This window comes from Pseudomonas jinjuensis (assembly GCF_900103845.1).
GTDB lineage: Bacteria > Pseudomonadota > Gammaproteobacteria > Pseudomonadales > Pseudomonadaceae > Pseudomonas > Pseudomonas jinjuensis.
On the sequence record NZ_FNIJ01000024.1, the window covers coordinates 1 to 88459 of the forward strand.

The following is an 88459-nucleotide window of genomic DNA, read 5'->3' on the forward strand; positions in this document are numbered from 1 at the left end:
ACGTGTCTGGAGGAACTGATCGCCAGCAAGCTGGCTCCTACAGGTCCGGGTTTCGGGAGGAGGAAATCTCCGGGGATGGCTTCTTTGCGACGGGTGTGGCACTACACCCATACCGCGTCCCAGAGTGGGTAGTCGCCGATCCGCTTGACCAGTCCTGCCCGTAGAGGATTGGCGACGATATAGCGGGCTACTTCCTGCAGAGCCTCCTCGTGACGCAGGGCGTGATCGTGGAAGCCCTTCTGCCACAAGCGGCCAACCTGACCGAATCCAGCCCTGTGAAGGGCAATGGCACTGCGTGACTTGATGCTCTGCATAAGGGATGGGAGTGGCAGGGAGCCAAGCTGCACCAGCCAGTGCAGATGGTCCGGCATGATTACCCAGGCGAGGGAGTCGACTTGTTGCTCATCATGAGCCCGGCGCAATTCGGCGACCAGCAGGCGCGCGGCGTGCCAGTCGGTGAAGAGGGGACGGCGGTTGTGGGTTACGGCGGTGAGCAGGTAGGCCCTGCCAGGCTCGGAGAAGCGACCACTCCGCAAGGCGTGCCCACGGTGGGCGAAGAGGCTGGAATCCATTCCAAGCTCCGTTGCATGTCGGTTTTATGTAGGAGCCAGCTTGCTGGCGATCCGGAGTTCCACTTGTTACCGAGGTGGCCGGCTTGAAACATTGATCGCCAGCAAGCTGGCTCCTACAGGTCTGGCGTGAAGCGGATCAGTGATGCTCGCGCGTCGCGCGGAACTTCACGTCCGGCCAGCGCTCTTCCATCAGGCTGAGGTTGACGCGGGTCGGGGCGAGGTAGGTGAGGTGGCCGCCGCCGTCGACGGAGAGGTTCTCGAAGGCCTTGTCCCTGAATTCCTTGAGCTTCTTCTCGTCGCCGCATTCGATCCAGCGCGCCGACCAGACGTTGATCGGCTCGTAGATGCACTCGACCTTGTATTCCTCCTTCAGGCGGCTGGCGACGACGTCGAACTGCAGCACGCCCACGGCGCCGAGGATGATGTCGTTGTTGCGCTCGGGGAAGAACACCTGGGTCGCGCCTTCCTCGGCCAGTTCCTGCAGGCCCTGGCGCAGCTGCTTGGACTTCAGCGGGTCCTTCAGGCGCACGCGGCGGAACAGTTCCGGGGCGAAGTGCGGGATGCCGGTGAAGCCCAGCGCCTCGCCTTCGCTGAAGGTGTCGCCGATCTGGATGGTGCCGTGGTTGTGCAGGCCGATGATGTCGCCGGCGTAGGCCTCTTCCAGCTGCTCGCGCTCGGAGGAGAAGAAGGTCAGGGCGTCGGCGATCTTCACGTCCTTGCCGAGGCGCACGTGGCGCATCTTCATGCCCTTCTCGTACTTGCCCGAGCAGATGCGCATGAAGGCGATGCGGTCGCGGTGTTTCGGGTCCATGTTCGCCTGGATCTTGAACACGAAGCCGGAGAACTTCTCCTCGACCGGCTCGACGCTGCGCTCGTGGGTGGCGCGCGCCAGCGGCGGCGGGGCCCAGTCGACCACGCAGTCGAGCACATGGTCGACGCCGAAGTTGCCCAGCGCGGTGCCGAAGAACACCGGGGTCATTTCGCCCTGCAGGAAGGTGGTCTCGTCGAAGGCGTGGCAGGCGCCCTGCACCAGCTCCAGCTGCTCGACGAAGTCGTCGTACATGTCGCCCAGGTGCGCGCGGGCCTCGTCGCTGTCGAGTTTCTCGATGATCTTGGCTTCGGTGCGCTCGTGGCCGTGGCCCGGGGTGTAGACCATGATCTTGTCGGCGGCGAGGTGGTAGACGCCCTTGAAGTCCTTGTAGCAGCCGATCGGCCAGGTGATCGGCGCGGCCTTGATCTTCAGTACTGCCTCGATCTCGTCGAGCAGTTCGATCGGGTCGCGGATGTCGCGGTCGAGCTTGTTGATGAAGCTGACGATGGGCGTGTCGCGCAGGCGGCAGACGTCCATCAGGGCGATGGTGCGCGGCTCTACACCCTTGCCGCCGTCGAGGACCATCAGCGCCGAGTCCACCGCGGTCAGGGTGCGGTAGGTGTCTTCGGAGAAGTCTTCGTGGCCGGGGGTGTCGAGCAGGTTGATCATGTGCTCGCGGTAGGGGAACTGCATCACCGAGGTGGTGATGGAGATGCCGCGCTGCTTTTCCATCTCCATCCAGTCGGAGGTGGCATGGCGGTCGGACTTGCGCGACTTCACGGTCCCGGCGACGGCGATCGCCTTGCCCATCAGCAGGAGCTTCTCGGTGATGGTGGTCTTACCGGCGTCGGGGTGGGAGATGATCGCGAAGGTGCGGCGCTTGGCGACTTCGGCGGCCTGGATGCTCATGGATGCGTGCCTGCTGGATGCGGAGTGCGGCGCCCGCGCGGGGCGTCTGGAAAAGCGCGGGATTATAGCGCCAAAACACCGCGCACCGGGATGCCTGTCATCCGGGGGCTGCCGGCCTGGCAGCCCCCTCCATCACTCAGAACCCCACCGAAGCCTGCACGTACAGCGTACGCGGCTGGCCGACGTAGAGGCCCTTGTTGTTGTCGTCGAACGAGCGGGTGTAGTAGCGGCGGTCGAACAGGTTCTTCACGCCTGCGCTGAGTTCCAGGCCGTTCAGTTGCGGGCCGAAGTCGTAGCTGCCGCGGGCGCTCCAGACCATCCAGCCGGCGATGCGGCCGGTGCTGCCGTCGGCGCTTTCCGCCTCGGTGTTGGCATTGTCGGCGTACTGGCTGGACTGGAAGCTGCCGTCGAGGTTGTAGCCCCACGGGCCGCTGCGGTAGTTGGCGCCGAGGGTGCCCTTGTGCTTCGAGGAGAACGGCACCTGGTTGCCCTGGTTCGGGCCATCCTCGCGGATGGTGGCGTCGACGTAGGCGTAGCTGGCGTAGACGTCGAAGCCGGCGAACATGGGGTCGAGCGCCGCCAGGTCGTAGCCGATGGCCGCCTCGATGCCCTTGTGGCGGGTCTTGCCGCGGGCGGTGACGCTGTCGGTCTGCTGGTTGCTCTCGTACTGGTTGTCGAAGTTGATCAGGAAGGCGCCCAGTTCGGCGCGCAGGATACCGTCGTCGTAGCGGGTGCCGAGCTCCCAGGTGCGCGCCTTTTCCGGCTCGATGTCGCCGCTCTTCACCGCCTTGCCCATCTGGCTGTACTGCACGGTGCCGAAGGAGCCTTCGGTGTTGGCATAGAGGTTCCAGTTCGGGTCGAGGTGGTAGATGACGTTCAGCGCCGGCAGCGAGGCGTTGTAGCGGCCGCTGTCGCGAGTGTTCTTCAGCAGGTTGTCGAGGTGCGAGTCGATCTTCTCGTAGCGGATGCCGGGGGTGATGGTCCAGGCGCCGATGTCGATGCGGTCGTCGATGTAGAAGGCGTTGGCCTCGGTGGCGCCGCGGGTGTCGCGGTCGTTGGGGCTGCCGGTGGTCGGCAGGATGCCGCTGCTGGCCGGGCTCCAGTAGCGCAGCTCGTGGCTGGCCTCGTTGACGTAGCGGTGGCCGACGCCGACCTCGTGGCGCGTCTCGCCCAGCTCGAAGCCCTGGGTGAAGCGGGTTTCCAGGCCGCGTACCCAGTATTCGCGGGGCGACAGGGTGAGGTTCTTGCCCTGGTCGAGGTAGCCGCTGCGCAGGGTCCTGGTGAAGAAGCCGGTGACGTTGAGCTTCTGCCGGGCGTTGGGGGTGAATTCGTAGCTGGCGCTGGCCAGGGTGCGGCGGCCCCAGAACTTGTCGAACGGGCGGGTGGACTGGTACGGATCGTCGCGGTAGTCCGCCACGTTCAGGCCGCCGGGCATATCGGCCTCGCCGTCGTAGTACTGGGTGATGGCCGAGAAGCTGTGGAATTCGTTGGGCTGGAAGCGGCCCTTGAGGATCACATCGTCGATCCGCGTGTCGCTGTGCTCGCGCCAGTCGCCGCCGCGGGTGCCGGAGTAGAGCAGGGCGCCGCCGAGGCCATTGGCGCCGGTGCCGCCGATCAGCGCGCTGTGGGTGGTCTTGAGGCCGTCGTGGGTGGAGTCCGGGCTCTGCTCGGTGTGCACGTCGAGGCGGGTGGTGAAGTCCTCGGGGATCGCCCGGGTCACGAAGTTGACGATGCCGCCGACGTTCTGCGGCCCGTAGCGCACCGCGCCGCCGCCGCGCACCACGTCCACCGCGTCCATGTTGCCCATGGACACCGGCGCCAGCGACAGTTGCGGCTGGCCGTAGGGCGCGAAGGGCACCGGGATGCCGTCCATCAGCACGGTGGAGCGCGAGGCCAGGCGCGGGTTGAGGCCACGGATGCCGAAGTTCAGCGCCAGGTCGTGGCTGCCGGTGCCGTTGTTCAGCGGCGCGCTGACGCCGGGGATGCGGTCCAGCACTTCGCGGGTGGTGGCCGCGCCCTGCGCCTGGAACTGCTCGCGGCGCACCACGTCGCGCGCGCCGGGGTGTTCGAAGACGTCGACGGCGCTGGCATCGGCCAGCCAGTCGCCAACCACGGTGACCGCCTGCAGGTCGGCCGGTTCCTCGCCCGGCGCGGCCTGCAGGGTGAAGGCGCCATCCTCGCGCGGCTGGGCTTGAAGGCCGGACCCGGCGAGCAGCGCGGCGAGCGCCTCGGCGGCAGTGTATTCGCCATCCAGCGGCTGGCTGCGGCGGCCGGCGGTCTGTTCCGGGCTGAAGGCGATCAGTACGCCGGCCTTCTGGCCCAGATGGTTGAGCGCCTGTTCCAGCGGTTCGGCGGGGATGCGGTAGTACTGGCGCTCATCGCTGCGGATTTCGGCGGCGTGCAGCGCGGCGGCCGGTGCCAGGGCGGCGCCGCCGAGGCAGGCGAGAAGCAGGGCGCGGCTCAGGGGAGAAAGGACGCGGGAGAGGGACATCTGGGGAGGTGCTCCGGTGTTTTGCAGGTTGGCTTTCCTCCTCTGTCACGCGAGGTGCGGAAAAAGGCTCAGGTCGTGAGGGATTTTTTCAGTCCGCCCCGCGCGGATTGGACCTGTAGGAGCGCACCTGGGCGCGACCGGTCGCGGGCATGGCCCGCTCCTACGAATCACCTGGATGCCAAACCTGTAGGAGCCAGCTTGCTGGCGATCCGAGGTATCAGCCGGCAACGCTGTGCACAGGGAAACGAATTGATCGCCAGCAAGCTGGCTCCTACGAAAACAGAGCCGTACCCCGACCGGCAGGAGCGCGCCATGAGCACTCTGCGGAAACAAAACGCCCCGCAAATGCGAGGCGCTTTTCATGGCACTTACCGGCTTACAGGTAGAACGCCCTCAGCGGCGGGAAACCGTTGAATTCCAGCGCGCTGTCGCTGTTCAGCTGGATGCGGCTGCCGTCGGCGGCGGTGGCGTAGTCGGCGTTCCAGCGCTGCCCGCGCCAGCGGCGTGGCGATGCCGTCGAGCCGGCGGTTGACCGCCTCGATATGCTTCCAGGCCTGCTCGTGTTCCGGCGCCGCCTGGCGCCAGCGCTGCCAGTCCTGGCGCAGGCGCTCGTCGTGGGGGCCGCCCTGCAGCTCCACCAGCCAGCGCACGGCCTGTTCGGCCACCTGCGGCGGCACCCTGGGAGGACGGGGAAGCGGCATCGGTCTAAGACTCCGCGAAGTAGCAGCGCTGCGCGGCCTTGAGCATGTAGCGCTTGACGCTGCTCAGGGAGATGCCCAACTGCGCGGCGATCTCGGCATAAGCGAGGCCGTCGAGCTGGGCCAGCAGGAACGCCTCCTTCGCCAGGCGCGGCAGGCCGTCGAGCAGGCGGTCCAGCTCGACCAGGGTTTCCAGCACGATGGCGCGGGTCTCCTCGCTGGGCACTTCCTGCTCCGGCAGGCTGGCCAGCGCTTCCAGCCAGGCGCGCTCGACGTCGAGGCGGCGGTAGTGGTTGCACAGCACGCGTTTGGCGATGGTGGTGAGGAAGGCGCGCGGTTCGTCGATGCGGTCGGCCTGGCGCGACAGCAGCACCTTGATGAAAGTGTCCTGGGTCAGGTCGGCGGCGTTCTGCGGGCAGCCGAGACGGCGCTGCAGCCAGCCGGTGAGCCAGCGGCGATGGTCGCTATAGAGGGTGTGCAGTGCGGCGTGGTGGGCGAGGTCGAGACTCGGCAAGGGGTACCCCGGCTCGGAGCGGTCATTCAAATGATAATTGTTATCATTTTAACGGCCGGAGCCTTTCACCAGGCTTTCAGGGGTATTGCGGAACATCCGGCGGCGCGCGGCCGCCGGATGGGGGACGGGGTCAGTGCGCCTCTGCGGCGACCGGCTCCTGCCCGCGATACAGCCAGCGCACCAGCGGTCCGATGGACAGGCCCTGGATGAGGATCGAGGCGAGCACCACGATGTAGGTCAGGCTGAGGATCAGGTCGCGCTCCGGACCCAGCGGCAGGGACAGCGCCAGCGCCACCGAGACGCCGCCGCGCAGGCCGCCCCAGGCGAGGATGCGGATGGTGCCGGTCGGCACGTGGGGACGGATCTTGGCGCTCTGGCGGAGGATGACGATGGCCGGCGCCACGGTGAGCAGGCGCGAGATCAGCACCGCGCCGCCGAGGGCGAAGGCGGCGACGATGTGCAGCCAGCTGAACGGCAGGAGCAGCAGTTCCAGGCCGATCAGGGCGAACAGCAGGGCGTTGAGGATTTCGTCGATCAGCTCCCAGAACTTGTCCACATAGCGGCGGGTTTCGTCGGACATGGCGTAGGTGCGCCCGTGGTTGCCAATGATCAGCCCGGCCACCACCATGGCGATCGGCGCCGACACGTGCAGGCGCGCGGCCAGCGCGGCGCCGCCGATGACCAGGGCGAGGGTGAGCATGACCGCCACCTGATACTGGTCGATGCCGCGCATCATCACGTAGATGCCGTAGCCCAGCGCCGCGCCGAACAGTACGCCGCCGACCGCCTCGTGGACGAACATCCAGGAGATGGCGCCAACGGTGGGCGTGGTGCCGAGCTGGAGGATGCCGATGAGGATGGTGAACACCACCACCGCGGTGCCGTCGTTGAACAGCGACTCGCCGACGATGGTGGTGGCCAGCGGCTTGGGCGCGCCGGCCGACTTGAGGATGCCGAGCACGGCGATCGGGTCGGTGGGCGAGATCAGCGCGCCGAACAGCAGGCAATAGATGAAGCTCACGTGCCAGCCGAACAGGGCGAAGGTGTAGTAGGCGAGGGCGCCGATCACCGTGGTGGCGATCAGCACGCCGAGGGTGGCGAGCAGGCTGATCGGCCACTTGTAGTCGCGCAGGTCGCTGAGGTCGACGTGCAGCGCGCCGGCGAACAGCAGCGCCGGCAGGAACCAGGTCATGAGGACTTCGGAGAAATCGATGCGGGCGATGATCTGCTGCATCTCCAGCTCCAGCACCGGATAGCCGAGCAGGGACAGGCCCTGGGCGAGCAGCGAGAAGACCAGGGCGGTGGCCATCACGCCGATGGTCGGCGGCAGGCGGATGAAGCGGTAGTTCACGTAGGTGAGCAGGGTGGTCAGGGCGATGAACGCCGCTGCTAGATCGAGCATGACGTGGGTTTCCTGTAGTGGAAGGCAAATACCTGTCCCAAGTGGCCAATCCCTGAGCCGTGGGCGCATACGAAAGAAGCCTGCGACGGGCAGGCGAGTCCGGATCATAACCGCATGAACGGATGAGGGGGTGTGACTGTGCCCGCCCGGGCGGGTTCCCGTCCTGCCGGAGTGAACCCTGGTCCTGGTCGCCGGTCTGTCAGAAATGCAGGCCATGCTGAATGACGATGCCGCCGGACCCCTCGTCCTGTGCGGGATTTCATGCATTTCGTTGTAAATCCGAAACAGTCAAGCGGATTCGTCAAAAAGGTTGTCGGAAATCGGAATTTTTTATTGAACTCACCCCCCCTTGGTCCTAAAGTTCGCGCCCGAACGTCCATGCTGGAAACGATCCATCCGGCTCAAGTACTGACGACGAGAGGTTACCGGTGTCGCTACCCGGTACCGGTGATGCTCGGCGACATGCCTTGGGAAGTAGGCGAACCAAAGTGGGGAAACGGATTAGACGTTCAGCTTCAACCCTACGAATCCATTTGTTTTGCCATTGGGAGCCCCCGGTATGTCCATCAAGGTCGAGGATTACTTCGCGCCTGAAACCTTCAAGCGCATGAAGGATTTCGCCGATAAGCAGGAAACCCCCTTCGTCGTCATCGACAAGGCCACCATCGCCAATTCCTACGACCAGCTGGTCAGCTGCTTCCCGTTCGCGAAGGTCTACTACGCGGTGAAGGCCAACCCGGCCACCGAGATCACCGAACTGCTGCGCGACAAGGGTTCGAACTTCGACATCGCCTCGATCTACGAGCTGGACAAGGTGATGAAGACCGGCGTCGGCCCGGAGCGCATCAGCTACGGCAACACCATCAAGAAAGCCAAGGACATCCGCTACTTCTACGAGAAGGGCGTGCGCCTGTTCGCCACCGACTCGGAAGCCGACCTGCGCAACATCGCCAAGGCCGCGCCGGGCTCCAAGGTCTATGTGCGCATCCTCACCGAGGGTTCGACCACCGCCGACTGGCCGCTGTCGCGCAAGTTCGGCTGCCAGACCGACATGGCCATGGACCTGCTGATCCTCGCCCGCCAACTGGGCCTGGTGCCCTACGGCATCTCCTTCCACGTCGGCTCGCAGCAGCGCGACATCTCCGTGTGGGATGCGGCCATCGCCAAGGTCAAGGTGATCTTCGAGCGCCTCAAGGAAGAAGACGGCATCACCCTGCAGATGATCAACATGGGCGGCGGCTTCCCGGCCAACTACATCGCCAAGACCAACGACCTGGAAACCTACGCCGAGGAAATCATCCGTTTCCTCAAGGAAGACTTCGGCGACGACCTGCCGGAAATCATCCTCGAGCCGGGCCGTTCGCTGATCGCCAACGCCGGCATCCTGGTCAGCGAAGTGGTGCTGGTCGCGCGCAAGTCGCGCACCGCGGTGGAGCGCTGGGTGTATGCCGACGTCGGCAAGTTCTCCGGCCTGATCGAAACCATGGACGAGTCGATCAAGTTCCCCATCTGGACCGAGAAGAAGGGCGAGATGGAAGAAGTGGTGATCGCTGGCCCGACCTGCGACAGCGCCGACATCATGTACGAGCACTACAAGTACGGCCTGCCGCTGAACCTGGCCGCCGGCGACCGCCTGTACTGGCTGTCCACCGGCGCCTACACCACCAGCTACAGCGCGGTGGAATTCAACGGCTTCCCGCCGCTGAAGGCGTTCTACCTGTAAGGCCCGCTCCATGAAAAAACGCCCCGCATGATGCGGGGCGTTTTTGTTTTGCGCGGAGTGCTCATGGCGCGCTCCTGCCGGTCGGGGTACGAGTCTGTTTTCGTAGGAGCCAGCTTGCTGGCGATCAATTCGTTTCCCTGTGCACAGCGTTGCCGGCTGATACCTCGGATCGCCATCAAGCTGGCTCCTACAGGTCCGGCATTCAGGTGGTCCGTAGGCGCAACTGTCTTCACATCTTTCATGATTCCCACGCAGGAGCGTGGGAACCATGGATGTTGTAGGAGCGGGCCATGCCCGCGACCCGCCCGGAATGTCGCGCGCATGGCGCGCGCCTACAGGTCCAATCCGCGCGGGGGCTACGCCGCGAAGCGCCCCGCCGCATCCTGCAAGGCCTGCAGGTCGGCGTCATCGCCCAGCTCCGCCGCCCGCTGGTAGTAGTCCAGCGCCAACTGGCGGAGCGGGCGATAGGGCGAGCCCTCCAGCTGGCTGCGGGCGACGCGCAGGAAGTTCAGGTTGCCGCCCTCCAGCGCCCTGCGCAGCCAGTCTTCCGCCTCGGCCAGGCGGCCCTGGCCGGCGAGTACCGCGGCGTGGCTGAACTGGCCGCGGAAGTCGCCGCCTTCCGCCGAGCGCAGGTAGCAGGCGAAGGCGTAGTCGAGGTCGCGTTCCACCACCAGGCCTTCCTCGTAGTAGCGGCCGAGGAGGTTCAGCGACTTGGCGTGGCCGAGCCGGGCGGCGCTCTGGTAGAGGGCGAAGGCGCGCTGCTGGTCGAGGGCCACGCCGCGGCCGGTGGCGTGCAGGTTGGCGAGGTTGTACATGGCCCAGTCGAGCCCGGCGTCGGCGGCGATGCGGTAGTGCCGCGCGGCCTCCGCCGCATTGGCCGTGCAGCCCCAGCCATGCTCCAGGCAGCGGCCGAGCATGTTGCGCGCCATCGGCTGGCCGCGTTCGGCGGCGATGCGGAACCAGGTGATCGCCAGCGCCGGGTCGCGCTGGATGCCGTGGCCGTCGAGGAGGATCTGGCCGAGCAGGGCCTGCGCCTCCAGCTCGCCCTCGCGGGCGGCGGCGAGGATCAGCCGCGCGGCCTCGCGCGGGTTCTCCGCCAGGCGCTGCTGGAGTTCCTCGGGAGAGAGCTCTTCGCTCCGGCGCAGATAGAAAGTCAAACGTCCACCCAGCGGCGCAACAGGTTGTGGTAGGTGCCGGTCAGCTCGACCAGCGAGGGATGCTCCGGAACGTCGGCGGTGAGCTTCTGGATCGCCTGGTCCATCTGGAACAGCAGGGCGCGCTGGCTGTCCTCGCGCACCAGGCTCTGGGTCCAGAAGAACGAAGCGTAGCGGGCGCCGCGGCTGACCGGGTTGACCTTGTGCAGGCTGGTGGCGGGGTAGAGCACCAGGTCGCCGGCCGGCAGCCTGACCTGCTGGGTGCCGTAGGTGTCCTGGATCACCAGTTCGCCGCCGTCGTACTCGTCCGGGTCGCTGAAGAACAGCGTCGAGGACACGTCCGTGCGCACCCGCTCGCGGCCGCCCTGGACGTCGCGCACGGCGTTGTCGATGTGGAAGTCGAAGGAGCCGCCGCCGGTGTAGCAGTTGAACAGCGGCGGGAACACCTTGTGCGGCAGCGCGGCGGACTGGAACAGCGGGTTGTTCCACAGCCGCTGCAGCATGGCCTCGGCGATCTCGCGGGCGAGCGGATGGTCCTGCGGCAACTGCAGGTTGTGCTTGGCCCTGGCCGACTGGTAGCCGGCGGTGACCTTGCCGTCCGCCCAGTCGGCCTGCTCCAGGGCGGCGCGGATACGGGTGACTTCCTCGCGGGTAAAGATGCCGGGAATGTGCAGCAGCATGGGAATGTCCGGGGGCGGTTGGAAAGGTGGCCAATGATATTGATTCTTATTGGCGCAGTACAGGAAAACCGCACGCAAACCAGGGGTATCGAAATGTAAATGTTGTAAATTACATGCGTATGAGAATATCTGGTAATTGATATGGATTCCCAATTGCAATAGATTGCGCGGCCTTCACGAACGTCCCCTGGGGAGGGTCATGTAATGTCGCGTCAATCTTCCGAAGCCGCCGTCAATTCACCGCGTTTGCTGGCTTCCGCTGTCGGCGTGGCGATCACCGCCATGTCCGGCAGCCACTTCGCCCTGGCCGCCGAGCCGGCGGAAAAGAAATCCACCCAGGACGTACTGAATCTCGACTCCGACACCGTCGTCGGCGAGAAGCAGGAAGAGACCTACAACGTCCAGCAGTCGGCCTCGAAGAAATACACCGCGCCGCTGCTGGAGACGCCCAAGACCGTCACCGTGATCCCGCAGCAGGTGATCCGGGATACCGGTGCCCTGACCCTGGCCGATGCCCTGCGCACCACGCCCGGCATCACCTTCGGCGCCGGCGAGGGTGGCAACCCGGCGGGTGACCGTCCGTTCATCCGCGGCTTCAACGCCGAGAGCGACACCTTCCTCGACGGCATGCGCGACGTCGCCTCGCAGACCCGCGAAGTGTTCAACATCGAGCAGATCGAAGTGAGCAAGGGCCCGGGCTCGGCCTTCACCGGCGCCGGCTCCACCGGTGGCAGCCTGAACCTGATCAGCAAGACCGCCAAGCAGGACAACTTCAACGACGCCAGCTTCACCTACGGTTCCGACCAGACCCGCCGCACCACCCTCGACGTCAACCACATGCTGGGCGACAACGCGGCCTTCCGCCTGAACCTGATGAAGCACGACGCCCACGTCGCCGGCCGCGACGAAGTCAGTGTCAGCCGCTGGGGCGTGGCGCCGACCGTCACCTTCGGCTTCAACTCGCCGACCCGCGCGACCTTCTCCTACTACCACCTCAGCACCGACGACATGCCGGACTACGGCCTGCCGCTGACCAACGTCAACCGCAGCAAGCACAACCCGAGCAAGCCGGTGTCGGTGGATCGCGACAACTTCTATGGCCTGAACGACCGCGACTACCGCGAAAGCACCACCGACAGCGGCACCATCCGCCTCGAGCACGACATCAACGACAACCTGACGATCTCCAACAGCACCCGCGTGGTCCGCACCACCCTGGACTACATCGTCACCAACCCGGACGACAGCCGCGGCAACGTGGTCAACGGCCTGGTCTACCGCTCCGCGAAGAGCCGCAACTCGACCTCCAAGGGCTGGGTCAACCAGACCGACCTGAAGGCCACCTTCGACACCGGCAGCGTTTCCCACAACCTGGTGACCGGCATCGAGTTCAGCTACGAGGATGTGCACAACCGTCCGTACGTCGTCACTCCCGGTGGCGGCAGCGGCAACGTCTGCACCCCGGCGCTGATCGCTTCCGGCGACTGCACCAGCCTGGAGAACCCGACGCCGAAGGACAACTGGACCGGCACCATCGCTGACAGCGCAGCCTTCACCGATACCGACACCAGGACCAGCGCCATCTATGTGTTCGACACCATGGCGCTGAACGAGCAGTGGGACCTGAACCTCGGCCTGCGCTACGACGACTTCGATATCGAGTCCAGCGGCTTCAGCACCGGCGGTCGTGGTGCGTTGCCCGGCAACTTCAAGCGCGAGAACAACACCCACTTCTGGAACTACCAGACTGGCCTGGTCTACAAGCCGGCGCCCAACGGCAGCATCTACGTGGCCTGGTCGACCTCGAGCAACCCGAGCGGCGAGACCGCGGGTGAGGGTGGTCAGGAACTCAGCGACGCCAACGCCAGCCTCGATCCGGAACGCAGCAAGAACTACGAGATCGGCACCAAGTGGGACTTCTTCGACGCGGCGCTGTCGCTGAATGCCGCGCTGTTCCGCACCGACAAGACCAATGCCCGGGTCGCCTCGCCGGACGTCTCCACCCAGCAGGTGCTGGACGGCGAGCAGCGCGTGCAGGGCGTCGAGCTCGGCTTCAGCGGCAACCTGACCCGGCAGTGGAAGGTCTTCGGCGGCTACACCTACATGGACAGCGAGATCATCAAGTCCACCACCGCCAGCGACGAAGGCAACCGCATGCCGCAGACTCCGCTGAACAACTTCACCCTGTGGAGCACCTACGACATCCTGCAGAACTTCACAGTGGGCGCCGGCACCACCTATGTCGACGAGCAGTTCGGCAACACCGCGAACAGCACCATGATCCCGTCCTACTGGCGCTACGACGCGATGGCCAAGTACGTGGTCAGCAAGAACGTCGACCTGCAGCTGAACGTGCAGAACCTGACCGACAAGCGTTACTTCGACCAGGTCTACAGCACCCACCTGGCCCACGTGGCACCGGGCCGCACCGCGCTGCTGGGTGTGAACTTCCACTTCTGATGCTCATAGGGTCTGTTGACGTTCTTTCCGGTCGGAACAAAACGTCGACAGACCTTGAGTGAGCCGTCCCCGCCCGATGCTCCTTCGGGCGGGGTTTTTCTTTGTCCAGGGACGGACCCCCAAAGGCGTGAAGGCTGCGCCTGCGGGTGGTTATCAATAGAATGCGCCGCCTCCGCCGTCGCGGAGCGTTGCGGGTTGAAGGCGAGGCCGAAGTGATGAAGAAAGTCTGGTTCCAGCTGCACTGGGTGTTCGGTATCAGCGCCGGCCTGGTGCTCGCCCTGATGGGCGTGACCGGCGGCATGCTGTCGTTCCAGGACGAGATCCTGCGCGCCATGAACCCGGCCAGTCTCTCGGTGGAGAAGCGCGAAAGCGGCGTGCTGCCGCTGGACGAACTGGTGCGCCGGGTGGAAGGCGCGTCCGCCGGCAAGAAGGTCGCCTTCGTCTGGGTCGAGACCGACGGCGACAAGGCCGCGCGCATCTTCTACACGCCCAAGCCCGGCCAGCGGCGCGGCGAAGGGCGCTACGTCGATCCCTACAGCGCCGAATTCCTGCCGCCGGTGAAGGGCGAAGGCTTCTTCAACTTCACCATGCAGTTGCACCGCTTCCTCGCCGCCGGCGAGGTGGGCAAGCAGATCACCGCCGCCTGCACCCTGATCCTCCTCTACCTGTGCCTGTCCGGCCTGTACCTGCGCTGGCCGCGCCGCGCAGGCAACTGGCGCGCCTGGCTGACCCTCGACTGGAAGCGCAAGGGCCGCAGCTTCAACTGGGACCTGCACGCCGTGGCCGGCACCTGGTGCCTGGCGCTCTACCTGCTGGCGGCGTTGACCGGCCTGTTCTGGTCCTACGAGTGGTACCGCGCCGGCCTCACCCGCCTGCTCGACGACGCCCCTGCCGCACAGAAGGGCGGACGTGGCGAGGGCAAGCGCGGCGAAGGTTTCCGCCGCGGCGAGGCACCCAGCGGCCCGCCGCTGGTGGTGGACTACCCGGCGCTGTGGGCGACCATCCAGCAGACCGGCGGTCCCGGCCTGAGCGCCTACAACCTGCGCCTGCCGCCGGTGGGTGGGCAGCCGGCGACGGTGTTCTACATGCTCGACGACGCCGCCCACGAGCGCGCCTTCAACGAGATGCGCATCGACCCGGCCAGCGGCAAGCTGCTCGCCGACAGGCGCTACGCCGACAGCAGCTTCGGCAAGCAACTGCTGACCAGCGTCTACGCGCTGCACGTCGGCAGCTATTTCGGCCTGACCGGACGCATCCTGATGATGCTCGCCAGCCTGGCCATGCCGCTGTTCTTCATCACCGGCTGGCTGCTCTACCTCGACCGCCGGCGCAAGAAGCGCGCGGCGCAGGCGGCACGCGGCGGGCTGCAGGCCAGCGACGACAGCGATGCCTGGCTGATCGGCTACGCCAGCCAGAGCGGCTTCGCCGAGCGTCTGGCCTGGCAGAGCGCCGGCCAGCTGCAGGCCGCCGGCCTGCCGGTGCGGGTCGAGCCGCTGGCGCGGCTGCAGCGCGACGAGCTGGAAAGCGTGCGCAACGCGCTGTTCGTGGTCAGCACCTTCGGCGACGGCGAGGCGCCGGACAGCGCCCGCGCCTTCGAGCGCCAGGTGCTCGGCCAGGCCATGCGCCTGGGCGACCTGCGCTACGCCGTGCTCGCCCTCGGCGACCGCCAGTACCAGCAGTTCTGCGGCTTCGCCCGGCGCCTGCAGGGCTGGCTGCAGGGGCAGGGTGCGCGGCCGATGTTCGACGGCATCGAAGTGGACAACGGCGACGCCACCGCCCTGCACGGCTGGCAGAAGCAGCTGGCGGCGCTGACCGGCGCCACGCCGCAGACGGCCTTCGCCGCGCAGCAGGCGTTCGAAGTCTGGACCCTTGGCGCCCGCCGGCACCTGAACCCCGGCAGCCAGGGCGAATCCACCTGGCTGCTGCGCCTGGACGCGCCGGCCGATTCGCAGATCGACTGGCGCGCCGGCGACCTGGTGGAAATCGTCCCGCGCCAGCCCGGGCACCTGGTCCGCCAGTGGATCGCACGGCTGGGCGTGGACGCCGAAACGATGGTGGACGCCGACGGCATGCGCGTGCCGCTGCACGCCGCACTGGCCGGCTGCCTGCTGCCGCCGCACCTGGACGACCTGCTCGGCCTGCACGCCCAGGCGCTGTACGACGCGCTGGTCAGGCTCTCGGTACGCCAGTACTCCATCGCCTCGCTGCGCAGCGACGGCGCCCTGGAACTGATCGTGCGCCAGGAACAGCACGCCGACGGCAGCCTGGGCATCTGCTCCGGCTGGCTGACCGAATACCTGCCGCTGGGCGACAGCATCCTGCTGCGCCTGCGCAGCAACCGCGCCTTCCACCTGAGCGACGACGACCGCCCGCTGATCCTGATCGGCAACGGCACCGGCCTCGCCGGTCTGCGCTCCCTGCTGCGCGCCAGCATCGCCGCCGGCCGCCGGCGCAACTGGCTGCTGTTCGGCGAGCGCAACCGCGCCCATGACTTCTACTGCCGCGAGGAACTGGAAGGCGCGCTGGCCGAAGGCTGGCTGCAGCGCCTCGACCTGGCCTTCTCCCGCGACCAGGCGGAGAAGGTCTACGTGCAGGACCGCCTGCGGGAGCAGGCCGAGACCCTGCGCGAATGGTTCGACGATGGCGCGGTGATCCACGTCTGCGGCAGCCTGCAGGGCATGGCCGAGGGCGTCGACCGGGCGCTGCGCGAAGTGCTCGGCGATCTGGAAGTCGAATCGTTGCTGGAAACCGGGCGCTATCGGCGCGACGTGTATTGAGGCTTCGCCGGTCGCGGGCATGGCCCGCTCCTACGCTTCAATGGGGCATCCGGGTAGGGCGCATAACGCGCCAGCGTTATCCGCCATCCCATCGGCGCGGCTTGGTCGGCGGATGAAGCGTTCCGCTTCATTCGCCCTACACCAGCGATTGGCCACGGCACGAGACAGTTGCTCCTACTCGGAATCTCACCTGTAGGAGCGGGCCATGCCCGCGACCCCTGGACCACCCCGGACTCCGTTCTGCTTCCCGCTCCGGGCTTCCAGCTTTAAGCTTCCAGGCATGACTACCCGAATCCTCCTCAACTGCGACATGGGTGAAAGCTTCGGTGCCTGGAAGATGGGCGACGACGTCCACGCCATGCCGCTGATCGACCAGGCCAACCTGGCCTGCGGCTTCCATGCCGGCGATCCGCTGATCATGCAGCGCACAGTGCGCCTGGCGGTCGAGCATGGCGTCAGCGTCGGCGCGCATCCGTCCTATCCCGATCTCGCCGGCTTCGGCCGCCGGCACATGAGCTGTTCGCCGGACGAGGTGCAGGCCATGGTGCTGTACCAGGTCGGCGCGCTGGATGCGTTCTGCCGGGCGGCCGGCACCCAGGTCGCCTATGTCAAGCCGCATGGCGCGCTGTACAACGACCTGGTGCGCGACGACGCCCTGCTGCGCGCGGTGCTCGATGCCTGCGCCGCCTACCGCAAGCGCCTGCCGCTGATGGTGCTGGCGCTGGCCGACAACCGCCGCGAACTGGAACTGGCCGACGCCGCCGACGTGCCGCTGATGTTCGAAGCCTTCGCCGACCGCGCCTATCTGTCCGACGGCCAGCTCGCCCCACGGCGGTTGCCGAATGCGGTGCACCACGACCCGCAGCGCATCCTCGCCCAGGCCCTGGCCATCGCCCGCGGCGAACCCTTCCCGGACATCGACGGCAATCCGCTGCTGCTGCGCGCCGACAGCCTCTGCGTGCACGGCGACAACCCGGAATCCCTGGCGGTGCTGCGGCGCCTGCGTGGCCTGCTGGACGCCGCATGACACGCCTCCAGCCGCTGGGCGCCGAGGCGTTGCTGCTGACCCTGGCGGAACATCCCGACGAGCATCTGCCGCTGCGCATCGCCGCCCTGGCGCGGCGCGCGCGCGAGCAGATGGGCGCTTGCCTGACCGACGTGGTGCCCGGCTGGACCACGCTGCTGCTGCACTACGACCTGCTGCGCATCGACCTGCCGACGCTGCAGCAGCGTGTGCAATCGCTGCTGGCGGACTGGGAGTCTGACTCCGCACCGAGCGAGGCGGGGCGCCTGCATGAAATCCCCATCTGGTACTGCGGCGAGGACCTGCCCGAGGTGGCGGCCGCCTGCGGTCTGTCGGTCGCGCAGGTGATCGACCTGCATGCGGGCCGCGAATACCGCGTCGGCGCCATCGGTTTCGCGCCCGGTTTCGCCTATCTCGGCGCACTGGACGAACGCCTGGCCCTGCCGCGCCGGGCCACGCCGCGCACTCATGTGCCGGCAGGCAGCCTGGCCATCGCCGAGCGGCAGACGGCGGTCTATCCACAGGCCTCGCCGGGCGGCTGGCATCTGATCGGCCGCACGCCGCGGCGCCTGTTCGATCCCGCCGCCGAGCCGCCCTGTCCGCTGGCGCTGGGCGACCGGGTGCGCTTCCTGCCGATCGACGAGGCGCCCTACCGCGCCGCAGGCGGGGCATGAGCGGCCTGCGCGTCCTCCGGGCGGGGCCGCTGAGCCTGCTGCAGGACGCCGGCCGGCATGGCTGGCAGCATCTCGGCGTGTCGCCGTGCGGACCTGTGGATATCCACGCCGCGGCCTGGGCCAATCGCCTGCTCGGCAACCGCTGGGGCACGCCGCTGCTGGAGATCGCGCTGGGCGGCGTGGAGCTGGAGGCGCAGGCCGATACCTGGCTGGCGCTGACCGGCGCCGAACTGCCGGCGACTCTGGATGAGGTGGAACTGCCGGCCTGGTCGCGCTTCGCCGTGCGCGCCGGGCAACGCCTGAAGCTGGGCTTCGCCGCTGCCGGACAGCGTGCGTACCTGGCCGCGGCCGGCGGTTTTCAGGCGGAGCCGGTGCTGGGCAGCGTCGCGAGCCAGCGGCGCGACGGGCTGGGTGGATTGCAGGGCGATGGGCGGGCGCTGGCCGAGGGCGATCTGCTGCCCTGTGCTTCCGCTGTTTTCCAACGGGCGGCCAGCGTGCCCTGGAGCTATCGCCCGGACTACCGGAAGGTGCCGCTGCTGCGCGTGCTGCCCGGCACCGACGAATTCTCGGTCGAACAGCGCGCAGCGTTCTTCGGCCAGACCTGGAAGATCAGCCCGCAATCCGACCGCATGGGCGTTCGCCTGAGCGGCGATCCCGTCGCCGCGCCGCCGCGCCAGTGGTCGCTGGGCGTGGTGAGCGGCGCGATCCAGATTCCCCCCAGCGGCCAGCCGATCATCCTGCTCGCCGACCGCCAGAGCATGGGCGGCTATCCGCTGCTCGGCGTGCTCCATCCCCTCGACCTGGCGCGGCTGGCGCAATGCCCGGCGCATGGCGAGGTGCACTTCGTCACGGGCTCGCTGGAGCGGGCGCAGGTGGAAATGCGCGAGTTCTACCAGTTCTTCCAGCGTGAACGCTCTTCGTAGGAGCCAGCTTGCTGGCGATATTTCGGCGGGCCGGGATGTCGCGGGCATGGCCCGCTCCTACAGGTGTCCGTGCGGCGTTGTAGGAGCGGGCCATGCCCGCGACCCGCTTGTCACTCCAGGAACTGCTCCGCATGGTGGCAAGCCACCTGCCGCGCATCGAGCAGGCGCAGTTCCGGCACCTCGGTCTTGCAGCGCTCGGTGGCATACGGGCAGCGCTTGTGGAAGGCGCAGCCGCTAGGCGGGTTGAGCGGGTTGGGGAGTTCGCCCTGGATCCTGATCTTGGGCTTGCCCGGGTCCGGGTGGATCGCCGGGGTGGCCGAGAGCAGGGCCTGGGTGTAGGGGTGCAGCGGGCGTTCATAGAGTTTCTCCGCCGGACCCATTTCCGCCGGGCGGCCGAGGTACATCACCAGCACGTCGTCGGCCACGTGGCGCACCACCGCCAGGTTGTGGGAGATGAACACGTAGGCGGTGCCGTATTCCTGCTGCAGGTCCATGAACAGATTGAGCACCTGCGCCTGGATCGACACGTCCAGCGCCGAGGTCGGTTCGTCCGCCACCAGCACCTTGGGCCGCAGCATCATGGCGCGGGCCAGGGCGATACGCTGGCGCTGGCCGCCGGAGAACATGTGCGGGTAGCGCTGGTAGTGCTCGGGGCGCAGGCCGACCTGCTTCATCATCTGCTGCACCCGCTCGCGGCGTTCGCTGCGCGACAGATTCGTATTGATCAGCAGCGGTTCGCCGAGCTGGTCGCCGATCTTCTGCCGCGGGTTGAGCGAGGCGTAGGGGTTCTGGAAGACCATCTGCACGTCGCGGCGCAGCTGCTTGCGGGTGTCGTGGCCGGCGCCCTTCACTTCGTGGCCGGCGATCTGCAGCGAGCCGGAGGTGGGCTCCTCGATCAGGGTCAGCGCGCGCGCCAGGGTGGACTTGCCGCAGCCGGATTCGCCGACCACGGCGAGGGTCCTGCCGGCCTGCAGTTCGAAGGACACGCCGTTCAGCGCGCGGACCAGGGCGTGCGGCTTGAACAGGCCCTGGGAGATTTCGTAGTGACGGGTCAGGTCGCGGGCGGTCAGGACGGCGCTCATCGGGCCACCTCGGTGTTCAGGTTGAGCGGGTAGAAGCAGCGCACCGCGCCGCGCTCATGAGCTTCCAGGGCTGGGCGCACGGTGCGGCAGTTGTCCTGCACGTAAGGGCAGCGCGGGGACAGCAGGCAGCCCTGCGGGCGGTCGTACCTGCCGGGGACGATGCCGGGCAGGGTGGCCAGGCGTTCCTCGCCGGCGCTGTGCTCGGGAATCGCCTTGAGCAGCGCCTCGGTGTAGGGATGCGTCGGTGCGTCGAACAGCGCCGGCACGCCGCCGATCTCCACCGCCTGGCCGGCGTACATCACGCAGACGCGCTGGGCGGTCTCGGCGACCACGGCGAGGTCGTGGGTGATCAGGATCAGTGCCATGCCCTGGTCGCGCTGCAGGTTCAGCAGCAGCTCCATGATCTGCGCCTGAATGGTCACGTCGAGGGCGGTGGTGGGTTCGTCGGCGATCAGCAGCTTGGGCTCGCCGGCGATGGCCATGGCGATCGCCACGCGCTGGCTCATGCCGCCGGAGAGCTGGTGCGGGAAGGCGTTCAGGCGCTGCTCGGCACCGGGGATCTCGACCTTTTCCAGCAGCTCCAGCGCCCGCTGGCGCGCCGCCTTGCCGCGCAGGCCGAGGTGCAGTTTGAGCACTTCCTCGATCTGGTAGCCGACGGTGTAGCTGGGGTTGAGCGCGGTCATCGGGTCCTGGAAGATCATCGCGATGTCCTTGCCGACGATGCGCCGCCGCTCGCGGCCTTTCAGCTTGAGCATGTCGCGCCCGTCGAACTGCATGCGCGTGGCGCTGACCCTGCCGGGGGCGTCGACCAGGCCCATCAGCGCCATCATGGTCACCGACTTGCCGGAACCGGATTCGCCGACGATGGCCAGCACTTCGCCCTTGTCCACCTGCAGGTCGAGGCCGTCCACCACCGGCACGGCATCGGCGCCGCCGAAGCGCACCGAGAGGTTGTGGATTTCGAGGAGGCTCATACGGCGGTCTCCGGGTAGAAGGCTTGGCGATATTGCATACCTGTAGGAGCCAGCTTGCTGGCGATCGTGGTCGAGGCCAAAAGCATCGCCAGCAAGCTGGCTTCTACAGGGTCGGCGTGGCGAATGAAGTTCATCTGCATGCTCCTCACGCCGCGCTCTTCAGCTTCGGGTCCAGCGCGTCGCGCAGGCCGTCGCCCATCAGGTTGATCGCCAGCACGCTGAGCAGGATGGTCAGGCCGGGCAGCGAGACGACCCACCAGGCGCGCTCGATGTAGTCGCGCGCGGAGGCGAGCATGGTGCCCCACTCGGGCGTCGGCGGCTGCACGCCCAGGCCGAGGAAGCCCAGCGCGGCGGCGTCGAGGATGGCCGAGGAGAAGCTCAGGGTGGCCTGCACGATCAGCGGCGCCATGCAGTTCGGCAGTACGGTGACGAACATCAGGCGCAGGGTGCCGGCGCCGGCCAGGCGCGAGGCGGTGACGTAGTCGCGGTTCAGTTCGGTCATCACCGCGGCGCGGGTCAGGCGCACGTAGGCCGGCAGCGAGACGATGGCGATGGCGATCACCGTGTTGATCAGCCCCGGGCCGAGGATGGCGACGATGGCCACCGCCAGCAGCAGCGAGGGCAGCGCCAGCATGATGTCCATCAGGCGCATGATCACCGGACCCAGGCGGTTCGGCGAAAAGCCGGCGAGCAGGCCGAGGACGATGCCGGGGATCAGCGACATCACTACCGAGGACAGGCCGATCAGCAGCGACAGGCGCGCGCCGTGCATCAGCCGCGAGAGCAGGTCGCGGCCGAGTTCGTCGGTGCCGAGGAGGAACCGGGCCTGGCCGCCTTCCAGCCACACCGGCGGGGTGAGCAGGAAGTCGCGGAACTGTTCGCTCGGATCGTGCGGCGCGACCCAGGGCGCGAACAGCGCGCAGAAGACGATCAGGCACATGAACAGCAGGCCGCCCACCGCGCCCTTGTTGTGCGCGAAGTGCTGCCAGAATTCCTTCAGCGGGGAGGGGTAGACCAGGCTCGGGTCGCTGGCGGGAGCGTTGATGGCTTCGTTCACCGGGCGGGCTCCTCAGCGCTGATGGCGGATGCGTGGGTTGGCCAGTCCGTAGAGGACGTCCACGATGAAGTTGACGATGATCACCAGGGTCGCCACCAGCAGGATGCCGTTCTGCACCACCGGGTAGTCGCGGCGGGCGATGGCGTCGATCAGCCATTTGCCGATGCCCGGCCAGGAGAAGATGGTCTCGGTCAGCACTGCGCCGGCGAGCAGCGCACCGACCTGCAGGCCGAACACCGTGAGCACCGGGATCATCGCGTTGCGCAGGGCATGCACGAACACCACGCGGGCCGGCGACAGGCCCTTGGCGCGGGCGGTGCGCACGTAGTCCTCGCGCAGCACTTCGAGCATCGCCGAGCGGGTCATCCGCGCGATCACCGCCAGCGGGATGGTGCCGAGCACGATGGCCGGCAGGATCAGGTGGCGCACGGCGTCGACGAAGGCGCCTTCCTCGTCGGAGAGCAGGGTGTCGATGAGCATGAAGCCGGTCCTGGGCTCGATGTCGTAGAGCAGGTCGAGGCGCCCGGACACCGGCGTCCAGCCGAGCTTCACGGAGAACAGCATGATGAGGATCAGGCCCCACCAGAAGATCGGCATCGAGTAGCCGGCCAGCGAGATGGTCATCACCCCGTGGTCGAACAGCGAGCCGCGCCTGAGTGCGGCGATCACCCCGGCGAGCAGGCCGAAGGTCCCGGCGAACAGCATGGCCGCCAGCGACAGTTCCAGGGTGGCGGGGAACAGGGTGAGGAATTCGTTCCAGACGCTTTCGCGGGTAGTCAGCGACTCGCCGAGATCGCCCTGGGCGAGGTTGCCGACGTAGTCCAGGTACTGCTGGTACAGCGGCTTGTCGAGGCCGAGGCGGTGCATGGCTTCGGCGTGCATCTGCGGATCGACGCGCCGCTCGCCCATCATCACTTCCACCGGGTCGCCGGGGATCAGGCGGATCAGCGCGAAGGTCAGCAGGGTGACGCCGAAGAAGGTCGGGATCAGCAGCCCGAAGCGGCGGGCGATGAAACTGAGCATGGCGGTTGGTGGCTCCTCATCATGGCTCCCTTCTGCTGCGTGGGAGCATTCTTTTTATGGCGTCCCGTCTGGCTCGGTGCCGGGGCACATTGAACAGCTTAGGACGCGGCAACGGAACCCACGGTTTGCATCTGGAAAAACCGTGGGTTCCCGTAGGGCGGGTGCAACACGCCGGGATGGCGGGTTGCACCCGCCCTACGGTGGAGCCAGCTCCACCCGGGAGAAGTTGTTCGAGCCCAGGGGGCTCAGGCTGAAGCCCTTCACGTCCGGTCGCAGCGCGGCGAACTGCTTCGGGTAGGCCAGGGCGATCCACGGCGCCTCGCGCTGGAAGATCGCCAGCGCCCGGCGGTACAGGCCGGCGCGGATCTGCTGGTCGGTGCTGGCGCGGGCCTTGCGCAGCAGTTCGTCGAACTCCGCGTTGCACCAGCCGGCCTGGTTCTCGCCGCTCTTCGCCGCCGCGCAGGACAGGTTGGGAGTGAGGAAGTTGTCCGGATCGCCGTTGTCGCCGGCCCAGCCCATGAACACCAGGTCGTGCTCGCCGCGCTTGGCGCGCTTGATCAGCTCGCCCCATTCGTAGACGCGGATGCTCGCCTGGATGCCGATCCGCGCCAGGTCTTCCTGCAGCATCTGCGCGCCGATGCCGGGGTTGGGATTGGTCGGCCCGCCGCCGGGGCGGGTCCAGATCGACAGCTTGAGGCCGGGCTGGATGCCGGCTTCCTCGAGCAGTTTCCTGGCCCGCGCGGGATCGTGCGGCCAGCCCTTCAGGTTCGGATCGGAGCCCCACAGCGTCGGCGGGTAGGGTGCCACCGCCAGTCTGGCGCCACCCTCGCCGAACTGCGCCCTGAGGTAGGCGGCGCGGTCGAAGGCGAGGTTGATCGCCTGGCGCACGCGCACGTCGTCCAGCGGCTTGTGCCGGGTGTTGAGGCCGACGTAGGCGACCAGCAGGGAATCCAGTTCCTCGACCTTCAACTGCGGGTCCTTCTTCAGGGCCGGCACGTCGGTGGGGCGCGGGTAGACGGCGATCTGGCAGTCGCCGGCCTTGAGCTTCTGGATGCGCACGTTCGGATCGGGGGTGATCGCCAGCAGCAGGCGCTCGATCTTCGGCTTGCCGGCCCAGTAGCCCGGGTTGGCGGCGAAGCGCACCTGGGCGTCCTTCTGGTAGCGCTGGAAGATGAACGGCCCGGTGCCCACCGGTTGGCTGTTCAACTGCTCGGGCTTGCCGGCCCTGAGCAGCGCATCGGCATATTCCGCCGGATAGATGGAGGCGAAACCCATGGCCAGGTCGGCGAGGAAGGGCGCCTCGGGATGGCGCAGGGTGAAGCGCACGGTATGCGCGTCGAGCTTGTCGATGCGTTCGATCAGCGCGGCGAAGCCCATCGCCTCGGCATAGGGGAAGCCGCGCGGCGACAGTGCGTGCCAGGGATGCGCCGGGTCGAGCTGGCGCTGGAAGCTCCACAGCACGTCGTCGGCGTCGAATTCGCGGCCCGGGGTGAACCAGCGGGTCGTGTGGAACTTCACGCCCCGGCGCAGGTGGAAGGTGTAGGTCAGGCCGTCGGCGCCGATCTCCCAGCGTTCCGCCAGTGCCGGGATTATGTTCGTGCTGCCGGGGGCGAACTGCACCAGGCGTTCGAGCACGGTTTCCGCCACGGCGTCGGCGGTGGTGGCGGCGGTGTACTGGACGATGTCGAAACCTTCCGGGCTGGCCTCGGTGCACACCACCAGGCTCTGGCCGAAGGTCGCCGGACAGGCGAACACGCCGGCCAGGGCGAGCGAGTGGAGCAGACTGCGGAATGCGTGCTTCATGGAGCGGTACCGTTTCCCTGGTGCGCAGGACCTGTAGGAGCCAGCTTGCTGGCGATGCATTTGCGTTGCCAGCGTTCGCGAGCAAGCTCGCTCCTGCGAAGAGCGCGCCGGAGTTTCGGGGCGCCTTACTTGCCGACGCTGACACCGTAGAAGGCGTTCAGCGCGAAGGGACTGATCTTGAAGTCGTGCACCGTCTTGCGCATCGGCTGGTACACGGTGGAGTGGGCGATCGGGGTGATCGGTACCTGGTCCTTGAGGATGTGCTGCGCCTGCTTGTACAGCTCGGTGCGCTTGGCCTGGTCCGGGGTGCGCTTGGCGTCCTTGATCAGCTTGTCGTAGGACTGGTCGCACCATTTGGAGAAGTTGTTGCCGTCCACCGCGTCGCAGCCGTAGAGGGTGCCGAGCCAGTTGTCCGGGTCGCCGTTGTCGCCGCTCCAGCCGATCAGCATGGCGTCGTGTTCGCCGCCCTTGGCGCGCTTGATGTACTCGCCCCATTCGTAGGTGACGATCTTCGCCTTGATGCCGACCTTGGCCCAGTCGCTCTGCAGCATCTCGGCCATCAGCTTGGCGTTGGGGTTGTACGGGCGCTGCACCGGCATGGCCCAGAGGGTGATCTCGGTGCCTTCCGGCACGCCGGCCTGCTTCAGCAGCGCCTTGGCTTTCTCGGGATCGTATTCGGTGCCCTTGATGCTGTCGTCGTAGGACCACTGGGTCGGCGGCATGCCGTTCACCGCCATCTGCCCAGCGCCCTGGTAGACGGCGTCGATGATCGCCTTCTTGTTCACTGCCATGTCCAGCGCCTGGCGCACTTCCAGCTTGTCCAGCGGCTTGTGCAGGACGTTGTAGGCGATGTAGCCGAGGTTGAAGCCGGGCTGCGACGGCATGTCGAGGTTCGGGGCCTTCTTCAGCGAGTCGAGGTCGGCCGGGCGCGGGAAGAGGGTGATCTGGCACTCGTTGGCCTTGAGCTTCTGCATGCGCACCGAGGCGTCGGTGTTGATGGCGAAGATCAGGTTGTCGATCTTCACCTCGCCCTTGTTCCAGTAGTCCTTGTTGGCCTTGAAGCGGATCATCGCGTCCTTCTGGTAGCGGCTGAACACGAACGGGCCGGTGCCGATGGGCTTCTGGTTGATGTCGGCGGCCTTGCCCTGCTTGAGCAGCTGGTCGGCGTATTCGGCGGACTGGATCGAGGCGAAGCTCATCGCCAGGTTCTGGATGAACGCGGCGTCCACTTCGTTGAGGGTGAAGCGGACGGTGTGCTCGTCGACTTTCTCCACCTTGGCGATGTTGGCGTCCATGCCCATGTCGGTGAAGTAGGGGAACTCGGTGGGGTACGCCTTGCGGAACGGGTGGTCCTTGTCGAGCATGCGCTGGAAGGTGAACAGCACGTCGTCGGCGTCGAACTCGCGGGTCGGCTTGAAATAGTCGGTGGTGTGGAACTTCACGCCCTGGCGCAGGTGGAAGGTGTAGGTCTTGCCGTCATCGGAGACGTCCCATTTCTCCGCCAGCCCGGGGATGACCTGGGTGCCGCCACGCTCGAACTGGGTGAGGCGGTTGAAGACCGTCTCGGCGGAGGCGTCGAAGTCGGTGCCGGTGGTGTACTGGCCGGGATCGAAGCCGGCGGGGCTGCCTTCCGAGCAGTACACCAGGTTGCTGGCGGCCTGGGCGAGCGGGGCGCCGGCGATGAGCCCGGCGGTGACCATGGAAAGAATGACGGCGTTCTTGCGCATGCTGACCTCTGGTTATTGGTTTTTTCAGCGAGAGGCGCAGCCTTGTGGGCTGCGTTGCGTGAAGCTATGCAGGGCATATGCCTGACGCAAGCCGGATACGGGCTTCAGTGTAGAAGTTGTGACGCCGGCGCAAGGGAATGTCGCAAACATGAAAAAACGGCGCTCATTGGGGAGCGCCGTTTCGTTTGAGGCCTCAGGGCATCTGCACCTCGATGGTGCCGTCGGCGTTCATCGTCACCTGGCTGGTGCCGGCCTCGACTTCCGGGGTCGGCGCGCCGCCGTAGCTGTCCGCCTTGGCCATGGACATGCGCATCACCGGATACGGACGCGGTGCGCCGGCGCTGCTCAGGTTCAGGCTGACCAGCTTGTAGCCCTTGCCGCCGAGGGATTCGGCGAGCAGCTGGGCGCGCGCCTTGAAGGCATCCACCGCGCCCTTCATCAGCGCTGCCTCGCTCTTGTCGCGGGTGGCGTCGGCCAGGCTGAAGTTCATGCTGCCCATCTTCAGCCGGCCCTGCAGTTCGGCGGTGAGCCTGGACAGCGCGGCGAAGTCGGTGCTTTCCAGGCGCAGTTCGGCGCGCTCGCGCCAGCCGGTGATCTTCTGCCCCTTGTCGTCGTAGATCGGATAGCTGTTGCGGCTGCCCAGGCTGGTCTTCACTTCCTTCACCTTGCGCGCCTCGGCGATGGCGGCGTTCAGCGTCTCGGTGGTCCCGGCGGCGAGCTTGGCCGGATCGCTGGATTGCGCCTCGCTGTAGAGGGTCACCTGCATCAGGTCGTGGGCCACCTCCTGGCTGGCTTCCGCATGCAGGGAAACCTGGTTGTAGCGCGGCGCGTCGGAACCGGCCTGGGCGCCGAAGCTGGCGAGGCAGAGGATGGCTGCGGCGAGGGCGGTGAGGTTTTTCTTGGACATGTGTTGCTCCTTGGTCCGGATTGAATTCCTGCAGGCAGGGAGGGGCCCTGCCGAGGTCAGTCAGACCCTTTGACGCAGGCCAGTGTTCATTCGGGTTAAGCTGGATAGGTTAAGCTGTGTCGCTTTGCCGCAGCGGGTGGAGGATACCCTTGGCTATACTCGCGCAAATTCCGGAATTCAGCATGCGCACACCGGTTTTCCAGCTTTCCGCCAGCCGTCAGAATCTTCTGCATCTGACGCTCATCCGCATTCTCGTTCTCGCTGCCCAGGCCGGCTCGGTCGGCCTCGCCTACAAGGCGCAACTGATCCAGCTGCCCTGGCTGCCCCTCGGCATCACCCTCGCGGTTTCCGCTGTCCTCTGCCTGGCCACCGCCCTGCGCCTGCGCGGTCCCTGGCCGGTGACGGAGCTGGAATACGCCGTGCAGCTGGGTTTCGACCTGATCATCCACAGCGTGCTGCTGTATTTCTCCGGCGGCTCCAGCAACCCCTTCGTTTCCTATTACCTGGTGCCGCTGACCATCGCCGCGGCGACCCTGCCCTGGCTCTACACCATCGTCCTCGCCGGGCTGGCGCTGGCCAGCTACACCGTGCTGCTGGTGTGGTTCCATCCGTTCGAGATCGCCCCCGCCCAGCGCGACTACCTGCTGAACTACGGCATGTGGCTGAGCTTCGCCCTGGCGGCGGCGCTGATCACCTTCTTCGTCGCGCGCATGTCCGAAGTCCTGCGCCGCCAGGAACAGCTGCAGGCGCAGCGCCGCGAAGTGGACATGCGCGACCAGCAGCTGCTCGCCGTGGCGACCCAGGCCGCCGGCGCCGCCCACGAGCTGGGCACCCCGCTGGCGACCATGAGCGTGCTGCTCAAGGAGCTGCGCCAGGAACATCGCAACGTGCCGTCCCTGCAGGACGACCTGGCCCTGCTGCAGGAACAGGTGCAGCTGTGCAAGGACACCCTGCAGCATCTGGTGCGCGCCGCCGAGGCGGACCGTCGCCAGGCGGTGTACGAGCAGGGCGCCAACGAGTGGCTGGACGCGGTGCTCAACCGCTGGCACCTGATGCGCCCGGAAGCCAGCTATCGTTACCAGATTCTCGGCCGCGGCACCGCGCCCCGGCTGACGCCGCCCACCGATCTGACCCAGGCGCTGCTCAACCTGCTGAACAACGCCGCCGACGCCTGCCCGGAAAACCTCGACATCCGGCTGGACTGGGACGCCAGCGAGATCTGCCTGAGCATCCGCGATCACGGCGCCGGCGTGCCGCTGGCCATCGCCGAGCAGCTCGGCAAACCCTTCTTCACCACCAAGGGCAAGGGCTTCGGGCTCGGCCTGTTCCTCAGCCAGGCCAGCGTCACGCGGGCCGGTGGAACGGTGAAGTTGTACAACCATGAAGATGGCGGCACTCTGACCGAGTTGCGTCTGCCACGTAGTTACGGCGTGGCCTGAGCGCCACGCCCGCGAGGAAGTAGCCATGAGCGAAGAGATCCTGTTCGAAGGCGAAGAGCAGCCCCACCTGCTGCTGGTGGACGACGACCCCACCTTCACCCGCGTCATGGCGCGCGCCATGAGCCGCCGCGGCCTGCGGGTCTCGGTCGCCGGTTCCGCCGAGGAAGGCCTGGCGCTGGCCAGGGAAGACCTGCCCGACTACGCGGTGCTCGACCTGAAGATGGAAGGCGAATCCGGCCTGGTGCTGCTGCCCAAGCTGCTGGAACTGGATGCCGAGATGCGCGTGGTGATCCTCACCGGCTATTCGAGCATCGCCACCGCGGTGGAAGCCATCAAGCGCGGCGCCACCAACTACCTGTGCAAGCCGGCGGACGCCGACGACGTGCTCACCGCGCTGCTCTCCGACCACGCCGACCTGGAAAGCCTGGTGCCGGAAAACCCCATGTCGGTGGACCGCCTGCAGTGGGAGCACATCCAGCGCGTGCTGGCCGAGCACGACGGCAACATCTCCGCCACCGCCCGCGCCCTGGGGATGCACCGGCGGACCTTGCAGCGCAAGCTGCAGAAGCGCCCGGTTCGCCGCTGAGCGAACCGCTGGAATAAAACGAGATCAGACAGAAGGGAGCGCCAGGAGCGCTCCCTTCTCGTTAACCCGTGTCGAGCCCGAATCATGACCGATAGCGCCGAATACAGCGCGGCGAACGATGCCGTCCGCAGCCGCTTCTTCTCCCGTGTCTGGCAACTGACCGCCCCCTACTGGCGCAGCGAGGAGAAGGGCATGGCCTGGCTCCTGCTGGTGGTGGTCATCGCCCTCTCGCTGGTCGGCGTCGGTGTCTCGGTGTGGCTCAACAGCTGGTACCGCGACTTCTACAACGCCCTGCAGAACAAGGACCTGGACAGCTTCATCCGCCTGATCCTGCATTTCTGCGGGATCGCCGCGGCAGCCATCCTGATCGCCGTCTATCGCCTCTACCTGACCCAGATGCTGACCATCCGCTGGCGCCGCTGGCTGACGGAGAAGCACTTCGCCGCCTGGTTCGGCGGGAAGAACTACTACCGCCTGGAACAGCGCGGCCACACCGACAACCCCGACCAGCGCCTCACCGAGGACCTGAACAGCTTCACCGACACCACCCTGAGCCTCGGCCTCGGCCTGATCCGCAACCTGGTCAGCCTGGTGTCCTTCTCGGTGATCCTCTGGGGCGTGTCCGGCAGCATCGAGCTGTTCGGCATCACGATTCCCGGCTACATGTTCTGGGCCGCACTGCTCTACGCGCTGGTCGGCAGCTGGCTGACCCACCTGATCGCCCGCCGCCTGATCGGCCTGAACAACCAGCAGCAGCGCTACGAGGCGGACCTGCGCTTCGGCCTGGTGCGAGTGCGCGAGAACGCCGAGAGCATCGCCCTGTACAACGGCGAGGCCAACGAGAACCAGCGACTGATGACGCGCTTCCGCAATGTGTGGGGCAATTACTGGGAGCTGATGAAGGTGCAGAAGCGCCTGACCTTCTTCAGCTCCGGCTATGCGCAGATCGCCATCATCTTCCCCCTGGTGGTCGCCGCGCCGCGCTACTTCGCCGGCAAGATCCAGCTCGGCGAACTCATGCAGATCAACTCCGCCTTCGGCAATGTGCAGGACGGCCTCAGCTGGTTCATCGACGCCTACGCCGGCCTGGCCAACTGGCGCGCCACCTGTGACCGCCTGCTGAGTTTCCGCGCGGCGATGAGCGAGACCGCGCAGGACGAGCCCGGCATCGAGGTGCACAACGGCGGCGATGCCCTGCAGCTCCGGCGCCTGGCCCTCGACCTGCACGATGGCCGCGTGCTGCTGGAGCCGAGCAGCCTGAACCTCGCCGCTGGCGAGCACCTGCTGATCGGCGGCGCCTCCGGCGGCGGCAAGAGCACCCTGCTGCGGGCGATGAGCGGCCTCTGGCGGCACGGCTCCGGGCAGGTGCAGATGCCGGCCGGGCGCTGCCTGTTCCTGCCGCAGAAGCCCTACCTGCCGATCGGCACCCTGGAAGCGGCGCTGTGCTATCCGGAGGAATCGGGCCGGCATGGCCGCGAGCGCCTGCAGGAAGTCCTGCGCCTGTGCCGCCTGGAGCAACTGGTCCCGCGCCTGGACGAAGCCCAGCACTGGCAGCGCCTGCTCTCGCCGGGCGAGCAGCAGCGCCTGGCCATCGCCCGCGCGCTGCTCTATGCGCCGGACTGGCTGTTCCTCGACGAGGCCACCTCGGCCATGGACGAATCCGACGAGGCCGCGCTCTACCAGGTGCTGCTGGAACAGCTGCCCGGCGTGACCCTGGTCAGCGTCGGCCACCGCACCAGCCTGAAGCGCTTCCACCCGCGCCAGCTGCGTCTGGAAGATCGCCAACTGCAGGAACTGGCGGCGGTCCTGCCCGCCTGACCGGCCAAGGGCGCGCCTGCTATCATCGGCGCGCCTTCCTGCCTGTGCGCCTTCCATGCTCTCGATCTTCTACGCCACCCTGGGCATCACCGCCCCGGTCTTCGCCATGCTGTTCCTCGGCGTGCTGCTGCGGCGGCTCGGCTGGATCGACGTGCCCTTCATCAACACCGCGTCGGCGCTGGTGTTCAAGGCCACCATGCCGACCATGCTGTTCCTCGGCATCTACCACGCGGACCTGCATACCGCGGCGAGCCCGGCGGTGCTGGCCTACTTCTGCGTGGCGACCCTCGTCGGCTTCCTCTTCGCCTGGGGCTGGGCGGTCTGGCGGGTGCCGCGCGAGGAGCGCGGCGTGTACACCCAGGGCGCCTTCCGCGGCAACAACGGAATCGTCGGCCTGGCCCTGGCGACCAGCCTCTACGGCGCCCACGGCCTGGCGCTGGGATCGGTGCTCGCCGGCCTGGTGATCCTCGCCTACAACACCCTGTCGGTGGTGGTGCTGGCGATCTACAGCCCGAGCCTGAAGTCCGACCCCTGGAGCATCTGCAAGAGCGTGATGCGCAACCCGCTGATCCTCAGCGTGCTGGCGGCGCTGCCGTTCTCCTGGCTGGGCATCACCCTGCCCGAGTGGCTGCTGACCTCCGGCGAGTACTTCGCGCGGATGACCATGCCGCTGGCGCTGATCTGCATCGGCGGCACCCTGTCGCTGGCCGCGTTGCGCGACAGCGGCTCCCTCGCCATCAGCGCCAGCCTGATGAAGATGGTCGGGCTGCCGGCGCTGTGCACGCTGGGGGCCTGGCTCGTCGGTTTCCGTGGCGCCGAACTGGGCGTGCTGTTCCTCTACTTCGCCAGCCCGACGGCGGCGGCCAGCTTCGTCATGGCCCAGGCGGCGAACGCCAACCACCAGCTGGCCAGCTCGATCATCGTCATCACCACCCTGGCGGCGGCGGTGACCATCAATATCGGCATCTTCCTGCTGCAGTGGGGTGGCTGGATCTAGCGACCCGGCGGCTCAACCCGCCAGGCGCAACCGGTCCGGCTCGTCCAGGCGTTGCAGCAGCACCGCCCGCGCCTGGTCGCGCAGCCTGATCGCATCCAGCCAGTCGCGTCCTCCCGCCAGCAGCTGCGGGCAGACGCTAACGTGCAGTTCGCCATGGTGCGGGAACCACTGCCCGTCGCGCAGCAGCATGCGCGAGCCGCGGATGGCCACCGGCACCAGCGGCACGTCGGCGCGCGCGGCGAGGACGAAGGCGCCCATGCGGAACGGCATCAGCCCCGGCTCGCGGGTCAGCGTGCCTTCGGGGAAGAACAGCAGGGACTGCCCGCGCTGCAGCGCCTCCGCCAGGACCTCGGCGTCGGCGGCGCTGCGGCGCGGATCGAAGCGTTCGACGAAGCAGGTGCCCAGGCGGCGCAGGAAGGTCCCGGCGACGAGCTGCCCGGCCAGTTCGCGCTTGGCGACGAAGCTGAAGCGCGGCGGCAGCGCCGCGCAGAGCGCCAGCCCGTCGAGGTAGCTGGCGTGGTTGGCGACCAGCACGCGCACCTCGCCGCGGTACAGGCGCCCCAGGCCGTCGGCCCGCAGCGGCACCCCGACCAGGTACAGGAAGCCGCGCGCCGCCCGCCGCGCCAGGCGTCGGCACCAGTCCGGGCTGGGCAGTAATGCAACCGTCAGCCAGGTCAGGCTGCCGATCAGCATCAGCAGTCCCCAGAACCAGGCGGCATAGAACAGTTCCTGCAGCGCCTGCCAGCCGCGGCGGAGCTGGGCACCCGCCACGCTGCGCACGAGTCGCAGCAGTTGCCGCCAGGCCGCCGGCGGCGCCCGTCCCAGCTCGCCGCGTTCGTAGAGTTCGCGGCTGGCGGCGCGGCGGATCTTGCCGCTGGAGGTCTTGAGCACGCTGTGCGGCGGCGCCAGCACGATGTCGTCCGGCGCCGTTCCGGTCAGTTCCAGGCACAGGCGGGTGATCGCCTGGCGCAGGCGCTCCAGCTCCCCGGGCTTCTGTTCGCGGGTTTCCGCCAGTACCACCAGGCGCTCGCCGCCCGCCGCGCCGGTGCAGCCGAACACCGCCACGCAGCCCTTGCGCAGGCCGGGCAGGTTGCCCACGGCGTTCTCCACGTCGTAGGGGTAGATATTGCGCCCGCCGCGGATGATCAGGTCCTTGACCCGGCCGCTGAGGTAGAGCTCGCCGGCGGCGATGTAGCCCAGGTCCTGGGAGTCGACCCAGTCGCCATCGCGAACCCGCGCACTCTCCTGCGGATTGCGGAAGTAGCCGGCGGTGGTGGACGGCCCGCGGAACTGCAGATGTCCCTCGCGCCGCTCGGGCAGCTCGATTCCACGGTCGTCGACGATGCGCACCTGGTGTCCCGGCAGCGGGTGCCCGCAGGAAACGAAGCGGAGTGCGCCGGGGCTGTCCGGCTCGACGCGCAGCGCCCGGCCCCGGGACTGGAAGGCGTCGCGCTGGACATGGTCGATCAGCGGCCCGCGCCCCGGCTCCGCCAGGGTCACGTCGAGGGTCGCCTCGGCCAGCCCGTACACCGGCATCAGCGCGCCGGGGGCCAGACCGTAGCGGGCGAAGCGCTCGGCGAAGCGTTGCAGGGTGTCCGGATTGACCGGTTCGGCGCCGTTCAGCGCCAGGCGCCAGCTGCTCAGGTCCAGCCCTTCGAGTTGCGCGTCGTCGAGTCGGTTCAGGCACAGCTCGTAGGCGAAGTTGGGCGCCGCCGACAGCGTGCCGCGATGCTCGTGGATGCTCCACAGCCAGCGCGCCGGGCGGGCGAGGAAGGCCAGCGGCGACATCAGCACCAGCGGGAAGGCGTAGTAGAGGCTGCCGAACCAGGCGCCGATCAGGCCCATGTCGTGGTACATCGGCAGCCAGCTGACGAATACGTCGTCCGCCGTGACCCGCAGCGCCGAGCCCATGGCGCGCAGGTTGGCCAGCAGGTTGGCGTGGCTGACCATCACCCCCTTGGGCTGGCCGGTGCTGCCCGAGGTGTACTGCAGGAAGGCGAGGTCCTGCGCCTGCCGCTGCGGCTCGGTCCAGCTGCCGCCGGTTTCGGACAGCTCGGCGACGCTGGCGATCATGCCCAGGCTCGGCACCTGCGCCCGGAGCAGGCGGGCGATCATCCTGGCCTCGGGCACGGTGATCAGCGCCCTGGCCTCGGCGTTGGCGAGGATGGCCGCCTGGCGCTGCAGGTGTTCCTCGATCCGGTTCAGGCGCATGGGCGGATAGATGGGCACCGGCACCCCGCCGGCCAGCATCACGCCGAGGAAGGCATGGAGGAAGTCGCGCCCGGTGGGCAGCATCAGCGCGACCCGTTCGCCGCCGCGCAGCCCGTGGCGTTGCAGGCCGCAGGCGACGGCCAGCGCGCCCTGGTGCAGCGCCGCGTAGCTGATGTCTTCCTGGCTGTCGCCTTCGCCCAGCAGGTGTACCTGGGTGCGCTGGGGATGATGGCTGAGGTGCCACTGCAGCACTTCGATCAGGGTCTGCGCACGCTCCGGCGTCCCCGCATCCGCAGGCTCGTCCGTTCGCGCGCCGATACCCGGCATGGACGGCGTTTCGCGGCGCCCGCCCGCGCCCAGGGCCTGCAGCAGATCGTGCAGGGTTTCCGCTTCGCCGAACGCGGCTTCCGGCAGGTGCACGCCGAACTCGCGTTCGAGGCGCGACCAGAGTTCCGCCCGGCCCAGGCTGTCCACGCCGAGATCGTCCTCGAGGCGGCTGTCCAGGCCGATGTGCAGGCTGGCCGCATCCTGCGGGCGCAACTCGGCGACGACCTGGCGGACGATCGCCAGCAGGCGTTCCGTCGTCCCGTCGGGACCCGGCACGACGCGGGTGTCATCGGATGCGAACGGCATCGACAGCCCTCGTGAGGCGACGGCTTCACCGGCCGTCACGTTCTTGCACCATAGGCCCTTGGCGGCGCCGGCGGTAGCGGCAGCGGACCAGTTGCACATCGCCATCTCCCGGATCGCGGCGGGAACTGGCATCCTTTCCGATCCGGCGCGCTCGCCAGACCGTGCAGGCCCCGGAGACCATCGACCAGCAGAACGGAGAATCTACATGTCCGCCAGTCTCGTCCCGGGAGTGCGCTATCGAGAAGTCTGGGCCTGGGCGATGTACGACTTCGCCAACTCCGGCTACACCACGGTGGTGACCACGGCGGTGTTCAACGCCTTCTTCGTCGCCGTGGTCGCCGGCGGCGCGGACTGGGGTACCCTGGCGTGGACCAGCGCCATCTCGCTTTCCTACCTGCTGGTGATCCTCAGCGCTCCGCTGGTGGGCGCCTACGCCGATGCCTGCGCGTGCAAGAAGCGCCTGCTGCTGCTGACCACCATCGGCTGCGTGCTGTGCACCGCCGGCCTGGCGCTGGCCGGTCCCGGCACCCTCGCCCTGGCGGTGCTGTTCGTGGTGCTGTCGAACTTCTTCTTCGGCACCGGCGAGAACCTGGTCGCCGCCTTCCTCCCCGAACTGGCGCGCAGCGATGCCCTCGGCCGGGTTTCCGGCTGGGGCTGGGGACTGGGCTACATCGGCGGCCTGCTCAGCCTCGGCGCCTGCCTGGCGTACGTCGCCTGGGCGCAGGGGAAGGGGCAGGACGCGGCGGACTTCGTTCCGGTGTGCATGCTGATCACCGCGGCGCTGTTCGCCCTGTCCAGCCTGCCGACCTTCCTCTTCCTGCGCGAACGGGCGCGCCCGCAGCTGCGCGCCGACGAGCGCCATCGCCTGCGCCAGACCTGGGCGCGCCTGGGGCGCACGCTGCGCGAGGCGCGCCGCTACCGCGACCTGCTGCGCTTTTTGCTGTGCACCCTGAGCTATCAGGCGGGAATCTCGGCGGTGATCACCCTGGCCGCCATCTATGCCGACCAGGCCATGGGCTTCAGCACCCAGGACACCCTGCTGCTGATCTTCGTGGTCAACATCACCGCTTCGCTCGGCGCCCTGGCCTTCGGCCACCTGCAGGACCATCTCGGCCACCGCCTGACCCTGGCCCTGACCCTGTGCGGCTGGATTCTCATGGTGGCGCTGGTGTGGTCGGCCCAGGGGCCGGCGCAGTTCTGGCTGGCGGCCAACGTCGCCGGGCTGTGCATGGGCGCCAGCCAGTCGGCCGGGCGCGCCATCGTCGGCCTGCTGGCACCGCCGACGCGGCTGGGGGAGTTCTTCGGCCTGTGGGGGCAGGCGGTCAAACTGTCGTCGATCCTCGGGCCGATGACCTACGGCCTGACCAACTGGCTGAGCGACGGCGATCACCGCCTGGCGATGCTGGTGACGGGCAGCTACTTCGTGGTCGGCCTGCTGCTGCTGGCTGGCATCGACCTCAAGCGCGGCCAGCGTGCGGCGCTGGTCGATGCGGCGGAGGCCACGGCCGCATAAGTCGATGCTTTTGTAGGAGCCAGCTTGCTGGCGATTTGTCGTGTTCGCCGGCGCCGCCGGATTTGCCGGAAGGTTTGGATCGCCAGCAAGCTGGCTCCTACAGGTTCGGCATCGCCTACAGACCAATCCGATGTGTCCTCGGAATGCTCCGATAGTCCGCTTCGTCAGGTCCGTCTAGGCTTAGCGAATTTCCTTTCACTCAAGGACCGACCATGCGCCATGCGCGCGTACTGTCGCTATTGCTCTGCCTGGGGCTGGACAATGCCCTGGCCGCGCCCGGCGCCGAGCTGGATGCACCCGCGGCGGGCTGGCGCTATTCCGGGCTGCTCGACCGCACGGAAAACCCCCGCGTCGCCTATCCCACGCCGCCCATCGACCGTGGCGGCCAGCGCAACCGCAGCCTGATCGAAGGCCGCCTGCGCGAGCTGGCCGGCACCCAGAGGCCGCAGCGGCTGGTGGTCAACGGCAATCCGCTGCCGCTGTACACCGACGAGGAGGGCCGCTTCGTTCGCCCCTATGCCTTCGGCGCCGGCTCCAACAGCGTGGAGCTGGCCAGCGAAAGCGGGCAGTCGCTCAAGCGCGTGCAATTCTTCGAGGCCAACCGCCTGCTCACCCCGGCGCGCCTGCGCGTGGTGCTGGGCTGGGACGACCCCAAGGCCGAACTCGACCTGCACGTGGTCACCCCGGACGGCGAGCACGCCTACTGGGCGCGGCCGGTGCTCAAGGCCGGCGGCGGGCTGGACGTCGACAGCGTCGACGGGCCGGGTCCGGAAATGTTCACCATGGCCGCGCCCCAGCACGGCACCTACCTGCTCTACGTGAACTACTGGGGCAACCTGAACAGCCAGGGCTACAACTTCCAGGCCGGCAGCAACCAGAACGAGGTCATCACCGCGCAGATCAGCCTGGTGTTCAACGAGAACACAGTGGACGAGAAGCGCGAGACCTTCCTCGTGCCCCTGCGCACCATCGGCGACCTGCTGCTGGTCAAGTCATTCAGATATTGAGGTGGGAAGGAATCCCATGAGCGAGAACGACGTTTCCCCATCCACCACCCGACCGAAGCGCCGCCGCGGCCTGCTGATCGGCCTGGGTCTCGGCCTGGTCGCCGCCGTCGCGGCCGGCATGGGCTGGTATTTCCATGCCGCCGGGCCGGCGCGGGAGCTGGCCGAGCGCAGCACCCTGGGCCTCGACCTGAACCGGCCCGACGCGCTGATCGAAAGCGCCTCGCTGAGCCGCCTGCCGAAGGACCTCCTCGAGGTGCCGATGCTGCGCGACATCCTCACCGAGGACTTTGTCTTCTATTACCAGAACAACGCCGACCGACTCGGCCTGATCGGCAGCCTGCGGCGGATCGTCTACGAGCACGACCTGAAGCTGCAGGACAGCCTGATCGAGGAACTGCTCGACCAGCCCGCGCAGGTCGCCCTCTGGCGCGGCGCCGATGGCCGGCCGAAACACTTCCTCATCCTGATGCAGCGCGGCGGACTGGCGAAGGTGCTGGAGCCGTTGGCCCGCGTCGCCCTGGATGACCGGCAACTGCGCCAGGACGGCGAACTGCGTGTCGATGGCGACAGCGTGCCGCTCTACCGCCTGCGCTACAACGCCGACCGCGAACTGCTCTTCGCCTCCCATGGCGACCGGCTGCTGGTGCTGTCCAGCCCGGGGATGCTGTTCGATGGCGCGCTGCAGGCGGCCGATGCCACCGAACAGCTGGAGGACCTGCTCGACGGCGACGATCCCTTCCCCGAGCGCTTCGGCCTGAAGCCGCGCGGCGAACTGAGCCAGCGCATCGTCCTCGGCGCCGACCTGCTCGCCCTCGGCTACCGGCACTTCATCCCGGCCTTCGCCGGCCTGCGCTTCGAGAAGGGCGCCCAGGGCTGGCACAGCTTCCTCGCCCTCGACGAGGTGGACGACCAGCCGGCGCTGGACTTCGCCCCGGTCTGGCAGGCCATGCCGATGGGCGCCAGCGCCTGCGTGGCGCTGCCGGTGGTGCCGGGGCAGGAGCAGAAGCTGCTGCAGCGCCTCGGCGCCGACGCGCAGATGGCCAAGTCCCTCAGCCAGCACCTGAGCGGCGCCGCCGGCCTCTGCTGGTACGCCGACTCGCGCCTGCACAGCCCGCTGCTGGTGGGCAGGCTCAGCGCGCCGCCGAGCGCGGAGATGGATGACGACCTGGGCAAGCTGTTCGGTTCGGTGATCGGCGCCCATGAAGCCAAGCTGCCGGACGGCGCCTTCCCGGTGGCCGCCGACAGCCAGGGCGATACGCGCAAATGGCGGCGCCAGGTCAGCTCCAACTTCGGCCAGTACCCGGCCAGCCAGGCGGAGTCGCCGTACGCGGTGAGCGGCAAGGGCTTCTTCCGCGTCAGCCTCGCCCGGCATGGCGAAACCCTGCTGTTCTCCCTGGACGACCGCCTGGTGGACAAGGCCCTCGATACCCTCGACAAGCGCTTCCCGCCGCTGGCGGAAGTGCTGCCCTCCGATGCCCTGGTGCCGCTCTACCTGGCGCCGGAAACCCTCGCCACGCTGTTCCGGCAGGAAACCCTCGACAGCCTGCCGCAGGACATGGAGCCGGTGTTCCGCAACGCCGCGGAAACCCACCTGCTGCCCAAGCTGAAGGTGCTCGCCGGCCAGCGCAAATACGCCCTGAGCCTGCCGGCCGGCATCCAGGCGGACGCGTCATGGAAATGGTTGCCGCTGGAATGGCGCGCGCTATGAGCCGGCTGCTTTTCCTCGGCGTGCTGCTGCTCGCCGGCATGGCACGAGCGGAAACGGCCGCGCCGCTCGATCCGGAGCAGTCCCGGGTGTTTCGCGCCTGGTTCGTGCGCATCGCCCAGGAACAGCTGCGCCAGGGTCCCAGCCCGCGCTGGCACCAGCAGGACTGCGCCGGGCTGGTGCGCTTCGCCGCCAACGAGGCGCTCAGGGTCCACGACGGCAAGTGGCTGCGCGCCAACGGCCTGTCCAACCGCTACCTGCCGCCGGAACTGCAGCTCAGCGACGCCCAGCGCCGGCTGGCGCAGGAGTGGCAGCAGGGCGGCGGCAAGGTCGGCCCCTACGTCAACGCCATCAAGCTGGTGCAGTACAACAGCCAGTTCGTCGGCCGCGACCTCAACCAGGCACGCCCTGGCGACCTGATGTTCTACGACCAGGGCGACGACCAGCACCTGATGATCTGGATGGGCCGCAGCATCGCCTATCACACCGGCACCACCACGCCGACCGACAACGGCATGCGCTCGATCGGCCTGCAACAACTGATGACATGGAAGGACACCCGATGGATACCCGACGAATCCAATCCCAACTTTATCGGCATCTATCGGCTGTCGTTCCTCTCCCGCTGATCCTGCTCCTGCTGGCGCTGCTGCCGTTCGCCGGCGCGCGGGCGGAGGATGCGGTGGAGCCGAGCAACTATTCGCCGATGGCCGGCGAGTCGTTCTTCCTGCTCGCCGACAGCAGCTATGCCAGCGACGAGGTCGCCCAGGTGCGCCTGGAGGCGCCGGGCCGCGACTACCGGCGCTACCGCATGGAGCCCTATGGCGGGGCGGACGTGCGGGTGTACCGCATCGACAGGCCGATGGATTTCCTCAAGCGGCAGAAGAACCTGCACCGGGTGGTCGCCGAGGGCCAGTTCAAGGGCGAGGGCCTGTCCAACACGCTGGCCTACCTGTGGGACAACTGGTACCGCAAGTCGCGGCGGGTGATGCAGCGGGCGTTTTCCTACGAGTCGCGCAAGCAGGTCACCGAGGCGGTGCCGGAACTGAAGATGGGCAACGCCATCGCCGAACCGACCCGCTTCGACGCCCAGCCGCAGTTCGCGCCGATGCCGGGGCTGCCGCTGATCAGCCAGTTCCGCTACCCGCTGTGGGACGCCGAGCCGATCCAGCCGCCGAAGGACGTGCATCTGACGGGCTCTTCCAGCGAGTTCATCAACGTCGTGCCGGGCAACGTCTACATCCCGCTGGGCAAGCTCAAGCCGGGGCTGTATCTGGTCGAGGCGCTGATCGGCAAGTTCCGCGCGACCACCGTGGTGTTCGTCTCCAACACCGTGGCGGTGAGCAAGATCGCCGGCGACGAGCTGCTGGTGTGGACCGCGCGCAAGCACGAGGGCACCGCCGTGCCCAGGGCCAGCGTGCTGTGGACCGACGGCCTCGGCGTGATGAGCAGCGGCAGCACCGACGCCGACGGCCTGCTGCGCCTCAAGCACGTCAGCCCGGAACGCTCCTACGTGATCGGCGAGGACGAGGAAGGCGGGGTGTTCGTCTCGGAGAACTTCTATTACGACAGCGAAATCTACGACACCAAGCTCTACGCCTTCACCGACCGCCCGCTGTACCGGCCGGGCGACTGGGTCGAGGTGAAGATCGTCGGGCGCGAGTTCAGGAATGCCCGCGATTCCGTCGCACCGCAGGCGGCGCCGATCCGCCTCAATGTGCTGGATGCCAACGGCACCGCGCTGCAGGGCCTGGACCTCAAGTTGGACTCGAAGACCGGCGCGCAGACGCGCTTCCAGCTGCCGGAAAACGCCGTGGCCGGCGGCTACGAGCTGCGCTTCGTCTACCGAGACCAGCAGTACAGCAGCGCCTTCCGCGTCGCCGAGTACATCAAGCCGCACTTCGAGATTTCCCTCGACCTCGCCAAGGCCGATTTCCGCACCGGCGAGCCGGTCAAGGGCAACCTGGTGCTGCTCTATCCGGACGGCAAGCCGGTGGCCAATGCGCGCCTGCAGCTCAGCCTGCGTGCCCAGCAGCTGTCGATGGTGGACAACGAGTTGCAGTACCTCGGCCAGTTCCCGGTGGAGCTGACCAGCAGCGAACTGGGCACCGACGCCCAGGGCCGCGCGGCGCTGGAACTGCCGCCGGTGGAAAAGCCCAGCCGCTACCTGCTGACCATCTTCGCCAGCGACGGCGCGGCCTATCGGGTCAAGACCAGCAAGGAAATCCTCATCGAGCGCGGCGCCGCCCGCTATCGGCTGGATACCGCGCAGCGCTTCAGCGCGGTCGGCGACAAGGTGCACTTCCGGTTCGCCAGCGAGCAGAACACGCCGATCATGCCGGCGTCCTGGCAGTGGGTGCGGCTGGAAGACCAGTCCAAGGTTGATGGCAAGGTCGGCGAGGGTGGCTTCGATATCGCCTTCGAGCGGCCCGGCACCTACAGCATCCTGCTCAAGGACCAACACGGCCAACTGCTCGGCGCCACCGGGCATTCGGTCAGCGGCGAAGGGGTGAAGGCGGTGGCCGGCACCGTCGAGATCGTCCTCGACAAGGCCGAGTACAAGACCGGCGACGAAGCGCTGGCGCTGATCACCTTCCCCGAGCCGGTCGGCGATGCGCTGCTGTCCCTGGAACGCGACAGCGTCGAAGCCACCGCGCTGCTGTCGAAGGGCGCCGACTGGCTGCGCCTGGAAAAGCTCAACCCGACCCAGTACCGCGCGCGCATCCCGGTGAAGGACGATTTCGCGCCGAACCTGACGTTCTCCGTGCTCTATACGAAGGCCGGCGACTACAGCTTCCAGAACGCCGGGATCAAGGTCGCCGCGCCGCAGGTGGAGATCGCCATCGCCACCGACAAGGAAACCTATCGGCCGGGGGACATGGTCAAGGTCGACCTGCACACCCACTTCGCCGGCAAGCCGGTGAGCACGCACCTGGCGGTCAGCGTGGTGGACGAGATGATCTACGCCCTGCAGCCGGAAATCGCCCCGGACATCGGCCAGTTCTTCTACCACCCGCGGCGCAACAACGTGCGCACCAGCGCCAGCCTGGCCTTCATCAGCTACGACGTGGCGCTGCCCGGCAGCAGCACGGCGCCGGGCCGGGCCAATCGCAGCGAGCGTGGCGTGAAGGTGCTGGAGCGACCGCGCCGCGAGGATGTGGACACCGCCGCCTGGCAGCCTGAGTTGGTCACCGACGCCGAGGGCAAGGCCAGTTTCAGCTTCCGCATGCCCGATTCGCTGACGCGCTGGCGGATCACCGCGCGGGCCATGGACGATGCCGGGCAGGTCGGCCAGAAGAAGCAGTTCCTCCGTTCGGAAAAGCCGCTGTACCTGAAGTGGAGCGGCCCGACCCGCTTTCGCGCCGGCGACCGGCCGGACCTCGGCCTGTTCGCCTTCAACCAGGGCGAACAGCCGGTCGAGGCCGAACTGCTGGTCCGCCATGCCGGACAGGAGCAGCGCATCCCGCTGCAGCTGGAACGCGGCATCAACCATGTGCCGCTGCCCGGCGTCGAGGCGAGCGCAGGCGAATGGACGGCGGAGCTGCTCCAGGACGGCCAGTCGATGGATGCCCTGGCGGTACGCCTGACGCTGGGTGCGGCAGGCTGGCAGGCGGTGCAGACCCGGCACGTGCCGATCAGCGAAGAGACTACCCAGCTGAACCTGCCGGCGGATGCGCGGGATATCCGCCTGCGCCTGGACGGCAGCGCCAGGGCATTGTTCCGCGCCAATCTCGACGATCTGCTCGGCTATCCCTATTGCGGCGTCGAGCAGACCGCCAGCCAGTTGCTGCCGCTGAGCCTGGCCTATCCCATGCTCGCCGCTGGCGAGCCGCGGGTGCGCGACCGCCTGCGCCTGATCATGCAGAACAGCCGCCTGCGCCTGGTGCAGATGGCCGGGCCGAACGCGCAGTTCACCTGGTGGGGCATGGGCGAGGACGGCGACGCCTTCCTCACCGCCTACGCCTACTACGCCGACTGGCACGCCAGCCGCGCGCTGGAGCTGAGCCTGCCAGCCGATCACTGGCAGCGGGTGCTGGATATCTACGCCAAGCAGGCGGTTGGTACGCCGCTGTTGCAGCGCGCGCTGATCCTGTCCTTCGCCCGCGACATGCAATTGCCGGTGGCGACCCTGCTCAGCGGGCTGATGGATGACCTGGGCAAGGCCGGCGACGGCGAGGAACCGCCTGTCACCATCGACGCCCGCGATAGCCTGGTGATGGCCGCGCCGGATTCGCCGTTGGGATTGGCCGCCGCCCGTGCACTGACCGCCAGCCTGGCGCGCCAGGCCGGAGTGGCCTTGCCGCCGGCGTTCTCCGCCCAGTTGCCGGCTGCCGGGAAGCGTCTCGAAGACAGCGACCAGCCCTTCATCGAAGCCTTGCGCTACTTCCTCGATCCGGTGGGCGCGCAGCGTGCCGCTGCCGTGCTGAAAAGCCTGGCGCCGAGCCAGCCGACTCTGGAGCGCGCGCTGGCGCTGGTCTGGCTGCAGCGTGCCGTCGATCAGGCTCCGGCTGCCGCTCCGCCTGTGCCGGGTGAGGGCTGGAAGCTGGTGCAGGGCGTCACCGGCGAGCGCTACTGGGAATGGCAGGGGCAGGGCGTACCGACTGCGCTGGCGCTGCAGTCCGCGCCGGCGCGCCCGCTGGATGCCGCGCTCAGCTTCCGCAGCGACGAGGCGCCGACGGCCGGAGTTCCCGTGCAGATCGAGCGCCGCCTGCTGCGCCTGGTGCCGGGCGACAAGGCGTTCGAGTTCTCGGTGGAGGCGCTCGGCGACAAGCCGATTTCCAGCGACGACCTCTACCTCGACGAAGTGACCCTGAGCACCGGGCAGGCCAGCGCCCTGCGCTACGGCATGCTGGAAGTGCCGCTGCCGCCGGGCGCCGATGTCGAGCGCACCACCTGGGGCATCCAGGTCGCCGGGCTGGACCGGCCGGAAGCAGCGGCGCTGGAAAAGGCCCGCTTCGAGCCGGGGCAGATGCTCTACGCGGTGCCGGTGGACAGCCTGGCCGGCGAACTGCGCGTGCGCCACCTGCTGCGCTTCTCGCAGAAGGGCGAGTTCAAGCTGCCGCCGGCACGCTACGTGCGCCTGTATGCGCCCGAGGAACAGGCGCTGGAGCAACAGCCGGCGCTGGCCAGGGTGAAGGTCGAATGAGGCGATTGGCTGTCCTCTCGCTGTGCCTGCTGCCGTTGCTGGCGGTGGCCGGCGAGGCGCCGCTGCAACTGGCCTGGCGCACGGCGCAGGGCGACGAACTGCTGCGCCTGGACGAGTCCCGTGTGGTCGGTCGCTCCGCGCTGCCGCAGGACCTGCAGACCCCGCTCGGCAGCCTGTGGAAGCTGTTCGTCTATGCCTGGCTGGTGGACCACGACAGCCGCGAGCCGGCCTATCGATGCCGCGGCCGGTCGCAGGAGGAGGTCTATTGCTGCGATGCCGGCGCCAGCGTCGGCCGCGACGAGGCGCTGGTGCGTTCCTGCGGGCTGTATTTCGTCCCGGAGCGGCTCGGGCTGCAGGCGGATGACTGGCGCCGCTACTGGCAGGCACGGCAGTCGCCGGCATGGCTGAGCGATCTTTCCCAGGTGCGGGCGCAAACGCGGGTGCCGGTGGGCGAATTGCTGGATGTCCTCGCCCGGTTGCCGGCCCAGGCGGAGGCGCGGCGGGTATTGCTGGATGTGATCCTGGGCGGGGAAGGGCAGGCGGCTGGCGTGCTGGGCGGGCGTCTGCGGGTGAAGACCTGGAGCTGGCTCGACGACCACGATCCGCAGGCGCGGCAGGGCGGTTTCGGCGGCTGGCTGGCGGATGGAACGCCGCTCTGGGTGGGCGGCCCGGGCACCAGCAGGACGGTGCTGAATCGCTATGCCGATGTCCTTGGCAGCGTACTGCCGGCGCCATGGCCTGCCGAGGCGGGGCAGTGCGTGGAGGTCGGCCTGTTCGCCCGTTATCCGCTGAAGCAGGTGCTGCGGGAGGATGGAACGCCGGCAGGCGTTGGAGCGCTGAATGGGCGCTATCGGGTCGAGTTCGAGAATGCCAATCGTCTGGATATCGAAAGCGCGGGCGAACTCTTTCTCGAACGCAATGGCGTGCAGCCACGACTGACTGCGCGGATATCGCGGGAGGAATATGTGGCGCGGGTACTGCAGCGCGAGGCGGCGGCGCAACCGGCCGAGGCGGCCAAGGCGCTGGCGGTGGCGATCCGCAGCTATCTGCTGCAGAACGCCGAGCGTCGCGGCGATTGCCTGCGCATCGCCGACAGCAGCGCCAGCCAGCGCGTCGCACCGCGCCCGGCGAACGCCGACTTCCGGCGCATTGCGGCCTGGACCGACGAGCTGGTGTTGGCTGGCAGCCCGGTGACCTACCACCTGGACAGTCCCGGTCCGGCGCGCCTGTCCTGGCGCGATGCGGTGGCCCAGGCGCAGGCGGGCGCCCGCTACGACGCCATCCTGGCCCGTGCCTTCCCGGCGGCCAGCCTGTCCCGCTGGGACAAACCGCAGGCGTCCTGCCAGCCGTTGCCGGCAGCGGAGGACTGGCTGAAGGCCCGGCGCCGCGACTGGCGGCCGACCCTGGACGGCGAGCCCGGCTATGCCGAGCCGGCGTCCTTCGCCGTGTGCCGGCTGCTTTCCGGGCGCCCGCATGTGGACCGCGAGCGGCGGCGCATCTATGTGCGCGAACTGTATTCCCTGCAGGACCGCCTGGACCTGACCCACGAATACCTGCACCTGGCCTTCGAAGCCCACCCCAACGGGCAGGACGAAGGCTATATCGAAAGCCTCGCCCGCCAGTTGCTGCTGGAGTAGCCCGATGCGATTCAACCTTTTCCTGCTGTTCGCCGCCTTGCCGTTCGCGCTGGCCAATGCCGGCGACATCCGCCTGGATACCCCGAGCGGCGGCTGGCGCCAGTCCTCGGGGGAGGGCGAGCGATTCATCCAGACGGTGAACTACCCGGCCTCCTCGGTGAACACCCCGGCCGGCCAGGCCGATGCGGCGCGGATCAGGGGGCAGATCGCCGCCATGGCGAAATCCCCCGACCCGGCGCGGCTGGTGGTGAATGGCGTGAGCATGCCGCTCAAGCTGGACGACGCGGGCGGCTTCGACCGGCCGTTCGTCTTCCCCAACGGCAGCAACAGCGTGGAAGTGCGCAGCCCGGATGGCGGTTCAGGGAAGCGTGTGCAGTTCTACAGCAGCGGCGCCGGCCGGGTGCCGGCCAAGCTGCGCGTGCTGCTGTCCTGGGACAGCGACAACACCGACCTCGACCTGCACCTGGTGACGCCGGACGGCGGGCATGTCTGGTATGGCGACCGTTCGCTGGCCAACGGCACGGCGCTGGATGTCGACGTGACCACCGGCTACGGCCCGGAAATCATCGCCAGCCCGTCGCCGCTGAAGGGGCAGTATCTGGTCTACGTCAACTATTACGGCGGCGGCTACGGCGCGAGCGACGGGCAGGTGAGGGCGGCGCAGGAACTGACCACGGCGCAGATCACCGTCATCACCGAGGAAGGCACGGCCAACGAGAAGCAGGAGTCCTTCCTGGTGCCGATGCGCGCGCCGGGGGAGCTGACGCTGGTGCGGCGGTTCAGTTATCCGTAACGCGGAAACGTACACAAGCCAGCTTGCTGGCAAATGGCGTGGCCGAATTCGCGAGCAAGCTCGCTCCTACGAAAAGCGGGCTATGGGTGTTCCGCCTGCCACGCGTCGATCACTTCCTGCGCAGTCCGGGTAGGGCGCATAACGCGCCAGCGTTATCCGCCATCCCATCGGCGTGGCGTTATCGGCGGATGAAGCGTTCCGCTTCATTCGCCCTACGCCAGCGATTGGCCATGCCCGCGACAGGCGTGATTACGCCTGATCGGCCTGCCACGCATCGATCACTTCCTGCGCCGCGCGGAAGGCGTCGATGGCCGCGGGGACGCCGGCGTACACCGCGCAATGCAGCAGCGCCTCGCGGATTTCCTCCACCGTGCAGCCGTTGTTCAGCGCGCCGCGCACGTGGCCTTTCAGTTCCTGCGGGCATTTCAGGGCGGTCAGTGCGGCCAGGGTGATCAGGCTGCGGGTCTTGCGCGGCAGGCCGTCGCGGGCCCAGACGGCGCCCCAGGCGTGTTCGTTGACGAAGTCCTGCAGCGGCAGGGTGAATTCCGTGGCGTTGTTCATGGCGCGGTCGACGAAGGTGTCGCCCATCACTTCGCGGCGTACCTGCTGGCCGCGCTGCTTGTCCTGCTCACTCATCGGTTACTTCCTTTTCAGTCGAGGCTTTGCACGCGCACCGGGGCGACGCCGCTGCGGACCATGCCGATGGCGTCGGCGGCGCGGCGCGAGATATCGATGATGCGGCCGCGCACGAAGGGGCCGCGATCATTGATGCGGACCACCACGCTGCGGTCGTTGTCGAGATTGGTGACCCGCACCCGGGTGCCGAACGGCAGGCTGCGGTGCGCCGCGGTCAGCGCGCCGGGGTCGTAGCGTTCGCCGCTGGCGGTGCGTTTGCCGGCGTGGCGCTTGCCATAGTAGGAAGCCTTGCCGGTTTCGTCGTAACGGCTTTCGCCGACCTGACCGGCACAACCGGCGAGCAGCAGGGCGCAGGCCACGAGAAACGGTATGGGGCGGAGACGTAGATACATAGGGACTCCTGGGAACAAAAAGACGCCGGGGTAAACCCGGCGTCCATATGACTCAGGATTCGAGCTTTTTCTTCAGCAGTTCGTTCACCTGGCCCGGGTTGGCCTTGCCTTTGGAGGCCTTCATCGCCTGGCCGACGAAGAAGCCGAACATCTTGCCGCGCTTGGCCTCGTCGGCGGCGCGGTACTGTTCGACCTGCTCGGCGTTGGCCGCCAGCACTTCGTCGAGCATGCTCTCGATGGCGCCGCTGTCGGTGACCTGCTTGAGGCCCTTGGCCTCGATGATCTGGTCGGCGGAGCCTTCGCCGTTGGCCATGGCCTCGAAGACCATCTTGGCGATCTTGCCGGAGATGGTGTTGTCCTTGATCCGCAGGATCATGCCGCCCAGCTGTTCGGCGGAAACCGGCGACTGCTCGATCTCCAGGCCGTCCTTGTTGAGCAGGCTGGACAGCTCGCCCATCACCCAGTTGGCCGCCAGCTTGGCGTCGCCGCAGATGCCCTGGACCTTTTCGAAGTAGTCGGCCATCTCGCGGCTGGCGGACAGCACGCTGGCGTCGTAGGCGGACAGGCCGTACTGGCTCTCGAAACGCTCGCGCTTCTGGTCCGGCAGTTCCGGCAGGTCGCCGCGCAGGGCTTCGAGGAAGCTCGGCTCGATCACCACCGGCAGCAGGTCGGGGCAGGGGAAGTAGCGGTAGTCGTTGGCTTCTTCCTTGCTGCGCATGGAGCGCGTCTCGTCCTTGTTCGGGTCGTACAGGCGGGTTTCCTGCACTACCGTGCCGCCGTCCTCGATCAGGTCGATCTGGCGCTGCACTTCGTGGTTGATCGCCTTCTCGATGAAGCGGAAGGAGTTGACGTTCTTGATCTCGGCGCGGGTGCCGAACTCGGCCTGGCCCTTCGGCCGCACCGAGACGTTGCAGTCGCAGCGCAGCGAGCCTTCGGCCATGTTGCCGTCGCAGATGCCGAGGTAGCGCACCAGGGCGTGGATCGCCTTGACGTAGGCCACGGCTTCCTTGGCGCTGCGGATGTCCGGCTCGGAGACGATCTCCAGCAGCGGCGTGCCGGCGCGGTTCAGGTCGATGCCGCTCATGCCGTGGAAGTCTTCGTGCAGGCTCTTGCCGGCGTCCTCTTCCAGGTGCGCGCGGGTGATGCCGATGCGCTTGACGGTGCCATCTTCCAGGGTGATGTCCAGGTGGCCCTTGCCGACGATCGGCAGCTCGAACTGGCTGGTCTGGTAGCCCTTGGGCAGGTCCGGGTAGAAGTAGTTCTTGCGCGCGAAGACGTTGCGCGGGGCGATGTGCGCGTCGATCGCCAGGCCGAACTTGCAGGCCATGCGCACGGCTTCCTCATTGAGCACCGGCAGGGTGCCGGGCATCGCCAGGTCGACCAGGCTGGCCTGGGTGTTGGCCTCGGCGCCGAAGGTGGTGGCGCTGCCGGAGAAGATCTTCGATTGGGTGGCGAGCTGCGCGTGGATTTCCAGCCCGATCACGGTTTCCCATTGCATGTGAGTCGTCCTCAGAATCCTTCGGGTGCGCGTTTGTGCCAGTCGGTCGCCAGTTGGTACTGGTGCGCGACGTTGAGCAGGCGGCCTTCCTGGAAGTATGGCGCCAGAAGCTGCACGCCGACCGGCAGTCCGTCGACGAAGCCGGCGGGCATGGACAGGCCCGGGATGCCGGCCAGGTTGGCGGTGATGGTGTAGATGTCTTCCAGGTACTGGGCGACCGGGTCGTCGTTCTTCTCGCCGATCTTCCAGGCCGGGTTCGGCGTGGTCGGGCCGAGGATCACGTCGACTTCATTGAACGCGGCGACGAAGTCGTTCTTGATCAGCCGGCGGATCTTCTGCGCCTGCAGGTAGTAGGCGTCGTAGTAGCCGGCGGACAGCGCGTAGGTGCCGACCATGATGCGGCGCTTCACTTCCGCGCCGAAGCCTTCGGCGCGCGAGCGCTTGTACAGGTCTTCGAGGTTCTGCGGGTTCTCGCAGCGATAGCCGTAGCGCACGCCGTCGAAGCGCGACAGGTTGGAGCTGGCCTCTGCGGGCGCGATCACGTAGTAAGCCGGGATGGCGTGCTGCATGTTCGGCAGGGAGATGTCCTTCACCGTGGCGCCGAGCTTCTTCAGCTCTTCCACGGTAGCCATCACGGCGTCGGCGATGCGGCTGTCGAGGCCGGCGCCGAAGTATTCCTTCGGCAGGCCGATGCGCAGGCCGGCCAGCGGCTTCTGCAGGGCGGCCAGGTAGTCGTCCACCGGCTGGTCGACGCAGGTGGAGTCCTTCGGATCGAAGCCGGCCATGGCGCCCAGCATCAGCGCGCAGTCCTCGGCGGTGCGCGCCAGCGGGCCGGCCTGGTCGAGGCTGGAGGCATAGGCGATCATGCCCCAGCGGGAGACGCGGCCGTAGGTCGGCTTGATGCCGGTGAGGTTGGTCAGCGCCGCCGGCTGGCGGATCGAGCCGCCGGTGTCGGTGCCGGTGGCGGCCGGGATCAGGCGCGCGGCGACCGCGGCGGCCGAGCCGCCGGAGGAGCCGCCGGGTACGCGCTGCAGGTCCCAGGGGTTGTGCGCCGGGCCGTAGTAGCTGGACTGGTTCGACGAGCCCATGGCGAATTCGTCCATGTTCAGCTTGCCGAGGCTCACGGCGCCGGCATTGGCCAGGCGCTCGACGACGGTGGCGTCGTAGGGCGAGACGAAGTTGTCGAGGATCTTCGAGCCGCAGCTGGTGCGCACGCCCCTGGTGCAGAACAGGTCCTTGTGGGCGATCGGCGCGCCGAGCAGGGCGCCGGCCTCGCCATTGGCGCGCCGTTCGTCGGCGGCCCTGGCCTGTTGCAGGGCCGGTTCCGCGGTGACGCTGATGAAGCTGTTCAGTTGCGGGTCGAGCTGCTGGATGCGGGCCAGCAGGGCACGGGTCAGCTCTTCGGCGGAGAACTGCTTGTCGGCGAGGCCGCGGGCGACTTCGGCGAGGGTCAGTTGATGCAGCATGTGTCCGTGTCCTTCCTGTTACTCGATGACTTTCGGGACCAGGTACAGCCCCTCTTCCACGGCCGGTGCGATGGCCTGGTAGTCGTCTCGGCGGTTTTCCTCGGTGACCCGGTCGGCGCGCAGGCGCTGGGTGGCTTCCAGCGGGTGCGCCAAGGGCTCTATCCCGGTGGTGTCGACGGCCTGCATGCGGTCGATCAGGCCGAGGATGTCGTTGAGGGTTTCAGTGGTGCGTGGAAGGTCGGCTTCATCCAGCCCGAGGCGGGCAAGATGGGCGATTTTCTCCACGTCGGAGCGTTCAAGCGCCATCGGAAGTCTCCAGCTAGAGCGGCCAGCGTCGGATGGTCGCATGGCCGGACGAAACGGGCGGGGAACGGTTCCCGCAGCAGGCGGTCTGAAGCCGCTGGGACGGGCCTTGCAGACCCGGGAAACGGACGAATTTAACACAATGCCGCCTTGCCCAAAATCCCCGTCATTGTTAGAGTTTGCCGCACTTTTTTACCCGCGCATTCTTCACCCACGCTTCATCCAGGGTTCCTTTCACCATGTTCAAAAAACTGCGTGGCATGTTTTCCAGTGATCTGTCGATCGACCTGGGCACGGCCAATACCCTTATTTATGTGCGCGAGCGCGGCATCGTCCTGAATGAACCTTCGGTAGTCGCCATCCGCAGCCATGGCAGCCAGAAAAGCGTGGTGGCCGTCGGTACCGACGCCAAGCGCATGCTCGGCCGTACTCCCGGCAACATCGCCGCCATCCGCCCGATGAAGGACGGCGTGATCGCCGACTTCAGCGTCTGCGAGAAGATGCTGCAGTACTTCATCAACAAGGTTCACGAAAACAGCTTCCTGCAGCCCAGCCCGCGCGTGCTGATCTGCGTTCCGTGCAAGTCCACCCAGGTGGAACGCCGCGCCATCCGCGAATCCGCCCTGGGCGCCGGCGCCCGCGAGGTGTACCTGATCGAGGAACCGATGGCCGCCGCGATCGGCGCCGGCCTGCCGGTGGAAGAAGCCCGCGGCTCGATGGTCGTCGACATCGGCGGCGGCACCACCGAGATCGCCCTGATCTCCCTCAACGGCGTGGTCTACGCCGAATCCGTACGTGTCGGCGGCGACCGCTTCGACGAAGCCATCGTCACCTACGTGCGCCGCAACTACGGCAGCCTGATCGGCGAATCCACCGCCGAGCGCATCAAGCAGGAAATCGGCGCCGCCTACCCGGGCAGCGAAGTCCGCGAAGTCGACGTGCGTGGCCGCAACCTGGCCGAAGGCGTGCCGCGCAGCTTCACCCTGAACTCCAATGAAGTGCTCGAAGCGCTGCAGGAATCCCTGGCGACCATCGTCCAGGCGGTGAAGAGCGCGCTGGAGCAGTCCCCGCCGGAACTGGCTTCCGACATCGCCGAGCGCGGCCTGGTGCTGACCGGCGGCGGCGCGCTGCTGCGCGACCTGGACAAGCTGCTGGCCCAGGAAACCGGCCTGCCGGTGATCGTCGCCGAAGACCCGCTGACCTGCGTGGCGCGTGGCGGTGGCCGTGCGCTGGAAATGATGGACCGCCATTCCATGGACCTGCTCTCCACCGAATAACGGTGGAGAGTGCCTTCGCTTAGCCGGGAGCGGGCCATCAAACCGCTATTTTCCAAAGGGCCCTCGCTGGGTGTGCGCCTGGTGGCGCTCGCCGTGCTGTCGGTGAGCCTGATGGTGGTCGACGCGCGCTTCGACTACCTCAAGCCCGTGCGCAGCCAGATGGGGCTGGTGCTGACCCCCTTCTACTGGCTCGCCGACCTGCCGGTGCGTGCCTGGGAAGGCGTGCGCGAGCAGTTCACCAGCCGCAGCGAGCTGCTCGCCGAGAACGAGCGCCTGAAGGCCGAATCCCTGCTGATGCATCGCCGCCTGCAGAAGCTGGCGACCCTCACCGAACAGAACGTGCGCCTGCGCGAGTTGCTCAACTCCGCCGCGCTGGTGGACGACAAGGTGCTGGTCAGCGAACTGATCGGCGTCGACCCCAACCCCTTCACCCAGCGCATCCTGATCGACAAGGGCGAGCAGGATGGCGTGTTCCAGGGCCAGCCGGTGCTCGACGCCAGCGGCCTGATGGGCCAGGTGGTCGAGGTCATGCCCTATACCGCGCGGGTCCTGCTGCTCACCGACACCACCCACAGCATTCCGGTGCAGGTCAACCGCAACGGCCTGCGCGCCATCGCCGTCGGCACCGGCAATCCGGAGCGCCTGGAGCTGCGTTTCGTCGCCGATACCGCCGATATCAAGGAAGGCGACCTGCTGGTCAGCTCCGGCCTCGGCCAGCGCTTCCCGGCCGGCTATCCAGTGGCGGTGGTCAAGGAAGTGCTGCACGACACCGGCCAGCCGTTCGCCGTCGTCCGCGCCGTGCCGACCGCCAAGATGAACCGCAGCCGCTACGTGCTGCTGGTGTTCAGCGATCGCCGCACGCCGGAGCAGCGCGCCACCGAAGCCGCCGAGGCGCAGGTCGAGGCCGACCGCAAGGCCGCCGAGTCCGCCACCCCGCCGGCCCCCGTCCAACCCGCGCAACAGCCAGGCGCCGCCGCTCCGCAGCCGGCCACGCCCGCCGCGCCGGCCAGCGCGCACGCCCCCACGGCGCAGGCGCAACCGGCCGCTCCCGCGCAGTCTGCCGAAAGGAATCGCCACTGATGGCTTCCCAGGGTTCGCGAAACGGCTGGGTGATCTGGCTCAGCCTGCTGCTGGCGCTGCTGCTGTCCGTCGCGCCGCTGTGGAACTTCATGGAGATCGGCCGGCCGCTGTGGCTGGCGATGGTGCTGACCTACTGGGTGCTCTACCTGCCGCACAAGGTCGGCATGGTCAGCGCCTGGATCCTGGGACTGGGCGAGGACGTGCTGTACGGCAGCCTGCTCGGGCAGAACGCGCTGGTCCTCAGTTTCATCGTGTTCCTCGTGCTGTCCCTGCAGCAGCGCCTGCGCATGTACCCGGTGTGGCAGCAATGTCTGGTGCTGCTGGTGGTCTTCGGCCTGGCGCAGCTGGTCCAGCTGTGGCTCAACACGCTGACCGGCAATCGCCCGCCGACCCTGGTGTTCCTGCTGCCGGCGCTGGTCAGCGCGCTGCTCTGGCCGTGGGTCCACGCCCTCCTGAAAAGCCTGCGCCTGCGTCTGAACGTCAACTGATTCCCGCCGGGCGCCGGTCAAACCTTATCCGACTTGGGAGTCGAGATGCCGCAGCTTTACCTGGCCTCCAGTTCGCCGCGTCGCCGAGAGCTTCTGGCGCAGATCGCCGTGCCGTTCCACGGCGTTCCCGCCAATATCGACGAAACTCCGCTTCCCGCCGAATCCCCCGAGGCCTATGTCGAACGCCTGGCGCGGAACAAGGCCCAGGCCGGCCTGAACATGCTCGCCCAGCGCGCCGACGTCTGCGTGCTCGGCGCCGATACCGCGGTGGTGCTGGACGGGCGCATCCTCGGCAAGCCGCTCGACCGCGACGACGCGCTGGCCATGCTGCGCCAACTGTCCGGCCGCGAGCACCAGGTGCTGACCGCGGTGGCGCTGGCCGACCGCCAGCGCTGCGAAGCGCGGGTGGTGAGCAGCCGGGTGCAGTTCCGGGCGATTTCCGACGCCGAGGCTGAAGCCTACTGGGCGACCGGCGAGCCACAGGACAAGGCCGGCGGATATGCTATCCAGGGACTGGCGGCGATCTTCGTCAGTCGCGTGGAAGGGAGCTACAGCGCGGTCGTCGGCCTGCCGCTGTGCGAAACCGCGGAGTTGCTGGCTGACTTCTCGATTCCTTGCTGGCAGTCTTGAGCGGACAGGCAGTCCTGAACGGATGGCAGTCCTGAACGGAGCGGATAGGCAGTAGCGCCGCTTGCCGGGCGCAATACAAGTACAAGGAAGAGGGCGCATGAGCGAAGAGATCCTGATCAATATCACGCCGATGGAATCGCGCGTGGCGGTGGTGGAGAACGGCGTCCTGCAGGAAGTCCACGTCGAGCGCACGCAACGGCGCGGCATCGTCGGGAATATCTACAAGGGCAAGGTGGTGCGGGTGCTGCCCGGGATGCAGGCGGCCTTCGTCGACATCGGCCTGGAGCGCGCCGCCTTCATCCACGCGGCGGAGATTTCCACCCGCGAAGGCAGCGCGGTGGAGAGCATCAGCGCGCTGGTGCACGAGGGCCAGAGCCTGGTGGTGCAGGTCACCAAGGACCCGATCGGCACCAAGGGCGCGCGGCTGACCACCCAGCTGTCCATCCCGTCGCGCTACCTCGTGTACATGCCGCGCACCAGCCATGTCGGCATTTCCCTGAAGATCGAGGACGAAGTCGAGCGCGAGCGCCTCAAGCGCGTGGTCGCCACCTGCGTCGAGGCCGAGGGCATCGTCGAGCAGGGCGGCTTCATTCTGCGGACCGCCGCCGAGGGCGCGGGCGAGGACGAGATCCTCGCCGACATCCGCTACCTGCGCCGCCTGTGGGACCAGATCGCCGCGCAGATCCAGACGGTCGGCGCGCCGACCCTGATCTACGAGGACCTGTCCCTGGCGCTGCGCACCCTGCGCGACCTGGTCAACCCGCGAATCGAGAAGATTCGCGTCGATTCCCGGGAAAACTTCCAGAAGATCACGCAGTTCGTCGAAGAACTGATGCCGGAGATCGCCGATCGCCTGGAGCACTACCCGGGCGAGCGGCCGATCTTCGATCTCTATGGCGTCGAGGACGAGGTGCAGAAGGCGCTGGAGCGCAAGGTGCTGCTGAAGTCCGGCGGCTACCTGATCATCGACCCGACCGAGGCGATGACCACCATCGACGTCAACACCGGCGCCTTCGTCGGCCACCGCAACCTCGAAGAGACCATCTTCAAGACCAACCTCGAGGCCGCCACGGCGATCGCCCGCCAGCTGCGCCTGCGCAACCTCGGCGGGATCATCATCATCGACTTCATCGACATGGAGGACGAGGATCACCGCCGTCAGGTGCTGCGCACCCTGGAGAAGCAGCTCGAACGCGACCACGCCAAGACCAACATCATCGGCATCACCGAACTCGGCCTGGTGCAGATGACCCGCAAGCGCACCCGCGAAAGCCTGGTGCAGGTGCTCTGCGAGCCCTGCCCGTGCTGCCAGGGACGCGGCAACCTGAAGACCGCCGAGACCATCTGCTACGAGATCTTCCGCGAGATCCTCCGCGAGGCGCGGGCCTACCAGGCGGATTCCTACCTGGTGCTGGCCAACCAGAAGGTGGTCGACCGCCTGCTGGACGAGGAATCCGGCAACGTCGCCGATCTCGAGACCTTCATCGGCCGCACCATCAAGTTCCAGGTCGAGCCGATGTATTCCCAGGAGCAATATGACGTGGTCCTGCTCTAAGGCGTTCCGCTGAGATGGAACGCTTCGCCCGCCTGCTGGCCTCGGCGCTGCGCCTGCTGCTGGCGCTGTGCGCGCTGGGGCTGGTGCTGCTCGCGCTGTACGTCAGCCTCGGGCGCGAGCTGGCGCCGCTGGTCGGCGAATACCGCGAGGAAGTGGCCCGCGAAGCCAGCGAGCGGACCGGCCTGCCGGTGCGGATCGGCACGCTGGAAGGGCACTGGCGCGGTTTCGCGCCGGTGGTGGTGGCGCGCGACATCCAGCTCGGCGAGGGCGACGAGACGGTGCGCCTGGAACAGGCGCGGCTGACGCCGCATGTGCTCGACAGCCTGCTGACCCGCCAGTTGCGCATCGACCGGCTGGAACTGGACGGACTGCACCTGGCGCTGCGCGAGGACGCGGATGGCCAATGGCAGGCGGAAGGCCTGCCGGCGCGGCGTGCCGGCGGCGATCCGGGGAAGCTGCTGGAAGCGCTCGCGCTGCCCGCGCGCCTGTCGCTGACCGGCAGCCAGATCGTCCTGCTGCCCCACGACGGCGAGCCGCTGGTGCTCAACCACCTGGGCCTGACCCTGCGCAACGGCGCCGGCGGACGCCAGCGCCTGGACGGGCGGATGAACCTGCCGGACGGCCAGCCGCTGGCGCTGCGCATCGATGGTCGGTTGAACCACGACGACTGGCGGCGCAGCGCCCTGCGCGCCTATCTCAGCCTGCCGCAGAGCGACTGGTCGAAATGGCTGCCGCCCAGCCTGACCCGCGGCTGGCGCCTGGCCGAGCTGAAGGCCGGCGGCGAAGTCTGGCTGAATGTCGAGGATGGCCAGCCCCGCACCGGCGCGGCCCGCCTGCACGCGCCGCGGCTGGTGGCCAGCTACGACGAGCGCGAGCCGGTGACGGTGGGCGATCTCGGCGTGAGCCTGTTCTTCCAGCGCGATGGCGACGACCTGCGCCTGCGCGTGGCGGACCTCGCCGCCAACCTCGGCGATACCCGCTGGGGCGAAGTGGAAATGGAACTGCTGCACCAGAGCCAGGGCGAGGAGCGCTGGCAACTGCGCGCCGACCGCCTCGACCTGGCGCCGCTGGCCGCCACCGTGCAGGCGCTGGCGCCGCTGCCGGATGCGGCGGTGACCTGGCTGCAGGGGCTGCAGCCGCACGGCGTGCTGCACAACGTCAACCTGGACTTCTGGCCGCGGCGCCAGGGCGCCGGCCGGGTCGCCTATGCGGCCAACCTGGAGCGGGTCGGCGTCAGCGCCTTCCACGAGGTGCCGGCGGTGGAGAACGTCGGCGGCACCTTCAGCGGCAACCTCGGCGGCGGCCGGCTGGATGCGTCGGCGCAGGACCTTTTGCTGCACCTGCCGCGGCTGTTCCCCGAGCCCTGGCGCTATCGCAGCGCCCACGCGCGGCTGTTCTGGACGCTGGACGAGCAGGCCCTGACCCTCGGCAGCCACCTGATGCGGGTCGAGGGCGACGAGGGACGGCTGGCCGGCGACATGCTGATCCGCCTGATGCGCGATCCGTCGCGGGAAGACTACATGGACCTGCGGGTCGGCCTCAGCGACGGCGATGCGCGCTTCACCGACAAGTACCTGCCCAGCGCCCTGCCGTCGATGAACAAGAACCTGACCGAGTGGCTGCATACGGCGATCAAGGGCGGGCGCATCGAGCAGGGCTATTTCCAGTGGCAGGGCGACCTGCACCACGATGCGCCGCCCGAGGCCCACGCCATGAGCCTGTATTTCCGCGTGCACGACGCCGAGCTGGACTACCAGCCGGGCTGGCCGGCGCTCAGCCAGGCCGATGGCGAGGTGTGGGTCGAGGACAGCGGCGTGCGGGTCGAGGCCTCCGGCGGCAACATCCTGCAGAGCCGGGTGCGCGACGTGACGGTGGACATTCCCCATGTGGAACCGGGCGAGGTCAGCCATCTCCACGTCAAGGGCGGGATCGACAGCAGCGTCGGGGATGGCCTGAAGATTCTCCAGGATTCGCCGATCGGCAGGAACCAGACCTTCGCCGGCTGGCAGGGCGAGGGCGCGCTGAAAGGCGAGCTGCAGCTGGACATCCCGCTGGCCAAGGGCCAGGTAGGGCAGTCGCGGGTGATAGTCGACTTCGCCGCCGATGGCGCGCGGCTGCAGATTCCCAAACCGGAGCTGGAGCTGACCCGGCTCGCCGGCGCCTTCCGCTACGACACCGACAGCGGCCTCAGCGCGCGCAACGTCAGCGCCCAATGGCGCGGCACGCGGCTCAGCGGCAGCATTCGCGCCGAGGGCAGCAAGGGCAATCCGCGCACGCGGGTGCTGGCTTCCGGCCAGGTGCCGGTGCCGACGCTGCTGGAGTGGGGCGGCGTGAGCAAGGCCGTGCCGGTGCAGGGACGGGTTCCCTACCAGCTGGACCTGCTGCTGGCCGGCCGGGACAGCCAGCTGCAGGTCGGCTCGAACCTGCAGGGCGTGGCCATCGACCTGCCGGCGCCGTTCGGCAAGGCCTCCGACGAAAGCCGCCAGGCGAACTGGCGCATGACCCTGGACGGCGACGAACGGCGCTACTGGGCGACCTATGCCAACCTCGCCAGCCTCGCCTATGCCGCTCCGGCGGACCGCCCGCTGGCCGGGCGCGGCAGCCTGCAGCTGGGCGGCGGTACTGCGGTCCTGCCGGGGGGCTCGGGGCTGCAGGTGCGCGGCCGGGTGGCCCAGGTGGATGCGGAGGCCTGGCAGGCCGTGCTGAAGAAGTACGCCGGCGGCGACGTGCAGGGGGCGAGCGGCCTGCTGCGCAGCGCCGATCTGCGGATCGACCGTTTCAGCGGCTTCGGCCAGATCCTGGAAAACCTCACGCTGGACCTGCGGCGCGTCGGCAGCAGTTGGCAGCTCGGCCTGGTCAGCGCCCTGGCCAGCGGCCAGGTGGTGATTCCCGACCTGCGCAGCCAGCCGCTGCAGGTGCGCCTGGACCGCCTGAGCCTGCCGAAGAGCGAGGCCATCGAGGCGCAGGACCCGTCGCAGGTGCCCGATCCGCTGCAGAACGTCGACCCGCACAGCCTGCCGGCGATGGACGTGAGCATCCGGCAGATACTGCTGGGCGGCAAGCCGGTCGGCGCCTGGAACTTCCGCGTGCGGCCGACGCCCGCCGGCGCGAGTTTCGACAACCTCGACCTGGACCTGCGCGGATTGCACGTCGGCGGCGCCATGCGCTGGGAAGGGCAGGCCGGCGCGAGCCGCAGCTTCTACAAGGGCCGCCTGGAGGGCAAGGCGCTGGAGGATGTGCTGGCGGCCTGGAATTTCGCCCCGAGCGTCACCAGCGAACGCTTCCGCCTGGACGTGGATGGCTACTGGCCCGGCTCGCCGGCGCACATCAGCCTGCGCCGCTTCGGCGGCACCCTCGACGCCAGCCTGCGCAAGGGCCAGTTCGTCGAGGTGGAGGGCGGCGCCCAGGCGCTGCGGGTGTTCGGCCTGCTCAACTTCAACGCCATCAACCGCCGCCTGCGCCTGGACTTCTCCGACCTGCTGGGCAAGGGCCTCAGCTATGACCGGGTGGAAGGTGTGCTGGCGGCCACCGACGGGGTCTACGTCACCCGCCGGCCACTGAAGGTGGAGGGGCCGTCCAGCGACCTGGAGCTCAACGGCACCCTCGACCTGGCCCACGACCAGATCGACGCCAAGCTGCTGGTGACCCTGCCGGTGACCAACAACCTGCCGCTGGCCGCGCTGATCGTCGGCGCGCCGGCGGTGGGCGGCGCGCTGTTCGTCGTCGACAAGCTGCTCGGCGACCGCGTGGCGCGCTTCGCCAGCGTGCAGTACAGCGTGCGCGGTCCCTGGCAGAACCCGAGGATCGCCTTCGAGAAACCCTTCGAGAAACCTCGCTGAGCAGACCGGCCGTGCATCGGTTAGCATGGAGCGGAAACGCTGCCGGAGCCCTTCATGTCGATCGCCGTGATCCAGATGGTCAGCCAGGATGATGTCCTGGCCAATCTCGCCGCCGCGCGCCGACTGCTGCAACAGGCCGCCGCCGACGGCGCGCGGCTCGCCGTCCTGCCGGAGAACTTCGCCGCCATGGGCCGCCGCGACCTCGCCGAGCTGGGCCGCGCAGAGGCGCAGGGCGACGGGCCGATCCTGCCCTGGTTGAAAGACACCGCCCGCGACCTCAACTTGTGGATAGTGGCGGGCACCATTCCGCTGCCGCCGGAAGGCCAGCCGGAGGCCAAGGCCAACGCCTGTTCCCTGCTGGTCGACGAGTGCGGCGAAGTGGCCGCCCGCTACGACAAGCTGCACCTGTTCGACGTCGACGTGGCGGATGGCCGCGGCCGTTATCGCGAGTCCGACGACTACGCCTTCGGCCAGCGCGTGGTGGTGGCCGACACCCCGCTCGGCCGCGTCGGCCTGACGGTGTGCTACGACCTGCGCTTCCCCGAACTGTACACCGCGCTGCGCGAGGCCGGGGCGGAGTTGATCAGCGCGCCATCGGCCTTCACCGCGGTCACCGGCGCGGCGCACTGGCAGGTGCTGGTCCGCGCGCGGGCCATCGAGACCCAGTGCTACATGCTGGCGGCGGGGCAGGGCGGCAGCCATCCCCGCGGCCGCGAAACCTACGGACACTCGGCGATCGTCGATCCCTGGGGATCGGTCCTCGCCGAACAGGACAAGGGCGAGGCCGTGCTGCTGGCGCGGCGCGACGCCGAGGAACAGGCGGCCATCCGGCAACGCATGCCGGTGGCGGCACACAGAAGATTCTTTCCGCCGGCGGAACCACGCCCGGCGCGTACGGAGTGAATATGAGCGAGTTGTTGTCTTCCGTCAGCGAGCACCTGCTGGTCCCCGGCGGGCTGGATATCGAGCAATTGCCGCCGCTGCTGCATGAGCTGAGCGGCCCGGGCATCGATGCCGCGGACCTGTACTTCCAGAGCCAGGTGTCCGAGTCGTGGATGCTCGAGGACGGCATCGTCAAGGAAGGCAGCTTCCACATGGACCAGGGTGTCGGCGTGCGCGCGCAGTCCGGCGAGAAGACCGGCTTCGCCTACAGCAACGCCATCACCCGCGAGGCCCTGAGCCAGGCCGCGCAGGCCGCGCGCTCGATCTCCCGCGCCGGGCAGAACGGCCGCGTGCAGGCCTTCAAGGCGGTGGCGCCGCAGCGCCTGTACCAGGGCGACAACCCGCTCGACGTGCTGAGCCGGGCGGAGAAGGTCGAGCTGCTGAAGCAGATCGACGCCGCCACCCGCGCCCTCGACCCGCGCATCCAGCAGGTCACCGTGAGCCTGTCCGGCGTCTGGGAGCAGGTGCTGGTGGCCGCGGCCGACGGCTCGCTGGCGGCGGACATCCGCCCGCTGGTGCGTTTCAACGTTGGCGTGATCGTCGAGCAGAACGGCCGTCGCGAGCGCGGCGGGCACGGCGGCGGCGGGCGCACCGACTACCGTTATTTCCTTCAGGAGGACAGGGCCATGAGCTACGCCCGCGAGGCGTTGCGCCAGGCGCTGGTCAACCTGGAAGCGGTCCCGGCGCCGGCCGGCAGCCTGCCGGTGGTGATGGGCGCCGGCTGGTCCGGCGTGCTGCTGCACGAGGCGGTCGGCCATGGCCTGGAAGGCGATTTCAACCGCAAGGGCAGTTCCGCCTACAGCGGGCGGATGGGCGAGAAGGTCGCCTCCAGCCTGTGCACCATCGTCGACGACGGCACCCTGGCCGGTCGCCGCGGCTCGCTGTCGGTGGACGACGAAGGCACGCCGACCCAGTGCAACGTGCTGATCGAGAACGGCGTGCTCAAGGGCTACATGCAGGACAAGCTGAACGCCCGCCTGATGGGCGTGGCCCGCACCGGCAACGGCCGCCGCGAGTCCTACGCGCACCTGCCGATGCCGCGCATGACCAATACCTACATGCTGGCCGGACAGAGCGATCCGGCGGAAATCATCGCCTCGGTGGACAAGGGTATCTATTGCGCCAACCTCGGCGGCGGGCAGGTGGACATCACCAGCGGCAAGTTCGTCTTCGCCACCAGCGAGGCCTACCTGATCGAGAACGGCAAAATCACCCGTCCGGTGAAGGGCGCGACCCTGATCGGCAACGGTCCGGAAGTGATGAGCAGGGTGTCGATGGTCGGCAACGACCTGGCGCTGGACAGCGGCGTCGGCACCTGTGGCAAGGATGGGCAGTCGGTGCCGGTGGGCGTCGGCCAGCCGACCCTGAAGATCGACGCGATCACCGTCGGCGGGACTGGCGCGTGAGGCAGCTCCAGGCTTCAGGCGATAGGCCACAGGTTGGCGCGGCCGGTTATCCGCTTGCAGCCTGTAGCTTGTCGCTTGCGGCTGCCTTTAACGCAGGCCGCGTTTCAGCTCGTCCAGTTCGCGGATGTACTTGAAGATCTTCCGCGCGGCGGCCGGCGGCTTGTTGTGGGCAGCCTCGTGCTGGGCGTGGCGGATCAGTTGCAGCAGGTGCTGGCGGTCGCTGTCCGGATATTCGGCGAAGAAGCTCGCCAGGGCCTCGTCGCCGCCGCTGACCAGGCGATCGCGCCAGCGCTCGAGGGCGTGGAAGCGTTCGTTGTACTCGCGGGTCGAGCTGTCCAGCTGGTCGATCAGCGCGATGATGGCCTCGATGTCCTGGTCGCGCATCAGCTTGCCGATGTATTGCACGTGGCGTTTCTTGGCCACGTTGGCCTTGTGCTTGGGCGCGTCGGCCAATGCCTTGCGCAGCATGTCGGTAAGCGGCAGGCGGTCCAGTACATCGGGCTTGAGCGTGGTCAGGCGTTGACCGAGGTCCTGCAGGGCGTGCAGCTCGCGTTTGATCTGCGACTTGCTCTTCTCTTCGAAGAGCGAATCGTCGTCTTGAAATTCAGCCATGGCGGTGGTCCAGAAGAAAATGCCGCCATGATAACGAGTCGAGGGCCGCTTGTCCGGCCCGGCCGGATCGGCGCAGGGCGCGCACGCCCCGCCAGCGGCGCTTGAACAGGAGAGTGGTGCGATGAACGAACATGCCACGGCCGTAGGGCCGGACGTCCTCCCGGAGCTGCGCGAGCAGGTCGAGCGGATCATTGCCGAGGCCAACCGCCAGGGTGCCAGCGCCTGCGAGGTGGCGGTGTCGGTGGAGCAGGGGCTGTCCACCAGCGTGCGCCAGGGCGAGGTGGAAACCGTCGAGTTCAACCGCGACCAGGGTTTCGGCATCACCCTGTACCTCGGCCAGCGCAAGGGCTCGGCGAGCACCTCGGCCACCGGCGAGGAGGCGATCCGCGAGACGGTCGCCGCCGCCCTGGCCATCGCCCGCCACGCTTCCGAAGACGATTGCGCCGGGCTGGCGGACAAGGCGCTGATGGCCCGCGAGATTGCCGACCTGGACCTCTACCACGCCTGGTCGCTGACCCCGGACCAGGCGGTGGAACGCGCGCTGGCCTGCGAGGCGGCGGCGTTCGCCACCGATCCGCGGGTGACCAAGGCCGACGGCACCACCCTGAACACCCACCAGGGCTGCCGCGTCTACGGCAACAGCCACGGCTTCGTCGGCGGCTACGCCAGCACCCGGCACAGCCTGAGCTGCGTGATGATCGCCGAGGGCGAAGGGCAGATGCAGCGCGACTATTGGTACGACGTCAATCGTCGCGGCGAGCTGCTCGACAGTCCCGAATCCATCGGCCGCCATGCGGCGCTGCGGGCGGCGCGCCGGCTGGGCGCGCGGCCGGTGCCGACGACCGAGGTGCCGGTGCTGTTCGCGCCGGAGATCGCCGTCGGCCTGTTCGGGCATTTCCTCGCGGCGATTTCCGGCGGCAACCTCTACCGCAAGTCGTCCTTCCTCGAAGGCACCCTTGGCCAGCGCCTGTTCCCGGAATGGCTGACCCTCGACGAGCGCCCGCTGCTGCGCGGCGCGCTGGGCAGCGCGGCGTTCGACAACGACGGCCTGGCGACCTACGCCAAGCCTTTCGTCGAGAACGGCAAGCTGGTGTCCTACGTGCTGGGCACCTATTCCGGCCGCAAGCTGGGCCTGCCGAGCACCGCCAACGCCGGCGGCGTGCACAACCTGTTCGTCACCCATGGCGAATCCGACCAGGCTGCCCTGATCCGCCAGATGGGCCGTGGCCTGCTGGTGACCGAACTGATGGGGCAGGGCGTGAACCTGGTGACCGGCGACTACTCGCGCGGCGCCGGCGGCTACTGGGTGGAGAACGGTGAAATCCAGTTCCCGGTGCAGGAAGTCACCATCGCGGCGAACCTGCGCGACCTGTTCAAGGGCATCGTGGCGATCGGCAACGACATCGAGACCCGCGGCAACCTGCACACCGGTTCGGTGCTGGTGGAGCGCATGATGGTCGGCGGGAACTGATTCCCGCGATTCCGCACTTCCTTACCCGTCCCGGCAAGCCGCTCTTCCCGAGCGGCTTGTCTTTTTCTTTTTCGCAAACAATAATCAATCTCATTATCTCTTGAGGGATTGTCATGTTTGCGCAACTCGAAAGCCCGGTGCTCGGCCGCTGGTACTGGATGAGCACCCGCATCCGCTGCGCCCTGCAGCCCGACGAACCGCGCCTGCTGGACCTGTTCCTCAACGAAACGCGCTACCTGATCGCCTGGGAGCGCGTGCCGGCCTGGCTGCTGTTCGAGAAGTGCTACCAGCTCTTCCTCGATACCGCCCACGACATCGCCCTGCCCTGGCACTGGCGCGTGCAGTGCCTCAACCACGCCTACCGGCCGTTCCACGAACTGCAGTGCCTGGTCCGCAGCCGCGAGCAGCGCTGCCGCCTGCACCAACTGGCGATGCGCCTGGCGAACCAGGACATGCAGCCATCCCTGAGTTACCACGAACCGCAAGAAGGAATCGAGAATGACTGACAGCCGTATCGAACGCGACAGCATGGGTGAACTGGCGGTGCCCGCCGCGGCGCTGTACGGGGCGCAGACCCAGCGGGCGGTGAACAACTTCCCGGTCAGCGGCCAGCGCATGCCGCTGCCGTTCATCCGCGCCCTGCTGCTGGCCAAGGCCGCCGCCGCCCGCGCCAACGTCGCGCTGGAGCAGCTCGATGCGGAAACCGGCAGCGCCATCGTCGCCGCCTGCGAGGAACTGCTGGCCGGTGACTGCAGCGAACACTTCCCGGTGGACGTGTTCCAGACCGGCTCGGGCACCAGCTCCAACATGAACGCCAACGAGGTGGTCGCCACCCTGGCCGGCCGCCGCCTGGGCCGTCCGGTCAATCCCAACGACCAGGTCAACTGCGGGCAGAGCAGCAACGACATCATTCCCTCGACCATCCACATCAGCGCCGCGCTGGAAATCCAGGGGCGCCTGCTGCCGGCCCTGAATCACCTGCAGCAGACCATCGAGCGCAAGGCCGGCGAGGTGCACCGGCACATCAAGACCGGCCGCACCCACCTGATGGACGCCATGCCGGTGCGCCTGAGCCAGGTGCTCGGCGGCTGGGCACAGCAGGTGCGGCAGGCCTCCGTCCATCTCGAAGCGGTGCTGCCGGCACTGCAGCAGCTGGCCCAGGGCGGCACCGCGGTGGGCACAGGGGTCAACGCCCACCCGCAGTTCTCCGCGCGCTTCTGCCAGGAGCTGAACGCGCTGACCGGACTGGAATTCCGCCCGGGCGACGATTTCTTCGCCCTGATCGGCGCACAGGACACCGCGGTGGCCGCTTCCGGGCAACTGAAGACCCTGGCCGTGGCGCTGATGAAGATCGCCAACGACCTGCGCTGGATGAACTCCGGCCCGCTCGCCGGCCTCGCCGAGATCGAGCTGGAAGCGCTGCAGCCGGGCTCGTCGATCATGCCCGGCAAGGTCAACCCGGTGATTCCGGAGGCCACGGCGATGGTCGCCGCGCAAGTGATCGGCAACGATGCCACCATCGCGGTGGCGGGCCAGTCCGGCAACTTCGAGCTGAACGTCATGCTGCCGGTGATCGCCGACAACCTGCTGCAGAGCATCCATCTGCTGGCCAACGTCAGCCGCCTGCTGGCGGACAAGGCCATCGCCAGCTTCAGGGTCAACGAGGCCAGCCTGCGCGAGGCGCTGTCGCGCAACCCGATCCTGGTGACCGCGCTGAACCCGATCATCGGCTACCAGAAGGCCGCGGAGATTGCCAAGCAGGCCTACCGCGAAGGCCGGCCGATCATCGACGTGGCGCTGGAGAACATCGATCTCGACCGCTCCCGCCTGGAAACCCTGCTGGACCCGGAGAAGCTCACCGCCGGCGGTCTCTGATACCTCGCAGATCCGCGTACCTGCGCCCGACGGGGGCGATGCTGTTGGTGGTGGCGCGGGAGATCATGCCCGGGTCGCCGCGCCATGGGGAAACCGGCGCGGCGACTCGTGGGCTGATGTTGGTGGGGATGGCGCTGGAGGGGGGGGCGCGTTACTCGCCTTCGTCGAACTTGTTGTTGATCAGCTCGACCAGCGCCTGCAGCGCGGCTTCGTCCTGCTCGCCTTCCGTACTGAGGTGCAGGTTGGTGCCCTTGCCGGCGGCGAGCATCATCACCGACATGATGCTCTTGCCGTCGACGTAGCTTTCCGGGCTGCGCCCGACACGGATCTGACAAGGAAAGCGCCCCGCCACGCCGACGAACTTTGCGGCCGCACGTGCATGCAGACCGAGCTTGTTGATGATGGTGATTTCGAGGGCGGGCATCGCGAGGGGCTGTCCTTTTGTTGTGTGTTGCGCTAGCTCAGGTCGCGGTGGCGAATCTGTACGTTCTGCAGGGTTTCGACGAGTGCCTTGCCGAGGCGTTCGGCTATGTATACCGAGCGATGATGACCGCCGGTGCAGCCGATGGCGATGGTGACGTAGGCGCGGTTGCTGGCGGCGAAGCGTGGCAGCCACTTGTTCAGGTAGGCGAGGATGTCCTGGTACATCTCCTCGACGTCGGGCTGAGCGGCCAGGTATTCCTGCACTTCGCGGTCCTGTCCGGACAGCTCGCGGAGCTCGGATTTCCAGTAGGGATTGGGCAGGCAGCGCACGTCGAAGACCAGGTCGGCGTCGATCGGCATGCCGCGCTTGAAACCGAAGGACTCGACCAGGAACGCGGTGCCCAGCGCCGGCTTGTTCAGCAGGCGCAGCTTGAGCACGTCGCGCAGCTGGTAGAGATTCAGGTGCGTGGTGTTCAGCTTGAGGTCGGCGAGATCGGCGATCGGTGCGAGCAACTTGCGCTCGTCGGCGATGGCTTCGGCCAGGGAGCGTGCATCGGTGGTCAGCGGGTGGCGCCGGCGGGTCTCGGAGAAGCGCTTGAGCAGCGTCTCGTCGTCGGCGTCCAGGTACAGCACGTCGCACTGGATGTGCTTGTCGCGGGCTTCCTGGAGCAGCTCGGGGAAGCGCTGCAGCTGGCTCGGCAGGTTGCGCGCGTCGATGGATACCGCGACCTGCGGATGCAGCAGCTCGGTATGCAGCAGCGCGCGCTGGGCGAGATCGGGCAGCAGGCTGGCCGGCAGGTTGTCGATGCAGTAGAAGCCGTTGTCTTCCAGCACATTGAGCGCCGTGCTCTTGCCCGAGCCGGAAAGGCCGCTGACGATGATCAGGCGCATGGCTGATTACCGGCCGTTCTGCACGTCCACCACGATCTGGTACAGCTCCTCGCCATTGCGCGCGCGGCGCAGGCGGTCGCGTACCTCGGAGCGGTCGAGCATGGAAGCGATCTGCCGCAGCAGTTCCAGGTGTTCCTCGGTGGCTGCCTCGGGCACCAGCAGGACGAACAGCAGGTCCACCGGCGCGGCGTCCAGCGCGTCGAAGTCGACCGGGGCGTCCAGGTGCAGGATGGCGCTGATCGGCGCCTCGCAACCGCTGAGGCGGCAGTGGGGGATGGCGATGCCATTGCCGAAGCCGGTGGAGCCCAGGCGTTCACGGGCCACCAGGCTTTCGAATATGTCTTGCGCGTCGAAACCCGGAAGTTCCCGGGCGATCAGGTTGGCGATTTGTTCGAGGACGCGCTTCTTGCTGCCGCCCGGCACGTTCACGAGGGAACGGCCGGGGGTCAGGATCTGCTCAAGTCGGATCATAGGGAGGGGTTAGCGAACTCCAACACCTTGCTGGCGTTCGAGGAACTTTTCCTTGTGCTTGATGAGCTGACGGTCGAGCTTGTCGGTCAGCAGGTCGATGGCTGCATACATGTCTTCATGTTCGGCGCAGGCTACAACTTCGCCACCTGCGATGTGCAGGGTGGCCTCGATCTTCTGCTTCAGCTTCTCGACCTCCATGATGACCTGAACATTGGTGATCTTGTCGAAGTGGCGCTCCAGACGGCTGAGTTTCTCGCCGACATAGTCGCGCAGGGCGTCGGTCACATCCAGTTGATGGCCACTGATGTTGACTTGCATACCGCTTTCTCCTTGTTACCCGTGTAAAAGTGGCAGGTTAATCAACCTGCCGCCGGATCACTTTGGTGTGGGTCAACGTCATATCAGCCGCTTGCGTTCGCTCGAGGGGGCAATCCCTAGGGATTCTCGATACTTGGCGACGGTACGACGTGCCACCTGAATGCCCTGTGCCTCCAGTAAACCAGCGATCTTGCTGTCGCTCAATGGCTTTTTCGGACTTTCTGCCGCAACCAGTTTCTTGATGATGGCGCGGATCGCGGTGGACGAGCATTCGCCGCCTTCGGAGGTGCTGACGTGGCTGGAGAAGAAGTACTTCAGCTCGAAGATGCCGCGCGGCGTATGCATGAATTTCTGCGTGGTGACCCGTGAAATGGTCGACTCGTGCATGCCCACCGCCTCGGCGATGTCGTGCAGCACCAGCGGCTTCATGGCTTCCTCGCCGTAGTCGAGGAAGCCGCGCTGATGCTCGACGATCTGCGTGGCGACCTTCATCAGCGTCTCGTTGCGGCTCTGCAGGCTCTTGATGAACCAGCGCGCCTCCTGCAGCTGGTTGCGCATGAAGGTGTTGTCCGCGCTGGCGTCGGCGCGGCGCACCAGGCCGGCGTACTGCGGATTGACGCGCAGGCGCGGCATCGCTTCCTGGTTCAGCTCCACCAGCCAGCGGTCGTTGTGCTTGCGCACGATGACGTCCGGAACCACGTATTCCGCTTCGCCGGATTCGATCTGCGAGCCCGGCCGCGGGTGCAGCGACTGGATCAGCTCGACGATCTCGCGCAGTTCGTCCTCCTTGACCCGCATGCGCCGCATCAGCTGGCTGTAGTCGCGGCTGCCGAGCAGGTCGAGGTGGTCGCCGACCAGGCGCTGCGCCTCGGCCAGGAACGGCGTGTCGGCGGGCATCTGGCGCAGTTGCAGGAGCAGGCATTCGCGCAGGTTGCGCGCGCCCACGCCGGCGGGTTCGAGCTGCTGGATGCGGCGCAGGACGACTTCGACCTCGTCCATCTCCACGCCCAGTTCCGGATCGATGGAAGAGAGGATGTCCTCCAGGGACTCCGCCAGGTAGCCGTCGTCATTGATGCCGTCGATGATGCTGAGGGCGATCAGCCGGTCGGTATCGGACATCGGCGTCAGGTTCAGCTGCCACTGCAGGTGGCTCTGCAGGCTCTCGCCGGCCGAGGTGCGGGAGGTGAAGTCCCACTCGTCATCGTCGCTGCTGGGCAGGCTGCTGGCGCTGGTCTGGTAGATGTCTTCCCAGGCGGTGTCCACCGGCAGCTCGTTGGGGATGCGTTCGCCCCATTGTTCCTCGTCGAGGCTGTCGACGGTCGGGGTGGTGGTTTCCTGGAAGCTGGAGTCCTGGGGGGCGGCGTTGCTGTTTTCGGCGCCGTCGGCAAGGGGGTCGCTGCTGTCGAAGTCCTCGCCGTCCTCCTGGCGCTCGAGCATCGGGTTGGATTCCAGCGCTTCCTGAATCTCCTGCTGCAGATCCAGGGTGGAAAGTTGGAGCAGTCGGATGGCCTGTTGCAGCTGCGGAGTCATCGTCAGCTGCTGACCCATCTTGAGGACGAGCGATGGTTTCATGGCAGGAACTAGGCACCTTGTTCGCTGGCGCGGGAAGCGCCATATCCACGGCTGCGGACGCCGGAATGGGAACTCGGGCGCCGCGAGGAGAAGCAAATTATATGCCTGAGTTTCCGGGGTTTGCCTAGAGCAATCCTGATTTATTACGAGGACATTTCAGACGAAGGGCGCAGAAGGAAATCCCCGGCGCTTTCGGCCGGGGATGGAGGGGGTCAGAGACGGAACTCGTGTCCCAGATAGACTTCCTTGACCAGGTCGTTGGCCAGGATGGTGGCGGAGTCGCCTTCGGCGATCAGCTGGCCGTCGTTGACGATGTAGGCGGTCTCGCAGATATCCAGGGTCTCGCGGACGTTGTGATCGGTGATCAGTACGCCGATGCCCTTGTTCTTGAGGTGGTGGATGATCTGCTTGATGTCGTTGACCGAGATCGGGTCGACGCCGGCGAAGGGTTCGTCGAGAAGGATGAATTTCGGCGCGCTGGCCAGGGCCCGGGCGATCTCCACGCGGCGCCGCTCGCCGCCGGACAGGCTCATGCCGAGGTTGTCGCGGATGTGGTGGATGTGGAATTCCTCGAGCAGGCCTTCCAGCGCCTGCTGGCGCCCGGCGCGATCGAGATCGGCGCGGGTTTCCAGGATCGCCATGATGTTGTCGGCCACCGACAGCTTGCGGAAGATCGAGGCTTCCTGCGGCAGATAGCCGATGCCGGAGCGGGCGCGGCCGTGCATCGGCAGGTGGGTGACGTCCTGCTCGTCGATGCGCACCACGCCCTGGTCGGCGCGGATCAGCCCGACGATCATGTAGAAGCAGGTGGTCTTGCCGGCGCCGTTCGGGCCGAGAAGGCCGACGATCTGCCCGCTTTCGATGCTCATGCTGACATCACGGACGACCTGGCGGCCTTTGTAACTCTTGGCGAGGTGCTGGGCTTTGAGCGTAGCCATTACTGCGCTTGATCCTGCTTCTTCTTGGGCTGGATGACCATGTCGATGCGCGGCCGCGGCGTGGTGACCTGGGAGCCCGTGGCTCGGCCGGCGTTGACGATCTGGCGCTGGGTGTCATAGACGATCTTCTCGCCTTCGAAGGTGTTGCCTTCCTGGATCACCTTGGCCTGGTCGATCAGGATCACGCGATTCTGCGTCACGAAATACTGGATGGTGATGCCGTAGGCCTGGGTGATCGGCTTGTCCACCTCGGGCTTCTGCTCGAAGTAGGCGGGCTTGCCCACCGAGGTGACGATCTCGATGTCGCCCTCCTTGTTCTGCTTGAGCGTGACGGTGTGGCCGGTCAGCTTCATGCTGCCCTGGGTCACGATCACGTCGCCGCGATAGACGGCGACCCCCTGCCGGTCATCCAGTTCGGCGCTGTCGGCCTGGACCCGGATGGGCTGCTCGCGGTCCGTCGGCAGGGCCCAGGCGGCTGGGCTGCCGATGGCTGCGGCGAGGCTGAGAAGTAAGGGAAGGGTGTTAACGAGCCTCATGCTGACCTCTTACATTGGACAGCAGGAGCATCCGGCTGTCTTTCAGATACGCTTTCATTCCTTTCGCCGTGGTCACCCCGCTGGGTTCCTCGATCCGCACGGGCTGCTCGGTCTGCGCAAGGTCGTCGTCGGGGAAGACCGTCAGGCGCGTGGTGGTGAGCAGCAGCGAGCGCCCCTTGGCGTCGGTGCGGGCCACCCGGACGTCGTCGATCAGTTCCACCTGCTTGCCGCCGGGGGCGACCTCGGCGCGCACGCTCTGCACATGCCAGGGCTGCGGCTCGTCGCGGTAGATGTACAGGTCCGGCGTGGTCACGTCGGTGATGTCGGTGGCCTTCTGGTGTTCCAGTTTCTCGGCGGTCATCTCGTACTCGAGCGATCCGTCGGCGCGGTACTGGATGCTGTGCGCGTTCATCGCGTAATAGTCGATGGCCTCGCTGGGCTGCGGCCTGGGTTGTCCCTCGCTGAACAGGTCGAGGCGGACGTTCCAGTAGTAGCCGAGGGCGATCAGCAGTACCGCGATCAGGATCAGCAGGAGCTTTTGACGGAGAGTCTTCGGCATTGGTCGGCTCTAGAGATAGGCACCTTGCGCGGCTTCGAGATTGCCCTGGGCGTCGAGGATCAGCTCGCAGAACTCCCGCGCCGCGCCTTCGCCGCCGCGCGCCTGGGTCACCCCGTGGGCGTGCCGGCGCACGAACGCGTCCGCATTGGCCACGGCCATGCCCAGGCCGACCCGGCGGATCACCGGCAGGTCGGGCAGGTCGTCGCCCAGGTAGGCGACTTCCTCATAGCCTAGCCCGAGTTCGGCGAGCAGTTGGTCGAGCACCACCAGTTTGTCCTCGCGGCCCTGGTACAGGTGCTGGATGCCCAGGTTCTGCGCGCGGCGTTCCACCACCGGGCTCTTGCGCCCGCTGATGATCGCGGTCTGCACGCCGGAGGCGATGAGCATCTTGATGCCGTGACCGTCCAGGGTGTTGAAGGTCTTGAATTCGCCGCCGTCGGGCAGGAAATACAGCTTGCCGTCGGTCAGTACGCCGTCGACGTCGAATACCGCCAGGCGCACGGCCAGGGCGCGTTGCAGCAGTTCTGCGCTCATTCAGATCACCCCGGCGCGGGTCAGGTCGTGGATGTGCAGGACGCCGACCGGACGGTCGTCCTCGTCGACCACCACGAGGGCGCTGATCTTGTGGTCGTCCATGATCTTCAGCGCTTCGGCGGCGAGCATTTCCGGGCGCGCCGTCTTGCCGTGCACGGTCATCACCTGCTCGATGCTGGTCTGGCGGACGTCCAGGCCCTTGTCGAGGGTGCGGCGCAGGTCGCCGTCGGTGAAGATGCCGGCGAGCCGGCCGGCGTCGTCGAGGATCACGGTCATGCCCAGGCCCTTGCGGGTCATCTCCAGCAGCGCGCCGCTGAGCGAGGTGCCGAGGGAGACCTGCGGCAGCCCCTCGCCGACGTGCATGACGTTCTCCACCTTCAGCAGCAGGCGGCGGCCCAGGGCTCCGCCCGGGTGGGAGAAGGCGAAGTCCTCGGCGGTGAAGCCGCGCGCTTCCAGCAGGGCGATGGCCAGGGCGTCGCCGAGCACCAGCGATACGGTGGTGGAGGAGGTCGGCGCGAGGTTGAGCGGGCAGGCTTCATGGGCGACGCTGGCGTCGAGATTGACCACCGCAGCCTGGGCCAGCGGCGATTCGGGGTTGCCGGTCATGCTGATCAGGACGATGCCGAGGCGCTTGATCAGCGGCAGCAGCGTGACGATCTCGGCGGTTGAACCGGAGTTGGACAGGGCCAGGACCATGTCGTCGCGGGTGATCATGCCCATGTCGCCGTGGCTGGCCTCGGCCGGGTGCACGAAGAATGCCGGCGTGCCGGTGCTGGCCAGGGTGGCGGCGATCTTCTTGCCGATGTGCCCGGACTTGCCCATGCCGACCACGACCACGCGGCCCTTGCAGGTCAGCAGCAGTTCGCAGGCCTTGGTGAAATCGCTGCCGATGCGCGCGAGCAGCGCTTCTACCGAATCGCGTTCGAGGCGAATGGTGCGTTGCGCCGACTGAATGAAATCAAGATTCTTGGTCATGTCCGGATAGGCGTAAGGCAAAGTGAAGGGCGAGATTATACCGGGAAAGCGGGAATGGCTCATCACGCGCATGTTCGATATCCGCCGCAGTTCATTGAATCCGCTCCCGAATCGCCCGTTCCGGGTGCTTGGGGCTGGTTGGCGGGCGATGCTATAGTTCGCCGCCTCCGGTCCGCCTTGCAGCGAGTGCTCCGTCGCACCGTGGGCACTTCAAAGGGACAGGGCCGTCTCGCAAGGAGTTCTATGAGCACCGATGAAAAATACGCTGTCGAGTTGAAGGGGGTGACCTTCAAGCGGGGACAGCGTGCGATTTTCGACAACGTGGACATCCGCATCCCGCGCGGCAAGGTCACCGGCATCATGGGGCCTTCCGGGTGCGGCAAGACCACGTTGTTGCGGCTGATTGCCGCCCAGCTGCGCCCGGCCAGCGGCGAGGTCTGGGTCAATGGCCAGAACCTGCCCCAGCTCGCCCGTGGCGACCTGTTCGACATGCGCAAGCAGTTCGGCGTCCTGTTCCAGAGCGGTGCGCTGTTCACCGACCTGGATGTCTTCGAGAACGTCGCCTTCCCGCTGCGGGTGCATACCCAGCTGCCCGAGGAAATGATTCGTGACATTGTTCTGCTGAAGCTGCAGGCGGTCGGATTGCGCGGGGCGGTGGACCTGATGCCGGACGAACTGTCCGGCGGCATGAAGCGGCGGGTCGCACTGGCCCGGGCAATCGCCCTGGACCCGCAGATCCTGATGTACGACGAACCCTTCGTCGGCCAGGACCCGATCGCCATGGGCATGCTGGTGCGCCTGATCCGCATGCTCAACGACGCCCTCGGCATCACCAGCATCGTGGTATCCCATGACCTGGCCGAAACGGCGAGCATCTCCGATTACATCTATATCGTCGGCGATGGGCGCGTGCTGGGGCAGGGTACCCCTGCCGAGCTGAAGGAGCTCGACGATCCGAAGGTGCGCCAGTTCATCAATGGCCTGATGGACGGTCCGGTGCCCTTCCACTATCCCGCGCGCGACTACCGCGCCGACCTGCTGGGGGAACGCTGATGCGCAAGACTTCACTGCTCGAGCGGATCCGCCTGCTCGGGCGGGCGGGCCTCGATGTGCTCGAGGCGCTCGGCCGCTCCACCCTGTTCCTCGGCCACGCGCTGATCGGCCGCCGCGTGCCCGGCGGCATGGGGCACCTGCTGGTCAAGCAGCTGTACGCGGTGGGTGTGCTGTCGCTGGCGATCATCGTCGTCTCCGGCATCTTCATCGGCATGGTGCTGGCCCTGCAGGGCTACAACATCCTCAAGGACTACGGCTCGGAGCAGGCGGTGGGGCAGATGGTGGCCCTGACCCTGCTGCGCGAACTGGGGCCGGTGGTGACCGGTCTACTGTTCGCCGGCCGCGCGGGTTCGGCGCTGGCCGCCGAGATCGGCAACATGAAGTCCACCGAGCAGCTCTCCAGCCTGGAGATGATCGGCGTCGACCCGCTGCGCTACGTGATCGCGCCGCGCCTGTGGGCCGGCTTCATCTCGATGCCGCTGCTGGCGGTGATCTTCAGCGTGGTCGGCATCTGGGGCGGCGCCGCCGTCGCCGTCGACTGGCTGGGCGTATACGAGGGTTCCTTCTGGTCGAACATGCAGAACAGCGTGCAGTTCGGCGAGGATGTGCTCAATGGCGTGATCAAGAGCGTCGTATTCGCTTTCGTGGTGACCTGGATCGCCGTGTTCCAGGGCTATGACTGCGAGCCGACCTCCGAAGGGATCAGCCGCGCGACGACTCGAACCGTGGTCTACGCCTCCCTGGCCGTACTGGGGCTGGACTTCATCCTGACCGCTTTGATGTTTGGAGACTTCTGATGCAAACCCGCACCCTGGAAATCGGTGTAGGCCTGTTTCTTCTCGGAGGCCTGCTGGCCTTCCTGCTTCTGGCCCTGCGCGTGAGCGGGCTGACGGTCGGCGAAAGCGGCGACACCTACAAGCTGTACGCCTATTTCGACAACATCTCCGGCGTCACCGTGCGCGGCAAGGTCACCATGGCCGGCGTCACCATCGGCAAGGTGACCGCCATCGATCTCGATCGCGACAGCTATACCGGCCGAGTGACCATGGAAATCAGCAAGAAGGTGGACAACCTGCCGGTGGATTCCACCGCCTCGATCCTCACCGCCGGCCTGCTGGGCGAGAAGTACATCGGCATCAGCGTCGGCGGTGAAGAGGAACTGCTGAAGGATGGCGGTGTCATTCGCGACACCCAGTCCGCTCTGGTTCTGGAGGACCTGATCGGCAAATTCCTGCTGAATTCGGTCAATAAAGAAGAGCCCAAGAAAGAATGAGGATGAATGCCATGCTGACTCTGATTCGTCGCGGCCTGCTGGTCCTGCTCGCGGTGATGCCGCTGTTCGCCAATGCCGTCGCGCAGGACGCGCGGCAGGTGGTCCAGCAGACGGTGGACAGCCTGCTCTCGGACCTGAAGGCCAACAAGGCCGCCTACAAGCAGGATCCCAAGGCGCTGTACGCCTCGCTCGAGCGGATTCTCGGCCCGGTGGTGGATGCCGAGGGAATCGCCAAGGGCGTGATGACCGTGAAGTACTCGCGCAAGGCGTCTCCCGAGCAGATCAAGCGCTTCGAGGAGACCTTCAAGTCCAGCCTGATGCAGTTCTACGGCAACGCCCTGCTGGAGTACGACAACCAGGACATCCGCGTGCTGCCGGCCAGCGGCAAGCAGGATCCGGAGCGCACTTCGGTGAACATGGAGATTCGCGGCAGCAGCGGCGCCATCTACCCGGTGCAGTACACCATGGTCAACCATGACGGCAACTGGCGCCTGCGCAACGTGATCATCAACGGCATCAACATCGGCAAGCTGTTCCGCGACCAGTTCGCCGACGCCATGCAGAAGAACGGCAACGACCTGGAGAAGACCATCGCCGGCTGGGGCCAGGTGGTCGCCAACGCCAAGGACGCCGCCAAGGGCCAGCCCCAGGGAGGCGCGGCTGAATGACCAGCCAGGCGAGCGTCAGCGAAACCGCCGCCGGCGAACTCAGGCTGGCGGGCGTGATCGACTACAGCACCGGTCCCGCGCTGCGCGAGGAAGGCCGGCGCCTGATCAGGGCGAGCCGGCCGGTGGCGCTGTCGGTGGATTGTTCCGCGGTGGAAAGGTCCAGCAGCGTCGGGCTGTCCCTGCTGCTGGCCTACCTGCGCGACGCGCGCAAGGCCGGCAAGACCCTGCGCGTCCGCCGGTTGCCGGCGGACATGCGCAAGATCGCCCAGGTCAGCGGCCTGCTGGAAATCCTGCCGCTGCAGGACTGAGTCCCGAGGGGCGAATGGCCCTCCGTCCGCGACTTCCCCATCCGGGGTTCGCAGGCGGGGGGCTTTTTTGTATCATTGCCGGCCCCGCGCGCGTTGGGCGCCGATTGAGGTTGAGCATGCAGGCCGTAGAAGTCAAAAGTCTCCTGGAAGCGAAGCTGCCGGGTACCCAGGTCGAAGTGGAAGGTGAAGGCTGCAATTTCCAGCTGAACCTGGTCAGCGACGAACTGGCCGGCATGAGCCCGGTGAAGCGTCAGCAGCAGGTCTATGCCCAGCTGAACCCCTGGATCGCCGATGGCAGCATCCACGCCGTCACCATGAAATTCTTCAGCCGCGCCGCCTGGGCCGAGCGTTCCTGAGCCCTCGGGGAAATCATTGCCATGGATAAACTGATCATTACCGGCGGTTCGCCCCTCGACGGCGAAATCCGCATTTCCGGCGCGAAGAACTCCGCGCTGCCGATCCTCGCCGCCACCCTGCTGGCGGATACGCCGGTCACCGTCGGCAACCTGCCGCACCTGCACGACATCACCACCATGATCGAGCTGTTCGGCCGCATGGGCGTGCAGCCGGTGATCGACGAGAAACTCAACGTCGAAGTCGACGCCAACAGCATCAAGACCCTGGTCGCGCCCTACGAGCTGGTGAAGACCATGCGTGCGTCGATCCTGGTGCTCGGCCCGATGGTCGCGCGCTTCGGCGAGGCCGAAGTGGCGCTGCCGGGCGGTTGCGCCATCGGTTCGCGTCCGGTCGACCTGCACATCCGCGGCCTCGAGGCGATGGGCGCGGAGATCACCGTCGAGGGCGGCTACATCAAGGCCAAGGCCCCGGCCGGCGGCCTGCGTGGCGCGCACTTCTTCTTCGATACCGTCAGCGTGACCGGTACCGAGAACATCATGATGGCCGCGGCGCTGGCCAACGGTCGCAGCGTGCTGGAAAACGCCGCCCGCGAGCCGGAAGTGGTCGACCTGGCCAACTGCCTGATCGCCATGGGCGCGCAGATCCAGGGCGCCGGCACCGACACCATCATCATCGATGGCGTCAAGCGCCTGGGCGGCGCCCACTACAACGTGCTGCCCGACCGTATCGAGACCGGCACCTACCTAGTCGCCGCCGCCGCCACCCGTGGCCGCGTCAAGCTCAAGGACACCGATCCGACCATCCTCGAAGCCGTGTTGCTGAAGCTGGAAGAGGCGGGCGCGCACATCAATGCCGGCGACAACTGGATCGAGCTGGACATGAAGGGCAACCGGCCGAAGGCGGTGAACATCCGCACCGCGCCGTACCCGGCATTCCCCACCGACATGCAGGCCCAGTTCATCTCGATGAACGCCGTGGCCGAAGGCACCGGCGCGGTGATCGAAACGGTGTTCGAGAACCGCTTCATGCACGTCTATGAAATGAACCGCATGGGCGCGCAGATCCTGGTCGAGGGCAACACCGCCATCGTCACCGGCGTGCCGCAGCTGAAGGGCGCCCCGGTGATGGCCACCGACCTGCGTGCGTCCGCCAGCCTGGTGATCGCCGGCCTGGTCGCCGAGGGCGACACCCTGATCGACCGCATCTACCACATCGACCGTGGTTACGAGTGCATCGAAGAGAAACTCCAGCTGCTCGGCGCGAAGATCCGCCGGGTACCGGGCTAACGGGGGCCGCTGCCGCTCATGCTGACCATCGCGCTGTCCAAGGGCCGCATCCTCGACGACACCCTGCCGCTGCTCGCCGCGGCAGGCATAGTGCCGACCGAGAATCCGGACAAGAGCCGCAAGCTGATCATTCCCACCACGCTGGATGACGTGCGCCTGCTGATCGTCCGCGCCACCGACGTGCCGACCTATGTCGAGAACGGCGCCGCCGACCTCGGCGTGGCCGGCAAGGACGTGCTCATGGAGTACGGCGGCCAGGGGCTTTACGAGCCGCTGGACCTGCGCATCGCCAACTGCAGGCTGATGACCGCCGGCGCGGTCGGCGCGGCCGAGCCCAAGGGCCGACTGCGGGTGGCCACCAAGTTCGTCAACGTCGCCAAGCGCTACTACTCCGAGCAGGGCCGGCAGGTCGACGTGATCAAGCTGTACGGCTCGATGGAGCTGGCACCGCTGGTCGGCCTGGCCGACAAGATCATCGACGTGGTCGACACCGGCAACACCCTGCGCGCCAACGGCCTGGAGCCGCAGGAACTGATCGCCACGATCAGCTCCCGGCTGATCGTCAACAAGGCGTCGATGAAGATGCAGCACGCGCGCATCCAGGCGCTGATCGATACCCTGCGCGAAGCCGTGGAGTCTCGACACCGGGCGTGATCCATAGCGCGGCGAGCAGCCGCGCCCGCCTATCCGTGTCATAGCCAAATTTTCTCGGGTGCCCGCACGGTGGGCTTGGTAGTCTGTCGGCGCCCGAGATCACGCTATCCATTAAGAGGCCCAGCTATGACCGCACCCTTCGCTATCCGCCGACTCAATGCCGCTGATCCGGACTTCGCGCGTCATCTGGACCATCTGCTCTCCTGGGAAAGCGTTTCCGACGACGCCGTCAACCAGCGCGTGCTGGACATCATCGCTGCCGTGCGCAGTCGTGGCGACGCCGCCGTGGTGGAGTTCACCCAGCGTTTCGATGGTGTCGAAGCCAAATCCATGGCCGACCTGATCCTGCCGCGCGAGCGCCTCGAACTGGCCCTGACCCGCATCACCCCGGCCCAGCGCGAAGCCCTGGAAACCGCCGCGGCGCGGGTGCGCAGCTACCACGAGAAGCAGAAGCAGGACTCCTGGCGCTACACCGAGGCCGACGGCACCGTGCTCGGCCAGCAGGTCACCCCGCTGGATCGCGCCGGCCTGTACGTGCCGGGCGGCAAGGCGTCCTACCCGTCCTCGGTGCTGATGAACGCGATTCCGGCCAAGGTCGCCGGCGTCGCCGAAGTGGTCATGGTGGTGCCGACCCCGCGTGGCGAGATCAACGAGATCGTCCTCGCCGCCGCCTGCATCGCCGGTGTCGACCGCGTCTTCACCATCGGCGGCGCCCAGGCCGTGGCCGCGCTGGCCTACGGCACCGAGAGCGTGCCGCAGGTCGACAAGATCGTCGGTCCGGGCAACATCTACGTCGCCACCGCCAAGCGCCATGTGTTCGGCCAGGTCGGCATCGACATGATCGCCGGCCCCTCGGAAATCCTCGTGGTCTGCGACGGCGGCACCGATCCGGACTGGATCGCCATGGACCTGTTCTCCCAGGCCGAGCACGACGAGGACGCCCAGGCGATCCTGGTCAGCCCGGATGCGGCCTTCCTCGACAAGGTCGCGGCGAGCATCGACAAGCTGCTGCCGACCATGGAGCGCGCCGAGATCATCCGCACCTCGCTGCAGAACCGCGGCGCGCTGGTCCTGGTCGCCGACCAGGAGCAGGCCTGCCAGGTCGCCAACCGCATCGCCCCGGAACACCTGGAGCTGTCGGTGGCCGATCCGGAAAGCTGGCTGCCGAAGATCCGCCACGCCGGCGCCATCTTCATGGGCCGCTACACCGCCGAGGCCCTGGGCGACTACTGCGCCGGGCCGAACCACGTGCTGCCGACCTCCGGCACCGCGCGGTTCTCCTCGCCGCTGGGCGTCTATGACTTCCAGAAGCGCTCGTCGATCATCTTCTGCTCCGCCGACGGCGCCTCGGAGCTGGGCAGGACCGCTTCGGTGCTGGCCCGCGGCGAGTCGCTGACCGCCCACGCGCGCAGCGCCGAGTACCGCATCAAGGGTTGAAAAGCCGATAAAAGCCGCTGGAGGCTGGAGGCTGGACGAAGTGGCTTTTGCTCTTTCGTTCAGCCTTCAGCCTTCGGCCTTCAGCGATTTTTTGAGAGGAGAGAAGGGCGATGAGCAAGTTCTGGAGCCCCTTCGTCAAGGACCTGGTGCCCTACGTGCCGGGCGAGCAGCCGAAACTGGCCAGGCTGGTCAAGCTGAATACCAACGAGAACCCCTATGGCCCGTCGCCGAAGGTCATCGAGGCGATCCGCGCCGCGGCGACCGACGACCTGCGCCTGTACCCGGACCCGAACGCCGACCGCCTGAAGCAGACGGTGGCCGACTACTACGGCGTCAAGCCGGGCCAGGTGTTCGTCGGCAACGGTTCCGACGAGGTGCTGGCGCACGCCTTCCACGCGCTGTTCCAGCACGACAGACCGCTGCTGTTCCCGGACATCACCTACAGCTTCTACCCGGTCTATTGCGGCCTGTACGGCATCGATTTCGAGGCGCTGCCGCTGGACGAACAGTTCCAGATCCGCGTCGAGGACTACCAGCGTCCCAATGGCGGTATCGTCTTCCCCAACCCGAACGCCCCGACCGGCTGCCTGCTGCCGCTGGAGGCCATCGAGCGCCTGCTCCAGGCCAACCCCGACAGCGTGGTGCTGGTGGACGAGGCCTATGTCGACTTCGGCGGCCAGACCGCGATCAGCCTGGTGAGCCGCTACCCCAACCTGCTGGTGGCGCAGACCCTGTCCAAGTCTCGCTCGCTGGCCGGCCTGCGCGTCGGCCTGGCGGTCGGCCACGAGGACCTGATCGAGGCGCTGGAGCGGGTGAAGAACAGCTTCAACTCCTATCCGCTGGATCGTCTGGCGCTGGCCGGTGCGGTGGCCTCCTTCGAGGACGAGGAATACTTCCAGCAGACCTGCCGCGCGGTGATCGACAGCCGCGAGAAGCTGGTCGGCGAACTGCGCGGGCTGGGCTTCGAAGTGCTGCCGTCGGCGGCCAACTTCGTCTTCTCCCGTCATCCGCAGCATGACGCGGCGACCGTCGCTGCCGCCGTGCGCGAGCAGGGTGTGATCGTGCGGCACTTCAAGCAGGAGCGCATCGCCCAGTTCCTGCGCATCAGCATCGGCACCGAGGAGCAGAACCAGGCGCTGCTCGATGCCCTGCATTTGCATCTTTAATAGCTGCACCAACGAAAACGGCGCCTTCGAGGCGCCGTTTTCTTTTCCGCATCAGTTCTGGCTGGGCGGCGGGGCGGGCGGCGGACGCAGGCCGACTTCCGCCTGCAGGGTCACCGGCTCGCCGTTGCGCAGGACTTCCATGGAAATCTGCTTGCCCGGCCGGGTACGCGCCACCTGGTTCATCGAGGAGCGCGGGTTGCCGGCCGCCTCGCCGTCGATGCTGAGGATGATGTCCCCGGCCAGCAGGCCGGCGCGGCCGGCGGGACCGTCGCGATAGACGCCGGCGACCAGGATGCCGGCCTTGTCCTTGAGGCCGAAGGAGTCGGCCAGCTCCGGGGTCAGCGGCTGCACCTCGACGCCCAGCCAGCCGCGGATGACCTGGCCGTGCTCGATGATCGACTTCATTACATCCAGCGCCAGCTTGGTCGGGATGGCGAAGCCGATGCCCTGGGAGCCGCCGGACTTGGAGAAGATCGCCGTGTTGATGCCGATCAGGTTGCCCTTGGCGTCCACCAGCGCGCCGCCGGAGTTGCCCGGGTTGATCGCCGCGTCGGTCTGGATGAAGTCCTCGTAGGTGTTCAGGCCCAGCTGGTTGCGGCCGGTGGCGCTGATGATGCCCATGGTCACGGTCTGGCCGACGCCGAAGGGGTTGCCGATGGCCAGGCAGACATCGCCGGTGTGGATGCCGTCGGAACGGCCGAGCATGATCGACGGCAGGTCCTTGAGATCGATCTTCAGCACCGCCAGGTCGGTCTCCGGGTCGCTGCCGACCAGGCGGGCCAGCGTCTCGCGGCCGTCGCGCAGGGCCACGACTATCTGGTCGGCGCCGGCGGTAACATGGTTGTTGGTCAGCAGGTAGCCTTCCGGGCTCATGATCACCGCCGAACCCAGGCTCGACTCCATGCGCCGCTGGCGGGGCAGGTTGTCGCCGAAGAAGCGGCGGAACAGCGGGTCGTCGAACATCGAGTTGGTCGGCTTGCTGACGACCTTGGTGGTATAGAGGTTGGCCACCGCCGGCGCGGCGCGCAGCACGGCGTCGGAATAGCTCACCGGGCCTTCCTGCAGCTGGCTGAGCAGCGGTGCCTGTTGCAGATGCACTTCCTGCTGCGGCAGGCCGACCCATTCCGGGTTGCGCTGGATGATCAGCAGCGCCAGCAGGACGCCAACCAGCACTGGCCAGCCGAGAAAACGCAGGGCCTTCAGCATAATGGGGTAGATCCTTGGGGGTTGCGAGGCCAGGGGGTGGCCGATATGGTGGCGGCCATTATACGGACGGCCTCGCAAGAAAATAGCCGCCCGGCAAGCTGGTTGGAGGATTGTTCATGGCCATTTCGCTGACTGCCCTGGTGGCGGAAGCCGACCGTTTCCTCGATGCCGCGCGCATCCAGGACTACTGCCCGAACGGGCTGCAGGTGGAAGGGCGGGCCGAGGTACGGCGCATCGTCAGCGGCGTCACCGCCAGCCAGGCGCTGCTGGATGCCGCCGTGGCGGCGGACGCCGATGCGGTGCTGGTCCACCATGGCTACTTCTGGAAGGGCGAGAACCCCTGCGTGGTCGGCATGCGCCAGCGCCGCCTGAAGACGCTGCTGAACCATGACATCAGCCTGCTCGCCTACCACCTGCCGCTGGACATGCATCCGGAGGTGGGCAACAACGTGCAACTGGCGCGTCAGCTAGGCCTGGTCGTCGAGGGGCCGCTGGAGCCGGGCAATCCGCGCTCCATCGTGCTGCTCGGTTCGCTGCCGGAGCCGCAGGAGCCCGCGGCCTTCGCCCGCCACGTGGCCGGCGCATTGTCGCGCGAGCCGCTGCTGGTCGAGGGCGACCGGCCGATCCGCCGCATCGCCTGGTGCACCGGCGGCGCCCAGGGCTACATCGACCAGGCCATCGCCGCCGGGGTGGACGCCTATCTGACCGGCGAGGTCTCCGAGCAGACCGTGCACAGCGCGCGGGAAAACGGCATCAGCTTCATCGCCGCCGGCCACCACGCCACCGAGCGCTATGGCGTGCAGGCGCTGGGCGAGTATCTGAGCCGCCAGTTCGGCATCGAGCACCGGTTCATCGACTGCCCGAATCCGGCCTGAGGCCGGCGCGGCAGGCCCTGAAGCCGTCAGGGCCTGTCGACGCTGGAATAACGCTGGCGAGCGTCCGCCACGGACTGTCCCAGTTGCCACACCGCCATCGCATAGTGCGTGCTGTGGTTGTAGCGGGTGATGGCGTAGAAATTCGGCAGGCCATACCAGTACTGGTAGTTCCGGCCCATGTCCAGGCGCAGCAGGCTCGCCTGCCGGTGGTGGCCGAGCGAGCCCTGCGGACGTAGTCCGGCAGTGGCGAGAACGCCGATCGGGTACTGGGTCTTGAAACCGTTCTCCAGCGAAGGCGCCTGGCCGCTGGCCGGGACGGCGACCCGGTCGCCGGTGGTCCAGCCATGCTGCTTGAAGTAATTGGCGACGCTGCCGATGGCGTCGCGCGGGTTCCACAGGTCGATGTGCCCGTCGCCGTCGAAATCGACCGCATAGCGGGCGAACGAGGAGGGCATGAACTGCCCGTAGCCCATGGCGCCGGCATAGGAACCCTTCCAGGCCAGCGGGTCGGCGCCTTCCTTGCGCGCCAGCAGCAGGAACTGCTCCAGTTCGCCGGAGAAGAACTCGGCGCGCCGTGGATAGGAGAATGCCAGGGTCGCCAGTGCATCGATGATCCGGGTCTTGCCCATGACCCGCCCCCAGCGGGTTTCGACGCCGATGATGCCGACGATGATCTCCGGCGGCACGCCGTAGGTCCTCGACGCGCGCTGCAGCTCGGCTTCGTACTGGTTCCAGAAGGCCACGCCGTTCTGCACGTTGTCCGGGGTGATGAACTTCTTGCGGTAACGCAGCCAGGCGCCGTTCGGGCCGCTGGGCGGGATGTAGCTCGGCGCCTGCCGGTCCATCAGGCGGATGACCCAGTCCAGCCGCTGGGTCCGGCCCAGCAGGTCCTGCAGTTCCTGACGATTGAACTCGTGCCTGCTGACCATCATGTCGATGAAGCGCAGCGCACTGGCGTTGTTGGCGAAATCTCCCCGCAGCGGAACGATCGGCTGCACGGCCCCGAAGGCGGGGTGGGCGCGGGGCGAAATGGCGGTAGGCGGCTGCGGCTTGGGCGCGGGCTGCGGGGCGGGAGTCGGTTTGCTGCTGCATGCCGAAACGAGGATCAGCAACGGCAGAGCGAGAGCGATGCGGCGCATGGGAAGTCTTCTGGAGCACGGGACGGTGATCGCTATGCTAGCGCAGTGGCGGTCGCCGACAAGCTCCGCTCGGAATCCAGATGCTTCTCCAGGTTTCAATTGGCCCCCGGCCTGCGCGACGGCAGCCGGAAAATGACCGCGATTCAGATGGCTATATGGGTATATTTTTTCGGTATAGAAGGCTGGCCGGTTAGAGCCTTGCGCTGTGATAGAGTGCGCCTTCGTCTACGGCCCGCCGGCCGTCCATAAGCAATTCCGTGAGTAGCCATGGTCGACAAACTGACGCATCTGAAACAGCTGGAGGCGGAGAGCATCCATATCATCCGCGAGGTGGCCGCCGAGTTCGATAACCCGGTGATGCTGTACTCGATCGGCAAGGATTCCGCCGTGATGCTGCATCTCGCCCGCAAGGCGTTCTTCCCCGGCAAGCTGCCGTTCCCGGTCATGCACGTCGACACTCAGTGGAAATTCCAGGAGATGTACCGTTTCCGCGACAGGATGGTCGCCGAGATGGGCCTCGACCTGATCACCCACGTCAATCCGGAAGGCGTGGCGCAGGGCATCAACCCCTTCACCCACGGCAGTGCCAAGCACACCGACATCATGAAGACCGAGGGTCTGAAGCAGGCGCTGGACAAGTACGGCTTCGACGCCGCCTTCGGTGGCGCCCGCCGCGACGAGGAGAAGTCCCGCGCCAAGGAGCGCGTCTATTCCTTCCGCGACAGCAAGCACCGCTGGGACCCGAAGAACCAGCGCCCGGAGCTGTGGAACGTCTACAACGGCAAGGTGAAGAAGGGCGAGTCGATCCGCGTCTTCCCGCTGTCCAACTGGACCGAGCTGGACATCTGGCAATACATCTACCTGGAACAGATCCCGATCGTCCCGCTGTACTTCGCCGCCGAGCGCGAGGTCATCGAGAAGAACGGCACGCTGATCATGATCGACGACGAGCGCATCCTCGAGCACCTCACGCCCGAGCAGAAGGCCAGCATCCAGAAGAAGATGGTGCGTTTCCGTACCCTGGGCTGCTACCCGCTGACCGGCGCGGTGGAGTCCACCGCTACCTCGCTGCCGGAAATCATCCAGGAAATGCTGCTGACGCGAACTTCCGAACGCCAGGGCCGGGTCATCGACCACGACGCCGCCGGTTCGATGGAAGAAAAGAAACGTCAGGGCTACTTCTAAGGTTCTCGCACCATGTCGCATCAATCCGATCTGATCAGCGAGGATATCCTCGCCTACCTGGCCCAGCACGAGCGCAAGGAACTGTTGCGCTTCCTCACCTGTGGCAACGTCGACGACGGCAAGAGCACCCTGATCGGCCGCCTGCTGCACGACTCCAAGATGATCTACGAGGATCACCTGGAAGCCATCACCCGCGACTCGAAGAAAGTCGGCACCACCGGCGACGACGTCGACCTGGCGCTGCTGGTGGACGGCCTGCAGGCCGAGCGCGAGCAGGGCATCACCATCGACGTGGCGTACCGCTACTTCAGCACTGCCAAGCGCAAGTTCATCATCGCCGATACCCCCGGCCATGAGCAGTACACCCGCAACATGGCCACCGGCGCGTCCACCTGCGACCTGGCGATCATCCTGGTCGATGCCCGTTACGGCGTGCAGACCCAGACTCGCCGGCACAGCTTCATCGCCTCGCTGCTGGGCATCAAGCACATCGTCGTCGCCATCAACAAGATGGACCTGAAGGATTTCGACCAGGGTGTATTCGAAGCCATCAAGGCCGACTACCTGCAGTTCGCCGATCGCATCCAGCTCAACCCGACATCGATCAACTTCGTGCCGATGTCGGCGCTGAAGGGCGACAACGTCGTCAACAAGTCCGAGCGTTCGCCCTGGTACACCGGCCAGTCGCTGATGGAAATCCTCGAGACCGTCGAGATCGCGGGCGATCGCAACCTCGACGACATGCGCTTCCCGGTGCAGTACGTCAACCGCCCGAACCTGAACTTCCGCGGCTTCGCCGGTACCCTCGCCAGCGGCATCGTGCACAAGGGCGACGAAGTGATGGCGCTGCCGTCGGGCAAGACCAGCAAGGTCAAGTCCATCGTCACCTTCGAAGGCGAGCTGGAATCGGCCATTCCCGGCCAGGCGATCACCCTGACCCTGGAAGACGAGATCGACGTATCCCGCGGCGACATGCTGGTGCATGCCGACAACCGTCCGCAGGTGACCGACGGCTTCGACGCCATGCTGGTGTGGATGTCCGAGGAGCCGATGCTGCCGGGCAAGAAGTACGACATCAAGCGCGCCACCAGCTACGTGCCGGGCTCGATCCCGAGCATCGTGCACAAGGTAGACGTGAACACCCTGGAAGAGGCCTCCGCCAGCGAGCTGAAGCTGAACGAGATCGCCCGGGTCAAGGTCAGCCTGGACGCGTCCATCGCCCTCGACGGTTACGCGCAGAACCGCACCACCGGCGCCTTCATCGTCATCGATCGGCTGACCAACGGCACCGTCGGTGCCGGCATGATCATCGCCGCGCCGAAGTCCGGACATGCCGGGGCCAGCCATCACGGCCAGGGCGCCCATGTCAGCTGCGAGGAGCGCGCCGCGCGCTTCGGCCAGCAGCCGGCTACCGTGCTGTTCAGCGGTCTCTCCGGCGCCGGCAAGAGCACCCTGGCCTACGCCGTGGAGCGCAAGCTGTTCGACATGGGCCGCGCGGTCTACGTGCTGGACGGCCAGAACCTGCGCCACGACCTGAACAAGGGTCTGCCGCAGGATCGCGCCGGTCGCACCGAGAACTGGCGTCGTACCGCGCACGTCGCCAAGCAGTTCAACGAGGCCGGGCTGATCAGCCTGTGTGCCTTCGTCGCCCCCAGCGCCGAAGGCCGCGAGCAGGCCAGGGCGCTGATCGGCGCCGAGCGCCTGATCACCGTCTACGTCCAGGCGTCCCCGCAGGTCTGCCGCGAGCGCGATCCGCAGGGCCTGTACGCCGCCGGCCAGGACAACATCCCCGGCGAGTCCTTCCCCTACGACGTGCCGCTGGATGCCGATCTGCTGATCGACACCCAGAGCCAGTCGGTGGAAGAGGGCGTCAAGGCGGTACTCGACCTGCTGCGCCAGCGCGGCGCGATCTGATCGCCCGCCAAGCGCTATGAAGAAAAAGCCCCGCACCTGCGGTAATGCTGTTCACTTAAGCGGAGCGGCCTTGCGGTTCACCGGGTAGCGAGTCTTTGAGATCTTCACCGTCCTTGGCCTGGTAGGCCTTGGACGGCGATCCAGAAACAGCCCGCCGATCCCGGCCCGCAACTCTGTCAATCGCCTTCCGGTAGCAGAAATCGGATTGGCCGCTGCCATCACGATCAGTTGAACGGCGATGTAGTGGGCTACCGGCTTGAAGCGTATCTCGGATGCTGAGCGGCCGAAGGCCACCGCTGCCTGACTCGCCTCACGGCGAATGACGTTGTAGCTCAGCAGCAACCCCCAGACTTCCTGATAGATAAGCTCGACCTTCTTGCT

The 88459-nt window shown here is 67.3% G+C and carries 76 protein-coding genes and 1 pseudogene; 41 read left to right on the forward strand and 36 right to left on the reverse strand.

What is annotated here, in order from left to right; translation table 11 throughout:
• Window positions 1-101: 101 nt before the first annotated feature.
• The 6 genes from BLR75_RS24855 to BLR75_RS24880 form a co-directional block, all read right to left on the reverse strand.
• Complete coding sequence (locus tag BLR75_RS24855) at window positions 102-572, reverse strand: REP-associated tyrosine transposase (protein ID WP_084314972.1); 471 nt, start codon at window positions 570-572, stop codon at window positions 102-104.
• A gap of 136 nt (window positions 573-708) precedes the next feature.
• Window positions 709-2292, reverse strand: a complete 1584-nt coding sequence (locus tag BLR75_RS24860; RefSeq protein ID WP_084314973.1) for a peptide chain release factor 3 — start codon at window positions 2290-2292, stop codon at window positions 709-711.
• 136 nt (window positions 2293-2428) lie between these two features.
• The gene (fecA, locus tag BLR75_RS24865) at window positions 2429-4783 is read right to left on the reverse strand and encodes a TonB-dependent Fe(3+) dicitrate receptor FecA (protein ID WP_084314974.1); all 2355 of its coding nucleotides are present in this window, start codon (window positions 4781-4783) and stop codon (window positions 2429-2431) included.
• Between the two features lie 368 nt (window positions 4784-5151).
• Window positions 5152-5484 (reverse strand): FecR/PupR family sigma factor regulator, encoded by a 333-nt coding sequence (locus tag BLR75_RS24870; RefSeq protein ID WP_371858158.1) that lies wholly within the window; start codon window positions 5482-5484, stop codon window positions 5152-5154.
• 4 nt (window positions 5485-5488) lie between these two features.
• Complete coding sequence (locus BLR75_RS24875) at window positions 5489-5995, reverse strand: sigma-70 family RNA polymerase sigma factor (RefSeq protein ID WP_084314975.1); 507 nt, start codon at window positions 5993-5995, stop codon at window positions 5489-5491.
• A 130-nt stretch (window positions 5996-6125) separates the two neighbouring features.
• On the reverse strand, window positions 6126-7397 hold the full coding sequence (locus BLR75_RS24880) for a cation:proton antiporter (RefSeq protein ID WP_084314976.1): 1272 nt from the start codon (window positions 7395-7397) through the stop codon (window positions 6126-6128).
• 559 nt (window positions 7398-7956) lie between these two features.
• Here BLR75_RS24880 and BLR75_RS24885 point away from each other — a divergent pair.
• Window positions 7957-9120 carry a type III PLP-dependent enzyme gene (locus BLR75_RS24885; protein WP_084314977.1) on the forward strand — a complete coding sequence of 388 codons (1164 nt, stop codon included), beginning with the start codon at window positions 7957-7959 and terminating at the stop codon, window positions 9118-9120.
• 356 nt (window positions 9121-9476) lie between these two features.
• On the opposite strand, the gene BLR75_RS24890 is transcribed toward BLR75_RS24885, so the two are convergent.
• Both BLR75_RS24890 and BLR75_RS24895 read right to left on the reverse strand, forming a co-directional pair.
• Complete coding sequence (locus BLR75_RS24890; RefSeq protein ID WP_084314978.1) at window positions 9477-10277, reverse strand: tetratricopeptide repeat protein; 801 nt, start codon at window positions 10275-10277, stop codon at window positions 9477-9479.
• A complete protein-coding gene (locus BLR75_RS24895) occupies window positions 10274-10954 on the reverse strand; it encodes a Fe2+-dependent dioxygenase (protein ID WP_084314979.1) in 681 nt (226 codons plus the stop codon). The genes BLR75_RS24890 and BLR75_RS24895 overlap by 4 nt, the downstream gene beginning before the upstream one ends.
• A 204-nt stretch (window positions 10955-11158) precedes the next feature.
• Here BLR75_RS24895 and BLR75_RS24900 point away from each other — a divergent pair, with 204 nt between their 5' ends.
• From BLR75_RS24900 to BLR75_RS24920, 5 genes are all read left to right on the forward strand, one after another.
• Complete coding sequence (locus tag BLR75_RS24900; protein ID WP_084314980.1) at window positions 11159-13414, forward strand: TonB-dependent receptor; 2256 nt, start codon at window positions 11159-11161, stop codon at window positions 13412-13414.
• Window positions 13415-13629: 215 nt separating this feature from the next.
• On the forward strand, window positions 13630-16191 hold the full coding sequence (locus tag BLR75_RS24905; RefSeq protein ID WP_084315043.1) for a sulfite reductase flavoprotein subunit alpha: 2562 nt from the start codon (window positions 13630-13632) through the stop codon (window positions 16189-16191).
• 280 nt (window positions 16192-16471) lie between these two features.
• Window positions 16472-17218 (forward strand): 5-oxoprolinase subunit PxpA, encoded by a 747-nt coding sequence (locus BLR75_RS24910; RefSeq protein ID WP_084314981.1) that lies wholly within the window; start codon window positions 16472-16474, stop codon window positions 17216-17218.
• Entirely contained in the window at window positions 17215-17889 is a 675-nt protein-coding gene (gene pxpB, locus BLR75_RS24915; protein WP_084314982.1) for a 5-oxoprolinase subunit PxpB, read from the forward strand. Before BLR75_RS24910 ends, pxpB begins: the two co-directional genes overlap by 4 nt.
• On the forward strand, window positions 17886-18812 hold the full coding sequence (locus BLR75_RS24920) for a 5-oxoprolinase subunit C family protein (RefSeq protein WP_084314983.1): 927 nt from the start codon (window positions 17886-17888) through the stop codon (window positions 18810-18812). Before pxpB ends, BLR75_RS24920 begins: the two co-directional genes overlap by 4 nt.
• Window positions 18813-18922: 110 nt before the next feature.
• Here BLR75_RS24920 and BLR75_RS24925 read toward each other — a convergent pair whose 3' ends face one another.
• From BLR75_RS24925 to BLR75_RS24955, 8 genes are all read right to left on the reverse strand, one after another.
• Window positions 18923-19894 (reverse strand): peptide ABC transporter ATP-binding protein, encoded by a 972-nt coding sequence (locus BLR75_RS24925; protein ID WP_084314984.1) that lies wholly within the window; start codon window positions 19892-19894, stop codon window positions 18923-18925.
• Window positions 19891-20868, reverse strand: coding sequence for an ABC transporter ATP-binding protein (locus BLR75_RS24930; protein ID WP_084314985.1), 978 nt, complete (start codon window positions 20866-20868; stop codon window positions 19891-19893). The genes BLR75_RS24925 and BLR75_RS24930 overlap by 4 nt, the downstream gene beginning before the upstream one ends.
• On the reverse strand, window positions 20865-21002 hold the full coding sequence (locus tag BLR75_RS26840; RefSeq protein WP_169720299.1) for a hypothetical protein: 138 nt from the start codon (window positions 21000-21002) through the stop codon (window positions 20865-20867). The genes BLR75_RS24930 and BLR75_RS26840 overlap by 4 nt, the downstream gene beginning before the upstream one ends.
• Before the next feature lie 11 nt (window positions 21003-21013).
• Window positions 21014-21925 (reverse strand): ABC transporter permease subunit, encoded by a 912-nt coding sequence (locus BLR75_RS24935; protein ID WP_084314986.1) that lies wholly within the window; start codon window positions 21923-21925, stop codon window positions 21014-21016.
• 12 nt (window positions 21926-21937) lie between these two features.
• Entirely contained in the window at window positions 21938-22948 is a 1011-nt protein-coding gene (locus BLR75_RS24940; RefSeq protein WP_084314987.1) for an ABC transporter permease subunit, read from the reverse strand.
• Window positions 22949-23143: 195 nt separating this feature from the next.
• Entirely contained in the window at window positions 23144-24751 is a 1608-nt protein-coding gene (locus tag BLR75_RS24945) for an ABC transporter substrate-binding protein (protein ID WP_084314988.1), read from the reverse strand.
• A 125-nt stretch (window positions 24752-24876) separates the two neighbouring features.
• Window positions 24877-26478, reverse strand: coding sequence for an ABC transporter substrate-binding protein (locus BLR75_RS24950; protein WP_084314989.1), 1602 nt, complete (start codon window positions 26476-26478; stop codon window positions 24877-24879).
• 193 nt (window positions 26479-26671) lie between these two features.
• Window positions 26672-27385, reverse strand: coding sequence for an SIMPL domain-containing protein (locus BLR75_RS24955; protein ID WP_084314990.1), 714 nt, complete (start codon window positions 27383-27385; stop codon window positions 26672-26674).
• Window positions 27386-27567: 182 nt separating this feature from the next.
• Here BLR75_RS24955 and BLR75_RS24960 point away from each other — a divergent pair, with 182 nt between their 5' ends.
• The 4 genes from BLR75_RS24960 to BLR75_RS24975 all read left to right on the forward strand — a co-directional run bounded on the left by BLR75_RS24960 (window position 27568) and on the right by BLR75_RS24975 (window position 32225).
• Entirely contained in the window at window positions 27568-28824 is a 1257-nt protein-coding gene (locus tag BLR75_RS24960) for an ATP-binding protein (protein ID WP_084314991.1), read from the forward strand.
• Window positions 28825-28849: 25 nt separating this feature from the next.
• Window positions 28850-29410, forward strand: coding sequence for a response regulator transcription factor (locus BLR75_RS24965; protein WP_084314992.1), 561 nt, complete (start codon window positions 28850-28852; stop codon window positions 29408-29410).
• A gap of 84 nt (window positions 29411-29494) precedes the next feature.
• Window positions 29495-31228 carry an ABC transporter ATP-binding protein/permease gene (locus BLR75_RS24970; protein WP_084314993.1) on the forward strand — a complete coding sequence of 578 codons (1734 nt, stop codon included), beginning with the start codon at window positions 29495-29497 and terminating at the stop codon, window positions 31226-31228.
• A 55-nt stretch (window positions 31229-31283) separates the two neighbouring features.
• Window positions 31284-32225: an AEC family transporter gene (locus BLR75_RS24975; protein WP_084314994.1), complete on the forward strand. Its 942-nt coding sequence runs from the start codon at window positions 31284-31286 to the stop codon at window positions 32223-32225.
• A 12-nt stretch (window positions 32226-32237) separates the two neighbouring features.
• Here BLR75_RS24975 and BLR75_RS24980 read toward each other — a convergent pair whose 3' ends face one another.
• Window positions 32238-35069 (reverse strand): AMP-binding protein, encoded by a 2832-nt coding sequence (locus BLR75_RS24980; RefSeq protein ID WP_084314995.1) that lies wholly within the window; start codon window positions 35067-35069, stop codon window positions 32238-32240.
• A 205-nt stretch (window positions 35070-35274) separates the two neighbouring features.
• Here BLR75_RS24980 and BLR75_RS24985 point away from each other — a divergent pair, with 205 nt between their 5' ends.
• The 7 genes from BLR75_RS24985 (at window position 35275) to BLR75_RS25015 (ending at window position 46870) form a co-directional block, all read left to right on the forward strand.
• On the forward strand, window positions 35275-36582 hold the full coding sequence (locus BLR75_RS24985; RefSeq protein ID WP_084314996.1) for an MFS transporter: 1308 nt from the start codon (window positions 35275-35277) through the stop codon (window positions 36580-36582).
• Window positions 36583-36794: 212 nt separating this feature from the next.
• Entirely contained in the window at window positions 36795-37589 is a 795-nt protein-coding gene (locus BLR75_RS24990; RefSeq protein ID WP_084314997.1) for a YfaP family protein, read from the forward strand.
• Between the two features lie 16 nt (window positions 37590-37605).
• Window positions 37606-39297 (forward strand): DUF2138 domain-containing protein, encoded by a 1692-nt coding sequence (locus BLR75_RS24995; protein WP_084314998.1) that lies wholly within the window; start codon window positions 37606-37608, stop codon window positions 39295-39297.
• Complete coding sequence (locus BLR75_RS25000; protein WP_084314999.1) at window positions 39294-39923, forward strand: DUF1175 domain-containing protein; 630 nt, start codon at window positions 39294-39296, stop codon at window positions 39921-39923. Before BLR75_RS24995 ends, BLR75_RS25000 begins: the two co-directional genes overlap by 4 nt.
• On the forward strand, window positions 39857-44440 hold the full coding sequence (locus tag BLR75_RS25005; protein WP_090416168.1) for an alpha-2-macroglobulin family protein: 4584 nt from the start codon (window positions 39857-39859) through the stop codon (window positions 44438-44440). Before BLR75_RS25000 ends, BLR75_RS25005 begins: the two co-directional genes overlap by 67 nt.
• The gene (locus tag BLR75_RS25010; RefSeq protein WP_084315001.1) at window positions 44437-46077 is read left to right on the forward strand and encodes a DUF2300 domain-containing protein; all 1641 of its coding nucleotides are present in this window, start codon (window positions 44437-44439) and stop codon (window positions 46075-46077) included. Before BLR75_RS25005 ends, BLR75_RS25010 begins: the two co-directional genes overlap by 4 nt.
• Window positions 46078-46081: 4 nt before the next feature.
• On the forward strand, window positions 46082-46870 hold the full coding sequence (locus BLR75_RS25015) for a YfaP family protein (protein WP_084315002.1): 789 nt from the start codon (window positions 46082-46084) through the stop codon (window positions 46868-46870).
• A 249-nt stretch (window positions 46871-47119) separates the two neighbouring features.
• Here the strand turns inward: BLR75_RS25015 and BLR75_RS25020 are convergent, their stop codons facing one another.
• The 5 genes from BLR75_RS25020 to gatC are packed head-to-tail and all read right to left on the reverse strand — an operon-like array spanning window position 47120 to window position 51168.
• A complete protein-coding gene (locus BLR75_RS25020) occupies window positions 47120-47506 on the reverse strand; it encodes a carboxymuconolactone decarboxylase family protein (protein ID WP_084315003.1) in 387 nt (128 codons plus the stop codon).
• A gap of 14 nt (window positions 47507-47520) precedes the next feature.
• A complete protein-coding gene (locus tag BLR75_RS25025; protein WP_084315004.1) occupies window positions 47521-47898 on the reverse strand; it encodes a septal ring lytic transglycosylase RlpA family protein in 378 nt (125 codons plus the stop codon).
• Window positions 47899-47950: 52 nt separating this feature from the next.
• Complete coding sequence (gene gatB / locus BLR75_RS25030; protein ID WP_084315005.1) at window positions 47951-49396, reverse strand: Asp-tRNA(Asn)/Glu-tRNA(Gln) amidotransferase subunit GatB; 1446 nt, start codon at window positions 49394-49396, stop codon at window positions 47951-47953.
• An 11-nt stretch (window positions 49397-49407) separates the two neighbouring features.
• A complete protein-coding gene (gene gatA / locus BLR75_RS25035; RefSeq protein WP_090416169.1) occupies window positions 49408-50862 on the reverse strand; it encodes an Asp-tRNA(Asn)/Glu-tRNA(Gln) amidotransferase subunit GatA in 1455 nt (484 codons plus the stop codon).
• A gap of 18 nt (window positions 50863-50880) precedes the next feature.
• Window positions 50881-51168, reverse strand: a complete 288-nt coding sequence (gene gatC / locus BLR75_RS25040; protein ID WP_084315006.1) for an Asp-tRNA(Asn)/Glu-tRNA(Gln) amidotransferase subunit GatC — start codon at window positions 51166-51168, stop codon at window positions 50881-50883.
• 236 nt (window positions 51169-51404) lie between these two features.
• Here gatC and mreB point away from each other — a divergent pair, with 236 nt between their 5' ends.
• From mreB to tldD, 8 genes are all read left to right on the forward strand, one after another.
• Window positions 51405-52442: a rod shape-determining protein MreB gene (gene mreB, locus BLR75_RS25045; RefSeq protein WP_084315007.1), complete on the forward strand. Its 1038-nt coding sequence runs from the start codon at window positions 51405-51407 to the stop codon at window positions 52440-52442.
• 36 nt (window positions 52443-52478) lie between these two features.
• Window positions 52479-53522 carry a rod shape-determining protein MreC gene (mreC, locus tag BLR75_RS25050; RefSeq protein WP_090416170.1) on the forward strand — a complete coding sequence of 348 codons (1044 nt, stop codon included), beginning with the start codon at window positions 52479-52481 and terminating at the stop codon, window positions 53520-53522.
• Entirely contained in the window at window positions 53522-54010 is a 489-nt protein-coding gene (gene mreD, locus BLR75_RS25055; RefSeq protein ID WP_084315009.1) for a rod shape-determining protein MreD, read from the forward strand. Before mreC ends, mreD begins: the two co-directional genes overlap by 1 nt.
• A 45-nt stretch (window positions 54011-54055) precedes the next feature.
• Window positions 54056-54640: a Maf family protein gene (locus BLR75_RS25060; RefSeq protein ID WP_084315010.1), complete on the forward strand. Its 585-nt coding sequence runs from the start codon at window positions 54056-54058 to the stop codon at window positions 54638-54640.
• A 97-nt stretch (window positions 54641-54737) separates the two neighbouring features.
• Complete coding sequence (rng, locus tag BLR75_RS25065; RefSeq protein ID WP_084315011.1) at window positions 54738-56195, forward strand: ribonuclease G; 1458 nt, start codon at window positions 54738-54740, stop codon at window positions 56193-56195.
• 14 nt (window positions 56196-56209) lie between these two features.
• Complete coding sequence (locus tag BLR75_RS25070; RefSeq protein WP_084315012.1) at window positions 56210-60034, forward strand: YhdP family protein; 3825 nt, start codon at window positions 56210-56212, stop codon at window positions 60032-60034.
• 54 nt (window positions 60035-60088) lie between these two features.
• The gene (locus tag BLR75_RS25075) at window positions 60089-60937 is read left to right on the forward strand and encodes a carbon-nitrogen hydrolase family protein (RefSeq protein ID WP_084315013.1); all 849 of its coding nucleotides are present in this window, start codon (window positions 60089-60091) and stop codon (window positions 60935-60937) included.
• Between the two features lie 2 nt (window positions 60938-60939).
• Window positions 60940-62382, forward strand: coding sequence for a metalloprotease TldD (gene tldD / locus BLR75_RS25080; RefSeq protein WP_084315014.1), 1443 nt, complete (start codon window positions 60940-60942; stop codon window positions 62380-62382).
• Window positions 62383-62469: 87 nt separating this feature from the next.
• Here the strand turns inward: tldD and yjgA are convergent, their stop codons facing one another.
• On the reverse strand, window positions 62470-62994 hold the full coding sequence (gene yjgA, locus BLR75_RS25085; protein ID WP_084315015.1) for a ribosome biogenesis factor YjgA: 525 nt from the start codon (window positions 62992-62994) through the stop codon (window positions 62470-62472).
• 121 nt (window positions 62995-63115) lie between these two features.
• Here yjgA and pmbA point away from each other — a divergent pair, with 121 nt between their 5' ends.
• From pmbA to fumC, 3 genes are all read left to right on the forward strand, one after another.
• Window positions 63116-64465 carry a metalloprotease PmbA gene (gene pmbA, locus BLR75_RS25090; RefSeq protein WP_084315016.1) on the forward strand — a complete coding sequence of 450 codons (1350 nt, stop codon included), beginning with the start codon at window positions 63116-63118 and terminating at the stop codon, window positions 64463-64465.
• Between the two features lie 113 nt (window positions 64466-64578).
• Window positions 64579-64971: a FagA protein gene (locus BLR75_RS25095; RefSeq protein ID WP_084315017.1), complete on the forward strand. Its 393-nt coding sequence runs from the start codon at window positions 64579-64581 to the stop codon at window positions 64969-64971.
• On the forward strand, window positions 64964-66340 hold the full coding sequence (gene fumC / locus BLR75_RS25100) for a class II fumarate hydratase FumC (RefSeq protein ID WP_084315018.1): 1377 nt from the start codon (window positions 64964-64966) through the stop codon (window positions 66338-66340). Before BLR75_RS25095 ends, fumC begins: the two co-directional genes overlap by 8 nt.
• 151 nt (window positions 66341-66491) lie before the next feature.
• On the opposite strand, the gene BLR75_RS25105 is transcribed toward fumC, so the two are convergent.
• The 10 genes from BLR75_RS25105 to BLR75_RS25150 form a co-directional block, all read right to left on the reverse strand.
• Complete coding sequence (locus BLR75_RS25105; RefSeq protein WP_084315019.1) at window positions 66492-66764, reverse strand: HPr family phosphocarrier protein; 273 nt, start codon at window positions 66762-66764, stop codon at window positions 66492-66494.
• 32 nt (window positions 66765-66796) lie between these two features.
• Window positions 66797-67654 (reverse strand): RNase adapter RapZ, encoded by an 858-nt coding sequence (rapZ, locus tag BLR75_RS25110; RefSeq protein WP_084315020.1) that lies wholly within the window; start codon window positions 67652-67654, stop codon window positions 66797-66799.
• 6 nt (window positions 67655-67660) lie between these two features.
• A complete protein-coding gene (gene ptsN / locus BLR75_RS25115) occupies window positions 67661-68125 on the reverse strand; it encodes a PTS IIA-like nitrogen regulatory protein PtsN (RefSeq protein WP_084315021.1) in 465 nt (154 codons plus the stop codon).
• Window positions 68126-68134: 9 nt separating this feature from the next.
• The gene (gene hpf / locus BLR75_RS25120; protein WP_084315022.1) at window positions 68135-68443 is read right to left on the reverse strand and encodes a ribosome hibernation-promoting factor, HPF/YfiA family; all 309 of its coding nucleotides are present in this window, start codon (window positions 68441-68443) and stop codon (window positions 68135-68137) included.
• A gap of 78 nt (window positions 68444-68521) precedes the next feature.
• Window positions 68522-70015, reverse strand: coding sequence for an RNA polymerase factor sigma-54 (locus BLR75_RS25125; protein ID WP_084315023.1), 1494 nt, complete (start codon window positions 70013-70015; stop codon window positions 68522-68524).
• Between the two features lie 212 nt (window positions 70016-70227).
• Complete coding sequence (gene lptB, locus BLR75_RS25130) at window positions 70228-70953, reverse strand: LPS export ABC transporter ATP-binding protein (protein WP_084315024.1); 726 nt, start codon at window positions 70951-70953, stop codon at window positions 70228-70230.
• Window positions 70953-71489, reverse strand: a complete 537-nt coding sequence (lptA, locus tag BLR75_RS25135) for a lipopolysaccharide transport periplasmic protein LptA (RefSeq protein ID WP_084315025.1) — start codon at window positions 71487-71489, stop codon at window positions 70953-70955. Before lptA ends, lptB begins: the two co-directional genes overlap by 1 nt.
• Window positions 71476-72048 carry an LPS export ABC transporter periplasmic protein LptC gene (lptC, locus tag BLR75_RS25140; RefSeq protein WP_084315026.1) on the reverse strand — a complete coding sequence of 191 codons (573 nt, stop codon included), beginning with the start codon at window positions 72046-72048 and terminating at the stop codon, window positions 71476-71478. The genes lptA and lptC overlap by 14 nt, the downstream gene beginning before the upstream one ends.
• A 9-nt stretch (window positions 72049-72057) precedes the next feature.
• On the reverse strand, window positions 72058-72582 hold the full coding sequence (locus BLR75_RS25145; protein ID WP_084315027.1) for a KdsC family phosphatase: 525 nt from the start codon (window positions 72580-72582) through the stop codon (window positions 72058-72060).
• On the reverse strand, window positions 72583-73557 hold the full coding sequence (locus BLR75_RS25150) for a KpsF/GutQ family sugar-phosphate isomerase (protein ID WP_084315028.1): 975 nt from the start codon (window positions 73555-73557) through the stop codon (window positions 72583-72585).
• A 243-nt stretch (window positions 73558-73800) separates the two neighbouring features.
• Between BLR75_RS25150 and BLR75_RS25155 the strand changes: the two genes are divergently transcribed.
• The 10 genes from BLR75_RS25155 (at window position 73801) to hisC (ending at window position 81759) form a co-directional block, all read left to right on the forward strand.
• Window positions 73801-74610, forward strand: coding sequence for an ATP-binding cassette domain-containing protein (locus tag BLR75_RS25155; RefSeq protein WP_084315029.1), 810 nt, complete (start codon window positions 73801-73803; stop codon window positions 74608-74610).
• Window positions 74610-75407: a lipid asymmetry maintenance ABC transporter permease subunit MlaE gene (gene mlaE, locus BLR75_RS25160; protein ID WP_084315030.1), complete on the forward strand. Its 798-nt coding sequence runs from the start codon at window positions 74610-74612 to the stop codon at window positions 75405-75407. Before BLR75_RS25155 ends, mlaE begins: the two co-directional genes overlap by 1 nt.
• Window positions 75407-75883, forward strand: coding sequence for an outer membrane lipid asymmetry maintenance protein MlaD (gene mlaD / locus BLR75_RS25165; RefSeq protein WP_084315031.1), 477 nt, complete (start codon window positions 75407-75409; stop codon window positions 75881-75883). Before mlaE ends, mlaD begins: the two co-directional genes overlap by 1 nt.
• An 11-nt stretch (window positions 75884-75894) precedes the next feature.
• Window positions 75895-76551 (forward strand): MlaC/ttg2D family ABC transporter substrate-binding protein, encoded by a 657-nt coding sequence (locus BLR75_RS25170; protein WP_084315045.1) that lies wholly within the window; start codon window positions 75895-75897, stop codon window positions 76549-76551.
• Complete coding sequence (locus BLR75_RS25175; protein WP_084315032.1) at window positions 76548-76859, forward strand: STAS domain-containing protein; 312 nt, start codon at window positions 76548-76550, stop codon at window positions 76857-76859. Before BLR75_RS25170 ends, BLR75_RS25175 begins: the two co-directional genes overlap by 4 nt.
• Window positions 76860-76975: 116 nt before the next feature.
• Window positions 76976-77215, forward strand: coding sequence for a BolA family protein (locus BLR75_RS25180; RefSeq protein ID WP_084315033.1), 240 nt, complete (start codon window positions 76976-76978; stop codon window positions 77213-77215).
• A gap of 21 nt (window positions 77216-77236) precedes the next feature.
• The gene (gene murA / locus BLR75_RS25185; RefSeq protein ID WP_084315034.1) at window positions 77237-78502 is read left to right on the forward strand and encodes a UDP-N-acetylglucosamine 1-carboxyvinyltransferase; all 1266 of its coding nucleotides are present in this window, start codon (window positions 77237-77239) and stop codon (window positions 78500-78502) included.
• A gap of 18 nt (window positions 78503-78520) precedes the next feature.
• Entirely contained in the window at window positions 78521-79156 is a 636-nt protein-coding gene (hisG, locus tag BLR75_RS25190) for an ATP phosphoribosyltransferase (RefSeq protein WP_084315035.1), read from the forward strand.
• A 126-nt stretch (window positions 79157-79282) separates the two neighbouring features.
• On the forward strand, window positions 79283-80593 hold the full coding sequence (hisD, locus tag BLR75_RS25195) for a histidinol dehydrogenase (protein ID WP_084315036.1): 1311 nt from the start codon (window positions 79283-79285) through the stop codon (window positions 80591-80593).
• A gap of 110 nt (window positions 80594-80703) precedes the next feature.
• Complete coding sequence (gene hisC, locus BLR75_RS25200; RefSeq protein ID WP_084315037.1) at window positions 80704-81759, forward strand: histidinol-phosphate transaminase; 1056 nt, start codon at window positions 80704-80706, stop codon at window positions 81757-81759.
• Window positions 81760-81810: 51 nt separating this feature from the next.
• On the opposite strand, the gene algW is transcribed toward hisC, so the two are convergent.
• Window positions 81811-82965 (reverse strand): Do family serine endopeptidase AlgW, encoded by a 1155-nt coding sequence (gene algW, locus BLR75_RS25205; protein ID WP_084315038.1) that lies wholly within the window; start codon window positions 82963-82965, stop codon window positions 81811-81813.
• A gap of 116 nt (window positions 82966-83081) precedes the next feature.
• On the opposite strand from algW, the gene BLR75_RS25210 reads away from it, so the two are divergent.
• Window positions 83082-83840 carry a Nif3-like dinuclear metal center hexameric protein gene (locus tag BLR75_RS25210; protein ID WP_084315039.1) on the forward strand — a complete coding sequence of 253 codons (759 nt, stop codon included), beginning with the start codon at window positions 83082-83084 and terminating at the stop codon, window positions 83838-83840.
• Window positions 83841-83866: 26 nt separating this feature from the next.
• Here BLR75_RS25210 and mltB read toward each other — a convergent pair whose 3' ends face one another.
• Window positions 83867-84979, reverse strand: coding sequence for a lytic murein transglycosylase B (gene mltB / locus BLR75_RS25215; RefSeq protein WP_084315040.1), 1113 nt, complete (start codon window positions 84977-84979; stop codon window positions 83867-83869).
• 267 nt (window positions 84980-85246) lie between these two features.
• Here mltB and cysD point away from each other — a divergent pair, with 267 nt between their 5' ends.
• Window positions 85247-86164 (forward strand): sulfate adenylyltransferase subunit CysD, encoded by a 918-nt coding sequence (gene cysD, locus BLR75_RS25220; RefSeq protein ID WP_084315041.1) that lies wholly within the window; start codon window positions 85247-85249, stop codon window positions 86162-86164.
• 12 nt (window positions 86165-86176) lie between these two features.
• Window positions 86177-88078 carry a sulfate adenylyltransferase subunit CysN gene (gene cysN / locus BLR75_RS25225; protein ID WP_084315042.1) on the forward strand — a complete coding sequence of 634 codons (1902 nt, stop codon included), beginning with the start codon at window positions 86177-86179 and terminating at the stop codon, window positions 88076-88078.
• A 51-nt stretch (window positions 88079-88129) separates the two neighbouring features.
• Here the strand turns inward: cysN and BLR75_RS25230 are convergent.
• A pseudogene (locus BLR75_RS25230) lies at window positions 88130-88459 on the reverse strand (IS4 family transposase); the annotation flags it as partial.

Excerpts from the sequence above, each read along its gene's own strand:
- BLR75_RS24855 (WP_084314972.1), bottom strand. The coding sequence starts at position 572 with ATGGATTCCAGCCTCTTCGCCCACCGTGGGCACGCCTTGCGGAGTGGT.
- BLR75_RS24860 (WP_084314973.1), bottom strand. The coding sequence starts at position 2,292 with ATGAGCATCCAGGCCGCCGAAGTCGCCAAGCGCCGCACCTTCGCGATC.
- fecA (WP_084314974.1), bottom strand. The coding sequence starts at position 4,783 with ATGTCCCTCTCCCGCGTCCTTTCTCCCCTGAGCCGCGCCCTGCTTCTC.
- BLR75_RS24870 (WP_371858158.1), bottom strand. The coding sequence starts at position 5,484 with ATGCCGCTTCCCCGTCCTCCCAGGGTGCCGCCGCAGGTGGCCGAACAG.
- BLR75_RS24880 (WP_084314976.1), bottom strand. The coding sequence starts at position 7,397 with ATGCTCGATCTAGCAGCGGCGTTCATCGCCCTGACCACCCTGCTCACC.
- BLR75_RS24885 (WP_084314977.1), top strand. The coding sequence starts at position 7,957 with ATGTCCATCAAGGTCGAGGATTACTTCGCGCCTGAAACCTTCAAGCGC.
- BLR75_RS24895 (WP_084314979.1), bottom strand. The coding sequence starts at position 10,954 with ATGCTGCTGCACATTCCCGGCATCTTTACCCGCGAGGAAGTCACCCGT.
- BLR75_RS24900 (WP_084314980.1), top strand. The coding sequence starts at position 11,159 with ATGTCGCGTCAATCTTCCGAAGCCGCCGTCAATTCACCGCGTTTGCTG.
- BLR75_RS24905 (WP_084315043.1), top strand. The coding sequence starts at position 13,630 with ATGAAGAAAGTCTGGTTCCAGCTGCACTGGGTGTTCGGTATCAGCGCC.
- BLR75_RS24910 (WP_084314981.1), top strand. The coding sequence starts at position 16,472 with ATGACTACCCGAATCCTCCTCAACTGCGACATGGGTGAAAGCTTCGGT.
- pxpB (WP_084314982.1), top strand. The coding sequence starts at position 17,215 with ATGACACGCCTCCAGCCGCTGGGCGCCGAGGCGTTGCTGCTGACCCTG.
- BLR75_RS24920 (WP_084314983.1), top strand. The coding sequence starts at position 17,886 with ATGAGCGGCCTGCGCGTCCTCCGGGCGGGGCCGCTGAGCCTGCTGCAG.
- BLR75_RS24925 (WP_084314984.1), bottom strand. The coding sequence starts at position 19,894 with ATGAGCGCCGTCCTGACCGCCCGCGACCTGACCCGTCACTACGAAATC.
- BLR75_RS24930 (WP_084314985.1), bottom strand. The coding sequence starts at position 20,868 with ATGAGCCTCCTCGAAATCCACAACCTCTCGGTGCGCTTCGGCGGCGCC.
- BLR75_RS26840 (WP_169720299.1), bottom strand. The coding sequence starts at position 21,002 with ATGAACTTCATTCGCCACGCCGACCCTGTAGAAGCCAGCTTGCTGGCG.
- BLR75_RS24940 (WP_084314987.1), bottom strand. The coding sequence starts at position 22,948 with ATGCTCAGTTTCATCGCCCGCCGCTTCGGGCTGCTGATCCCGACCTTC.
- BLR75_RS24945 (WP_084314988.1), bottom strand. The coding sequence starts at position 24,751 with ATGAAGCACGCATTCCGCAGTCTGCTCCACTCGCTCGCCCTGGCCGGC.
- BLR75_RS24950 (WP_084314989.1), bottom strand. The coding sequence starts at position 26,478 with ATGCGCAAGAACGCCGTCATTCTTTCCATGGTCACCGCCGGGCTCATC.
- BLR75_RS24955 (WP_084314990.1), bottom strand. The coding sequence starts at position 27,385 with ATGTCCAAGAAAAACCTCACCGCCCTCGCCGCAGCCATCCTCTGCCTC.
- BLR75_RS24960 (WP_084314991.1), top strand. The coding sequence starts at position 27,568 with ATGCGCACACCGGTTTTCCAGCTTTCCGCCAGCCGTCAGAATCTTCTG.
- BLR75_RS24965 (WP_084314992.1), top strand. The coding sequence starts at position 28,850 with ATGAGCGAAGAGATCCTGTTCGAAGGCGAAGAGCAGCCCCACCTGCTG.
- BLR75_RS24970 (WP_084314993.1), top strand. The coding sequence starts at position 29,495 with ATGACCGATAGCGCCGAATACAGCGCGGCGAACGATGCCGTCCGCAGC.
- BLR75_RS24975 (WP_084314994.1), top strand. The coding sequence starts at position 31,284 with ATGCTCTCGATCTTCTACGCCACCCTGGGCATCACCGCCCCGGTCTTC.
- BLR75_RS24980 (WP_084314995.1), bottom strand. The coding sequence starts at position 35,069 with ATGCCGTTCGCATCCGATGACACCCGCGTCGTGCCGGGTCCCGACGGG.
- BLR75_RS24985 (WP_084314996.1), top strand. The coding sequence starts at position 35,275 with ATGTCCGCCAGTCTCGTCCCGGGAGTGCGCTATCGAGAAGTCTGGGCC.
- BLR75_RS24990 (WP_084314997.1), top strand. The coding sequence starts at position 36,795 with ATGCGCCATGCGCGCGTACTGTCGCTATTGCTCTGCCTGGGGCTGGAC.
- BLR75_RS24995 (WP_084314998.1), top strand. The coding sequence starts at position 37,606 with ATGAGCGAGAACGACGTTTCCCCATCCACCACCCGACCGAAGCGCCGC.
- BLR75_RS25000 (WP_084314999.1), top strand. The coding sequence starts at position 39,294 with ATGAGCCGGCTGCTTTTCCTCGGCGTGCTGCTGCTCGCCGGCATGGCA.
- BLR75_RS25005 (WP_090416168.1), top strand. The coding sequence starts at position 39,857 with ATGGATACCCGACGAATCCAATCCCAACTTTATCGGCATCTATCGGCT.
- BLR75_RS25010 (WP_084315001.1), top strand. The coding sequence starts at position 44,437 with ATGAGGCGATTGGCTGTCCTCTCGCTGTGCCTGCTGCCGTTGCTGGCG.
- BLR75_RS25015 (WP_084315002.1), top strand. The coding sequence starts at position 46,082 with ATGCGATTCAACCTTTTCCTGCTGTTCGCCGCCTTGCCGTTCGCGCTG.
- BLR75_RS25020 (WP_084315003.1), bottom strand. The coding sequence starts at position 47,506 with ATGAGTGAGCAGGACAAGCAGCGCGGCCAGCAGGTACGCCGCGAAGTG.
- BLR75_RS25025 (WP_084315004.1), bottom strand. The coding sequence starts at position 47,898 with ATGTATCTACGTCTCCGCCCCATACCGTTTCTCGTGGCCTGCGCCCTG.
- gatB (WP_084315005.1), bottom strand. The coding sequence starts at position 49,396 with ATGCAATGGGAAACCGTGATCGGGCTGGAAATCCACGCGCAGCTCGCC.
- gatA (WP_090416169.1), bottom strand. The coding sequence starts at position 50,862 with ATGCTGCATCAACTGACCCTCGCCGAAGTCGCCCGCGGCCTCGCCGAC.
- gatC (WP_084315006.1), bottom strand. The coding sequence starts at position 51,168 with ATGGCGCTTGAACGCTCCGACGTGGAGAAAATCGCCCATCTTGCCCGC.
- mreB (WP_084315007.1), top strand. The coding sequence starts at position 51,405 with ATGTTCAAAAAACTGCGTGGCATGTTTTCCAGTGATCTGTCGATCGAC.
- mreD (WP_084315009.1), top strand. The coding sequence starts at position 53,522 with ATGGCTTCCCAGGGTTCGCGAAACGGCTGGGTGATCTGGCTCAGCCTG.
- BLR75_RS25060 (WP_084315010.1), top strand. The coding sequence starts at position 54,056 with ATGCCGCAGCTTTACCTGGCCTCCAGTTCGCCGCGTCGCCGAGAGCTT.
- rng (WP_084315011.1), top strand. The coding sequence starts at position 54,738 with ATGAGCGAAGAGATCCTGATCAATATCACGCCGATGGAATCGCGCGTG.
- BLR75_RS25070 (WP_084315012.1), top strand. The coding sequence starts at position 56,210 with ATGGAACGCTTCGCCCGCCTGCTGGCCTCGGCGCTGCGCCTGCTGCTG.
- BLR75_RS25075 (WP_084315013.1), top strand. The coding sequence starts at position 60,089 with ATGTCGATCGCCGTGATCCAGATGGTCAGCCAGGATGATGTCCTGGCC.
- tldD (WP_084315014.1), top strand. The coding sequence starts at position 60,940 with ATGAGCGAGTTGTTGTCTTCCGTCAGCGAGCACCTGCTGGTCCCCGGC.
- yjgA (WP_084315015.1), bottom strand. The coding sequence starts at position 62,994 with ATGGCTGAATTTCAAGACGACGATTCGCTCTTCGAAGAGAAGAGCAAG.
- pmbA (WP_084315016.1), top strand. The coding sequence starts at position 63,116 with ATGAACGAACATGCCACGGCCGTAGGGCCGGACGTCCTCCCGGAGCTG.
- BLR75_RS25095 (WP_084315017.1), top strand. The coding sequence starts at position 64,579 with ATGTTTGCGCAACTCGAAAGCCCGGTGCTCGGCCGCTGGTACTGGATG.
- fumC (WP_084315018.1), top strand. The coding sequence starts at position 64,964 with ATGACTGACAGCCGTATCGAACGCGACAGCATGGGTGAACTGGCGGTG.
- BLR75_RS25105 (WP_084315019.1), bottom strand. The coding sequence starts at position 66,764 with ATGCCCGCCCTCGAAATCACCATCATCAACAAGCTCGGTCTGCATGCA.
- rapZ (WP_084315020.1), bottom strand. The coding sequence starts at position 67,654 with ATGCGCCTGATCATCGTCAGCGGCCTTTCCGGCTCGGGCAAGAGCACG.
- ptsN (WP_084315021.1), bottom strand. The coding sequence starts at position 68,125 with ATGATCCGACTTGAGCAGATCCTGACCCCCGGCCGTTCCCTCGTGAAC.
- hpf (WP_084315022.1), bottom strand. The coding sequence starts at position 68,443 with ATGCAAGTCAACATCAGTGGCCATCAACTGGATGTGACCGACGCCCTG.
- BLR75_RS25125 (WP_084315023.1), bottom strand. The coding sequence starts at position 70,015 with ATGAAACCATCGCTCGTCCTCAAGATGGGTCAGCAGCTGACGATGACT.
- lptB (WP_084315024.1), bottom strand. The coding sequence starts at position 70,953 with ATGGCTACGCTCAAAGCCCAGCACCTCGCCAAGAGTTACAAAGGCCGC.
- lptA (WP_084315025.1), bottom strand. The coding sequence starts at position 71,489 with ATGAGGCTCGTTAACACCCTTCCCTTACTTCTCAGCCTCGCCGCAGCC.
- lptC (WP_084315026.1), bottom strand. The coding sequence starts at position 72,048 with ATGCCGAAGACTCTCCGTCAAAAGCTCCTGCTGATCCTGATCGCGGTA.
- BLR75_RS25145 (WP_084315027.1), bottom strand. The coding sequence starts at position 72,582 with ATGAGCGCAGAACTGCTGCAACGCGCCCTGGCCGTGCGCCTGGCGGTA.
- BLR75_RS25150 (WP_084315028.1), bottom strand. The coding sequence starts at position 73,557 with ATGACCAAGAATCTTGATTTCATTCAGTCGGCGCAACGCACCATTCGC.
- BLR75_RS25155 (WP_084315029.1), top strand. The coding sequence starts at position 73,801 with ATGAGCACCGATGAAAAATACGCTGTCGAGTTGAAGGGGGTGACCTTC.
- mlaE (WP_084315030.1), top strand. The coding sequence starts at position 74,610 with ATGCGCAAGACTTCACTGCTCGAGCGGATCCGCCTGCTCGGGCGGGCG.
- mlaD (WP_084315031.1), top strand. The coding sequence starts at position 75,407 with ATGCAAACCCGCACCCTGGAAATCGGTGTAGGCCTGTTTCTTCTCGGA.
- BLR75_RS25170 (WP_084315045.1), top strand. The coding sequence starts at position 75,895 with ATGCTGACTCTGATTCGTCGCGGCCTGCTGGTCCTGCTCGCGGTGATG.
- BLR75_RS25175 (WP_084315032.1), top strand. The coding sequence starts at position 76,548 with ATGACCAGCCAGGCGAGCGTCAGCGAAACCGCCGCCGGCGAACTCAGG.
- BLR75_RS25180 (WP_084315033.1), top strand. The coding sequence starts at position 76,976 with ATGCAGGCCGTAGAAGTCAAAAGTCTCCTGGAAGCGAAGCTGCCGGGT.
- murA (WP_084315034.1), top strand. The coding sequence starts at position 77,237 with ATGGATAAACTGATCATTACCGGCGGTTCGCCCCTCGACGGCGAAATC.
- hisG (WP_084315035.1), top strand. The coding sequence starts at position 78,521 with ATGCTGACCATCGCGCTGTCCAAGGGCCGCATCCTCGACGACACCCTG.
- hisD (WP_084315036.1), top strand. The coding sequence starts at position 79,283 with ATGACCGCACCCTTCGCTATCCGCCGACTCAATGCCGCTGATCCGGAC.
- hisC (WP_084315037.1), top strand. The coding sequence starts at position 80,704 with ATGAGCAAGTTCTGGAGCCCCTTCGTCAAGGACCTGGTGCCCTACGTG.
- algW (WP_084315038.1), bottom strand. The coding sequence starts at position 82,965 with ATGCTGAAGGCCCTGCGTTTTCTCGGCTGGCCAGTGCTGGTTGGCGTC.
- BLR75_RS25210 (WP_084315039.1), top strand. The coding sequence starts at position 83,082 with ATGGCCATTTCGCTGACTGCCCTGGTGGCGGAAGCCGACCGTTTCCTC.
- mltB (WP_084315040.1), bottom strand. The coding sequence starts at position 84,979 with ATGCGCCGCATCGCTCTCGCTCTGCCGTTGCTGATCCTCGTTTCGGCA.
- cysD (WP_084315041.1), top strand. The coding sequence starts at position 85,247 with ATGGTCGACAAACTGACGCATCTGAAACAGCTGGAGGCGGAGAGCATC.
- cysN (WP_084315042.1), top strand. The coding sequence starts at position 86,177 with ATGTCGCATCAATCCGATCTGATCAGCGAGGATATCCTCGCCTACCTG.